At 72.5% G+C, this 105875-nt stretch carries 96 protein-coding genes, 3 pseudogenes and 1 riboswitch; of the genes and pseudogenes, 49 read left to right on the plus strand and 50 right to left on the minus strand.

The genetic code is table 11. From position 1 onward, the window contains the following. Window positions 1-2463: ricin-type beta-trefoil lectin domain protein (locus ABD369_RS19005; protein ID WP_344637630.1), on the minus strand; the 2463-nt coding region annotated here is incomplete at its 3' end. 707 nt (window positions 2464-3170) lie between these two features. Here ABD369_RS19005 and ABD369_RS19010 point away from each other — a divergent pair. Both ABD369_RS19010 and ABD369_RS19015 read left to right on the plus strand, forming a co-directional pair. Further along, window positions 3171-5264: an NEW3 domain-containing protein gene (locus ABD369_RS19010; RefSeq protein WP_344637631.1), complete on the plus strand. Its 2094-nt coding sequence runs from the start codon at window positions 3171-3173 to the stop codon at window positions 5262-5264. Window positions 5265-5326: 62 nt separating this feature from the next. Then, a complete protein-coding gene (locus ABD369_RS19015; RefSeq protein WP_344637632.1) occupies window positions 5327-7018 on the plus strand; it encodes a glycoside hydrolase family 27 protein in 1692 nt (563 codons plus the stop codon). A gap of 158 nt (window positions 7019-7176) precedes the next feature. Here ABD369_RS19015 and cobF read toward each other — a convergent pair whose 3' ends face one another. Next, the gene (cobF, locus tag ABD369_RS19020; protein ID WP_344637633.1) at window positions 7177-7938 is read right to left on the minus strand and encodes a precorrin-6A synthase (deacetylating); all 762 of its coding nucleotides are present in this window, start codon (window positions 7936-7938) and stop codon (window positions 7177-7179) included. A 167-nt stretch (window positions 7939-8105) separates the two neighbouring features. On the opposite strand from cobF, the gene ABD369_RS19025 reads away from it, so the two are divergent. The 3 genes from ABD369_RS19025 to ABD369_RS19035 all read left to right on the plus strand — a co-directional run bounded on the left by ABD369_RS19025 (window position 8106) and on the right by ABD369_RS19035 (window position 10829). Next, on the plus strand, window positions 8106-8588 hold the full coding sequence (locus ABD369_RS19025) for a GntR family transcriptional regulator (protein ID WP_344637634.1): 483 nt from the start codon (window positions 8106-8108) through the stop codon (window positions 8586-8588). Continuing rightward, complete coding sequence (locus ABD369_RS19030; RefSeq protein ID WP_344637635.1) at window positions 8585-9694, plus strand: DUF1648 domain-containing protein; 1110 nt, start codon at window positions 8585-8587, stop codon at window positions 9692-9694. The genes ABD369_RS19025 and ABD369_RS19030 overlap by 4 nt, the downstream gene beginning before the upstream one ends. A 61-nt stretch (window positions 9695-9755) precedes the next feature. Continuing rightward, entirely contained in the window at window positions 9756-10829 is a 1074-nt protein-coding gene (locus ABD369_RS19035) for an alpha/beta hydrolase family protein (RefSeq protein WP_344637636.1), read from the plus strand. Window positions 10830-10978: 149 nt separating this feature from the next. On the opposite strand, the gene ABD369_RS19040 is transcribed toward ABD369_RS19035, so the two are convergent. Beyond that, window positions 10979-11806: a class I SAM-dependent methyltransferase gene (locus ABD369_RS19040; protein WP_344637637.1), complete on the minus strand. Its 828-nt coding sequence runs from the start codon at window positions 11804-11806 to the stop codon at window positions 10979-10981. Between the two features lie 72 nt (window positions 11807-11878). On the opposite strand from ABD369_RS19040, the gene ABD369_RS19045 reads away from it, so the two are divergent. The 5 genes and pseudogenes from ABD369_RS19045 to ABD369_RS19065 form a co-directional block, all read left to right on the plus strand. Continuing rightward, entirely contained in the window at window positions 11879-12487 is a 609-nt protein-coding gene (locus tag ABD369_RS19045; protein ID WP_344637638.1) for a TetR/AcrR family transcriptional regulator, read from the plus strand. A gap of 199 nt (window positions 12488-12686) precedes the next feature. Next, window positions 12687-13586 (plus strand): aminoglycoside phosphotransferase family protein, encoded by a 900-nt coding sequence (locus ABD369_RS19050; RefSeq protein WP_344637723.1) that lies wholly within the window; start codon window positions 12687-12689, stop codon window positions 13584-13586. Then, window positions 13583-13912, plus strand: a complete 330-nt coding sequence (locus tag ABD369_RS19055) for a hypothetical protein (protein WP_344637639.1) — start codon at window positions 13583-13585, stop codon at window positions 13910-13912. The genes ABD369_RS19050 and ABD369_RS19055 overlap by 4 nt, the downstream gene beginning before the upstream one ends. Window positions 13913-13933: 21 nt before the next feature. Then, a complete protein-coding gene (gene trxA / locus ABD369_RS19060) occupies window positions 13934-14401 on the plus strand; it encodes a thioredoxin (RefSeq protein ID WP_344637640.1) in 468 nt (155 codons plus the stop codon). Window positions 14402-14420: 19 nt separating this feature from the next. Continuing rightward, window positions 14421-14681: pseudogene (locus ABD369_RS19065) on the plus strand (UBP-type zinc finger domain-containing protein); the annotation flags it as partial. A 37-nt stretch (window positions 14682-14718) separates the two neighbouring features. Here ABD369_RS19065 and ABD369_RS19070 read toward each other — a convergent pair. Both ABD369_RS19070 and ABD369_RS19075 read right to left on the minus strand, forming a co-directional pair. Beyond that, window positions 14719-15768 (minus strand): TIGR03617 family F420-dependent LLM class oxidoreductase, encoded by a 1050-nt coding sequence (locus ABD369_RS19070; RefSeq protein ID WP_344637641.1) that lies wholly within the window; start codon window positions 15766-15768, stop codon window positions 14719-14721. Between the two features lie 248 nt (window positions 15769-16016). Then, complete coding sequence (locus ABD369_RS19075; protein WP_344637642.1) at window positions 16017-18122, minus strand: SpoIIE family protein phosphatase; 2106 nt, start codon at window positions 18120-18122, stop codon at window positions 16017-16019. Window positions 18123-18417: 295 nt separating this feature from the next. On the opposite strand from ABD369_RS19075, the gene ABD369_RS19080 reads away from it, so the two are divergent. Continuing rightward, a complete protein-coding gene (locus ABD369_RS19080) occupies window positions 18418-18576 on the plus strand; it encodes a winged helix-turn-helix transcriptional regulator (protein WP_344637643.1) in 159 nt (52 codons plus the stop codon). 78 nt (window positions 18577-18654) lie between these two features. Here ABD369_RS19080 and ABD369_RS19085 read toward each other — a convergent pair whose 3' ends face one another. Next, on the minus strand, window positions 18655-19296 hold the full coding sequence (locus ABD369_RS19085; RefSeq protein WP_344637644.1) for a DedA family protein: 642 nt from the start codon (window positions 19294-19296) through the stop codon (window positions 18655-18657). Window positions 19297-19478: 182 nt separating this feature from the next. On the opposite strand from ABD369_RS19085, the gene ABD369_RS19090 reads away from it, so the two are divergent. The 3 genes from ABD369_RS19090 (at window position 19479) to ABD369_RS19100 (ending at window position 22189) form a co-directional block, all read left to right on the plus strand. Next, window positions 19479-20636, plus strand: coding sequence for an SUKH-4 family immunity protein (locus tag ABD369_RS19090; protein ID WP_344637645.1), 1158 nt, complete (start codon window positions 19479-19481; stop codon window positions 20634-20636). A gap of 310 nt (window positions 20637-20946) precedes the next feature. Further along, the gene (locus ABD369_RS19095) at window positions 20947-21540 is read left to right on the plus strand and encodes a hypothetical protein (RefSeq protein WP_344637646.1); all 594 of its coding nucleotides are present in this window, start codon (window positions 20947-20949) and stop codon (window positions 21538-21540) included. A 121-nt stretch (window positions 21541-21661) separates the two neighbouring features. Next, window positions 21662-22189 carry a hypothetical protein gene (locus ABD369_RS19100; protein WP_344637647.1) on the plus strand — a complete coding sequence of 176 codons (528 nt, stop codon included), beginning with the start codon at window positions 21662-21664 and terminating at the stop codon, window positions 22187-22189. 112 nt (window positions 22190-22301) lie between these two features. Here ABD369_RS19100 and ABD369_RS19105 read toward each other — a convergent pair whose 3' ends face one another. Together ABD369_RS19105 and ABD369_RS19110 are read right to left on the minus strand one after the other, a co-directional pair. After that, window positions 22302-22694 carry an RNA-binding S4 domain-containing protein gene (locus ABD369_RS19105; protein ID WP_344637648.1) on the minus strand — a complete coding sequence of 131 codons (393 nt, stop codon included), beginning with the start codon at window positions 22692-22694 and terminating at the stop codon, window positions 22302-22304. A 55-nt stretch (window positions 22695-22749) separates the two neighbouring features. Then, window positions 22750-22899, minus strand: a complete 150-nt coding sequence (locus tag ABD369_RS19110; RefSeq protein ID WP_344637727.1) for a hypothetical protein — start codon at window positions 22897-22899, stop codon at window positions 22750-22752. On the opposite strand from ABD369_RS19110, the pseudogene ABD369_RS19115 reads away from it, so the two are divergent. Both ABD369_RS19115 and ABD369_RS19120 read left to right on the plus strand, forming a co-directional pair. Then, window positions 22892-23053: pseudogene (locus tag ABD369_RS19115) on the plus strand (alpha/beta fold hydrolase); the annotation flags it as partial. The gene ABD369_RS19110 and the pseudogene ABD369_RS19115 sit on opposite strands and share 8 nt — an antisense overlap. A 358-nt stretch (window positions 23054-23411) precedes the next feature. Next, complete coding sequence (locus ABD369_RS19120; RefSeq protein WP_344637649.1) at window positions 23412-23783, plus strand: hypothetical protein; 372 nt, start codon at window positions 23412-23414, stop codon at window positions 23781-23783. Between the two features lie 22 nt (window positions 23784-23805). Here the strand turns inward: ABD369_RS19120 and ABD369_RS19125 are convergent, their stop codons facing one another. Continuing rightward, the gene (locus ABD369_RS19125; RefSeq protein ID WP_344637650.1) at window positions 23806-24609 is read right to left on the minus strand and encodes a TetR/AcrR family transcriptional regulator; all 804 of its coding nucleotides are present in this window, start codon (window positions 24607-24609) and stop codon (window positions 23806-23808) included. A 26-nt stretch (window positions 24610-24635) separates the two neighbouring features. Here ABD369_RS19125 and ABD369_RS19130 point away from each other — a divergent pair, with 26 nt between their 5' ends. The 11 genes from ABD369_RS19130 to ABD369_RS19180 all read left to right on the plus strand — a co-directional run bounded on the left by ABD369_RS19130 (window position 24636) and on the right by ABD369_RS19180 (window position 35007). Next, window positions 24636-25061, plus strand: a complete 426-nt coding sequence (locus ABD369_RS19130) for a PNPOx family protein (RefSeq protein WP_344637651.1) — start codon at window positions 24636-24638, stop codon at window positions 25059-25061. Between the two features lie 242 nt (window positions 25062-25303). Further along, a complete protein-coding gene (locus ABD369_RS19135; RefSeq protein ID WP_344637652.1) occupies window positions 25304-26260 on the plus strand; it encodes an alpha/beta fold hydrolase in 957 nt (318 codons plus the stop codon). An 87-nt stretch (window positions 26261-26347) separates the two neighbouring features. Further along, window positions 26348-27610 carry a glycosyltransferase gene (locus ABD369_RS19140; RefSeq protein ID WP_344637653.1) on the plus strand — a complete coding sequence of 421 codons (1263 nt, stop codon included), beginning with the start codon at window positions 26348-26350 and terminating at the stop codon, window positions 27608-27610. 115 nt (window positions 27611-27725) lie between these two features. Next, window positions 27726-28991: a wax ester/triacylglycerol synthase domain-containing protein gene (locus tag ABD369_RS19145; protein ID WP_344637654.1), complete on the plus strand. Its 1266-nt coding sequence runs from the start codon at window positions 27726-27728 to the stop codon at window positions 28989-28991. A gap of 493 nt (window positions 28992-29484) precedes the next feature. Continuing rightward, window positions 29485-29694, plus strand: a complete 210-nt coding sequence (locus tag ABD369_RS19150) for a hypothetical protein (RefSeq protein WP_344637655.1) — start codon at window positions 29485-29487, stop codon at window positions 29692-29694. Between the two features lie 44 nt (window positions 29695-29738). Beyond that, the gene (locus ABD369_RS19155; RefSeq protein WP_344637656.1) at window positions 29739-30386 is read left to right on the plus strand and encodes a restriction endonuclease; all 648 of its coding nucleotides are present in this window, start codon (window positions 29739-29741) and stop codon (window positions 30384-30386) included. Window positions 30387-30599: 213 nt separating this feature from the next. Beyond that, a complete protein-coding gene (locus ABD369_RS19160; protein WP_344637657.1) occupies window positions 30600-30725 on the plus strand; it encodes a hypothetical protein in 126 nt (41 codons plus the stop codon). A 154-nt stretch (window positions 30726-30879) separates the two neighbouring features. Beyond that, window positions 30880-31515: a TetR/AcrR family transcriptional regulator gene (locus ABD369_RS19165; RefSeq protein WP_344637658.1), complete on the plus strand. Its 636-nt coding sequence runs from the start codon at window positions 30880-30882 to the stop codon at window positions 31513-31515. Window positions 31516-31573: 58 nt separating this feature from the next. Continuing rightward, window positions 31574-32239: a VC0807 family protein gene (locus tag ABD369_RS19170; RefSeq protein WP_344637659.1), complete on the plus strand. Its 666-nt coding sequence runs from the start codon at window positions 31574-31576 to the stop codon at window positions 32237-32239. 40 nt (window positions 32240-32279) lie between these two features. After that, on the plus strand, window positions 32280-33719 hold the full coding sequence (locus ABD369_RS19175) for an FAD-dependent monooxygenase (RefSeq protein ID WP_344637660.1): 1440 nt from the start codon (window positions 32280-32282) through the stop codon (window positions 33717-33719). 283 nt (window positions 33720-34002) lie between these two features. Next, entirely contained in the window at window positions 34003-35007 is a 1005-nt protein-coding gene (locus ABD369_RS19180; RefSeq protein WP_344637661.1) for a glycoside hydrolase family 113 protein, read from the plus strand. 372 nt (window positions 35008-35379) lie between these two features. Here the strand turns inward: ABD369_RS19180 and ABD369_RS19185 are convergent, their stop codons facing one another. Together ABD369_RS19185 and ABD369_RS19190 are read right to left on the minus strand one after the other, a co-directional pair. Further along, on the minus strand, window positions 35380-36594 hold the full coding sequence (locus ABD369_RS19185) for a cytochrome P450 (RefSeq protein ID WP_344637662.1): 1215 nt from the start codon (window positions 36592-36594) through the stop codon (window positions 35380-35382). A gap of 205 nt (window positions 36595-36799) precedes the next feature. Continuing rightward, complete coding sequence (locus ABD369_RS19190) at window positions 36800-37003, minus strand: ferredoxin (protein WP_344637663.1); 204 nt, start codon at window positions 37001-37003, stop codon at window positions 36800-36802. Between the two features lie 427 nt (window positions 37004-37430). Between ABD369_RS19190 and ABD369_RS19195 the strand changes: the two genes are divergently transcribed. Together ABD369_RS19195 and ABD369_RS19200 are read left to right on the plus strand one after the other, a co-directional pair. After that, window positions 37431-37868, plus strand: a complete 438-nt coding sequence (locus ABD369_RS19195; protein ID WP_344637664.1) for an OsmC family protein — start codon at window positions 37431-37433, stop codon at window positions 37866-37868. 75 nt (window positions 37869-37943) lie between these two features. Continuing rightward, window positions 37944-38570, plus strand: coding sequence for a DUF3592 domain-containing protein (locus ABD369_RS19200; RefSeq protein ID WP_344637665.1), 627 nt, complete (start codon window positions 37944-37946; stop codon window positions 38568-38570). Window positions 38571-38794: 224 nt separating this feature from the next. On the opposite strand, the gene ABD369_RS19205 is transcribed toward ABD369_RS19200, so the two are convergent. Then, a complete protein-coding gene (locus ABD369_RS19205) occupies window positions 38795-39310 on the minus strand; it encodes a GNAT family N-acetyltransferase (protein ID WP_344637666.1) in 516 nt (171 codons plus the stop codon). Window positions 39311-39507: 197 nt separating this feature from the next. Between ABD369_RS19205 and ABD369_RS19210 the strand changes: the two genes are divergently transcribed. Further along, the gene (locus tag ABD369_RS19210) at window positions 39508-40521 is read left to right on the plus strand and encodes a diacylglycerol kinase catalytic domain-containing protein (RefSeq protein ID WP_344637667.1); all 1014 of its coding nucleotides are present in this window, start codon (window positions 39508-39510) and stop codon (window positions 40519-40521) included. Window positions 40522-40709: 188 nt separating this feature from the next. On the opposite strand, the gene ABD369_RS19215 is transcribed toward ABD369_RS19210, so the two are convergent. Further along, window positions 40710-41453: an SDR family NAD(P)-dependent oxidoreductase gene (locus ABD369_RS19215; protein ID WP_344637668.1), complete on the minus strand. Its 744-nt coding sequence runs from the start codon at window positions 41451-41453 to the stop codon at window positions 40710-40712. Window positions 41454-41718: 265 nt separating this feature from the next. Here ABD369_RS19215 and ABD369_RS19220 point away from each other — a divergent pair, with 265 nt between their 5' ends. Beyond that, a complete protein-coding gene (locus ABD369_RS19220) occupies window positions 41719-41916 on the plus strand; it encodes a DUF4253 domain-containing protein (protein WP_344637669.1) in 198 nt (65 codons plus the stop codon). Window positions 41917-42289: 373 nt separating this feature from the next. On the opposite strand, the gene ABD369_RS19225 is transcribed toward ABD369_RS19220, so the two are convergent. Together ABD369_RS19225 and ABD369_RS19230 are read right to left on the minus strand one after the other, a co-directional pair. After that, the gene (locus ABD369_RS19225; protein WP_344637670.1) at window positions 42290-43417 is read right to left on the minus strand and encodes a transglycosylase family protein; all 1128 of its coding nucleotides are present in this window, start codon (window positions 43415-43417) and stop codon (window positions 42290-42292) included. A 4-nt stretch (window positions 43418-43421) separates the two neighbouring features. Next, window positions 43422-43566, minus strand: a riboswitch (cyclic di-AMP (ydaO/yuaA leader). Window positions 43567-44071: 505 nt separating this feature from the next. Continuing rightward, window positions 44072-45199 carry a nucleotide disphospho-sugar-binding domain-containing protein gene (locus ABD369_RS19230; protein ID WP_344637671.1) on the minus strand — a complete coding sequence of 376 codons (1128 nt, stop codon included), beginning with the start codon at window positions 45197-45199 and terminating at the stop codon, window positions 44072-44074. Window positions 45200-45486: 287 nt separating this feature from the next. Here ABD369_RS19230 and ABD369_RS19235 point away from each other — a divergent pair, with 287 nt between their 5' ends. Further along, window positions 45487-46101, plus strand: a complete 615-nt coding sequence (locus tag ABD369_RS19235) for a TetR/AcrR family transcriptional regulator (protein ID WP_344637672.1) — start codon at window positions 45487-45489, stop codon at window positions 46099-46101. Window positions 46102-46150: 49 nt separating this feature from the next. Here the strand turns inward: ABD369_RS19235 and hypE are convergent, their stop codons facing one another. The 20 genes from hypE to ABD369_RS41180 form a co-directional block, all read right to left on the minus strand. Then, window positions 46151-47140, minus strand: a complete 990-nt coding sequence (hypE, locus tag ABD369_RS19240) for a hydrogenase expression/formation protein HypE (RefSeq protein ID WP_344637724.1) — start codon at window positions 47138-47140, stop codon at window positions 46151-46153. 82 nt (window positions 47141-47222) lie between these two features. Beyond that, window positions 47223-48416: a hydrogenase formation protein HypD gene (hypD, locus tag ABD369_RS19245; protein WP_344637673.1), complete on the minus strand. Its 1194-nt coding sequence runs from the start codon at window positions 48414-48416 to the stop codon at window positions 47223-47225. After that, entirely contained in the window at window positions 48413-48688 is a 276-nt protein-coding gene (locus tag ABD369_RS19250; RefSeq protein WP_344637674.1) for a HypC/HybG/HupF family hydrogenase formation chaperone, read from the minus strand. Before ABD369_RS19250 ends, hypD begins: the two co-directional genes overlap by 4 nt. 42 nt (window positions 48689-48730) lie before the next feature. Further along, window positions 48731-51070: a carbamoyltransferase HypF gene (gene hypF / locus ABD369_RS19255; protein ID WP_344637675.1), complete on the minus strand. Its 2340-nt coding sequence runs from the start codon at window positions 51068-51070 to the stop codon at window positions 48731-48733. Continuing rightward, entirely contained in the window at window positions 51067-51816 is a 750-nt protein-coding gene (gene hypB, locus ABD369_RS19260) for a hydrogenase nickel incorporation protein HypB (protein ID WP_344637676.1), read from the minus strand. The genes hypF and hypB overlap by 4 nt, the downstream gene beginning before the upstream one ends. 4 nt (window positions 51817-51820) lie before the next feature. Then, on the minus strand, window positions 51821-52201 hold the full coding sequence (gene hypA, locus ABD369_RS19265) for a hydrogenase maturation nickel metallochaperone HypA (protein WP_344637677.1): 381 nt from the start codon (window positions 52199-52201) through the stop codon (window positions 51821-51823). A 339-nt stretch (window positions 52202-52540) separates the two neighbouring features. After that, window positions 52541-52651, minus strand: coding sequence for a DUF6893 family small protein (locus tag ABD369_RS41175; RefSeq protein WP_425557667.1), 111 nt, complete (start codon window positions 52649-52651; stop codon window positions 52541-52543). Further along, the gene (locus ABD369_RS19270) at window positions 52651-53193 is read right to left on the minus strand and encodes a hydrogenase maturation protease (protein ID WP_344637725.1); all 543 of its coding nucleotides are present in this window, start codon (window positions 53191-53193) and stop codon (window positions 52651-52653) included. The genes ABD369_RS41175 and ABD369_RS19270 overlap by 1 nt, the downstream gene beginning before the upstream one ends. An 89-nt stretch (window positions 53194-53282) precedes the next feature. After that, window positions 53283-54686 carry a hypothetical protein gene (locus tag ABD369_RS19275; RefSeq protein WP_344637678.1) on the minus strand — a complete coding sequence of 468 codons (1404 nt, stop codon included), beginning with the start codon at window positions 54684-54686 and terminating at the stop codon, window positions 53283-53285. Beyond that, entirely contained in the window at window positions 54683-55336 is a 654-nt protein-coding gene (locus ABD369_RS19280) for a DUF6084 family protein (RefSeq protein WP_344637679.1), read from the minus strand. The genes ABD369_RS19275 and ABD369_RS19280 overlap by 4 nt, the downstream gene beginning before the upstream one ends. After that, the gene (locus ABD369_RS19285) at window positions 55333-55980 is read right to left on the minus strand and encodes a DUF5947 family protein (protein WP_344637680.1); all 648 of its coding nucleotides are present in this window, start codon (window positions 55978-55980) and stop codon (window positions 55333-55335) included. The genes ABD369_RS19280 and ABD369_RS19285 overlap by 4 nt, the downstream gene beginning before the upstream one ends. Continuing rightward, entirely contained in the window at window positions 55977-56447 is a 471-nt protein-coding gene (locus ABD369_RS19290; RefSeq protein ID WP_344637681.1) for a thioredoxin, read from the minus strand. The genes ABD369_RS19285 and ABD369_RS19290 overlap by 4 nt, the downstream gene beginning before the upstream one ends. Further along, the gene (locus ABD369_RS19295) at window positions 56444-58228 is read right to left on the minus strand and encodes a nickel-dependent hydrogenase large subunit (protein WP_344637682.1); all 1785 of its coding nucleotides are present in this window, start codon (window positions 58226-58228) and stop codon (window positions 56444-56446) included. Before ABD369_RS19295 ends, ABD369_RS19290 begins: the two co-directional genes overlap by 4 nt. Window positions 58229-58310: 82 nt before the next feature. Beyond that, the gene (locus ABD369_RS19300; protein ID WP_344637683.1) at window positions 58311-59369 is read right to left on the minus strand and encodes an NADH-quinone oxidoreductase subunit B family protein; all 1059 of its coding nucleotides are present in this window, start codon (window positions 59367-59369) and stop codon (window positions 58311-58313) included. A 140-nt stretch (window positions 59370-59509) separates the two neighbouring features. Then, window positions 59510-61198 (minus strand): hydrogenase maturation protein, encoded by a 1689-nt coding sequence (locus tag ABD369_RS19305; RefSeq protein ID WP_344637684.1) that lies wholly within the window; start codon window positions 61196-61198, stop codon window positions 59510-59512. A gap of 240 nt (window positions 61199-61438) precedes the next feature. Further along, window positions 61439-61804 (minus strand): hypothetical protein, encoded by a 366-nt coding sequence (locus tag ABD369_RS19310; RefSeq protein WP_344637685.1) that lies wholly within the window; start codon window positions 61802-61804, stop codon window positions 61439-61441. A gap of 283 nt (window positions 61805-62087) precedes the next feature. Further along, window positions 62088-63620, minus strand: coding sequence for an SDR family oxidoreductase (locus tag ABD369_RS19315; RefSeq protein WP_344637686.1), 1533 nt, complete (start codon window positions 63618-63620; stop codon window positions 62088-62090). A gap of 112 nt (window positions 63621-63732) precedes the next feature. Then, on the minus strand, window positions 63733-64698 hold the full coding sequence (locus tag ABD369_RS19320; protein ID WP_344637687.1) for a ribokinase: 966 nt from the start codon (window positions 64696-64698) through the stop codon (window positions 63733-63735). 80 nt (window positions 64699-64778) lie between these two features. Next, complete coding sequence (locus ABD369_RS19325) at window positions 64779-65564, minus strand: crotonase/enoyl-CoA hydratase family protein (RefSeq protein ID WP_344637726.1); 786 nt, start codon at window positions 65562-65564, stop codon at window positions 64779-64781. Between the two features lie 120 nt (window positions 65565-65684). Continuing rightward, complete coding sequence (locus ABD369_RS41180; protein WP_425557669.1) at window positions 65685-65816, minus strand: hypothetical protein; 132 nt, start codon at window positions 65814-65816, stop codon at window positions 65685-65687. A gap of 91 nt (window positions 65817-65907) precedes the next feature. Between ABD369_RS41180 and ABD369_RS19335 the strand changes: the two genes are divergently transcribed. The 3 genes from ABD369_RS19335 to ABD369_RS19345 all read left to right on the plus strand — a co-directional run bounded on the left by ABD369_RS19335 (window position 65908) and on the right by ABD369_RS19345 (window position 67986). Beyond that, the gene (locus ABD369_RS19335) at window positions 65908-66111 is read left to right on the plus strand and encodes a cupin domain-containing protein (protein WP_344637688.1); all 204 of its coding nucleotides are present in this window, start codon (window positions 65908-65910) and stop codon (window positions 66109-66111) included. 175 nt (window positions 66112-66286) lie between these two features. After that, window positions 66287-67099 (plus strand): class I SAM-dependent methyltransferase, encoded by an 813-nt coding sequence (locus tag ABD369_RS19340; RefSeq protein WP_344637689.1) that lies wholly within the window; start codon window positions 66287-66289, stop codon window positions 67097-67099. A gap of 122 nt (window positions 67100-67221) precedes the next feature. Next, entirely contained in the window at window positions 67222-67986 is a 765-nt protein-coding gene (locus tag ABD369_RS19345; RefSeq protein WP_344637690.1) for an SDR family NAD(P)-dependent oxidoreductase, read from the plus strand. A gap of 212 nt (window positions 67987-68198) precedes the next feature. Here the strand turns inward: ABD369_RS19345 and ABD369_RS19350 are convergent, their stop codons facing one another. Then, the gene (locus ABD369_RS19350; RefSeq protein ID WP_344637691.1) at window positions 68199-69749 is read right to left on the minus strand and encodes a S53 family peptidase; all 1551 of its coding nucleotides are present in this window, start codon (window positions 69747-69749) and stop codon (window positions 68199-68201) included. Window positions 69750-70215: 466 nt separating this feature from the next. On the opposite strand from ABD369_RS19350, the gene ABD369_RS19355 reads away from it, so the two are divergent. Together ABD369_RS19355 and ABD369_RS19360 are read left to right on the plus strand one after the other, a co-directional pair. Beyond that, window positions 70216-70665 carry a hypothetical protein gene (locus ABD369_RS19355; protein WP_344637692.1) on the plus strand — a complete coding sequence of 150 codons (450 nt, stop codon included), beginning with the start codon at window positions 70216-70218 and terminating at the stop codon, window positions 70663-70665. Between the two features lie 356 nt (window positions 70666-71021). Continuing rightward, window positions 71022-71858, plus strand: coding sequence for a polysaccharide lyase family 7 protein (locus ABD369_RS19360; RefSeq protein ID WP_344637693.1), 837 nt, complete (start codon window positions 71022-71024; stop codon window positions 71856-71858). A gap of 134 nt (window positions 71859-71992) precedes the next feature. Here ABD369_RS19360 and ABD369_RS19365 read toward each other — a convergent pair whose 3' ends face one another. From ABD369_RS19365 to ABD369_RS19410, 10 genes are all read right to left on the minus strand, one after another. Then, window positions 71993-74833 (minus strand): condensation domain-containing protein, encoded by a 2841-nt coding sequence (locus ABD369_RS19365; RefSeq protein ID WP_344637694.1) that lies wholly within the window; start codon window positions 74831-74833, stop codon window positions 71993-71995. Continuing rightward, window positions 74830-76629 (minus strand): amino acid adenylation domain-containing protein, encoded by a 1800-nt coding sequence (locus ABD369_RS19370; protein WP_344637695.1) that lies wholly within the window; start codon window positions 76627-76629, stop codon window positions 74830-74832. The genes ABD369_RS19365 and ABD369_RS19370 overlap by 4 nt, the downstream gene beginning before the upstream one ends. Window positions 76630-76688: 59 nt before the next feature. Continuing rightward, entirely contained in the window at window positions 76689-78527 is a 1839-nt protein-coding gene (locus ABD369_RS19375; protein ID WP_344637696.1) for a non-ribosomal peptide synthetase, read from the minus strand. Between the two features lie 58 nt (window positions 78528-78585). After that, window positions 78586-79758 carry an acyl-CoA dehydrogenase family protein gene (locus tag ABD369_RS19380; protein WP_344637697.1) on the minus strand — a complete coding sequence of 391 codons (1173 nt, stop codon included), beginning with the start codon at window positions 79756-79758 and terminating at the stop codon, window positions 78586-78588. Window positions 79759-79813: 55 nt separating this feature from the next. Next, window positions 79814-82933: a non-ribosomal peptide synthetase gene (locus ABD369_RS19385; protein ID WP_344637698.1), complete on the minus strand. Its 3120-nt coding sequence runs from the start codon at window positions 82931-82933 to the stop codon at window positions 79814-79816. A 310-nt stretch (window positions 82934-83243) separates the two neighbouring features. After that, window positions 83244-84515: a condensation domain-containing protein gene (locus ABD369_RS19390; RefSeq protein ID WP_344637699.1), complete on the minus strand. Its 1272-nt coding sequence runs from the start codon at window positions 84513-84515 to the stop codon at window positions 83244-83246. A 157-nt stretch (window positions 84516-84672) separates the two neighbouring features. Then, on the minus strand, window positions 84673-86160 hold the full coding sequence (locus ABD369_RS19395) for an MFS transporter (RefSeq protein WP_344637700.1): 1488 nt from the start codon (window positions 86158-86160) through the stop codon (window positions 84673-84675). A 343-nt stretch (window positions 86161-86503) separates the two neighbouring features. Further along, on the minus strand, window positions 86504-88735 hold the full coding sequence (locus ABD369_RS19400; RefSeq protein WP_344637701.1) for an ArnT family glycosyltransferase: 2232 nt from the start codon (window positions 88733-88735) through the stop codon (window positions 86504-86506). A gap of 312 nt (window positions 88736-89047) precedes the next feature. Further along, window positions 89048-89407: a peptidase inhibitor family I36 protein gene (locus ABD369_RS19405; RefSeq protein WP_344637702.1), complete on the minus strand. Its 360-nt coding sequence runs from the start codon at window positions 89405-89407 to the stop codon at window positions 89048-89050. 85 nt (window positions 89408-89492) lie between these two features. Beyond that, complete coding sequence (locus ABD369_RS19410; RefSeq protein ID WP_344637703.1) at window positions 89493-89888, minus strand: hypothetical protein; 396 nt, start codon at window positions 89886-89888, stop codon at window positions 89493-89495. Between the two features lie 367 nt (window positions 89889-90255). Between ABD369_RS19410 and ABD369_RS19415 the strand changes: the two genes are divergently transcribed. From ABD369_RS19415 to ABD369_RS19425, 3 genes are all read left to right on the plus strand, one after another. Continuing rightward, window positions 90256-90465 (plus strand): ferredoxin, encoded by a 210-nt coding sequence (locus ABD369_RS19415; RefSeq protein WP_344637704.1) that lies wholly within the window; start codon window positions 90256-90258, stop codon window positions 90463-90465. After that, a complete protein-coding gene (locus tag ABD369_RS19420; RefSeq protein ID WP_344637705.1) occupies window positions 90455-91819 on the plus strand; it encodes an NAD(P)/FAD-dependent oxidoreductase in 1365 nt (454 codons plus the stop codon). The genes ABD369_RS19415 and ABD369_RS19420 overlap by 11 nt, the downstream gene beginning before the upstream one ends. 67 nt (window positions 91820-91886) lie before the next feature. Beyond that, on the plus strand, window positions 91887-93113 hold the full coding sequence (locus ABD369_RS19425; protein WP_344637706.1) for a cytochrome P450: 1227 nt from the start codon (window positions 91887-91889) through the stop codon (window positions 93111-93113). Between the two features lie 105 nt (window positions 93114-93218). On the opposite strand, the gene ABD369_RS19430 is transcribed toward ABD369_RS19425, so the two are convergent. Further along, the gene (locus ABD369_RS19430; protein WP_344637707.1) at window positions 93219-93878 is read right to left on the minus strand and encodes an ATP-binding protein; all 660 of its coding nucleotides are present in this window, start codon (window positions 93876-93878) and stop codon (window positions 93219-93221) included. A gap of 257 nt (window positions 93879-94135) precedes the next feature. After that, window positions 94136-95329 carry an FAD-dependent monooxygenase gene (locus ABD369_RS19435; RefSeq protein ID WP_344637708.1) on the minus strand — a complete coding sequence of 398 codons (1194 nt, stop codon included), beginning with the start codon at window positions 95327-95329 and terminating at the stop codon, window positions 94136-94138. A gap of 169 nt (window positions 95330-95498) precedes the next feature. Between ABD369_RS19435 and ABD369_RS19440 the strand changes: the two genes are divergently transcribed. The 5 genes from ABD369_RS19440 (at window position 95499) to ABD369_RS19460 (ending at window position 102139) form a co-directional block, all read left to right on the plus strand. Next, window positions 95499-96491: a TetR/AcrR family transcriptional regulator C-terminal domain-containing protein gene (locus ABD369_RS19440; protein WP_344637709.1), complete on the plus strand. Its 993-nt coding sequence runs from the start codon at window positions 95499-95501 to the stop codon at window positions 96489-96491. A 96-nt stretch (window positions 96492-96587) separates the two neighbouring features. Further along, a complete protein-coding gene (locus ABD369_RS19445; protein ID WP_344637710.1) occupies window positions 96588-96797 on the plus strand; it encodes a hypothetical protein in 210 nt (69 codons plus the stop codon). A 318-nt stretch (window positions 96798-97115) separates the two neighbouring features. After that, window positions 97116-98213 carry an ADP-ribosylglycohydrolase family protein gene (locus tag ABD369_RS19450; RefSeq protein WP_344637711.1) on the plus strand — a complete coding sequence of 366 codons (1098 nt, stop codon included), beginning with the start codon at window positions 97116-97118 and terminating at the stop codon, window positions 98211-98213. Between the two features lie 189 nt (window positions 98214-98402). Next, window positions 98403-99692 carry a tyrosine-type recombinase/integrase gene (locus ABD369_RS19455; protein WP_344637712.1) on the plus strand — a complete coding sequence of 430 codons (1290 nt, stop codon included), beginning with the start codon at window positions 98403-98405 and terminating at the stop codon, window positions 99690-99692. After that, entirely contained in the window at window positions 99689-102139 is a 2451-nt protein-coding gene (locus ABD369_RS19460) for a tyrosine-type recombinase/integrase (protein WP_344637713.1), read from the plus strand. Before ABD369_RS19455 ends, ABD369_RS19460 begins: the two co-directional genes overlap by 4 nt. Window positions 102140-102251: 112 nt before the next feature. On the opposite strand, the gene ABD369_RS19465 is transcribed toward ABD369_RS19460, so the two are convergent. After that, window positions 102252-102857: a hypothetical protein gene (locus ABD369_RS19465; RefSeq protein WP_344637714.1), complete on the minus strand. Its 606-nt coding sequence runs from the start codon at window positions 102855-102857 to the stop codon at window positions 102252-102254. 283 nt (window positions 102858-103140) lie between these two features. On the opposite strand from ABD369_RS19465, the gene ABD369_RS19470 reads away from it, so the two are divergent. Both ABD369_RS19470 and ABD369_RS19475 read left to right on the plus strand, forming a co-directional pair. Then, the gene (locus ABD369_RS19470; RefSeq protein ID WP_344637715.1) at window positions 103141-104043 is read left to right on the plus strand and encodes an ATP-binding cassette domain-containing protein; all 903 of its coding nucleotides are present in this window, start codon (window positions 103141-103143) and stop codon (window positions 104041-104043) included. After that, window positions 104040-104696 (plus strand): immunoglobulin domain-containing protein, encoded by a 657-nt coding sequence (locus tag ABD369_RS19475; protein ID WP_344637716.1) that lies wholly within the window; start codon window positions 104040-104042, stop codon window positions 104694-104696. Before ABD369_RS19470 ends, ABD369_RS19475 begins: the two co-directional genes overlap by 4 nt. On the opposite strand, the gene ABD369_RS19480 is transcribed toward ABD369_RS19475, so the two are convergent. Further along, window positions 104672-104842, minus strand: a complete 171-nt coding sequence (locus ABD369_RS19480; RefSeq protein ID WP_344637717.1) for a hypothetical protein — start codon at window positions 104840-104842, stop codon at window positions 104672-104674. The genes ABD369_RS19475 and ABD369_RS19480 overlap by 25 nt on opposite strands. Before the next feature lies 1 nt (window position 104843). Between ABD369_RS19480 and ABD369_RS19485 the strand changes: the two are divergent. Together ABD369_RS19485 and ABD369_RS19490 are read left to right on the plus strand one after the other, a co-directional pair. Continuing rightward, window positions 104844-105392, plus strand: a pseudogene (locus ABD369_RS19485) (NAD-dependent DNA ligase LigA); the annotation flags it as partial. 112 nt (window positions 105393-105504) lie between these two features. Continuing rightward, window positions 105505-105708 carry a hypothetical protein gene (locus ABD369_RS19490; protein ID WP_344637718.1) on the plus strand — a complete coding sequence of 68 codons (204 nt, stop codon included), beginning with the start codon at window positions 105505-105507 and terminating at the stop codon, window positions 105706-105708. Window positions 105709-105875 lie beyond the last annotated feature (167 nt).

Genomic DNA, 105875 nt, shown 5'->3' on the forward strand with positions numbered 1-105875 from the left:
GTAGGCCGGGTCGTCGAGGCAGCGGCCGGACTGGGTGCTCTTCAGGGCGCCGTCCGGTTGGGGCGTCCACTGCTGGTTGGTGCCGCCGTTGCAGTCCCAGATCTCCAGCCGGGTGCCGTTGGTGGTGGCGTAGGCCGGGTCGTCGAGGCAGCGGCCGGACTGGGTGCTCTTCAGGGCGCCGTCCGGTTGGGGCGTCCACTGCTGGTTGGTGCCGCCGTTGCAGTCCCACAGCTCGACCAGGGTGCCGTTGGCGGTGCTGCCACCGGTGACGTCGAGGCACTTGCCACCCAGGGTGAGGGTGCCGTTGGTCCAGGTCCACGTCTGTGCGGCGCCGCCGTTGCAGTCCCAGAGCTGCACCGCGGTGCCGTTGGCGGTGGAGTTGCCGTCGTCGAGGCACTTGCCGGGCAGGGCGGAGGTGACCGGGCCGGTGTGGGTGGAGGGCGTGCCGGGGGTGAGGGTGAAGTCGTCGAACTGGTCGGTCCGGTAGTCGGTCACGCCGAGGCCGGCCTGGCCGTTGGTGAAGCTGCCGTCGGTGGCGCTGCCGACGACGGTGCCGTCGATGGTGGCCGTGAGGGTGGTGTCCTGGAGGGAGAGGGCGACGGTGTGCCAACTGCGGGTGCCGAGGGCGGTGGTGGAGCCGCTGGCGAGGGTGGTGAAGTTCCAGCCGGTGTCGCTCTTGTCGATGGACCAGGCGCCGGTGTCGCTGACGCGCAGGTGGTAGGCGTTGAGGCCGTTGTTGTTGCGGCCCTGCTGGTTGACCCGGCCGAGGAGCTCGATGGTGCTCGACTGCTCGAAGAGGGTGTCGGCGGTGACGGTGTAGTTGGACCAGCTGCCGTCGCCCATCATCGTGTAGGGCGCGTCGTAGGACTCGCCCGTCCAGCGGATCGGCGTCGTCGGGGCCATCTGGCGCAGGCAGGTACCGGTGCGGCCGCCGCCGCACGGGACGGTCTGGAAGGCGCCGTTCATGTCCGTGAAGTACTTCGGGGACGTCGTGGTGGCCGTCGTCTCGAAGTCGTCCGCGTAGGGCAGTTCGAGCGGCGCGGCGGTGGGCGGGGTGGCGGTGCCCTTGCCCTGACCGGTGGTGGTGGTGACGGTGTAGACGTGGCCGGGCTGGAGGGTGAGCGTGTAGCTGCCGTGGGCCGGAGCGATGTCCTGGGTACGGACGAACCAGTCGGCCGGGTCGGCGGAGTTGAGGTTGGTGGCCCAGACGTGGACCTTGCCGGTGGACAGGCCCCCGGTGACGGTGAACTTCGCGCTCTGGGCGGTGGTGGCGTCCATGGTCTCGATGACGGTGCTGTAGTCCCTGTCGTTCGGGGACTTCAGGGTCACGTAGCTGCCGTTGGTGCGATCTCCGCCGAGGTAGCCGCCGGCGGAGTCGATGTAGTGCCAGCCGGGCTCGGCGAACTGGGCGGTGTGCGCGGTGACCCAGGTGGTCTTGCCGATGGTGTAGCTGCCGGACCAGGGCTGGTCGGCGATCGACATGCCGTCGGTGGAGAAGTGGAGGTTGGGGTAGAGCGCGGCGATGACGGGCCAGTTGATGAACGAGGTCATCTTCCCGTCGAGGTAGTCCCGGTTGATCGCGCGCGCCACCGAGGTGGCGCCCTCGTTGGCGTCCTCGGAGCCGTTCTCGCTCGCCCACAGCGGCTTGCCCAGCGCCTTGGCGTTCGCGGTGCTGGGGCAGGAGTTGAAGGAGCCGAGGTAGCCGCAGGGGTAGTGGACGCCGACGATGTCGACCGCGTTCCTGAACGCCGGGTCCTTGGCCATGTCGTCGGCCACGGCCCAGGTGTCGTCCGCGGCGACCACCTTGGTGCCGTAACCGCGAGAGGTCAGCGCGGCCTTGAGGTTCTCGTACCAGGTCTTGTCGTAGCCGCGCTCGTTCCACCCGCCGAGGTAGTCGACGGTCAGGTGGTGCTTGGCGGCGCACCCCATCCAGGACATCAGGTAGTCGATGGTGTCCTGGGACCAGAAGTTGCCGCCGCCGATCCAGCCGGGGGCACCCCAGGACAGGCCGTAGAACTTGATGCCGGGGTTGCGGGCCTTGGCCTGCTCGGCCAGCCACCACTCGTAGCCCTGGTCGCAGTCGACGGTGCCGGCGGTGTGCTCGATGCTGGGCTCGGCACCGTCGGTGGAGTTGGTGTCGCCCCCGACCTCCAGCTTCAGCACCTGCAGCGAGGCGCCGTAACCGGGCTTGAACAGGTAGTCGAGCAGCTGGCTGCGCTGCGGCTCCGGATAGTCGACCAGCAGGCGTGAGTTGCCGCCGCCACCGGAGATCGCGCCGACGCCGTCGAAGGTGAGGCCCGGCTCGGTGCCGTCGACGGCGATGGCGGTGGAGGTGGCGGCCGTCGCGGAGGCGGGGGCGGCCTGGGCGACCGGTGACGTGGCCGCGCCGCTGAGCGTGCCCAGGAGCAGTAGGGCTGCGCCGAGGGCGGCGCGGCATGTCGAAGACAGGCGGCTGCGACCCATGGGTGGTCTCCAGGATGGTGGTGAGGGTGGGAAGTTGAGGTCGAGTGGTGCTCAATATGAAGGCCAGATGAGCAATAGTCAACAAGTTCTAACAGAAACGCACGATGGGCGGTACATTGACACGCACCCTCCCGAGCATGGGCGCGTCCGGGGGTGCGGCGCCGGCCCGCTCCTGCAGCCGGACGGAACCGGTTCGGAATGTCCGGCGATTCGTCGGCTGCGGCCTGTGGTGGAGCAGCGGGCGCGAGCGCGGACTTCGTGCTCCGCCGGGGTCTCGTGGACGGGCCCATCCGCCTGGTCGGCGTGATCGGCCGAACTCCCGCTCCGTGCTGATCACTTGTGTGCGCGCCACGCGACACGATCCGAGGCTCAGGTCCCATCGCGAGGTGACTCCTACCGGCTCACTCCGTAGTCGTGCCGGTCGGAGGGCGGCCCGTTCACGGCTGCACGCCCAGCGCAACCCGTGCGGTGCGACACCGGTCGGCTCATGGGGCGTCAGCCGGGGTGCCATTGCGGCGAGTCGGGAGGGAGCCGGCTCCAGAAGTAGCGCCGCCGTCCAAAAACGCCCTGCTCGGTCATGTCAACGTGCCGCGCTGTTGCGTTGAGTATTGACGGTTTCTGTTGACTTTGGTTCGCTTGGCCACGCCCTGCGCAAGGCAACAGCTCCGCCGCATACCGTCCGCCACCCTTCGGACTCAGGAGAACCGATGCGCAAGACGTGGGCTGCGCTGGTCGCGGCCACGCTGGCGGCCGCACCCCTCGCGGCCGTCCCCCTCACCGCCACACCCGCCGCCGCGATCGACAACGGCCTGGCGCTCACCCCGCCGATGGGCTGGAACGACTGGAACGCGTTCGGCTGCGACGTCAGCGCGAAGCTGGTCGAGCAGACCGCCGACCGGCTCGTCTCCAGCGGGCTCAAGGCCGCCGGATACCAGTACGTCAACATCGACGACTGCTGGCTCACCAAGTCCCGGGACGTGAGCGGCAATCTGGTGCCGGACCCGGTCAAGTTCCCCGACGGCATCAAGGGCGTCGCCGACTACGTGCACAGCAAGGGCCTCAAGCTCGGCATCTACCAGAGTGCCGGCACGATGACCTGCGCCGGCTACCCCGGGAGCCTCGGACACGAGCAGCAGGACGCAAACTCCTTCGCCTCCTGGGGAGTCGACTATCTGAAGTACGACAACTGCTACAACATGGGCCTGCCCGGCAAACAGCGCTACCAGGCGATGGGCGACGCGCTGGCCAGGACCGGCCGGCAGATCGTCTACAGCCTCTGCAACTGGGGCGAGGAGTCCGTCGCGTCCTGGGGCGGCTCCGTCGGCAACCTCTGGCGCACCACCGGCGACATCGACGCCTCCTACGGCCGGATGCTGTCCATCGTCCACCAGAACATGCCGCTCGCCGCCTCGGCGAAGCCGGGTGCCTGGAACGACCCGGACATGCTGGAGGTCGGCAACGGCATGACGCCGACCGAGGACCGCACCGAGTTCTCGCTCTGGGCCGAGATGGCCGCGCCGCTGATCGCGGGCACCGATCTGCGCACCGCCAGCCCGGCCACCCTGGCGATATACGGCAACCGCGAGGTCATCGCCGTCGACCAGGACCAGCTCGGCAGGCAGGGCGTGCCGGTGAGCACCACCGGTGGGCTCGACGTCCTGGCCAAGCCGCTCGCCGACGGCAGCGTCGCGGTGACCCTGTTCAACGAGAACACCGCGCCCGCCGTCATGTCCACCACCGCCGCCGCCATCGGGCTGCCGCGCGCCAAGGGCTACACGCTGCGCGACCTCTGGGCGCACCGCACCACCGAGACGGCCGGCACGATCAGCGCCAACGTACCGGGACACGGCACGGTGATGTACCGGGTCGCGCCCACCCGGACGCCCGAGCGGTACGCCCCCGACCTGGTGCTGCGGACCAGCACGCCGGAGTGGTCCGCGGGCAGCACGGCCACCGTGACCGCGACCCTCGTCAACAACGGCGTCGGCGCCGCGCGCCACGTGGCCGTCGGGCTCGACGCGCCGAACGGATGGACCGTCAAACCGACCACCGGTACCGGGTTCCCGCGGTTCACCGGCGGCGAGCAGGCCACCGTCCGGTTCCAGGTCACCGCGCCCGCCGTGCTGCCGGCGCCGATCACCCACGCCAGCGTGACCGGCACGGTGACCGCCGACACCCCCGCCGGGGTCGAGAGGACCGGCTCGCCGCAGCAGGTGGAGCTCTCCGCACCCGTCCAGGCGCCGCTGCGGACCTTCACCGACAACACGGCGGTCTTCGGCGCCCAGAACGGCAGCTTCGCGATCGACGGCGCCGGCGCCGACCTGTACTACGGCGTCGACCAGTACAGCGCCATCTACCGGCCCGGCGCCGAACACGACGGCTCCACCACGGTGGTCAAGCTCACTGCCCAGGCCTACACCAGCGACTGGGCGAAGGCCGGGATCATGGTCCGCGACGACATCACCAAGCCGAACAGCTCCCCGGGCTACGTGATCCTCGCCGAGGCGCCCGGCAAGGGCTACGTGCTGCAGTGGGACAGCACCGGCAGCGGCCAGCTCGACTCCAACAGCGCCCCCGCCAACCAGGGCAGCGGCAAGGCCGCGTACCCGAGCTGGCTCAAGCTGGTCCGCTCCGGGTCCACGTACACCGGCTACTACTCCACCGACGGAACCAGCTGGACCCAGGTCGGCAGCGCGACCCTGCCCGGGGTGGCCGCCACCCAGGACGTCGGCCTGTTCACCAGCTCGCACAGCGAAGGCACCCGCGGCGAGGCCGACTTCACCGGTTTCAGCCAGACCTGACACCCCCTGGGCGGAGCGGCCCCCAACCGCTCCGCCCTTCCTCCGACCCTCCTGGAGCCCCCATGCGCGTGCTCTCGCGCCTCCTGCTCTCCGCCTGCCTCTCGCTGTCCGCGCTCGCACTCCCGCTGCTCGCCGCCGAGCCGGCCCATGCGCTGGACAACGGCCTCGCCCGCACCCCGCCGATGGGTTGGAACAGCTGGGACACCTTCGGCTGCAACGCGACCGAACAGATCGTCAAGGACACCGCCGACTTCATGGCTGCGAGCGGGCTGCGCGACGCCGGCTACCAGTACCTCACCATCGACGACTGCTGGATGAGCCGTACCCGGGACAGCAGCGGCAACCTGCTGCCCGACCCGCAGAAGTACCCCGACGGCCTGGCAACGCTCGCCGCGTACGTGCACGGCAAGGGGCTGAAGTTCGGCGTCTACGAGAGCCCGACCTACCACACCTGCCAGGGCTTCCCCGGCAGCCTTGGCCACGAGCAGCAGGACGCCCGGACCATCGCCGGCTGGGGCGTCGACTTCCTCAAGTACGACAACTGCCTCGCCAGCGACCCGAACCAGCGGGTCGGTGACGAGAAGCTGCCGTTGCAGACCCGGGACGGCTGGATGCGCGACGCACTCGCCGCAACCGGGCGGCCGGTCGTGCTCAGCCTCTCGCTCCAGCCCGCCGCGCAGGGCGAGACGCCGTGGGTGTGGGGGAAGAGCGTCGCCAACATGTGGCGGATCGACGGCGACCGGGACGCCTCCTTCGCCGGCCTGACCAGGCTGATCCACACCGACCTGGACAAGTCGCAGTACGCCGGGCCCGGTGGCTGGAACGACATCGACATGCTGGAGACCGGAAACTACTCCTCCGCCGCCAACAACCCCGTCCAGCGCCTCAGTTACGACCAGGAGAAGACCGAACTCTCCGCCGCCGCCGTGCTGGCCGCCCCGCTGATCTCCGGAGCCGACCTGCGCACGGCCGCGGCCGCCGGCAGTTCGGGCTACCCGATCAGCCAGCAGGACCTGAGCGTCTACCTGAACCGGGACGTCATCGCCGTCGACCAGGACAGCCTCGGACAGCAGGGCACGGCCCTCTCCACCGCGGGCGGCCTGGACGTGCTGCGCCGCCCGCTGGCGGGCGGCGACGTGGCGGTGGCCCTGATCAACGAGACCTCCGCACCGGCCGTGGTCTCCACCACCGCGAGCGCGGTCGGCCTGCCCGCCAGCAGCTCGGGGTACGCGCTCAACGACCTCTGGGCGCACAGCACTTCGGTCAGTGCTGACGGCGCGATCAGCGCCACCGTGCCGGCCGGCGGCACGGTGCTGTACCGGGTCGCCGCCCGCCCGGTCACCTCCGGCACGGCGACCAAGCTGGTCTCCGCCTCCTCCGGCCGCTGCCTGGACGCCTGGAACAACCAGACCGCGCCCGGCACCAAGATCGAGATCTGGGACTGCGCCGGCGGTGCCAACCAGACCTGGTCCTTCACCTCCAACGGTGACCTTCGCACCTACAACGGCACCCAGTGCCTCGGCGGCGCGGGCGGCAGCCTGGCCTGGGGCACGTCGGTGGTGATCCAGCCCTGTGACGGCAGCGCCGCCCAGAAGTGGCGGCTCAACGCCGACGGCTCCATCACCACCCCCAGCCAGTACGGCCTCTGCCTGGACGTCACCGGCGGCAACCTCCCGTCCGGCAACGTCAACGGCACCACGGTCGAGGTCTACGGCTGCAACGGCGGCGCCAACCAGCGCTGGACGGCTCAGTAGCGGTCGCCCCGGTCACCTCGGGGGCAGGCAAGGTCGCATCGGCGGCGGTCCGGAATGCCGGGCCCCCCCCGACGGCTGTCAGGCGACGGGTGGCCGTCGAACGCGGTGCGGGTGGGGCCGCCCGATTGGCCATGGGCCGTGGCGACGGCCGGCGGACGTCAGTCGGTGGAACGGCGCAGCAGGTAGGTGTCCATGATCCAGCCCTTGCGCGCGCGGGCCTGCCTGCGGAGCTCGGCGATGCGCGGGGCGGTTTCTTCCAGGGGGCCGGCGACCAGGATCTCGTCGGGGGTGCCGAGGTAGGCGCCGTAGTGGATGTCCAGACCGCTCGGGTCGATGCCGGTGAAGGCGGCCCGGCCGTCCAGCATGACCACCACGTCGTCCACACCGTCGGGGATGCCTTCGGCGGCCAGGCGGCGGCCCGTGGTGATCTGGAGCGGCCGGCCCACGCTGGTGAGGGTGGTGCGGTGCCGGGCGGCCAGTGCGGACACGCTGCTGATGCCCGGCACCACCTCGTACTCGAACGTGACCCGGCCCCGGGCCAGGACCTCCGCGACGACGGCGATGACGCTGTCGTACAGGCTCGGGTCGCCCCAGACCAGCAGGGCTCCCGTCTCGTCCGGGCCGACGTGCTCGGTGATCAGCCGCTCCACCAGGTCGGCGCGCCGGTGCCGCCAGTCGTCCACGGCCTCCCGGTAACCGGGTGCGGTGCGATCGCGTTCGGCGTCAGGAGCGGCGACGAGCCGGTGGCCGGGCCGGGCGTGCTCGTCGAGCAGCTGCCTGCGGAGCCGGATCAGATCCTGGCGCTCCTCGCTCTTGTCGAGGATGAGGAAGACGTCGGTGCGGGCGATGGCCTTGACCGCCTGCAGGGTGAGGTGGTCGGGGTCGCCCGCCCCGATGCCGATGACGATGATCTGCCGCATGCGGTGATTCTGCCCGAAGGCGGCACGGGCGGGCACGGGTGGTCAGGGGTGCGGCCTGCGCGGCCCTGGTTCGGGCCCCCGGCGGGTCTGCCGTAGGTGTGGATCACTTGCTGACGCCTGCCTGTCTGTTCTATAAGTACTAGAGCAGATAGTCAGGCGGAGGCAGTGTGATCCTGAGCATCGATCTGAGCAGCGACGTCCCGATCTACCAGCAGATCAGGGACCGGGTCGTCGAGGCGATCGCGGCGGGGGACCTGGCCGAGGGGAGCGCGCTGCCGTCGACCCGGCAGTTGGCGGGCGATCTCGGCATCAACTTCCACACCGTCAACAAGGCCTACGACTTGCTGCGTCAGGAGGGCCTGCTGAGGCTGAACCGCAAGAGCGGTGCGGTCGTTCAGCGCGACCCGGGCTCCGGTCCGCCGCCGCCCGGGTTCACCGAGGAATGGTCGAGCCGGCTGCGGACGCTGCTCGCCGAAGCGGTCGCACAGGGGATGGACGGGACGGCCGTGCTGGAGGCCTGCGGGCGGGTGGTCGGCTCGTTCGGCACGGGGGCGGACATGGCACCGGGTACGGGGCCGGGTGCGGGACACGGCGTGGGACCGGATGTGAAGTCCGGTATGGGGCGAGGAAGTCAAGGAGAGCCGGCATGACGACCGGAACAGTTGTGGTTCAAGAGGTCATACCTTCCGTCTTGCTGCTGACGGCGTGGCTGATGCCCTCGCTCACCGGGCCGACCTTGCCCTTCGGTGTACGGACACCGCCCGCCCGAGCGCACGCCCCGGTGATCGCCGAACAGCGTCGCGCGTACCGCTGGCTGGTGGGCGGAGTGGGCGGGGTGCTGGTTGCGGCCGGGCTGGCGCTCGCGTTCGCCGATCCGCGCACGCCGCTGGCCGGCTTCACGTCCATCGGCGTTCTCGTGGTGTCCGGGATCGGGTACCTCCGCGCCCGGCGCGCGATCCTGGCCGTCAAGCAGCGCGAGGACTGGTATGCCGGACTGCGCCAGGCCGTGGTCGCGGACACCTCGCTGAGGACCCGTCCCGAGCGGTTCCCCTGGCTGTGGGCCGTCCCGTCACTGGTCGTTCTCGCGGTCACCGCGGTGGCGGCGGTCGTGCGCTACCCGTCGATGCCGGACCAGTTGCCGATGCACTACGGCGACAGTGGGACGGTCGACCGGTACGCCGCGAAGTCGGTCGGCAGCGCGTTCTCGCCGGTCTTCGTACAGCTCGCGGTCACCACTCTGCTGCTGGTGGTGATCTGGTACGCCTTCCGCTCCCGGGCGGAGCTGGATCCGGCCCGGCCGGCCGCGAGCGCGTCCCAGCACCGCCGGTACATCGTGCGGATGTCGGCGGCGCTGCTGGTGCTGACCGCCTGCGTCGACGTTACGGTCCTGTGCGCGGGCTGGCAGATCTGGGACGGCGATCGAAGCCTCGCGGTGCTGCCCGTACTGGCACCGGCCGGGGCCGGCATGGTCGCCGTCGTCGCCGTCGCGATCCGCACCGGCCGGAACGGCAGTCGGCTGCCGGTGCCGGAGGGCGAGGACGGCACGGAGCCCGCCCGGACCGATGCGGTCCACCGGGACGACGACCGGTACTGGCGGTTCGGCGGCGTGGTCTACGTCAACCGCCAGGACCCGGCGATCTTCGTCGGCAAGCGGTTCGGCATCGGCTGGAGCCTCAACTTCGGCAACCCGCGGGCCCTGCTGCCGATCGGCGTGTTCCTCGGATTCCTCCTCGTGATGCAGCTGATCGGCCACTGACCGCCGGCTCCTGATCCGGATCCGGACCCGAAAGTCAAACCCCAACTCGAAGGAGACAGAGATGCGTTGGCGTACCCGGATGACCGCTGTGCTGGTGGCCTCAGCCGCCGTGGCGGGGTTAGCCGCCCCGGCGGCGAGCGCGGTCGAGCACGACGCGGCTCTCGTCCCCGCGGCCGATCGTGAGGTGCGGTTCACCGCGGACGGCACCACTGCGTACGGCACCCTGCACGTGCCCGCCCACCACGCCGGCCAACGGCTGGCGGCGGCCCTGCTGCTGCCGGGCAGCGGCAGCACGGACCGTGACGGCAACCAGCCGCCGGAGCTCATGCCGGGAACGCTCGCGCTGGCCGCGGGAACTCTCGGCGGAGACGGCGTCATGACACTGCGCTTCGACAAGTACTTCACCGGCCGGACGGGGTCCGGTGCCTACCAGGGCGATCCCGGCCGGATCGATCTGGCGGCCTTCACCCGCCAGGCCGCGGCCGCCTACGCCACCCTTCGCGCGCAGCCGGAGGCGGACCCGCACGCCCTGCTGGTCGTCGGCCACAGCGAGGGCGGCATGCAGGCGCTACTGCTCGCCCGGACCGTACGGCCCGCGCCCGCCGGGCTGGCCCTGCTCGCGCCGCAGGACGAACACTTCCTCGACGTGCTCGACTTCCAACTCGACGCCCAACTCGACCAGGGGGCGGCGGCCGGGCAGTTCACCGCAGCGGTGGCCCAGGCCAACAAGGCGGGCGTCGCCGCCGCCATCGCGGACTTCCGGGCCGGCCGCCCCGCCGACACCAGCACCCTGTTGCCGCCGCTCGCCGCACTGCTGAACGCGCTGTTCGGCCCGGACAACGCCCGCTTCGTGCGCAGCGACGACGCCGTCTACCCGCCGGACGTCGCCCGTGGTCTGCACCGCGGCACCCGGGTCACCGTCACCTGCGGCGCCGCCGACGCCAACGTGCCCTGCACGACCACGCCGCCGCTGCTCGCCGCGCTGACCCAGGCACACACCACCGGTCCCGGGCTGCGCACCCTCGACGGTGTGGACCACTTCCTCCACCCGGCCGGTACCTCCGTCAACGACCGGATGCTCGCCCCGGCCGCCCTGGCGGCGCTGCACGAGTTCGCCCGGCCCTGGAAGCGGTAGCCAGGGTGGCCCGGTCGCCTGCCGGGTGGTACGCCCAAGCCGATCGGGCGAGTCACCCGGCAGCGCGTCCTCCGGTTGCCCGCGGGGCAACGGGCCGGGGCGCGGGACGAGTCGGCGAATCCGCCGGCGGACGGACCTGTAGATCCGGGTCAGCCGGAGCCGGTTCGCGCAGCGGTGACCACAACGGCGGTGTAGCGCATCGCGAAGCTGCCTCCCACCGAGTCGATAGCGGCCCCGATGCCCGCCAGCACCTCCTCGGACTTGGCCGGCGGGAGCAGGGTGTGGCCGCCGGTGGTGGGCAGTTGGTCCAGCCATTCGTCGCGGGTGTAGGACCGTTCCCAGTCGAACCGCCACTGCTCCGGCTCGCCGAATGCGACCGTCTCCCGGATACCGTCGGCCGCCCTGGTGGACAGCGGCGCGTATCCGTCGGAGCCGGTCGTGGTCCAGCGGCGGGAGGCGAGCGAGTCGGGCAGCACCCGGCGGTAGACGGCGGCGAAGGCTTCCCCGAGTTCGGGCGGCGGTTGGTCCACGTTCCAGAACACGGCCAGCCGACCGCCGGGGCGCAGTGCCTGGGCCGCTTTCGCCGCGCCCGCGACCGGGTCCACCCAGTGCCAGGTCTGCCCGGCGACGACGGCATCGAACGTCCGGCCGGCCGGGTCCCAGGCTTCAAAAGCCGCCACGTCGACCTCGAGTCCGCGCTGCCGCGCCCACGCGGCCATCCGCGGGTCGACCTCGACCCCGAGGACCGTGCAGCCGGCCGCCTGGAACTGCCGGGCCGCGATGCCGGTGCCGGTACCGACGTCCACCACGTCGGGCCCGGGGGCGGCGGCGACGATCGCCTCCACCATCGCGTCCGGGTAGCGGGGCCTGGCCCGGTCATAGCGTTCCGGGTCCGTGCCGAACGACTCGGCCAGTCCCCGGACTTGGTGAGGCTCGTAGCTGGAGAGCGGAGTCCGCTCCGGAGGTAAAGTGGGCATGCGCCCACTATGAGTGGGCATCTGCCCACTCGTCAACCAGGTGGGATCGATCGAGGCAAGAAGGGGTACACCGTGCCGACAGGGGTGGCCATCCACGACGTACGGCGGCAGCTGTTCGACGCCGCCGAGCGCATCCTGCTCCGGGATGGGCCGAACGCGCTGACCAGTCGGGCGGTCACCACGGAGGCGGGCTGCGCCAAGGGCGTGCTGCACCGGCACTTCGCCGACTTCGACGCCTTCCTGGCCGAGCTCGTGCAGGACCGCATCGGCCGGATCGACGGCCAGGCCGCAGTCCTGCGCGACCTGGCAGGGACCGGCACCGTCGCCGCCCACCTCGTCCGCGTGCTGACGGAGCTCTTCGAGTCGGTCGCCGTGGCCATCGTCGCCCTGATCACCTTCCGGGACGATCTGCGCGCCCGGCTGCGCAGGACCAGGCCGGCCGGAGTCCCGATCCTGACGGAGGCCGCGGCCGCGATCGCCTCCTACCTCGCGGCCGAGCGCGAACTGGGCCGCATCGCGGCCGAAGCCGATGTCGACACGCTCGCTCCCACGCTGATCGGGGCCGCGCACCTGCTGTTCGCCGACCGGAAGGGCACCCCGCCGGAGGCCGAAGCAGTCCACCGGGTCGTGACCGCCGTCATTGCCGGTGTCGTGCAGGACCCGCCCGGGCGCCCGGCGTGAACCCGCGGCCGCTCCGGGGGTTCCTGCCGCAAGGAGGCCGTGGCTCGGTGTCCGACTCGCCTTCGTGGTAAATGGGTTGACCAGCACCGCACTGGAACGGTCCCATTGCCGTCGGCCCGACAACGGTCGGCCCGATCCGGCCGCGCCGCCAACGTCCTTGGCGCGTAGTGGTAGTGGCCGACACTCCAGGAAGGTGCTCATGCCCGCCGGCAAGATGCATGCCAACGAGTCGGACATCGACGCACCGCTCGTGCACCGGCTGATCGCCACGCAGTTTCCGCAGTGGGCGGGGCTTCCCGTGGAGCCGGTCGACTCCGCCGGCACCTCCAACGCCATGTACCGGCTGGGCGAGGACATGGTCGTGCGGCTTCCCCGTATCCCGGGAGCCGCCGACGACGTCGAGAAGGAGCACCAGTGGCTGCCACGGCTTGCCCCGCCGCTTCCGGTCGCCATCCCCGCGCCGCTGGGCAAGGGGACTCCCGCCGAGGGCTATCCCTGGCGCTGGTCCGTCTACCGGTGGCTCGACGGCGCGAATCCGGTCGTCGGGCGGATCGCCGAACCCGGCCTACTGGCAGCGGATCTGGCGTCCTTCGTCACGGCGCTGCATCGGATCGATCAGGCGGGCGGGCCTGCCTCCTACCGCAGTGAGCACCTGGGGGCGCGGGATGCCGTCACCCGTGCCGCGATCGCGGAACTGGGCGGAATCGTCGGCACCGGGGCGGTGTCCGCCGCGTGGGAGGAGGCCCTGCGGGCCCCCGAGCGGCCCGGCCCGGCGGTCTGGATCCACGCGGATCTGCAGCCGGGCAACCTGCTGGTGGCCCGGGGGCGGCTCAGCGCAGTCATCGACTTCGGCTGCTTGGGCCTGGGTGATCCCGCGGTGGACCTGATCGTGGCGTGGTACGTGCTGCCGGCCGAGGCGCGGGGTGCGTTCCGGGCCGCGGTGGAGGCCGATGACGCGGCCTGGGCGCGAGGTCGCGGCTGGGCGCTGTCGATCGCGCTCCTCGAACTGCGGTACTACCGCGAGACGAACCCGGTCATGGCGACGATCGCACGGCACGTCATCGAGCAGGTCCTGGCCGATCACGATTACGCCGTATGAGGCCGTGCCGAGGCGTCGCTCCACGCACTCGTGAGATCGGCTCGGGGTGCGGGGGAGTCGACGACCTGCGCGGGCGGCCCGCCGAGCAGCGGACTACCCTGGAGCTCACCGAGGAGGGCCGCCGCCTCATCGCCGAGGATGGCTTCGGCCCGGTCTTCGGCGCCAGGCCGCTGCGCCGCTTCATCTCGCACGAGGTGGCGACCGAGATCGGCCGCGCACTCATCCGGGGCGACATCCGGGAGGGCACGACCATCCGGATCACCGCCAGGGACGGCGAGTTGGCGGTCGAGATGCCCGAGCACCCGCAACCGGTCGAGGCCACCTGAGGCCAGCCCGAGGGAGGAGCCGTGGACAAGCCGGAAACCGCCGCGACGAACGACCCGACCACCGTGCGCTGCCCCGAGTGCGGCAGGACCAACCGGCTTCCGGCCGCCTCCCGGGGCAGCCCCCGCTGCGGTGGCTGCAAGGCCGCCCTGCCGTGGATCACGGATGCCGGCGACCGGACCTTCGCCGAGATCGCCGAACTCGCCACCCTGCCCGTCCTGGTGGACCTGTGGGCCGCCTGGTGCGGACCGTGCCGCCTGGTCAGTCCCGAACTGGAGCAGGTGGCACGGGACTTGGCGGGCCGGATCAAGCTGGTGAAGGTGGACGTGGACGCGTCCCCCGAAGTCGCGCGGCGCTTCGATGTGCAGGCCGTCCCCACCCTGCTGGTCCTCGACCTGGGGCAGGTGGTGGCGCGCCAGACGGGCGCGGCCCCCGCCGGTGTGCTGCGCGACTGGGTGGAGCGGGCCATCGCCGGTCGCCGGCCCGGCTGATCACTCCAGGAGGCCCACGATGACCGCCGTACCGGATCCGCACCTCGCCCTCGTCCGTGACGTGGTGCCGCACACCCCGCAGGGCTGCGAGGAGTGCCTGCGCCTGGGAACGGACTGGGTGCAGCTGCGGCTGTGCCTGAGCTGCGGACACGTCGGCTGCTGCGACTCCTCCCCGGGCCGCCACGCCAGGCACCACGCGGGGACGGCGGGCCACCCGATCATCCGGTCGACGGAGCCGGGGGAGGACTGGCGCTGGTGCTACGTCGACGAGGCGTATGTGTGGACACCTCCGAGTGAACGGCTCCGGCGCGGCCGGCTCAGTCCAGTGCGCGGACGGCGTCCAGGACGTCCAGGCCGAGTGCCGGGTCGGCGCCGTCCGGCAGGCTGACGGAGAGCCGGGTGACCAGACCGGCGTAGCGGCGGTGGATCTCCCGGGCGACGTCCTCGACCGGGCCGGCGACCGCGAAGGTGTCGAACACCTCGTCGTCGATCAGCTCGGCCATCTCCTGCCAGCGTCCGCGTACCGAGAGCCGGTGCAGCTCCTCCTGGAGGTCCTCCCAGCCGTGCTGGGCGAGGACCGGGCGGTAGGCGGGTGTGGAGGCGTAGAAGGCCAGCCGCTCGCGTACGCCGGCCAGGTTGGCGCGCAGTTCCTCCTCGGTCCGGCCGGTGGCGGTGAGCACGCTGCCGGCGATCTCGAAGGGCCGGGCGGTCCAGGCGGCGCCGTCGGCCTCGCCCCGGGCACGGGCCTCGGTCAGGCCGGGCAGCACCTGCCCGGTCAGGTAGGCGACCGAGGTGAAGGGGTGGCTGAGGAAGCCGTCGGCGACCGCGCCGGCGGTGCGGGTCATCAGCGGCCCGACACCGGCCAGCAGGATCCGGGGCACGCCGGGGGGGACCGGGTCGGGGGAGAAGACCGGGGTCATCAGCGTGTGGGCGTAGAAGTCACCGCGGAACCGCAGCCGTTCGCCGGTCTGCCAGCTGTGCCAGATCGCCCGCACCGCGTGGACGTACTCGCGCATCCGCGCGGCCGGCCGGTCCCAGGGCATCCCGAAACGCTTCTCGATGTGCGGCTTGACCTGCGAGCCGAGGCCGATGACGGCCCGTCCGCCGGAGGCGGCGTGCAGCCCCCAGGCCTGGTAGGCGAGGGTCATCGGAGTGCGGGCGAAGGCGACGGCGACGCCGGTGGCCAGTTCGATCGTGCTGGTCCGGTCGGCCGCGCGGGCCAGCTGGAGGAACGGGTCGTACGCGGTCTCGGAGACCATCAGCCGGTCCATGCCCCGGCGTTCGGCCTGCTCGGCGGCGTCGAGGATGCCCGTCGGGTGCCCGGAGGCGAGCGCGTCGAGTCGGAAGGTGGCGCGCGGGCGGTGCATGGAGCGGCTCCTGGGTGCGTGAGCGGAAGCGGTGCCCCCGTAGCCTCCCACGCCGGTCGGTACGGGTAGCGGCCTGCCCCGCCACCGCGCAGCTCCCTGCGGCAGGCCGGCCGACGTGCTCCCGGCGATCTCCGCGGCCGTGAAGGTCCGGTCGCCGGGCCCGGGCACCCGCAGTGTCTCGTACGAGAGCCTGGAAACCGTGGTCAGCGTCCCGGGGAAGCCTCGTGATCCACGGGCGGTTCAAGGCTTCAGGTGCGTTCCGGTCCCGTGTCGGGGGCAAGGGGCCGGGCGCGGGCGATGAGCAGTGCCACGTCGTCGGGCTCGTCCGGGTTGTGCAGGCTGTCCAGGAGCAGGTCGCAGGTCTCCTCCGGCGAGCCGGGCCGGTCGCCGAGCAGGTTGAGGAGCACCTGGAGCCGGGCGTCGATGTCCTGGTCCCGGGTCTCGACCAACCCGTCGGTGTAGAGGGCGAGTTGGTGGCCGACGGAGAAGTCGACGATGACGGCCCGGAAGTCGCCCTTGCCGACGCCGAGCGGGGATCCGGTGGGCAGGTTGACCAGCTCCGGTGCCCGGTCGACGGGGATGAGCACGGGCGGCAGGTGCCCCGCACCGGCGATGCAGTACCGGGCGAGATGGGGGTCGTGGACGGCGTAGACGCAGGTGGCAATGGTGTCGTCCAGGCCGGCGGTGATGCGGTCGAGGTGGTACAGCACCTCGTCGGGAGCGAGGTCGAGATCGGCCAACGTGCGGGTGGCGGTACGCAGTTGGCCCATGGTGGCGGCGGCGTTGATGCCCCGGCCCATGACGTCGCCGATGACGAGGGCGGTCTTGTCACCGGCCAGCGGGATGACGTCGAACCAGTCGCCGCCGATGTCCACCGCCGCTCCGGCGGGCCGGTAGCGGGAGGCGATCTCCAGGCCCGGCCGCAGGGACGGATGGTGCGGCAACAGGTGGCGCTGGAGGGCGCGGGCTGCGTGGCGCTGGCTCTGGTACCAGCGGGCGTTGTCGATGGAGACCGCCGCGCGGGCGGCGAGTTCGCTGGCGAGGACGACGTCGTCGTGGTCGAAGGGGCGCGGGGTGTCGGTGCGCTTGAGGTCGAGGACGCCGATGACCTCGCTGCGGGCGATCAGCGGCACCGCGAGATAGGAGCGCAGTCCGGCCTCCGCCAGCAGCCGGGCGGCCTGGCCGTCCCGGGCGATGCGGGGCAGGTCCTCCGGCCGCACCCGGGCCACCAGGACGGGTCTGCCGGTGGCCACGCACCGGGTGACCAGCCGGTCCGCACCGTAGGCCGCCGGCTCGCCGACCGGGTCGGCCGCGAGGCCGGCCGGTGTGGGCCGGGCGGCCTTGACCGCGAGGGCCCGGAACGCCAGCCCGCCGGGCGGCGCGTCGGTGCCGCGCCCGACGCCCACGATGTCCAGGACGGATTCGAGGACGTCGACCGCCGCGATGTCGGCGAGTTCGGGCACGGCGATGTCGGCCAGCTCGAGAGCGGTGGTGTCCAGGTCGAGAGTGGTGCCGACACGTACGGAGGCGTCGGCGATCAGGGCGAGCCGGGAGCGGGCCTGAGCGGCCTCGATGGCGACCTGGTGCTGCTCGGTGACGTCCAGGACGGAGACCGCCAGGCCGATCACCCGGCCACTGAGATCCTCCAGCCGGAAGTACGACGCCCGCCAGGCGTGCTCGGTCTCCGGATCGCTCGGCGGGTAGCCGACCGAGCGCCGGTTCACCAGCGGGATCCCGTCGGCCAGGACCCGGCGCATCACGGACTCGACGGCATCGGTGTCCAGGAAGGGCAGCATCTCGCCCGCCCTCCGGCCGAGGTGCTCCTCGGCGGGCAGGCCGTCGATGCGTTCGAGCGCGGGATTGACCAGGACGTAGCGCAGGTCGGTGTCCAGCACCGCCAGGCCGACCGGGGAGTGCGAGACCAACCGCTCGGAGAGCGCCAGATCGCGTTCGACCCGCCGTACCGTTTCCCGGTCGGAGGCGAGCCCGAGGGCGTAGACACGGCCGTGTTCGTCCTGCAGCCGCACGTTGCGGAATTCGGTCAGCAGCCGGTGACCGTCCTTGTGTCGCACCGGGAAGGTGCCTACGTAGGGCCCCTCGCCCGCCATCACCCGGGCGAACAGGGTGAGAACGCGCTCGAATTCCTGGTCATCCACCAGCAGCTTCGCCGCGGGCCGGCCGAGTGCCTCCTCTGCGGTGTACCCGAACAGGTCCTCGGCCTGCGGGCTCCAGAACACGATCCGCCCTTGCGCGTCGAGCACCGCCGCCGCGATCGCGAGCACGTCCAGCAGACCGCCAGGCGCCAGTGGGCCGGCGCCGTCGAGGCCGGCCCCGGGCGGATCGCTCCTGCTCATCCCGGCCGCTCCTTCCCATCCGGCGTTCTGCCGCTGCTCCCTCCGCCGCACGCGTCAACCGGCCATTCCATGATCTCCCCCGAGCTGTCGAAGGGCAGAGCGACGCCGGACGGAGAGGCCGTCCGGGGTGACGGTGACGCCCGGGTGAAGGATCGTTCACCCGGGCGAAGGGCGCCTGCCGTGGACACTCCGTCCCGGTGCTGTGGCCGCCTGGCTCCGCCCTCGCGGACGGCGGATGTCGGACGACGGGCGCCGGGCGCCGGAATGAGCTGGCGGCTCCATCGGCGGTAGCCGCGTGTGCCGCCTGCTGACCCGTACCGTGACCCCGATGGTGCCGGCCCGGGTGGACTACGAACTGACCGTGCTGGGGTGGATCCTGCTGCCGCTGATCGTCGCCCTCAAGCACTGGGCCGAGGAACGGATCGGAGAGATCCACGCGACCCGCCGGGCGTAGGACGTCCGGTCGGACGCGGCGACCGCCTGACCGCCGCATCGTGCGGTTGCCCCGGGAGCCGCCCGTACCGGCCGCGCTTCAGTGCCTGCCGTCACGGTCGTCGTCCCGGTGTCGGTGCCCGATGACGCCGCGGCGGCGCAGCTGCCAGACGGTGAGGACGGCGATCGCCACGACGGCGAGCAGAACGGCGGTGGTGCGCCCGACGGCTCCCTCGACGCGGCTGTAGGCGGAGCCGGCGAAGTAGCCCAGCAGTGGGAAGCCGGTGCCCCAGGTCACGCCGCCGAGTGCGTTGAACAGCAGGAACCGGCGGTAGGGCATGTGCGAGCTGCCGGCCAGCGCGGGCATCGTCGCCCGGAAGAACGCGACGAAGCGGCCGGCGAAGACCGCCACCGGGCCGCGTCGGCGGATCAGGGCCTGGGCGTCGGCGAGCCGGTCGCGGTGCCGCCGCAGCGGCCGGGAGTCGAGGATCCTCGGACCGGCGCGGCGGCCGACCTCGTAACCGACCGAGTCGCCGACGATGGCCGCGCCGACCACGGCCAGGATCAGCCAGCCGATGGAGACCCTGCCCTGGTGGGCGAGGACACCGCCGAGGACGGCCGCGGTCTCGCCGGGCAGTACGAAGCCGAAGAAGAGCGCGTCCTCCGCGAAGACCAGTGCGGCGACGACGGCGTAGACCACCGGGCCGGAAAGGCCGCGCAGCCAGTCGGTGATCGAGTGCATCGGCCGCCTCCGTGCCGGGGCCCGCCGGTCCTGTCCTGCTCAATGTAACCCGGCTGGTCCGGGCCGGTCGGCGGCCCGGGGCGGGGCGAACCGGAGCCGTCCCGGCTGACCGGCGGGACGTCAGTGGTGCCCGATACGATCGGCGCTCCGGTGAAGGCGGCGGCAGGGGGAGGCGGCAGGCCGTGGACGGTGGACGGCGAACGGACGAGCACGGGCTGGTCCGGCTTGCGGAGCAGGCGCTGCCGGACGGGCTGACGCACGGCCCGACGCGGCGCTTCCTGGCCGAGCAGGGCCTGCCCGCGGCGGGAGCGGACTTGGTGTTCAACGGCCTGGGCGCAGAAAGGCTGCAGCAACTCGGCCCCGGGGAGGCGGCCGATGACGGGCGATGGCTGGTCCTCGGCGAGACCGACTACTGCGGCACCGCTGTGGTGCTGGACGGAGCGACGGGCGAGGTCCACCTCGCCGACCGGGCCGGCGGCGAGCTCCTGCGAGACCTGATCGCCTCCGACCTGCCGGCGCTCGCCGGGCTGATCCGCGAGGTCGAGTCGGTCGAACCGGCCGCCCGGCAGACCGACTCGCACGGCGGGCGCCGGGGGCCGGCCGTGGTCGGGGAGGTGATCGCGGCCGCCGAGCAGCGGTTCCGGGCCATCGACCCCAGGCTGTTCGAGGCCGACACACCACCCGCGCACTGGCCCACCGCACTGCTGGTCCGCGCCCTGCACTGGGGCGCCCGCCCCGGTGAACCGGGCACTCTCGCCTACGAGTTCGAGCCCGAGCTGGTCGCGGAGCTCGCCGCCGTCGACGGGAGCGGCGAGGTGCGCCGGTACCAGCCGCAGGAGCTCCCGGCCGGGCTCACCCACGAGCCCACCCGGCGCCTGCTCACCGAGGTCGGGCTCCCGCTCGACGGCGAGCTGTTCGGCGTCGGCGCGAAACCGCTCCGGACGATGGCCGAGGCCCACCCCGGCGCCGCCACCCAACGTGCCCACCAGCGCGACTACATAGCCATCGGCTGGTGGCCGCACGATCTCGTGGTCGCCCTCGACGGCGCCACCGGACGACTGGAGCTGCCGGACTGGTACGACGACGGCGGCCCCGCCGCCTACCTCCACCGGGACTTGTCCGCCCTGCTCTACGCCTGCTGGACGTACGGGCGGCTGCGGGACGAGTGGGCCCGCTGGGACCGCGGCGCCGGCGACTGGGAGCTGTTCGACCCCCGGGCACTGCTGGGCAGCCACGTCGACGCGATGGTCGAAGCCGTCGACCCTCAGGCGTTCGAGACCTCCGACCACTCCTGGCGGATGCTCGCCGAGGACCCGTACACCGGCGGGCTGCTCGCCTGACACCGACCGGGCCGCCCGCACTCCGGACGGACGCGCGGCCGCGGCCGTGCCGGTGCCCGACCGTGGAGCGGGTCCGACCTGCCGCGCGGGCCGCCGCGCCACGGATCGGGCCGGGCCACGAAGTTGCCGACCCCACGGGCGGAAGGCCGTGCATCCGCAGGGAGTTGACGACCGCTCGCCGTACTCCGGCCCGGACGCCCCAAGACCTCCTACCCGCTACCGGACCCGACTGTGGCGGTGGTGAGCCGAGCTGGCATGATGCGTGCCCGGCGCGGCCAGAGCTGGCCCGCGGCAAAGGGGGAGTGGGACTGTGCCGAGAACAGCGCGGGCATCCGGTGAGCGAAAGCCGGGCGTCGGCTGGGGGGTTGTGGCGGTACTGCTGCTGGTCGCGACGGGACTGCTCGTCGGCTGCGGCCACGTGGTCGAGAGCCGGGCAGGGGATCTTCGGTACGCGATGCGCGAAGCCGGTGTCGTCGGCCGGTTCACGGTGGCTTCGCATGCTCCCGTCCAGGTCACCCGGGGGCGCGTGATCTGCCACGGCCCGGTCACCGCCACTGACGGCCGGCTCCTGGAAGCCGACGCCACACTGAACTTCGACGAGCCGGTCGGCGCCCGGATCCAGGTCCAGTACGCGACCGACGGCAGCATCCACCGCGTCGGCCTCTCACCCGTCACCGAGGACCTCTCCACCATCTGCATCTGCCTGGCCGGCGCGGTCGCCGGTGCCGTGGCGGCAGGCGCCGCGCTCGGACACGCCGCTCCGGTACTCGCCGACCGGCTGGAGACCCGCGGGTGGGAGCGCCGGCTGACCGTGGGCGCCATGGCACTCGGCCTCAGCCTGGCGGCCTGCTCGGTCGTGCTGATCGCGATCTCACCGGTGGCCCGGATGGTGTCGCCGGACTGAGGAGCCCGCACCGAGAGTGATGTAACCGTTGGGAGCTGTGCGGTTGCGAGGCGTAATGGGCCGGGTGAGGCTGGCCGTCGCCGCCCATTGCGGCCTCAGTTCACACAGCAAAGGTTGTTTCATGCGCAACAAGCGGATCATCGCGGCACTCGCCGGTGTCGCGCTCACCGGAGCCCTTGCCACCACCGTCGAGGCGAGTGCGGCCACCGTGCCGATTTCGCAGACCGCCACCACCCAGGCGGGACAGACGGAGCAGATGCAGTCGCTCCAGCAGATCCACCAGCTCGGCCTGCTCGGCGACCTCTCCACCAAGGTGGACGCCGTCGCGGCCTCCGTCAAGGCCAGCCCCCAGGCGGACAAGGCCACCCTCCAGGCCCGGGTGGATGCTGCGAAGGCGGCGGCCATCGCCCTGCAGAAGCAGGCCGAGAAGGCCGCCACCAGGGAGGGTGTCGAAACCCGCAGTCTGACGTCCGACCTCGCCAAGCTGAATGCCGACCTCGCCAAGCTGCTCACCGACGTCATGGCCGGCAACGCCGCGGCCGTCCCCGGCGACCTGGCGGCGATCGCCGCAGACCTGATCGCGATCCTCAACGACGTCCTGGGTGTCATGGACGCCCCGGCGGATGCCCAGGCCACAGCCGGGCACTGAGCTAGCTCGTCCCGCGCCCGCCCCGCCACCGCGGCGAGGCGGGCGTCGGCGTACCGGAGCGCCGCCGGCCCGCCACCGTGCCCGGGTACCGGACCGCCCGGGCCCGATCGCGTCACCGACCGCGCAGTTGCTCCAGGTCGCGCAGTCGGTCCAGGTCGCGACGGTCGCGCTTGGTCGGCCGCCCGGTGCCCCGGTCGCGCATACCGACCGAGGCGACCTCCTCGCGGGCGGGCGGCGGCGGGCTGTTGTCGACGTAGCACTCGGCGGCGACGCTCGCACCGACCCGCTTGCTGATCACCCGCGAGACAACCACGATCCGCTCCCGGCCCTCGTGCTGCAGCCGCACCTCGTCCCCGGGACGCACCAGCTGCGCCGGCTTGACGCGCGTGCCGTTGACCCGGACGTGTCCCGCCCGACAGGCGGTCGCCGCCAGCGAACGGGTCTTGGTCAGCCGGACCGACCAGATCCAGCTGTCGACGCGCACGGTTCCCTCGTCCGAACTCATACCTCAGACCTTAGGCCCTGTGCGCTGCGGTCAGGACGGCGGTCCCGGCATCCTGTCAGCGGCCGAGGGCGCTGTCGCCCTGCCGACCGATGCCGCGCAGCAGGGTGTCGACCACCAGCCTCGCCGACTCGTCCGCCTCGTCGGCGCCGTCTGCGTGCTCCAGGCGGTTCTGGGCGGCCTCGTGGATCAGGGCGTAGTACGTCAAGTGCCTGCTGGACGGCGCCGAGCCGAGCCCGCAGGTGGCCGAGCTGCTGACCGGCGAGCACTGGCGGCTGGTGGAGATGGATACCGGCCACTGGCCGATGTTCTCCCAGCCGCTCGAGCTGGCGCGCGTCCTCCTCGGCGCGGCCGCGAGGTGACCGCAGCCGTACGCGGCTAGCTCCGGCCGGGCAAACGTCGACACGCGGTGCCGGCGTGTCCAGAGTCCGATGACCCATCAACATGCGTAACCAGACAAACCGTTGGTGCTTCCTCGGGACAGGTACGGGTCCGGTCCGGTCGGCTGCCGATCTGCAGCACCAGGCTGCGCCGACTGATCCTGGCCTGGTGCCTGGTGCCTGGTGCCTGGTGCCTGGTGCCTGGTGCCCGGTGGAGGCGGGCTGACGTGCCTCGGCTGCGGTGAGGAACCGCTCGAGGTGGCCGCAGGGCGGTTCCTTCCCGGATGTGCGGGCGAGCCCCCGGAGCAGTGGGCGCGATGGCCGTTACCGTTCCATCGTGATGAACCACCAACCGGACGAGGATCCGGACGCCACCGTGGCCCGCGAGGCCATCGACGAGTACCTCACCGCGCGCTCCGAGCACTGGCGGCAGCTCGCCATTGCGACCCGCGACAGCGACCGGCAGGCCACCTACCACGCTGCCGAGAACCGGCTGACCCGCTGGCGAGAGCAGGGCACCCTGGACAGCTGGGTCGCCAACGACGTGCTCGAGGCCGTGAAGCAGAACGCGGCGCGCGAGCGTCTCGAGGCGATGGCGACGCCGGTGGGGGGTGCCGTGATCGAGGCCGCCACCCAGCGGGTGCAGGCGATCCGGCGCTGGTGCCGCACCCAGGGGTTCGTCCTCGCCGACGACGTGGCCGAAGGGGAGTAGGACCGGCCGAAGCCCGGCCGGGTCAGCGCGTTGTCTCCCAGACGCCCGTGAAGATCCCGCCCAGTTCCTCCTGTGCGGTGGGCGGACCGGGGAGCGGCCGGGGTGGACCGGAGCGGAACGAGTCGAGGACGATGGCGAGGTAGCGCCGCCAGGCGTCCGGGTGGACGGTACTGAAGGCGGGTACCGCCCGGCAGATCGGGCCCATCACGACCAGCAGGTCGATGGGCGTGACGTCGGTGCGCAGGGTGCCCTGCTCCTGGGCGCGGGTGACCAGGGTGGCGACGGTCCGAGTGTTGCGCTCGATGGTGTCGGCGAGCGCTTGGATGTCCGGGTTGCTCATGGTGACCAGGTCGTTGATCCCCCGGTCGGCGGCGACCAGGGCGAAGACCCGCTCGAAGTAGCGGGTCAGCGCGGTCCAGCCGTCCTCGATCGCCAGTACTTTCTCGGCGGCCGCCGCGAGCCCGGCCAGTGCCTCGGCGAACACCTCCTCGATCAGCGCGTCCCGGGTGGGGAAGCGCCGGTAGAGGGTCGCGTTGCCGACACCGGCCCGGCGCGCGATCAGGTCGAGCGGCGCGGCGAGGCCCTGTTCGGCGAACACCTCGCGGGCGGCGGCCAGCAGCAGCTCCCGGTTGCGCTGGGCGTCCCGCCGTAGGCCGAGGGCCGCGGCGGCTCCGGTGCCCGTCGCCGTCCCTGTCGCGCCCGCCCCGGACCCCCCGTGCGCCGAGGCGCCTTTGGTGGTCGCGGCGGACGCGGTGGCCCGGGTGCGCCTCCTGGTCGCCCCCGGGGTCTTCGGGCGGTCCGCCTGCTGGTCGGCGTGCTGTGCCATGCCCCGACCCTAACAGCATTCGGGGAGTGCTCCCCGGTTGCGCTACAGTCGATCTGCTCACCGCCGCCGACGCCGACGGCACACCGCTCACCGCACCGACCTGGGTGGTGTCGGACGGCGCGGCGATCGGGATCTGGGTCCCCACCGCCAGCCGGGCCGTCCGGCAAGTGCTGCGGCGCTCGCCGGTGTTCGTCGTCCCGTGCGACGGCCACGGCAGGCCGACCGGTGCCCCGGTGCTCGCCCGCGCCGCCGTCTGCAACCCGGAAACCACGGCGCGCTACCGGACTTCGCTCATCAACAAGTACGGTTTCACCGCCCTGCTCCGGCTGGCCCGGGCCCGCCTGCGCGGCGGTCTGGAGGGCACCGTCGGCCTCCGGCTCACCCTGGTCGACTGGGAGCGCCTGCTGGCCGGCGAACCCTGGCGGCCGTCGGGCTGGTACTGCCTCAACTAGGTACCGTCCGTTCGAATTGCGGACAGGGGAACCGCGTGACCGGCACCGCGCCGCCGGCCACGCGGTTCCCACTCGCCGCCGCTCCCCGGAGGAATTCACCATTTGGTGGTAAGCACCCGCCGTTGTGCGCGCCACGAGCCCGGGCGACCCTAGGCTCTGATAGTCAGTCAGTCGCTGCGCCCCGGGTGGCCCGGTCATCTCCGGTGCAGCCCGCACCCCTTGGCGATAGAAACGAGGACTTCGTGTCGCTGGCAGCCCCGCCCCGCGCCGCCGCGCGTTCCACCGCCTTTCCGGCCGAGGTGTCGCGCCACCGCTGGCAGGGCTACCACTGCGAGTCGCGGCTGGTGCGGACGAGCGCGCCGCGCATCGCGCCGGTGCTGCTGATCGGCGGCGCGTTCCAGACCAAGGAGACCTGGGGCCGGTTCGAGCGCGAGTTCCTGGCCCACGGGGACGTGCTGACGGTCGATCCACCGGGCTGGGGCGCGGGCGGCATCCTCCCGGACCGGTACGGTGCCGACTTCCTCGCCGACGCGCTCAGCCACATGCTCGACGAGACCGGGCTGGCGTCCGTCAACATCGTCAGCGGCTCGTACGGCACCGCCATCGCCTACCGGCTGGCCCAGCGCCACCCCGAACGCGTGCGGCGGGTAGTACTCATCGGCACCATGACGTCCATCCCCGAGCACGCCCGGATCGCGATGCGCCGGACCATGGACCTGCTCGCCGAGCGGCGGATGCAGGAGTTCGCCGAGGCCTCGGTCGAGATGCTGATGAACGCCGACGGCGGTGCGTCCGTCACCGCCGGGGCCAAGGTGCGTCGGTTCCTGCTGCGCCGGCTGCTCAACCTGGGCGCCGACGAGGCCGAGCAGGCCTTCGCCAACACCCACCGCCTGCTCAGGCACGAGATGGTGGACCCGAGCCGGGCCCCGGCCGCGCCCGTCCTGGTCACCACCGGCGAACACGACACCTTCACCACACCGGACCTGTGCCGGGCGCTGGCCGCCACCTGCCGGGACAGCTGGTTCGCGGAGGTGGCCGACGCCGACCACATGCTGCACCTGGAGCGGACCAGCGAAGTCGCCGACCTGGCGACCAGGTTCCTCGCGGCGGAGCCGCTGGCCGGGCTCGCCTACTGCCGCAGCGTCGAGCGGATCTCCGGGCCCGCCGCGTTCCGCCGCGCCGGGGCCGTGACCGGCTAGGGCAGCCGCTCGTTGGCAGGTGACGGTGCGTCGGTCGGTGGCCGTCGCGTCCGGCACTGCGGATCGTCAGCGGGAGGCCTCACGGGCATGCGTATCCAGCTCATCACGGTGGGCACGATGGGCTCGGTCGCGCCCTACACCGGTCTCGGCCACCGGCTCGCGGCCGAGGGCCATGACGTGGAGATCGTCACCCACGCCAAGTACACCGGTACGGTGGCGTGTTGCGGCCTGCGGATGCGCCCGCTGGCGGCGGACCCGTTCGAGGCGCTGCTCGGTGCGCACGGCCGCTTGCAGGGCGCGGCAGGATCATCGCGCGCCGTCCGGAGACTCCACGCGCTGCGCTCGCTCCGGCGGGCCACCGAACTGGCCACCCTCGGACTGGTGGACGGCATCGTCGACACCCTGGACCACGGGGCCGACCTGATCCTGCTCTCCACCCTCGCCGCACCGATCGGCCTTCCGCTCGCCGAGTACCACCGCATTCCCAGCATGGGCGTCTTCCTCCAACCCGAGGTGCCCACCCGGGAGTTCTCCCCGTGCGCCACGGCCTGGCGGGCCCCGGGACCGGCCAACCTGCTGCGCGGCCGGGCGGCCAACGCGCTGGTCGACGGCCTCTACGGCGCGGCCCGGCGCCGCCTGTTCACCCGGCTCGGAGCGCCCCACCGCAGCGGCCGGCAGCTGCGCCGGGAGCGCGAGCGGACCAGGTGGCCGATCTGGCACGGGTACAGCCCCTCGATCGTCCCCCGGCCGGCGGACTGGCGGCCGGGGCTGCACGTAGCCGGGTACTGGTGGCCGCACGAGTGCCCTGACTGGCAACCACCACAGCTGGTGGCCGATTTCCTCGCAGCCGGGCCGCCCCCGGTGCTGATCGGGTTCGGCAGCATGATGCCCGGCGAGCCGGAACGGCTCGGCGAGACCGCCGCCCGGGCACTGCGCCAGGCCGGGCTGCGCGGGATCGTCCAGTCCGGCTGGGCCGGGCTGTCCGTGGTCGACGACGACGTGATCACCGTCGGGGCCCTCCCGCACGGCTGGCTGATGCCGCGCACCGCCGCCGTGGTCCACCACGCGGGGGCCGGGACGACGGCCGCGTCCCTGCGCGCGGGCGTGCCGACCGTCCCCGTTCCGGTGATGACCGACCAGCCCTGGTGGGCGGCGAGACTGGTCCGCCTGGGCGTCAGCCCGGAAGTCCTGCCCTGCGCCGGACTCACCGCGGGCCGTCTGGCCCAGGCCCTGACCCGGGCGACCGATGACACCGGATTCGCCCGGCGCGCGGGTGCTCTCGCCACCCGGCTGGCGGAGGAGGACGGGGCCGGGGCCCTGGCCCGCGCCATCGCCGACCTCGGCGGCTGAGCCCGCCGCCCGAGCACGGGCCGGACCGCGCCGGGACCGCACGCGCCGGTCATTGCAGGGCCCGCCACCGCCGTGCGGTCCCGACCACCGGCCCCACAACGACCGAGGACACCCCGTGACCCCACCCGCGCCCCCGCTCCCAGCCGCTTCCCGGACGGCGGCCGGCACCCCGATGCCGTCGCAGGACGCCTGGTTCCACCGGCAGCAGAGCAGCGGCACCGCCTGCATGACGGTCGCCGTCCTCGGCTGGTTCGACGGCCCGCCGCCCACCCTCGCCGCCTTGCGCGAACTGGCGGGCGTACGCCTGCGGCCGTACCGGCGCCTGTGCCTGCGCGCCGCCCGGACCTCCCTGGCCGACTGGCCACTGTGGCTTCCCGAGCCGGAGTTCGACCCTTCCTTCCACATCCGCGCGGAACCCCCGGCGACCAGCCCTGAGGAGCTGGCCGCCGACCCGCTCGACCCCGACCGGCCCCCGTGGCGGCTGCACCTGTTGCCCGGGCCCACCGGCGACGGCTTCGCCCTGCTGCTCCGCGCCCACCACGCGCTGCTGGACGGATGCTCCCTGACCACGGTCCTCCGCGCCGTGCTCGACGGTCCGACCGTGCGACTGCCCGAGCCTCCCGCCAGGCCGCGGACCCCGGCCGGACGAGGACGCGAACTCGCCTGGTCCGTGGCCGACCTGCTGCCGAGGGCCCGCCCACTGCCGTTCCACGGCCCGGTCGGCCCCCGGCGGGCACTGGCCTTCAGCCGGATCCCGAGAGCCGAACTCGACGCCGCCCGAGCCGCGTTGTCGCCGCTCCGGGCCTCCGGTAACGCGGTGTTCCTGGCCGCGACCGCAGGCGCCCTGCGGAGTCTGGGTCTCACTGGCCGCCTGCCGCTGCTCCCGGGTGTCTGCGCGCTGGTCCCGGTCGACGTGCGCACCGCCGACCAGGCCTCGCTGCTGGGCAACCACTACGCAACCGTCCGGGTACCGCTCCCGGCCCGGCGCCACCCGGAGCGGAGGCTGGCCGTCGCGCACAGCCGGAGCAGGCGCGAGGTGCTCAAGCAAAAGGCCGGCGCCCAAGCCGAGTTGGTAAACGGCCGGCCGCTCCGCCGCACCTCGCTCGATGACCTCCTGGGCCGCTACGTCGACTCGCCCCGCTACTTCTCCGTCCTGTGCTCCAGCATCGCGACCCACGGGGGGCACCTCACCCTCGGCCCCGCGACCTTCACCGCACTCTCGCTCATCCCCCCGCTGGGACCCGGCCATCCGCTGGCGGTGACCATGGTCCACCACGACACGACCACCGTGGTGACCGCCATCGCCGACCTCCGCCACCGCCAGCTGGCAGAACCACTGGCCGACTTGATCCACGAGGAGATCCGCGTGCTCGCCCGCTGACCCGGCACCGCCGGACACCCGGCAATACCACTCGTGAGTGCGGGCGGTCCACCAGCCGTCCCGCGACCCTGGACTCCACGTGGCACCTGCCCGCACGACGCCGACCACCGGTACTCGAGTCGTGCCCGATCCGGGAGTGCGGCCGCGCCCGCAGCTCTTCGCGCGGAAGCCCCGCGCGCCCGATGAGCAGGCGTACGCCGATGCGAACGCGCCATCTACGGCGATGAGCGATCCACCGGTCGCGGAAGGCCAGCTACGGGCTCCGCCCTTGAGGCATGCCTTTACCGCTCCTGGACGGAGGCCCGTCCGTGCTGGTCGGGCGGGCGGCCGGAGGCAGACAGTGCTCGAGGCACGGACGTCCGGCAGATGGCCGATAAACACCGCGGACACTGCCGGTTGTTGATGGCCGATCAGGAATTGTCGGAGCACGCTGCTACACCAATCTCCGGGACGGACCGCGCCGAGCGGTCCGCCAAGCAGGGAGGGGAGACCCATGGCACGTGAAGGGTTCCACTACGTCCGCGGTCACTACCGGCGCAACCCGAGGCCGCGCGTCAAGAAGACCAGTGGCTGGCTGGTGGCCGCGCTGCTCGTCGGAGGGCTGTGGCTGTGGGGCCACAGCGGTGACTCCGGTGCTGCGAACACCGGCAGTACCACCCCGGGCAGCACGGCGTCGGCCTCCGCTCCGGCGGCGGGCCGCTGATGCGCCGCCGGCCGTCACGGGCGCGACGGCGCATGCCGCTGCGGATGCCGCGCACACCCGCGGAGCGGGTCGCCGCCGGTGTCATCGTGCTCGTGGTCGCCTCCTGGGTCGCCGACGGCCTCCAGTGGCTGACCTCCGACGGGCTTCCCGTGCTCGTCGCCGCAGCGGTGCTCGTGGCGGCGGGTCTCGGTGCGCGGTGGTGGCTGCGGCGGGTCGAGCAGGCCGCCCGGCGGGAGCGGCTGGCCATGCTGCGACTGAGCCTCGACCAGCTCGACGCCATGGGCGACCGGCAGTTCGAGTTCGCGCTCAGGGATCTGATGATCCGCGACGGCATCCGGGCCAGGCAGGTCGGCCGGCAGGGCGACCAGGCCGCCGACGTGATCGGTGAGGATCCGCGGCGCGGCCGGATCGTCGTCCAGGCCAAGCACACCCGGGTCGGCGGCAAGGTGGGCTCCCAGGTGATGTACCAGGTCAAGGGAACCGCCGGCCCGGTGCACCGCGCGGACATCTCGGTGGTCGTCACCAACGGCTCGTTCACCCGGGATGCCAAGACCTGGGGTGACCGGCACCAGGTCCACTGGGTCGACCGGGACCGGTTGCGGATCTGGGCCGAGCACGGGATCGCGCTGCACGACCTGCTGCGCCTGCCGGCCCGCCCGGCACGGCGCACGCTCGGCGGTACGACCGGGTGAGCCGGTCCGCCGTGCGGGTGCGACGCGTCGGCCGGCGGATCCGTGAGGCTGGACGGTGCGATCGTCCAGTCCGGTACGCGTCATCCGGGGAGCACTGCCACCCGGCTCACAGCGGGTAGGGGGCAGTCCGGCGGCACAGGGTCGGGTGATCACGACATGCGCGGGGCGGCCCGGAACCGGCCTGCAGCGGAGGGAAGTTCAGGAGCCAGAGGAGTGCGCGAGGAGAGTGGCAACGCGGCGGCTTCCGAGCGCTTCCTCACCGCCTTCAAGGCCAGGGACGAGCAGGCGCTCCGCGTACTGGTGGCCGAGGACATCGCCTGGTCGAGCGCTCGCCGTTGAACTCGCGCAGCTCCGTCTTGAGGGCCGCTCACCTCCCGGGTGGGCGGCCCTCGGCGTGCCCGGGAGGGCCGGGAGGGTGGGTCTCGACGGGCCCCGGGGAGCGGGCGCGGTCAATCTCTTGCTCAGCCGAGCAAGAGGCTCTATGGTTTTGCTCATGCGAGCAAAGAACAGTTCGAGCGAGCAAAGGGCGAGCGGCAGGACGTTCACCGAGTCGGCGCGGCGGGCGCAGATCGTGCAGGCCGCCATCGAGGTGATCGCGGAGGCCGGATACGCCAAGACCTCGTTCGCGAAGATCGCCAAGCAGGCGGGCCTGAGCAGCACGGGGATGATCTCGTACCACTTCAAGGGCAAGGATGACCTGATGCACGAGGTCATCGCCGAGGTGATGCGGGTGGCCCAGGCGTACCTGGTGCCCCGGATCGAGGCGGCCGAGGGCTACCGGGGCCGCCTGCGGGCCTTCATCGAGTCGAACGTCGAGCTGCTGACGGTCTATCCGAAGTACCTGCCCGCGCTCATCGAGGTGCTCACCAACCTCAAGGGTGACGACCCGCACCGGATCGGCTACGCGGGTGCGCTGAAAGCGATGATGGACGTCCAGGAGCAGCGCATGCGAGAGGCCCAGGCGGCCGGCGAGTTCAGGGACTTCGACGCCCAGGTGATGGTCACGGCGATGCGCGGCGCCATCGACGGCGTGATCACGCGTTCGGTGCACGATCCGGACCTCGACATCACGGCCTGCGGACGCGAGTTGGCGGACATCTTCGACCGGGCCACCCGCCGCACGCCGTAGCAGTCGGCAGCAACAGCGGCAAGCAGTTCAACACAGAGACGGATCACAGGGGGAGACCATGAGCGAGACTTCGACACCGACCGCCGAACCCGCGCAGAAGCAGAAGACCGCCCGCGCACGCCGGCATCTGATCCGATCGCTCGTCTTCGAGCTCGGCATTCCGGTCGGCGGCTACTACCTGCTGCACGGCCTGGGCCTGGGCCAGTGGGCCGCGCTCACGATCAGCAGCCTGCTGGTACTGCCCTGGCTGCTCTACGGGATGATCAGGAACCGCCGGGTCGAGCTGATGCCGGTGTTCGCACTGGTGCTCATGACCGTCGGCGCGCTGATGTCGCTGGTCACCGGGAGCCCCAGGACCTTGCTGATCAGGGACAGCTGGCTGATCGGCGTGCTGGGAGTGTGGGTGCTCGGCACGCTGCCGACCCGGCGGCCGTTCATGCTCACCGCCTCCCGTTCGGTCGTCGCGGCGAAGATCGGCGAGGACGGTGCGCAGGAGTGGCTGCGCAACTGGGACCGCGATCCCGCGTTCCGGCGGCACATCCGGCTGCTCACCGCCTTCTGGGGCTGCGGCTTCACCGTGGACGCCGGCGTCCGGGTGGTGCTCGCCTGCACGCTCCCGGTCGACTCGGTGCCGCTGGTGAGCACGCTGCAGTGGCTGGTGGTGCTCGGCGGCATGCTGGGCTACCACAACTGGTACGTCACCCGGCACGGGCTCAAGGTCTGACGGACCACCACGGGAAGCCAGACGACACCAAGGAGCGAACATGGATGCCGACGTTCTCGTGGCCGGAGCCGGCCCCACCGGTCTGCTGCTCGCCAACGAGCTGCAACTGGCCGGAGCCCGGGTCCTGGTGCTGGAGCGGATGCCGCAACGTACCGGTCAGTCCAAGGCGTTGAACCTCCAGCCGCGCACCGCCGAGATGCTCCAGCTGCGCGGCTGGCTGGACGCGGTGCTCGGCCGGGCGATGGCGACCCTCCCGGCCGGACACTTCGCCGGACTGCCGCTGGACTACACGGTGTTCGACACCCCCTTCCCCTACCAGGTCGGCATCCCGCAGGCCCGGGTGGAGGAGTTCCTGGAGGACCGGCTGACCGGGCACGGCGTCCCGGTGCTGCGCGGACACGAGCTGCTGGACCTCGCCCAGGACGACCAGGGCGTGACGGCCACGGTGGCTGGTCCGGACGGACGGCGGACCCTGCGGGCCCGCTACCTGGTCGGCGCGGACGGCGGGCACAGTACGGTCCGCAAGCGGCTGGGGGCCGCCTTCCCCGGCCGGGACGGCCGCGTCTCGGCGGTCGTCGCCGATGCGGTGCTCGAGGGTGAAGCCGGCACCGAGTGGCGGCTGCCGGAGCTGGAGCCGGACGAGAACGGCGTCTGCTTCCTGCTCCCGCTGGGCGACGGCCTGTACCGGCTGGTCCTCGGCGGCCCGGCGCAGCAGGGAGCCGAACGGACCGCCCCCGTCACCGAGGAGGAGATCCGCGCCGGGCTCCGGCTGCACCACGGCGACACCGTCCGGCTGCGCGAGCTTCGCTGGGCCTCCCGGTTCACCGACGCCTCCCGGCAGGTCGAACGCTACCGCCACGGCCGGGTGCTGCTGGCGGGCGACGCCGCCCACATCCACAACCCGTCGGGTGGCCAGGGGCTCAACCTCGGAATGCAGGACGCGTTCAACCTCGGCTGGAAACTGGCCGCCGACCTGGCCGGCTGGGCGTCGCCGGGACTGCTGGACACCTACCACGACGAACGCCACCCGGTGGGCGCGATGGTGCTGGAGAACACCAGGGCCCAGGGCGTGCTCGGCGTGCCCGACCCGGATGTGCGGGTGCTGCGCGGTGTCTTCGCCGAGCTGCTCGCCACACCGGAGGCCAACCGGCGGATCGCCGGGATGATCTCCGGCCTGGACATCCGGTACCCAATCGCGGGGGAGCCCGAGCATCCGCTGCTGGGCGGGCGGCTGCCGAGGATCGAACTCCGAAGCGGACGCGGTCTGTTGCTGTGGTCCGCCGGGCGTGCCGACCTTGCGGGGGCGGTGGCGCCGTGGGCCGACCGGGTCGACTGCGCGGTCGGTGCCGCGACACGCGACGGGGCGGATCTGAGCGTCCTGGTCCGGCCGGACGGCTACGTCTGCTGGGTCGCCGAGGGTGCCGCTGGGCAGCCGAAGGACGCGCTGCACCGGTGGTTCGGCGAGCCCGCGCGGGCGTAGCCGGGGTCGGGGCCCACGACGGACCGGGCCGGTAGACGGCTTCTGGCCGGTGGAATCGTCGTTCGGTCAACCGTCCGCGATGACAGTTGTCATGCCGATCCGGGCATGCGGGTCACTGACGGAGGATCGGCTCTCCGAGGGAGGCTGGACGCAGAGCAGGTGGCGGCGAAGCGTCCAGCGGTGGAGGCCGGACCGTGATCAGCGCCAGTACCCCGTCGACCGACCCGTCGGTGGTCAGGAAACCCGATCACCGACGGGCCGCGGCAGAACAGGAGCAACCACCATGCGCGGCAAGGGAATCAACTACGACACCGGTTTCAGCCCGGTCGGCGGCAGCTCGCGGCCGGACTTCTCCGTCGAGACGGTCAGGGCGGAGATGCGGGTCATCGCCGAGGAGCTGAACTGCACGGCGGTCCGGATCACCGGTGGCGAACCCGAGCGGCTGAGTGTGGCCGCCGAGTGCGCGGCCGAGCAGGGTCTTGAGGTCTGGTTCGCCCCGTTTCCTTGCAACATGACGACCGAGCAGATGATCCCGTGGTTCGAGGACTGCGCCCGCCGAGCGGAGACGGTCCGGATGACCGGTGCCGAGGTGGTCCTGGTCCTCGGCTGCGAACTCTCGCTGTTCGCCCGGGGGTTCATCCCCGGTGACACCTTCCCCGACCGGCTGGCCAACATCGGCGCCCCCGATCCGGCGCTCTTCGCGCCGTACGGTGACATACCCGGGCGGCTCAACGCCTTCCTGGCCGAATCCGCCGCCGCCGTCCGGCCGCACTTCGGCGGCCGGCTGAGCTACGCCTCCGGCCCGTGGGAGAAGATCGACTGGACCCCGTTCGACCTGGTCGGGATCGACGCCTACCGCGACGCGCAGAACGCCGCCGGCTACCGCGACTACTTGCGGGCCCAGTTCGCGCACGGCAAGCCGGTGGTGGCCACCGAGTTCGGCTGCTGCCCGTACCAGGGCGCCGCGGACCGGGGCGGCATGGGCTGGGCGATCGTCGACAACGACGCCGAACCGCCCCGGGTGGTCGGCGAGTTCGTCCGCGACGAGCAGGAGCAGGTGCGCTACCTGCGGGAGCTGCTGGCGGTCCTGGAGGAGGAGGGCCTGGACAGCGCCTTCTGGTTCACCTTCGCCAACTACCACGCGCCGCACAGCTTTGATCCGGAGTACGACCTCGACCTGGGCTCGTACGGGGTGGTCGCCGTGCTGGGCGAGGGAGGCCGCCCGGGGCTTGGCTGGCGGCCCAAGGCGGTGTTCGACGCCCTGGCCGAGGCCTACCGGTCCCGGTAGCCGACGACTCCTCGAAGCGGCGGTCGGTGAAGGACCGGGCAGCGGCGAAGGCCGGGTGGTGCGGGGGAGGCCGCGTCCCCGGCGGCCAACCGGCGGCCAACCGGCGGGCACACGGCTGCCCGGCAGCCGCCCGGCGGCGGAAGGCCGCGAGCCCAGCCGGACCACCGCTGCATCACGCGCCCGACTCAGGACGGCGAGCGATAGCTGCAGCCGCACCGGCCCGGGGGAGCCACGCGATCGGCCACCACGGTTGTGTGGACGGTCGCGCGGCGGCCCCGCACCCCGGCCGGTGCGATGCGTTGGCGGCGGATCGAGGCCCGCCGTGGTGCGCCGGCCGCACCGCTGCCCGAGTCCCCGGGCAGCGGCACGGTTTCACCAGGTGACGGGCAGCTCGTGGACCCCGTACACCGCCATGTCGGTCCGGTACCGGATCTCCTCGAAGGGCACGGCGAGCCGCAGACCGGGCAGGCGGTCCAGCAGTGTCTGCAGGGCGATCTGGAGTTCGGCGCGGGCCAGCGGCTGGCCCAGGCACTGGTGGATGCCGAAGCCGAAGGCGAGGTGGTGGCGGGCGTCCCGGGCCACGTCCAGCCGTTCGGCCCCGGTGAACACCGCCTCGTCCCGGTTGGCGGTGGAGACCATGCACAGCACTCCGTCGCCGGCCCTGATCAGCGTGCCGTCGATCTCCACGTCCTCCAGCGCGACCCGGGGGACGCCGAGGTGGACGATCGTCAGATAGCGCAGCAGTTCCTCGACCGCGCCCTTGATCAGCGAGGGGTCGGAGCGCAACCGCTCGGCCTGCTGGGGGTTGCGCAGCAGGGCCAGCGTGCCGAGCGCGGTCATGTTGGCGGTGGTCTCGTGGCCCGCGATGAGCAGCAGTACGCCCAGCGCGGCGGCCTCCTCCAGGGTGACATCGTCCCTGACGACCAGGCGGCCGAGCAGGCTGTCGTCGGGTTCCCGCTGCTTGCGCCCGGCCAACTCGGCCAGATAGGAGTTCAGTTGCTGCTGTGCCACCTCGACCTCGGCCGCCGTCGCGCTGAGGCTGAGCAGCGCCTGGCTCTGCTCCTGGAAGAACTCGTGGTCCCGGTAGGGGACGCCGAGCAGCAGGCAGATCACCAGCGAGGGCACCGGCAGGGCGTACTCGCGGACCAGGTCGGCCGGCCCGCCGTGGGCGACCATGCGGTCGAGCGCCTGGTCCACGATCTGCTGGATCTGCGGTCGCATCGCCTCCACCCGCTTGATGATGAAGTCTCCGGTCAGCAGTCGGCGCTGGCGGGCGTGCGCCGGGTCGTCCATGCGGAGGAAGGTGGGAGTGGTGCGGAGCACCAGCTCGCGGCGGCCGGGCAGGAGGAAGGGGAAGCCGGGGAGACGGGCGTCGGCGCTGAAGCGGCGGTCGCCGAGCGCGAATCTGGCCTGCCGATGGCCGGTCAGCAGCCAGCACGGGCTGCCGTCCCAGAGGCTGACCCGGCTGATCGGACCGGCGGTGCGGTGGACCTGCTCGTAGGTGGGCGGGGGAGCGAAGGGGCAGGTGCCCCGGTCGGCGGGGACGGCCGGCGGGCTGTCGGTCGTACCGTTGACGGCGCTGGTCATGCGACTCCTTCCACGTGCGGGCTTCCCGTTGCTGGGGGAGCGGGTGCCCGGCTGTCGGTGTGTCAGGAAGACGGGGGGATGACGTCCGGCAGTGCTGTGACGTTACTGCTGCGGTGCCCGACGTCTCGGGTGCCTCGAGGGCGGTCCTCGCGTGGCGTGGTCGCGGTGCGGCAGGACGAGAGGCTTCCGTGGCCTCGGCGGCCGTTCAGTCGCCGCTCTCGTGCACGGTGATCACATTGGCGGGGCAGAGGGTGGCCGCCAGCCGGACGTCGGCCTGCTCCGAGGGAGCGGGGCGGTCCGTGAGGAGCTGGACGAGTCCGTCGTCCTCGCTCTGGTCGAACACCGCGGGGGCGGTCAGTACGCACTGCCCCGCGCCGCAGCAGCGGTCGCGATCTACGGTCACCTGCATCTCGGGCACCTCGAGTGGAAGGGATTAAACGGTTGCCTTAGGCAACTGATTGTAATCTAGCTCACACCCGTGTCGCATACGAATAGCCGTCGGCGATTCTCCGGCGATTGGCTGGAAATCGCCCGTTGAATGCCCTGAGTGTCGGTGCCGGTCGGTCTGGCGGTGGGAAGGGATGGGGGTGGCGGCCCAGGTGGCGGCTGGCGCGGGTGGCGGCCTGGGGGCGGTGTGTGGTGAGTTGACGGAGAATCTGGAAAGCTCGGTGGTGCCCGGACGAGTCTTGTGGTCTCATACAACTAGTTGAATGACGAACCTTGCGCCTTCCTGGGCCCGTGGCCGAGGCCAACTGCCCAATAGCCGGCGGAAGTTGTTCGGAGCGGCCGGCCGCAGGCGGCGAGGCCGGATTGACGACACCTTGGAGCGGCCCGAGATGGACCTGGTGAGCGCCAGCGACGCCGATACCTTCACCCGCAGCGCCGCAGTGGTCGCCACCGGCACCGCCACCGACTACCGGGTCGAGATCCGGGCCGGCAAACACCCGGTGGCCGCCGACGAGCCGGAGTCCTCGGGCGGCCAGGACACCGCCCCGACACCGATCGGCCTGCTGCTGTCCGCCGTCGGCTCGTGCACCGCGATCACCCTGCGGATGTACGCCCAGCGCAAGGGCTGGCCGCTGGACCAGGTCCGGGTCCACATCGCGTACGAGAAGGGCGAGCACGGCGACCGCCTCACCCGGCGGATCGACCTCACCGGCGACCTCGACGAGGCCCAGCGCGCACGGCTGCTGGACATCGCCGAGCGCACACCCGTCACCCGCGCCGTGCGCGACGGACTGCCCATCGTCCCCGCCGGGGGCGCCCGCCACTGACGACGGACCGGCACCGGACCCGCCGACCGGGGGGCGGCATGGGGGCGACAGACGACAGACCAGGGGGAAGCTGTGATGTCGAACGGCCAGAACACGACCCGTCGCGCGTACATCGGCTACGGCAGGGGGAGGGTCCGACCGGCCTTCGCCGGCCACCCGGCCGCCGCGGCCCCTGCGGTCTTCGCGGCCGCGGCTGCCGAACCGGCTTGTGAGTGGCCCGAGTTCATACTGGAGGGAGCCAGCCGCACCGGGGTGCGCAGGCGAGCCCTGCGGACCCTGGTGAACCTCGTCGGCGCCGTCGCCTTCATGGTCACCGGACTCGTCTTCGACTGCACCCAGGTCCACCTGTGGGTGAACTTCGCCGACGCCGAGGAGGTCCCCGCGGTCGTCACCGACGCCGAGTACGTCAGGACCGGTACCAGGGAGAGCCCCGCCGTGATCCGGGTGGCCATCGACACCGACGACGGCCCGGTCGAGGCGACGGCCGACGACCCGGCCGGGGGGCCGAACGGCCTGACCGCCGGTGACCGCGTACGGGTCCTCTTCGACCCGGCCAGGCCCGGCCACGCGGCCTTCCCGGGCCAACTCGACTGGAACGCGGTCACCTTCCCCGGCGGGGGGTTCACCATGATCGGCCTCGCACTGGCCGGACAGGAGGCCTTCCTCGCCGCCCGGCGGCTCAGGCACCGCCGCATCTGCTGATCGGACCGGACCGGACTGGCCAGGCTCGGCCGTTGGGCCCGGCCCGACTCGGTGCGCACAGCAGATGCGTGGCGCGACGGGTTCGCAGGACCGGTCATCTGCGATGCCGCCCGTACGCCGTCTGCGCGTTGGGGGTCCGTACCACCGGCTCGATCCGGCCTGGCACGGCCACCCGGCTCCCTCCGCGTCGCGGTGCCCCCGGGTGGCCGCACCGGGCCGGGGTGTCACGGGAGGCGCAGCGGGCGGATCATGCACACCCGGGGCCAGTGGTCGAGGCCGTGTTCGGCCTCCAGGCGGCGGATCTCCCGCAGGCCCGGGGGCAGCGTGGCCGGGTCCATCGTGCGGAATCCACAGCGCTCGTAGTACGGCGCGTTCCAGGGCACCCGGAGGAACGTGGTCAGGGTGAGCGCGGGCATCCGGTGGGCGGCCGCGTGGCCCGCGAGGTGCTCCAGCAACTCCCGGCCGATGCCCCTGCGGCCGTGCTCCGGGTGGACCGACACCTGTTCGACGTGGAGGTTCCCGTCCACGGGTTCGGCGATCAGATACGCCACCGGATGGTCGTCCGCGTCCGCCGAGACCCAGGCGAGCCCGGCACGCTGGTAGCGGGCGAGCTCCTCGATCGACGGCGGTTCGTCCTCGGCGATCTCGGGCATCCCGACCGAGTGGAAGGGCTCGCCGGCCGCCCGCTCGATGTCCTGGAGCAGCGGGAGGTCATCGATTCGAGCCAGTCTGATGATCATTGTCCCATTCTGGGCACAGCGTGCTGTACCGGCCAGCGGTTATTCGGAGGTGGTTCGCCGACCGCCCTGGCCGACCGGTGCTCCCGAGGTGAACTGCCCACCGGACCACGGCGAGCTGACCACCGGCTGGCCGACCGGCTCGCCATAGTGACGGGATGACACCAGACCAGTCCGGGAGACCGAGTTGTCCCGCGCCCTTGCGGCCCTCCCGTCGCAGCATCCTGGCCGGCGCGCTCGGCACGGTCGCACTGGCCGGCGGCTGCGGCGAGCACCCCACGAAGTCGACCGGTTCCTCCGCCACTACCTCGGCCCCGGCCGCCGGCCCGGCCACCGCTCCCACCGGCCCGGCCGGTGCGTCCCCTTCCGCACCGCCTGCGCTCCCGCAGACCTCGCCGTGGACACCGGGCGCCGGCGAGATCCAGCCGGACGTCAAACTGCGCGCCGTCCAACTCGTCGAGGCGCTCGGAACCTGGCCGGACGGCGGACAGGGAACCGTTCGGGCCGGCAGCCGGATCGCGCCGCTCGGCCTCGACCCCGCCCTCGCCGACCAGGCCGGCCCACTGCTCGGGAGCGTGGACCGCGCCGCCCTCCAGGTGATCGTCGCCCAGTACGGCGGCATCCTCGCCGACTCGGCCAGCGTGCTGGTGGTCTGCGAGCAGTGGACCCAGACGGCAGCCGGCCCGGTCGTGCCCGGCGGCACCACGGTGGACGTACGCCTGAGCGCCGCGACGCCCCGTTGGACCGTCACCGCCCTGCACCCGGCAGCCCCGGGACTACCGGCATCCGCCCTCTCGCCGGCCGCCGTACAGGTACTGGCGAACCGTCGGATCATCCTGCCCCCGGCGGCGGTGGCCGACATCCGCAGCGGATCCGTCCATGAGAGCGTGCTGACCGCCATGCTGACCCTGGCAGCCGCGCACACCTTGGCGGTGAGCGTGGTCAGATCCGGCCATCCGCTCAACGTCTTCGGTACCGACCGCCCGAGCGACCACCCCCGCGGCCGGGCCTTCGACGTCTGGCAGATCGACGGCCATGCCGTGGTGGACCCGGCCACCCCGCACGCCCTGGTGGACGGTTTCATGCGCGCGGCCGCGGCCGCCGGCTCGTACAACGTGGGTGGCCCCCGCCAACTCTCCGGTGGATCGACGCCGAACCAGTTCTTCAGTGACGCCACCCACCACGACCACGTGCACATCGGCTTCGAGACCTGAGCCCTCCAACCGTCCTGAGCCCTCCAGTTGTTCTGAACCCTCCACCCGTCGCGGCACGGACGCCGGGCGGCAAGGCCAACCAGGATGGCCTCCTGCGTCAGGCGGCCGCGCGGAGGCGGCGGTTCAGAGCCGAGCGATCAGGGCGTAGCGCTCGTCATGGACCGCACCTGCCCACAACTCGACGGCGATCAGACCTGGTTGAGGCCGCCGTCGACGAAGAGCTCTGCTCCGGTGGTGAAGGAACTCTGGTCCGAGGCAAGGAAGACGGCTGCAGCGGCGACTTCCTCGGGACGTCCGATCCGACCGAGCGGAAGCATGGCCGCGAGGGAGTCCGCCAGTTGCCGGTCACCCTGCGCCGAGAGGCCGCGGATGCCGGGGGTCTCGATCGGGCCGGGACTGAGGGCGTTGACCCGGATGCCGCGGCCGGCGAGCTCGGCGGCCCAGGTGCGCGCGAAGTTGCGGTTGGCGGCTTTGGTGGCGCCGTAGGTGGTCATCCCCTCGATGCCCATCGAGGCGTTGGTGGAGGAGAGCACGATCACCGAGGCGCCGTCCGGCATCAGGGGCAGTGCCTTCTGGACGGTGAAGATCGCCCCCTTGACGTTGATGTCGAACGTCTTGTCGTAGTGCTCTTCGGTGATCTCCCCCAGTCGGGCGATCTCAGCGAATCCCGCATTGGCGACGACGACGTCCAGCCGTCCCCTTCGCTCCTCGATCGTTGCGAAGAGCCGGTCGAGATCGTCCAGATTCGACACATCACTCTGGATGCCGATGCCCCGTTCGCCGACGACCTGCACGGCCGCGTCCAGGGTGGCCTTGCGCCGTCCGGTGAGGTAGACGGTGGCGCCTTCGGCAGCGAACCGCCGGGCGATGGCCAGACCGATCCCGGTCGAGCCACCGGTCACCAGCGCTACCTTCTCATCCAGCTGTCCCATGCTCGTATCCACTCCCTTGACATCCTCCTCCGGCTGAAGCCGGACGGCTCCAACCCCCGCGGGTCGGGCTTCCCACTTCACGACCGGTTGCCGATCTGGATTGCCGGCAGGGGCGGTGTGCCGCCCATCGGTCCTACATCGGCGCCACAGACCTGACTTACCGTCAGCCCAGCAGTAGGCCGGCCCGAAGCCCGGCCATCGCCCAGCCCAAGCGTGATCAAGCTATCACGTTAAGTGACCATTCGAGGCTGGAGCGTGGTCTGCCTTGGTAGCGGAATGCCGATTTCTGGAGGATCGCTTCGGCACACGGCTGATCGCCCTCCGCTTCGACCAGGGAATCGTCTCCGTCGCCGCACCGCCGCGCATGATCGAGGACGCGCTCGCCGTCGCCGCCGAGCACTTCGCCTTCTGCCCGGACAACATCCGGCAGGGGCACGGAGCGATACGCGAGTACGCGGAGTAGGGCGCATGGAGCCGCCGCCACTGGATGTTCTGGTGGGACTGAGCGGGGCCGAGCCTCCGCAGGCCGGGGGCCGCCGGGACGAGCAACTCCCGTGCGGGGAGTGGTGGCTGCAGGCGAGCGGTGCCCTGGTGGCGGCTCGGCCGGTGAGACGGCCGCGCCGGACGGCCACGGGCGTCATCAGCACAGGGTGCCACCAGCGCTCGGCGCTATCCCGAGGACGGCGAGTCCGTCCACCGGCGATGAGTTGGAGAGTGACCTCATCGGCCGGATCGGGTGCCTCCTTCGGGCAGCCCGCCGACCCGGACGACCGGAGCGCCCCGCAGTGGAGCCGACGTCCTGAGCCGTCAACTCCGGTGCGGGGCGCTCCGGGGGGTCAGTGCTGCTGCAGGTGCAGCGACTGGCCGGGGAGGATCAGATCGGGGTTGGCGCCGATGAGCGCCTTGTTCTCCTCGTAGAGGTGCTGCCATCCGGTGAGCTTGTGCGACTCGGCGATAGCGGAGAGGGTGTCGCCACGCTCGACGGTGTAGGTCTGCGGGGCGGCCGGGGTGTTCGCAGTCGAGGGGGCCGACGGCTGGGCGGGCGCGGCGGGGGAGGCCGGCGTCACGGGCGCGGCGGCGGCGCCGGAACCCGCGGTGGGTGTGCCCGGAAGCTGCGGGGTACCGGTCGCGGAGCCGGGGGCGGGGGTGCCGGTCGCCGGCATCGAGGGGGTGGCCCCCGTCGTCGGGACGCCCGGCTGCGCCGGCTGCGAGGTGCCCGGAGCCGCCGGGCTCGGCGAGGTGGTGTCGGTGCCGGCGCTCGGCTGGGCGGTGGCCGCCGCGCTGTCCATGTGCTTGATGTAGATGTCGTGCTGGACGGTCCAGTGCCAGACGCCGTTGTCCTGGTACCAGTACACGCCGGCGGCCGGGTCGTAGCCCGCGCGGCCGGGGAAGGTCGGAGCTGGGGTGCCGGGCGGAGTGGTGTCGGCGGAAGGCACGCTCGGAGTGGGGGCGGCCGCCGGGGCGTCAGGCGCGGGGGCCGGCGTGGGCGTGGCCGAAGCCTGCGAACCGGGCGCGGTACCGGCCTTGTCGCCGTCATCGTTCTGACGGCCCTTGTCACCGTCATCGTGCCGGCCGCCCTTGCCGCCCTGATCGGTCAGACCGGCCTGCGCGGCGCAGTTGGGCCAGAGGCCGGTGCCGGAGTCTTCGAGGACCCGCTCGGCCACGGCTATCTGCTGGCTCCTGGTGGCGTGGTCGGGCTCGGCGGCGTACTTGTCGCCACCGTGCGAGACCCAGGCGCGCTGCGTCAGACCGAGGCCGCCGTAGTGGCCCTGGCCGTCGTCAGCGCTCCAGTTGCCGCCGGTTTCGCACTGGGCCACGGCGTCCCAGGTCTTGACGGGCGCGGCGTGTGCCCCGGAAGCGGTGAGCAGCGGGAGCGCCAGACCCACGCTCGCCACGCCGGCGGCGGCGATGGCGCGGTCGGCCTGGGTGGGACGGCGGTGGCGGCCAGAGCCGGAAAAGACCACGGAACATTCCTCTCCGTACGCCTACGAGGTGAGCTGTCGGGTTCGGACCGGGAGGTGGCCCGGCCGCGTGGGTACGCGGCTTCACCCCAAGCCGTGGGGGACGGCGACTGACCTGGTTCCCCCGCTCCTGCCCAGGGTGTGCTCGATGTCCCGGAGCGCGAATGGGCAGGACTCGGCGTACTGCGTCCGGGAGTCCGCAACGGCGAACTGCAGGGAGATTAGAGGGATCATCACCTGGATAACAAGCCCGCATCCGGTGCATCACACAAAAATCACGACATTCGTTCAGCCTTCCACTGGACTCCGGCTCTGCTGCTGCCCACGAGCCCGGGGCCGGCTCCGCATGGACACTCAGAGCGGGGAGCGGAGTTGGGTGTGCCGCTGCTGTACCGGGGCCGCCGTTCGACCGCGCCCGCCCGCCCGCGCCCCGAGATCGTGCACCTCCCGATCACCGGTGTCGCCCCGCACCAGGTCCGCCTCGCCTGGTGCGGGACGCGTGCCTCGCCGCTGATCGAGGAGTTCGCCGAGCCCACTGTCGGGTGCAGGAACACCGCTGAGCGGCGCGCGGACCAGCGTGGGCGACCACGCACCTCGGAGATGTGCGGTCATGCTGGTTCCCGCGCCCCTCGGCGGACGTGACGGATCGGGCGGTGCTCAGCGGGTCTCGCGGTACAGCCGCTCGAAGTCGCCGACCAGGGCTGCCGGCGACGGCAGTTCGTCGATCTCGTCCTGCAGGGCGGCAGCCGCGTCGCGCAGGGTCTTGTCGTCGAGCAGCCGGGTGAGCAGCGTGGCGTCCACCGAGTCGCTGTCCGAACGCAGCCCGTACCCCTTGGCCACGGCGGCGTCCACGTTGATGAAGTGGTCGGCGCCCTGCGGCAGGATCAGCTGCGGCACGCCGGCGACGGCGGCGGTGAGCATGGTCCCGGAACCGCCGTGGTGGATCACGGCGTCGCTGACGTCGAGGAGCTCGGCCAGCGGCGTCCACGGGAGCGGACGGATGTTGTCGGGCAGGGTGCCCAGCGGGCTCAGGTCGGCGCTGCCGACGGCGAGCAGGAAGTCCGCGTCGACCTCGGCGGCCTGCTCGGTGAGCCAGGCGATCGGGTTGACACCGGCGTACTCGGTGAGCACCGTGCCCAGGGTGACCGCGATCCGGCGCCGCTCACTGCGGCCGACGAGATCGGAGGGAACGACACCGCCGCCGTTGAAGGGGACGTAGCGGACCCGCCAGCCGCCGCCGTCACCGCCGAGCGAGGCCGGTACCACGTCGATCACGGTGCGCTCGCCGGGACCGGCCACCGAGTGGGCCTGGTACTCGGCGGAGAGGATCTCGGCGAGCCGGTCGAGCATCGGAAGGCCGGGCATCACGCCGAAGTTGTGGACCAGGGTCGGTATGCCCAGCTTGGCCGCGACCAGTGGGGCGGCGGATGCGAAGGGCTCCATGACCATGATGTCCGGGCGCCACTCGGTGGCGACCCGCAGCAGTCCGTCGATGGCGACCCGGCCGTGCTCGGCGAAGCCGAGGGCGGCGAGTTCGAGTATCTCCTCCTGGGTGCGGTCCTTGGCGACGTACCTCGGCTCGTCCTTGGTGATCCGCTGGAAGGCCTCGCCGATGCCGGTGCCGTCGCCGATCTCGACCACCGGCAGTCCGGTGTTGCACAGCGTCTCCAGCGGGGCCGAGCCGGCGAACAGGACCTGGTGCCCGGCCGAGCGCAGGGCCTGCGCGGTCGGAACCATCGGGAAGATGTGCCCGGCCGCAGCCGGAGCGGTGAACAGGACGCGCATGGGATGACTCCTTGCGTTTGCATGGAAGTTCAGATCCGACGTTACGTCAAACGAGTGATCTGAGTGTCCGATTTTCGGACATAGGGAACCCGGAAAACCCCGAGGGCTCTCGACGGGCAGGGGAGGGCCCGGCGCCGGCCGTGAACCACGGCCGAGGGCAGCTCGGACTCCCGCTCAACCACCATGCGCCGCAGTGCGCTTGGCCGCATCGCGCCCCTCCCCCGATTTTCACTGGACAGCCTGTCTTTCATCGGACTGACTGTCAAGGGATTGTAGGATCAGCGCCCATGGCTACTCGTAAATACGACCAACGCCTGAGAGCCGAAGCCTCGGAGGAGACCCGGCGCCGCATCCTCGACGCGGTGTACACCTGCCTCCGCGAGGCCCCGGCCGAGCCGGTCGCTCTGGACAAGGTCGCCCGACTCGCCCGTGTCTCCCGCTCGACCGTCTACCTGGTGTTCGGCTCGCGCGGAGGCCTGTTCGCCGCTTTCGCCGAAGACCTCCTGGAGCGCGGCGGGTTCTCCCGGATGCTGGAGGCGACGGCCCACCCGAACGCCCGCGAGGGCCTGCGCGGTGGAATCCACGGCGTGATGACGATGTACGCCGCCCACCGGGACGTGCTGCGCGCGCTGTACTCGATGGCGATGCTCAGCGCGGACGCGGTCGGCGGCGCCGTCCAGCGCATCGAGCAGGGGCGGGCGGCGGGGGCCTACTACCGCGCGATGCGGCTGGCGGACCAGGGCCAGCTGCGCCCCGACGTCACCACTGAGGAGGCTGCGGACCTGCTCTGGATGCTGACCGGCTTCGACAGCTTCGACCTGCTGTACACCGGCCGCTCCCTCCCGGTCGACCGCGTCGCCGAGCGGATCGCCACGACGGCCGAGCGCACCCTGTGCCGGTGAACGGACACCCGCGCGGCTGCTCGGCGAGCGAGCAACCGCGCGGCAACCCTCAGCAGATCCGCGGCAGTTGCTCCCCCACGGGCAGGTCCACCACTCTGGTGCCGCCCAGGCCGGTGCGGGACACCACCATCCCGGGGTGATCGGCCACGCACTCGCCGATGACGGCGGCCCGCGCACCCAGCGGGTGCGCCAGCATCGCGTCCAGCACCGCATCCGCGTGCTCACGCGGCACGAACGCCACCAGCTTGCCCTCATTGGCGACATACAGCGGGTCGAGGCCGAGGAGGGCACAGGCGCTCGCCACCGGCGCCGGCACCGGAATCGCGCGCTCCTGGATCACCACTCCCACGCCGGCCGCCGCGGCGATCTCGTTGAGCGCCGCCCCGAGCCCGCCCCGGGTGGGATCGCGCAGCACGTGCAGCTCGGGCGTGACCGCGAGCATCGTCTCGACCAGCCCGCCGAGCGCGGCGCAGTCGCTCTCGATCTCCACGTCGAACTCCAAGCCCTCGCGCACGCTCATCACCGCGATCCCGTGCACCCCGAGGTCGCCGCTGACGATCACCACGTCGCCCGGTACCGCTCGTTGTGGCCGGATGTCGACCCCGGCCGGGATCTGCCCGATCCCGGCGGTGTTGAGGTAGACGCCGTCGCCGTGCCCGGCCTCCACCACCTTGGTGTCACCGGTCACAACCTCGACCCCGGCCGCGCGGGCCGCCGCCCCGAGTGCCTGCGCCACCCGGGCGACCACCGCCGTCTCCACGCCCTCCTCCAGGATGAACCCGCAAGACAGATAAGCCGCCTTGGCCCCGCTCATGGCAAGGTCGTTGACCGTCCCGTTGACCGCCAGGTCCCCGATGCTGCCGCCGGGGAAGAACAGCGGGCGGACCACGAAGGAGTCGGTGGAGAAGGCGATCCGGGCCCCGCCCAAGGTCACCGCGGCCGAGTCGCCGAGCCCGGCCAGCACCGGCCCGCCGAAGGCCGGGGCGAAGACGTGCTGCACCAGCTCGGCGGAGAGCGCACCGCCACCGCCGTGCCCCATCACCACCCGCGGATGGTCGCGCAGCGGCAGTGGACAGCTCCAGCCGGAGAAGTCCGGCGCACTCCCGACCGCACCGGTCGCCTCACGCAACGGTGCTCACCTCCTGCGAGCCGGAGACCGACCCCGAGACCGAGCCCGAGGCCGGACCGGAAACGGAGCCGGAGGCCGGACCGGAGACGGAGGCCGGACCGCTGAGCCTGCGGTACAGGTAGTACGCGGCGCACGCCCCCTCGCTGGAGACCATCGTCGCCCCGAGCGGGGTGCGCGGCGTGCACACCGTGCCGAACGCCTCGCACTCGCTGGGCTTCAGTTGCCCCTGCAGCACCTCGCCGCTCCGGCACTGCGCGGGCTCGCACGGGGTGATGTCCGACACCGGGAAGCGGTGCTCGGCATCCTGGTCGCGGTAGCGCGGCGACAGCCGCCACCCGCTGGCCGGAATGACCCCGATGCCGCGCCACGCCCGGTCGGTGACCTCGAAGACGTCCGCGAGCATCGCCTTCGCGGCCGGATTGCCCTCGGGCCGAACGGCACGCGGGTAGGCGTTGTCCACCACGTGCTCGCCGCGCTCCAACTGCCGCACCGTGCGCCGGATGCCCTCCAGGATGTCCAGTGGCTCGAACCCGGTGACCACGATCGGCACCCGGTGGCGGGCAGCCAGTTCCGGGTACTCGTCGATCCCCATCACGCTGCACACATGGCCCGCGGCGAGGAAGCCCTGCACCCGGCAGTCCGGTGATCGCATGATCGCCTCGATGGCCGGTGGCACCCGGACGTGCGAGACCAGCAGGCTGAAGTTGCGGATGCCGAGCTTCTTCGCCTGGTAGACCGTCATCGCGTTCGGCGGAGCGGTGGTCTCGAAGCCGATCCCGAAGAAGACCACCTCGCGCTGGGGGTTCTCCTGCGCGATCCGCAGCGCGTCCAACGGCGAGTAGACCACCCGGACGTCCCCGCCCTCGCCGCGCACCCGGAACAGGTCCCGCTCGGAGCCCGGCACCCGCAGCATGTCGCCGAAGGAGCAGAAGATCACCTCTGGCCGGGCGGCGATCGCCAGCGCCCGGTCGATCATCTCCAGCGGGGTGACGCACACCGGACAGCCCGGACCGTGGATCAACTCCACCTCTTCGGGCAGCAGTTGGTCGATCCCGTGCCGGATGATGCTGTGGGTCTGCCCGCCGCACACCTCCATCAGCGCCCACGGCCGGGTCACGGTGGCGCGGATGTCCGCGAGCAGGCGCCCCGCCAGCTCCGGATTCTGGAACTCCTCCAGGTACTTCATTGCCGCCTCTCCTCCGCCGCTTCCCAGGCATCCCCGAACTCCTCCTGCAGCAGGCCGAGTTCGGCGAACAGGTCGAGCGTCCTGCGTGCCGACTCCTCGTCCAGCCGCTGCAACGCGAAGCCCACGTGGACGATCGCGTACTCACCCTCCCGGAGGTCAGGCAGGTACTCCAGGCACACGTCCTTGACCACACCGCCGAAGTCGACCCGGGCCATCCGGGTTCCCTCCCGCTCCTCGATCTCCATCACCCTTCCGGGCACTGCCAGACACATCCGCCTCTCCTCGCCTCGAGCCGCCCTGTTCCGCCGACCCGGCTACCGGGGCCGTGCGGCCACCATCAGCTGGCCCAGCGCCAGCCCGCCGTCGTTCGGTGGCACCTGCCGGTGGACCAGCACGGTGAAGCCGTCCCGGCGCAGCGCCGTGGCGCAGTCGGTGAGCAGCAGGGTGTTGGCGAACACCCCGCCGCTCAGCGCCACCGTCTCCAGCGCGTGCGACCGGCGGGCGCGGACGCACAGCGCGTGCACCAGCCCGGCCACCGCCCGGTGGAACCGCAGTCCGATCACCTCCGGGCCGACTCCCGCCCGCAGATCGGCGACGGCGGCCGCCAGTACCGGGCGCGGATCGGCCACCCAGTCGGCCGCGCCCGACTCCGCGTCCCCGGCGGTCAGTTCGAAGCCGTAGCCCTCGCCCACCTCGTTCACCGAGGCCGCCGCCGCCTCCAACTCCATCGCCGCCTGCGCCTCGTAGCCCGAGCGGTGGCAGACTCCGGCCAGCGAGGAGACCGCGTCGAACAGCCGGCCCATGCTGGAGGTCGGCACGCAGTTCAGGTTCCGGTCCAACTGGCGCTTCAGCAGGAGGAGTTCACGCTCCGGGCAGACCGCCACGCACGGCAGCTCCGCCGACCACGGCAGCCCGGCGGCATGCAGATGCGCCAGCGCCATCCGGTACGGGCGCTCCACCGCGGCGTCCCCGCCGGGCAGCTCCACATAGGCCAGGTGCGCGAAGCGCCGGTAGGAGTCGTAGTCGGCCAGCAGCACCTCGCCGCCCCACACCGCGCCGTCGTCGCCGTAACCGGTCCCGTCGAAGGCCACTCCGATCACCGGACGGCTCCCGTCCAGGCCGTGCTCGGCCATCACCGAGGCGATGTGCGCATGGTGGTGCTGCACCCGTACCGTACCCGGCTCGCCGGCGCGGGCCCGGCGCAGGGCCCACTGCACCGAGCGGTACCCGGGGTGGCGGTCGGTCGCCACCAGCTCGGGCCGCACCCCGGTCAGTTCCCGTACATGGGTCACCGCCCGCTCGAAGGCCCGCAGCGTGGAGAGATCGTCCATGTCGCCGACATGGGCGGACAGCCAGGCACTGCGGCCCTCGGCCAGGGCGAAGGCGTTCTTGAGGTCGCCTCCCGTCGCCAGCACCGGCGTCACGGGCAGCGGTAGCGCAATGGGCAGCGGCGCGTAGCCGCGCGAACGCCGTACCGGCAGTTCCCCGCCTTGCCAGACCCGTACCACCGAGTCGTCGCACGGGACATGGATCGGACGGTCGTGCAGCAGCCAGGCATCGGCCAGCGGCGCCAGCCGCTGAAGCGCCTCGCCGTCGTCGGTGACGATGGGCTCACCGGAGAGATTGCCACTGGTCATCACCAGCAGCCGGGGTCCCGGCGGATCTCCGGGCAGCCCGAACAGCAGCTGGTGCAGCGGTGTGTAGGGCAGCATCACGCCCAGGTCCGCACTGCCCGGGGCGACCGCCTCCGCCACCGGTCCGCCGGCCCTGCGGCGCAGCAGTACGATCGGCCGCACCGCGCCGGTGAGCAGGCGCCGTTCCGTCTCGCCCAGCTCCACCAGCCCATCCAGGTCCGAGATCCGGCCGGCCATCACGGCGAACGGCTTGTCGCCCCTGGCCTTCCGGCGGCGCAGCAGCGCGACGGCTGCCGGATCGGTGGCGTCGCAGGCCAGGTGGTAGCCGCCGATGCCCTTCACCGCCAGGATCGCCCCGTCCGCCAGCAGCCGCCGGGCCGCCGTCATCGGGTCCTCACCGAAAGCGCGGTTGCGGCCCCTGGTCCCGATCAGGTTGAGCCGGGGGCCGCAGGCGTGGCAGGCGATCGGCTGGGCGTGGAACCGCCGGTCGGCGGGATCGGCGTACTCGCGCGCGCAGTCCGCGCACATCGGGAACCGGGCCATGCTGGTCCTGGACCGGTCGTACGGCAGCCCGGTGACGATGGTGTAGCGCGGGCCGCAGTTGGTGCAGGTGATGAACGGGTGCCGGTAGCGTCGGTCGGCGGGGTCGGCGAGCTCGACCAGGCAGTCCGCGCAGGTGGCGGTGTCGGGTGGGATGACGGCCCGTCGGGTTCCGGTGTCCTGCGAGGCGACGATCGCGAATCCGGGAGCGCCGGTGGCGGCCACCACCTCCTGGGCCAGCGTGTGCACCTCGGCCAGCGGCGGGGCGTCGGAACGGATCCGGCGGCAGAACGCCCGCACCGCCTCGGCGCTGCCCTCGACCTCCGCGAGTACCCCCGCACCGGTGTTGGTGACGTGCCCGGCCAGCCCCAGCTCGGTGGCCAGCCCGAAGACGAACGGCCGGAAGCCCACCCCCTGGACCACCCCCTCGACCGCGATCCGCCTGCGCTGCACGGCGCCGGTCTCCGCCGGCACGGTCACCGTCCCTCCAGTACCATGCCGTGGTCGCCGTGGTCGCCGTGGCCGTGCGAGTGGGCGGGCCGGGCCGCCAGCACCGGCCGGTGCACCGGGGCGCCGTCCAGTACCGCGAGCGCGCGGTCGAGCAGCGCGCCCGTCCCCGCGCCGGTCCGCGCTGCGGTGAGCAGGATCTCCACGCCCGGGTTCACCCGGGCCACATTGGCGCGGAATGCGGCCTCGTCGAAGCCCACCGCCTCGGCCAGATCGGTCTTGGTCACCACCACCAGGCTCGCCAGGCCGAACGCCGTGGGGTACTTCAGCGGCTTGTCCTCGCCCTCCGTCACCGAGGCCAGTGCGACCCGCAGCGACTCTCCGAGGTCGTAGGAGGCCGGGCAGACCAAGTTCCCCACGTTCTCCACGAACAGCAGCCGGGTGCCCTCCGGAAGCCAGCCCTCCAGATGCCCGCGCAGCATCGCGGCCTCCAGATGGCACAGCCCGTCGGTCAGCACCTGCTTCACCGGCACCCCCGAGCGGGCGAGCCGCACCGCGTCGTTCTCGGTGGCCAGGTCGGCGGTCAGCGCCGCGACCGGCACCCCGCGCTCGCGGGCGAGCGCGAGCTCGGCCTCCAGCAGGGCGGTCTTGCCGCTGCCGGGGCTGGACAGCAGGTTGACGGCGACCGTGCCGCGCGCGGCCAGGTCGGCGCGCAGCTCCCGCGCCTGCTCGTCATTGCGGGCGAGTACCGCCTGTTGGAGATCGACGACACGGCACACGGGTTCAACCCTCCTGGTGGGTCGGGGCGGGCGCGGGACCATCGGCCCAGCACACGCTCAGAATCTGCAGTTCCCGACCGGCCAGCAGCTCGGCCTGCGCGCCGCCGCAACCGGGGCAGCACAGGTCGGGCGGCATGCCGACGGGCCATTCGGTGGCGCACCCACCGCAGCGGGCGCGGGCCGCGACCGGTTCGGTCAGCAGCTTCGCGCCCCGCACCACGGTGTCCGCGCAGGCGAGTTCGAAGCAGAAGTCCAGAGCCTCGGGCACCACCCCGGCCAGCTCGCCGACCTGGATCCGGACGGACTCGACCGTCCGGGCGCCGTGCCGTTGCGCGGCCCGGGCCACCTGCTCCACCACGGCCAACGCGATCGACATCTCGTGCATCGGCCTCTCCCCGTCGCCCGGTCGCGGGCCTGCCGCCCCTCGCTCCGGTGACCCATTACAGGGCGGCCCGGCCATCCGCCCGGGCCGCCGCGCCGTGGCCGCGCACCCGACTACGCCATTCGCCCCACACCGCCCGACCCGGTGGCGCCCGCCCGGGCGGAGCGCATCCGTGCCCTACCCGAGCCCGGCAAGCGCGGTGTGCGGCAGTGAGGGGCGCGGATGGCCGCGCGGTCCGCCGCACCCCGAGGTGCGTCCGGCTTCGCGCGCGGTGCCCCGCGCCCCTCGACAGTGCGAGATCGGGAATGGCCCGGCACCACGGTGCGGGTGCCCGGCCGCCGGTCACATCCTCCTGATCTGCAGGTAGCGCTTGATGTCGGGTAGGTTCTGGGCGACGGCCAGCGCCAGCCCGGCTCCTGCCAGGACCATGCACGCGACAACGATCTTCCGCATCAGGGCACCTTCCTCTCTACACGGCCCGCCACCGGGCCGCCGACACCGGTCGGGCGTCCGAGGCCCCGGGCCTCGCCGTCCCGTACCACCTGCAGGACCAGCTCGACCGCCCGGTCGACGGCGGCCGCCACCACCGGGCTGAGGCCGAGGCGTTCGTCCACCGACTCCGGTTCGCAGCCGACCACCAGGACCCGTTCGGGCGGGCTGGTCCCGGTTCCGGCGCTGAGCGTCGTCATCAGCGCCAGCACCGCGTCCGGCCCCATCCGATGCCCGTCCAGCAGGGAGTACCCGGGCTCGACCGGATGCGCGCCGGTCGCCTCGATCAGATAGAGCGTCCCCGGCCGGTCCCCCCGCTCGGTCGCATCCACCAGAACCAACGTCCGGTAGCCGTCGAGGAGTTGGTAGGCCAGGTGGACCCCGCGCACACCGAAGTCGACGGCTTCCACCCCCTCGGGCAGGGGCTGGGCGGCGAGCCGGCGCACCGTCTCGACGCCGAAGCCGTCATCCCCGAGGAAGATGTTGCCGACACCCGCGACCAGCACCCGGCACCGCTCGCCCGCTGTTGACGGCGCGGTCGTGGCGGCAGGCGCGGCCGACGCATCTGCCGTCGTCCCAGGCGCGTGCGGGCCGCTCACAGGTCCTCCACCGGGGTGACTTCGTCGGGCTGGAAGTACCGGAAGCGGCCCTGCGCCCGCCAGAGGTCCGCGCCGGGGTCACCGTCGATGGTCACGGCCAGGTGGACCGCGCCGTCCACGTCCCGCAGGACCGCCTCCACCAGCGCCGTCCGCCCGTGCAGGAACAGGTCCTGCGCATCGGTGCGCCGCCGCCCGGGCTTGAGGACGACCCGGCTGCCGGCCCCGACCGACCGGCCGTCGACCACCACCCGGTCGAGGGCCGGATCGACACTCCGGTCGGCCCCGGGATCCCACCAGGGGGTGTCGGGCGAAGGCCCGGGGAAGCCGTCCCCGTCCGGCCCCGCGGAGGTCACCCCGGCCGAGGTGACCTCCCGCAGACCGCGCACCGCCCCGTGCAACCGCTCCAGTACCTCGGGAGGCAGCGAGTCCGCGAGGTCGATCACGGCACCGGCCAGCTCGTCGGTACCGCGGGCCTCCCGCTTCTCCTGCTCGGTCAGGGCTGCCGTGCGCAGGGTGAGGATCTCGTCGATCTCGGTGGCGTCGTAGAGCGCTCCCGGGCTCTCGGGCGCGATCTCCGGATGGTCGGAGAGGATGATCGGGGAGGAGAGCACCACGTCCGCCGCTCCCGCCGCCCCGGCCAGTACCGGCCAAGTGTGCTCGTTGCGGCACTGCGTGACGGCGGGCGCGGCCCACTGCGGCGGATCGGTCATCGACACGAAGGCACCCGCATCGAGCCCCAGCAGCAGGTGCGCCGCCACCAGCGAACGCCGCAGCGCCGACTCGCGGTCGGCGCCGTCGGGCGGGGTCCAGACGCTGCTGTTCTCCACCACGGCGGTCAGCCGCAACGCACCGTAAGGGCCGGGGAGTTCCGCCGCCGACAGGTTCAGCACGCCGTCGAGCCGCTCCCGCCGCCGGGTCAGACGGCCCACCGGCCGTTCGTTCTCGTACACGACCTCCTGCACCTCGCAGGCCGGCAGGTCGAACGGGACCGAGACCCGCTCGACGGTCAACTCATCCACCGGGAACGAGACTTCGAGCCGTTCCGGGACTCCCTCGTCCCACGGCACCAGCACCCGGTCGGACAGGGCGAGTTCGTCCACCTCCTCGAACCCCCGGTCGGCCCGCTGCCGTTGCACCGTCCGCCGCTGGACGTGCAGGAAGCGCAGCTCGACCGTCAGCCGCGCACCTCGGCGTGGTTCCATCAGGCACTCGGTGCGCTGGTGGGAGTGTTCGGAGCCGGCTGCCGCGAAGGACGGCGGGACGAGCACCCCGAACTGCCAGCGCATGCGGTTCTTGGCCGCCGACGCCCGGTAGGGGTAGAGCACATAGCCCTCGAACAGGACGGCGTCCGCGATCCGGTGGGCGGCCTCGAAGCCCGGTGGAGGGGTGGGCCCGTTCACCGCAGGCTCCCTTCGGCCCTGGCCGCGGCCGCGCCCGCCAGCAGCGCGTCCACCGTGGCCTCCCAGGACGGCAGCCCGTGGCGGGAGCGGTACTCCAGCAACGCGTCCATGCTGGTGCGCGGCAGCCGGATCCAGCCGCACCCCGGGAAGTGCTGCTCCATCATGTCCCGCCAGACCCGCACCGGCAGCCGGCAGGACGCCTCCCGGTCCCAGGGCACGGGCTGCACCTGGAAGCCGCCGGGGCCGGCGAACGCGGTACCGGAGAACAGCAGCAGCAGCGGTGCCTCGCCGTCCGCCAGGGCGTCGAAGTAGCGGGCGGCGGCGACGTCCATGTCGTAGGTGCACGGCACCACCAGGTCCGCCTCGGTCTCCCCGGTGAACCCGGGGACGGTGAGCGAAACCTGGGCCAGCTGGACCGGGTTGACCGAGCCGGGCCAGCGGCTGCGCTCACCGAACAGCACCTTCAGCCGCTCGGCCTCGCCCGGCCCGTACGAGCGGCGGGCGGGTTCGATCCGCAACTGGCAGTGCAGCACCAGGGCGTGCACCCGGACGCCCTCGCCGGCCGCGATCCGCAGCCGGAACACCAGGGTCGGGCCGGCTGCGTACGGATCGGCGCGGACGCCGGTGCAGCTGAAGGCCAGGCCGGTCACAACGCCACCTCCTGGGCCAGGACCCGGGCGCGCTGCTCGACCCGGGCGAAGAACGAGTCGAGTTCGGCCCGTGCCCGGGATCCGCCGTCGAAGCCCTGCCAGTGCAGTCGCATCCGGCCGACCAGCTCGTAGCAGACGTCGATCGGCACCAGGAAGTACTGCAGGCCCTCCGTCGTCCGGCGCAGCAGCAGCGCCTCCACATCCGGTTCGAGGAGGCCGGCCAGCCTGGTGCGGCCGAGGGTGAACTCCCAGGTCTGCGGGTCGAGTTCGCTCTCGGTGGGACCGGCCGGGCTGGGGTAGAGCGCGATCAGCCGGCGCAGCGCCGTGTTGCGGAAGAAGAAGGCGGTGGACACCGGGATCTGCAGCGACTCCCAGTCGGACCGGCCCAACTCGTGTGCGGGGTCCATGAGATAGCGGTCGGGGACCTTCCGGTAGCGGCCCTCGGCGGCACCGGGAGTCTCGAACAGCATGGCGCAGGCCGGGCAGGTGCAGGCGAGGGCACGGTCGTCGGTGTCCACCACATGCCGGTGGCCGGACGGGAGCCGGACCCCGCAGAATCCGCACCGCTCGGGTTGCGGCGGCGCTGGCTCGCGCAGCCGGCGCAGCAGCGCCGAGCCCGGCCGGGAGATCGGACGCGCGTTCACCGGACCTCCGCCGCGGCGGGCGGGCGGGCGCCGATCTGCAGCAGCGGCGCCGGGGGCCGCTCCAGCTCCACGGCGGTCACCTCGGGAGCGTGGCAGGAGAGCGCGCTCTCGACGTCCTCCATCGCCGATGAGCCGCAGCCGCAGCCGGAGACCTTGCGAAGTGCCAGAACACCGCTGTCGCGGTCGAATCCGACCACCTCCACCGCGAAGTCGGCCACCGCCCGGGCGATCCGGGCGGTGACGTCCTCGGGGTGCAGGTCGTGCAGCGCCAGCAGCCCGGCCACCAGGCGGTCGTCCAGCAGCGGGGTCAGCACGCCGGGTGGTAGCAGCTCCACCAGCCGGGCGAGTCCGGCGCTGTAGAAGGCCATCAGCTCGCGAACCAGCACCTCGCCGGCCTCCGCCTGCCCCGACGCGGTGAGCGAGTCCAGCACCTCCTTGACCCGCAGCCCGGTCAGCTCCGCGCTCATCCGCCAAGCCCGCTCAGGCCGGTGGGGACGTGCATCTTCTGCACCGTGCGCCCGCCGCCCAGGTACATGTGCACCCCGCAGGGCAGACAGGGGTCGAAACTGCGCACGGCACGCATGATGTCGATGCCCTTGAAGTTCTCGGGGCTGTTCTCCTCGAAGATGGGGGTGTTCTGCACCGCGTCCTCGTACGGTCCCGGGGTGCCGAAGCTGTCGCGCACGCTGGCGTTCCACGGGGTCGGCGGGTAGGGGTGGTAGTTGGCGATCTTGCCGTCGCGGATCACCAGGTGGTGCGAGAGCACGCCGCGGACCGCCTCGGTGAAGCCGCAGCCGATGCTCTCGTCCGGCACCTCGAACTTCTCCCAGGTCTGGGTGCGTCCGGCGCGGACCTCGTCCAGCGCCTTCTCGGTGAAGTACAGCGCGGCGGCGGCGCTGTAGGCCTGGAAGTAGGTGCGCGCCCGGTTGCGTTCGAGTGCGTTGCTCCACTTGGGGATCTTCCACTCGAAGGTGACCTCCGGCTTGGTCATGGTGCGCGGCAGGTTGATCTGCACGCTGTGGCCGGTGGCCTTGATGTAGCCGATGTCGACCAGACCGGACAGGGCGGTGGACCAGAGCCGGGCGATCGGGCCGCCGCCGGTGTCCAGGGCCAGGTACTCCTTGCCGTCGAACCAGCGCGGCGACATCACCCAGCTGTACTTGTCGTCGAAGTTCCGCTTCTGCGGCGCCGGGATGGTGTGCTGGTTCCACGGGTGCCTGGGGTCGATCGGGTTGCCCAGCGGGTCGTGGGTGACGAACTGCTCCTGGCCCTCCCAGTCCTGGTAGTAGGAGCTGCCGAGCAGGATCCGGATGCCGAGGTTGATCTCGGTGAGGTCGTTGGTGACCAGCTTGCCGTCGACGATGATGCCCGGGGTGACGAACATCTTCCGGCCCCAGTCGGTCATGTTGCGGTAGGTGAAGTCACAGTGGTCGGGGTCGTTGAGCGCGCCCCAGCAGCCGAGCATGACCCGGCGCCGGCCGACCTCCTCGTAGCCGGGCAGCGCCTGGTAGAAGAAGTCGAAGAGGTCGTCGTGGAGCGGGACCACCCGCTTCATGAACTCGACGTAGCGGGTCAGCCGGGTGAGGTAGTCGGTGAACAGCTGGACGGTGGCCACCGTGCCGACCCCGCCGGCGTAGAGCGTGGAGGGGTGCACATGGCGACCCTCCATCAGGCAGAACATCTCCCGGGTGTAGCGGCTGACCTGGAGCGCCTCGCGGTAGAACTCGCCCTCGATCGGGTTGAGCGAGCGCATGATGTCGGCGATGGTCCGGTAGCCGTGGTCGCCGGCGTGCGGCGCCTCGGTGCGCTCGGCGAGCTCCAGCACGCCCGGGTTGGTCTCACGGACCATCTTCTCGCAGTAGTCGACCCCGACCAGGTTCTCCTGGAAGATGTTGTGGTCGAACATGTACTCGGCTGACTCGCCCAGGTTGATGATCCACTCGCCCAGGTGCGGCGGCTTCACCCCGTACGCCATGTTCTGCGTGTACACCGAGCAGGTCGCGTGGTTGTCGCCGCAGATGCCGCAGATACGGCTGGTGATGAAGTGCGCGTCGCGCGGGTCCTTGCCGCGCATGAACAGGCTGTACCCGCGGAAGACCGACGAGGTGCTGTAGCACTCGGCGACCCGCTTCTGCTTGAAGTCGATCTTCGTGTGGATGCCCAGGCTGCCCACGATCCGGGTGATCGGGTCCCAGGACATCTCCACCAGGCCGCTGCCGTCGCCGGCCGTCCTCGTCGTCTCTGCCATCGTCCTCGTCGTGCCTTCCTTCGGATTCTGCCAACAGGAGAGGGCGCCGCACACGTCACCCCGTGTGCGGCGCCGCGGGTTGTCACCAGGGCGCGCGGTAGCCGGTCGTCAGCTTGCGGCCGGTGCGGCGCCACTTCGGCTCCTTGTCCACGGTCGCGGCCGTGATCGAGCGCAGCCAGCGGATCGTGCCGCCGTAGGTGCTGCTCACGCCGGCGGACACCTTGCTACCGGGCGGCTCGTCCATGAACGGCATGAACTTGTCGGGGAAGCCCGGCATGGTGCAGGCGATGCAGATGCCGCCGACGTTGGGGCAGCCGCCGATGCCGTTGGTCCACCCGCGTTTGGGAACATTGCACTTGACCACCGGACCCCAGCAGCCGAGCTTCACCAGGCACTCCGGTGAGCCGTACTCGGTGGCGAACTGACCCTGCTCGTAGTAGCCGCCGCGGTCGCAGCCCTCGTGTACGGTCGCGCCGAACAGCCAGGTGGGGCGCAGCTTGTCGTCCAGCGGGATCATCGGTGCGGCGCCGGCCAGCTGGTAGAGCAGGTAGGTCAGCGTCTCGGCGAAGTTGTCCGGCTGGATCGGGCAGCCCGGGACACAGACGATCGGCAGCCCGGCCTTGGACTTCCAGTTCCAGCCCAGGTAGTCGGGCACGCCCATCGCCCCGGTCGGGTTCCCCGCCATCGCGTGGATGCCGCCGTAGGTGGCGCAGGTGCCGATCGCGACCACGGCCGTGGCTTTGTTCGCGAGCCGGTCCAGCCACTCGCTCGTGGTGACGGGCTGCCCGGTGGCGGGGTCGTCACCGAAGCCGCACCAGTAGCCCTCCTTCTTGATCGACTCGTTCGGGATGGACCCCTCGACGACCAGCACGAACGGCTCCAGCTCGCCGCGGTCCGCCTTGAAGAACCACTCGATGAAGGTGTCGGCACCCTGCGCGGGGCCGCACTCGAAGTCGATCAGCGGCCAGTGCACCTCGATCTTCGGCAGGCCGGGCAGGGCGCCGGTGACGATCTCCTCGATGCTCGGCTGCATCGCGGCGGTCAGCGAGACGGAGTCACCGTCGCAGCTGAGGCCCGCGTTGATCCACAGAATGTGCACCGGGGGCGCTTCGGTGCGCTCCGGCGTTGCTGTAGCACCCATGAGGATGCCTCCTCGGAAACGGGATGAGCCCGGCATAACGGACCCATTGACTTACTAGCAGCTGATCCGCCGGTACGAGCGCTGGGCGGGCCGAACCGGTGACGGCCGCCCGCGCGCCCCGTCGCGTCCGGACGGGTGAGTCAGCGCAGCTGGGGCGGTGCACCCGAGACGGGCTGCTTGCGGACGAAGGCCGAGCGCAGCGCGTGGTACGGCTCGCCGGGCCCGAAGAAGTTCCGGCGCATCCGCTCCAGCTCCGCCGCCCGGTAGGCCGCCAGCGGCCGCCGCGCCTCGTCGCGCTCCCGGGCGGCCTTCTTGGCGGCGATCCGCTCCTGCAGACGCCCCGAAGTGGCCAGCGAGACGGCGAGGCCGCCGACGGCGGCACCGAAGTCCCCCGGCGTGCTCGGGACCACCCGGTCCACCAGGCCCAGCCGCAGAGCCGCCTCGGCGGTCACCGGCAGCGCCTGCTCGGTGAGCCGACGGGCGGCGGCCTCGCCGACCCGGCGCGGCAGGGTGTACGTCCAGTACTCCGAGCCGTACAGACCCATCAGGCGGTAGTGCGGGTTGAGCAGCACGCCGGCGCGGCACCAGACATCGTCCGCCGCCAGGGCCAGCATCACGCCGCCCGCCGCCGCGTTGCCGCCGAGCGCGGCCACCACCAGGCGGTCGGTGGTGGTCAGCACGGCCGCCACCAGGTCGTCGATGGCGTTGATGTTCCGCCAGGACTCCTCGGCGGGGTCGGCGGCGGCCTCGATCACGTTCAGATGGATGCCGTTGGAGAAGAAGTCCCGCCCGCCGCCCAGGACCAGTACCGAGGTCGGACGGTCGCAGGCAGAGCGGTACGCGTCCAGCAGGCGGCGGCAGTGCGAGGTGCTCATCGCCCCGCCGGGGAAGGAGAAGCGCAGGAAGCCGACCGGGCCCTGCTCTCGGTAGTCGAGGTCGGTCCAGGTCCGGCGGCCGGGCGGCAGGGTGGGCGGGGCCGGAACCTCCGGCAGCCGGGGGAGGAGGCCGCCCAGTGCCAGGACGGCCGGGAGCTTGAAGGTCGCCGGGCCGCCGGGGCGCCGGCGCGGCCGGAGTTCGGGGATCCACACCGCGCCGTCCACCGTGGCCCGGCAGACCGCCCCGGCCCGGGTGGCCAGCAGCTCACCCGGCACCCCGCGCAGCCCGTCCTCCGGGTGACCGCCGTGCAGATACCATTCGCCGCCGAGCAGTTCGTCCAGCACACCGGGCTGCGAGTGGGCCGCCCGCAGCTTGCGGACCACGGTGGCGGTCGGGTCCGCCGCCCAGTCGACGCGGCGCAGGGACTGGTCGAAGTACGGGCGGGTGTGGTCGGGTACCCGCCAGCCCCGGCCGTACTGCGGTTGCGGGACGTACGTGCGGGAGGCGAAGCGCTCCACGGCGAGCAGTACCGCCTCCAGCGCGGCGTCGGCCACCTCGTTGCGGTACAGATCGCTCTTGCCCACCGGCGGCACCGGGCAGCGGGCGCTCGCCCAGACCGGGCCGCCGTCCATCACCTCGTCCGCTTGGAGCACCGTCACGCCCCAGTGCTCCGCGCCCTCGTGGATCGCCCAGTCCAGCGCGGAAGGCCCCCGGTCGCCGGGCGGACCCGGGTGGACCACCAAGCAGGTGTGGGCGGACCAGACGTCGGGAGGGATGACGGACTTCAGCATCGGGGCCAGCAGCAGGTCCGGGGCATGCGCGCGGACGGCCGCGCGCAGCTCCTCCGGGTCGGGCCCCAGATGGACCGCCATGGTGTGCCCGCGCTCGCGCAGTTCGGCGAAGACACGCTGGCTGAGACTGTTGAACGCGCTCGCGACGAGCAGAATCCGCATCCCGACCTCCGGGGTGGCCCGACCTCTAGGGATCGTGAACCACGGCACCGCACGTGCGTCCGAGCCCCGGCGGCGAGGTCACCCGATCGGCGGGGACCGGGACGGCCCGCGAGCGGCGCGTCGGCGGAGGCGGTGCGACCGGTGTCGACCGGTTGGATCGCCGAACCCGACCGGATTCGAGCGATTCGGACTTGGCTGGGACGGCGGCTGCCCGGTCCGGTGGGACCGGGCAGCCCGGGGTCAGGAGACGCGCTTGAGCTGCCAGGCGTTGTTGTTGAAGCTGGGCACGGGCGAGTAGCCGCAGCCGCTGCTGAAGAAGGTGCTCACCTGGACCCAGCCGGCCGGCGGGTAGGTCGAGGCGCAGGCGTTCACCACGGTGCCGACCGGGAGGCCGGTGAGCTGCTTGATCTGCTTCATGTTCGGTGAGGTGGTCGAGCCGCAGCCGGCGCTGGTCCACCACTGGACGTCGACGAATCCGCTCGGGGTGAGCGTGCTCGCGCAGACGTTGGTGACATCGCCGGGGGCGGCCTGGGCGGGGGATGTGGTCAGGGCGAACGTGGCGGTGGCGAAACCGACGGCCAACAGGCCGGCTCGAAGACGCGTCATGGGTGATGACTCCCTGTGTGAGCGTGAACTGCCGTTTGCATATGCATTACTAACGCTTCATAAGCGGAATCGGCAGTAGCTTTTCGGCAGATATCGAGAGCGCGGGCCGAAAAGCGCCCTCCGCGCACGGATTGCCAGTCGGCGCGCGTCCTGCGGACGTCGGTTCTCCGGGCGGTGCGAGAGTGGCGCAGGCGTCGTTTCCGGCGGCCGGGGCGGTGGCGGCGCGCCGAGCCCGGAGGGCGTGGCTGCCGTGCTCTGCCGGGTGCGGCACCCCTCGCCGCCCTCATCGCCCAGGGTGCGACCGGTCGGACGGCGACTGGGCTCGGGCCGAGTCGCAGGCGCGGCGGGCGATGTTGCGGGCCATGCCTCCGAAGACGGCCGCGTGGAACGGGGCGACCGCCCACCAGTAGGCGTGGCCGGCCAGGCCGTGCGGGTGGAACAGGGCCCGTTGGCGGTAGCGGGCGCCGCCGTCGCCGTACGGGCCGACGGACAGCTCCAGCCAGGCCAGGCCGGGCAGTCGCATTTCCGCGCGCAGCCGCAGGAGCCGGCCCGGCTCGATCTCCTCCACCCGCCAGAAGTCCAGTGAGTCGCCCACCCGGAGCCGGTCCGGGTCGCGGCGGCCGCGCCGCAGGCCGACCCCGCCGACCAGCCGGTCCAGCAGGCCGCGCGCGGCCCAGCCGAGTGGGAAGGAGTACCAGCCGTTCTCGCCGCCGATGCCCTCGACCACCCGCCACAGCGCCGCCGGGGAGGCGGCGACCGGTCGCTCCCGGATGTCCTGGTACAGGCTGCCGCCGGCCCAGTCGGGGTCGGTGGGCAGCGGGTCGCTGGGAGCGCCGGGCAGGGACGCGGAGGACCAGCGGGTGGCCACCTCGGCGTCCCTGATCCGCTTGAGCGCGAGCCGGACGGACTCGTCGAAGCCGATCGGGGCGCCCGGTGGGTCGGGCAGGTACCGGGCGAGGTCGTGCTCGGTGCAGACCACCTCATGCCGCAGTGACTCCACCAGCGGCCGGGCCAGCGATCCCGGCACCGGCGTCACCAGGCCCACCCAGTGGCTGGACAGCCGGGGAGTGAGCACCGGAACCGGGACGATCACCCGGCGGCGCAGCCCGGCCACCCGGGCGTACCGGTCCATCATCTGTCGGTAGGTCAGGATCTCGGGCCCACCGATGTCGAACGTCCGGTTGACGTCCCCCGGCAGACGGGCGGCGCCGGTCAGCAGGCGCAGCACGTCCCGGACCGCGATCGGCTGGATCCGGGTGTCCACCCAGCTCGGGGTGACCATCACCGGGAGCCGCTCGGTCAGGTAGCGGAGCATCTCGAAGGAGGCCGAGCCCGAACCGATGATCACCGCCGCCCGCAGTTCGGCGGTCGGAACCCCGCTCTCCCGCAGGATCCGGCCGACTTCGGCGCGGGAGCGCAGGTGCGGTGAGAGCCGTTCGGCGGGCACGTCCGAGGGCTGGAGGCCGCCGAGATAGACGATCCTCCGTACCCCGGCCCGCTCGGCTGCCGCACCGAACGCCTGGGCCGCCGCGCGGTCGCGGGCCTCGAATCCCGGCCCGGTGCCGAGCGAGTGGACCAGGTAGTAGGCGAGGTCCACGCCTTCGAAGGCGCCCGCCAGGGTGTCGGGACGGGTGACATCCCCGGTGGCGGTCTCGACCTGGGCCCGCCAGGGGTGGTCGCGCAGCCGGCCGGGGTCGCGGACCAGACAGCGCACGGTGTACCCGGCGGCCAGCAGTTCGGGCACTAGCCGCCCGCCGAGGTAGCCGGTGGCACCGGTGACCAGGCAGCGCAGGGGAATGGTTGTCGGTACGGGCATCGGGGGCTCCCGGGTCTCGCAGGCGGATCACCGATACGTCTACCGGACCAGCGGCCGGCCCGCACGCGGCTCGATCTGCCCGGGGACCGGTGGGTGGCGTGTGATCGTGAGGTCAGTCCGGTGTGGATGCGGCGAGGAGGGCCACCTCGGTGCGGGTGGGGAGGGAGGTCTGGGCGCCAGGGCGGGTGGTGGCCAGGGAACCGGCGGCGCAGGCGTGCCGCAGGGCGGTGGTGAGCGGGGTATGGGCGGCGAGGGCGAGAGTGAGGGCGGCGGAGAAGGCGTCGCCGGCGCCGACGGTGTCGACGACGTCGACCGGGTAGCCCGGATGCGAGAGGTGGCCGTCGGCGGTCGCCGCGACGGCGCCGTCGGCACCGAGGGTGATGACGACCAGGTCGGGGCCGAGTTGACGCAGTGCGGCGGCGAGTCGGGGCCAGGCCCCGGTCGGTGGAGCGGTGGCGATCAGACCCGCGGCGGTGAGGAGGTCGGTGGCTTCGGTCCGGTTGAGGACCAGGACATCGGTGTGGGCGAGGAGTTGGCGGAGCTGGTCGTCGAACGGCGGCATCGGGGCGGCGTTGAGGACGGTGCGGACTTTGGCCGTGCGGGCCGCGCGGGCGGCGGCGAGTGCGGTGGCCACCGGTACCTCCAGCTGGAGCAGGAGGACGTCGGTCCCGGTCACGAGGCGGGCCGGGTCGCCGCCGGTCAGCCGGACGAGGGCTGCTTGGTCGAGGTGGCGGTTGGCGCCGGGGGCGAGCGTGATGGAGTTCTCCCCGTCCTCCTGGACGACGATCAGGGCCAGGCCGGTGGCGGTGCCGGGCAGGGTGCCCACCGCGGTGTCGTCGACGCCCTCCGTGCGCAGGCCGGCCCGGAGTGCCGCGCCGAACTCGTCGTCACCGAGGAGTCCGACCAGGCGGACCCGGCCACCGAGTCGGGCCGCCGCCACGGCCTGGTTGGCCCCCTTCCCGCCGGCGCCGCGGACGGCGTCCTGCCCGGAGACGGTTTCGCCGGGAGTCGGAAGTCGAGGGACCCGTACGGTGAGGTCCATGTTGAGGCTGCCGATGACGAGCACGTGGTCGTTCATGTTGCCACTGTTCCAGAGAGGTTGAAGCCGGCGGAGTGCGCGGTTGCCGGTTCACGGAGGTGTCGGCGGAGGCCCGGGGCTCAGTCGCGATGGTGTTCGAAGGAGCCGTGGCGTCCGGCACCGGCGGTGAAGCGGGCTGCTCCGGCGGCGGTGTCGGCGGCCAGCGAGACCAGGCCGTGCTGCCATTCGTTGGCGATGGCCCCGGTCTCGGTGAGGCCGCCCTGTTCGAGCAGGGACAGGCGGTCGTGGCGCAGGCAGGTCTGGGGGAAGCGGGCGAGCTCGGCGGCCAGTGCCTCGGCGGCGGCGCGCTCCTCACCGATGGGGACGATCCGGTCGGCCAGGCCGATCCGGTGGGCCTCGGCGGCGTCGACCGGGCGGCCGGTGAGGATCAGGTCCATGGCCCGGCCGGTGCCGATCAGCCGGGGCAGCCGTACCGTGCCGCCGTCGATCAGGGGTACGCCCCAGCGGCGGCAGAACACCCCGAAGACCGCGTCCTCGGCCGCGACCCGGAGGTCGCACCAGAGGGCGAGCTCCAGGCCCCCGGCGACGGCGTGTCCCGCGATGGCCGCGATCACCGGCTTGCTCAGGCGCATCCTGGTCGGGCCCATCGGCCCGGGGCCGTCGGGGGAGAGGCGGTTGGCGCGCTCCGTGCCGACGGCCTTGAGGTCCGCTCCGGCGCAGAAGGTTCCGCCCTCGCCCCACAGCACCGCGACCGAGGCGGTGTCATCGGCCTCGAAGTCCTCGAAGGCGGCGGTCAGCAGGTCCGCGGTGGCGCCGTCCACCGCGTTGCGTGCGGCGGGCCGGGACAGGATCACCGTCCAGACCTGACCCGTCTGCTCGACCCTGACCGCCGACTCGGACCCGATTGCCACCGTGCGCGCTCCTCTCCCGGGGGGCCTGACGGAACGGCAGCGGCCGTCCACGACCGCCATCTTGCCGTCCGGACCGGCGTGCGGGACAGGGGACTGTCGCGTCCCGGGAGGAGTTCAGCGGACCAGGTGGTCGCGCGGGCCCATGACGATCGCCGGGCGGGCGGCCGGATCGAGCGCCTTGAGCAGTGTCACCAGGTCGGGCTGGGCCAGGCTGACACAGCCGTGGGTGGGGCCGCCGTGGTCCACATGCAACCATATGCCGCCGCCGCGTGAACTCCCCATCGGCTGCCGGGAGTCCAGCGGGCTCCGGCCCGGCACTCGGTTGTAGTTGCTGCGGATGAGCGAGCTGCCGCTGGAACCGGAGCGGCACGAGGACGCCGAGGCGCTGCTGGTGCTGGACGGCCGGCTCGAACTGGAGGTGGAGCAGATCGTGGTGTCGGTCGGTGCCGGAGAGCTGTACCTGGTGCCGGCGGGTGCGGTGCACGCCGTCCGCCCCGGGAGCTCGGGGACGCTGGTGGTCCTTGAACGGGAGAGCAGTTGAGCGAGCCCCTCCCGGACAGGTTCGGGCTCATGTTGCCGGGGCGGCCCTGGCCCCGCCGGCCACGGTGGGCCCGGCCCGCCGGCATGCCCTCCCCGGGGCCGCGAAGAGCTGACCGGCGGGGCCGACCGCCGGGGCCGCCGAGGGGCGCCGGCGCGGCGTGCGGCAGGATGACGGTATGGCAATCGACGGCAGGACGACGGAATCCGGATACCTTCTCGACAACCGGCAGCGTGAGGCCGGCAGGCGGTTCGAGGCGCTGGCCGAGATCTTCGACGGCTGGACCTTCGACCACCTGGACCGGATCGGGCTGACCGAGGGGTGGTGCTGCTGGGAGGTCGGCGCCGGCGGCCCCGGTGTCCCGGCCGGGCTCGCCCGGCGGGTCGGGCCGGCCGGGCGGGTGCTGGCCACCGACCTCGACACCTCCTGGCTGTCGGAGCCGCTCCCTGCGCAGGTCGAGGTGGTCAGGCACGACGTGGTCCGGGACGCGCCGCCCGCCGGGCCGTTCGACCTGGTGCACGCCCGTCTGGTGTTGGTGCACCTCGCCGACCGGGCGGAGGTGCTGCGGCGGCTGGTCGGGGCGCTGCGTCCTGGCGGCTGGCTGGTGATCGAGGACGCCGACCCGGCCCTCCAGCCGCTCGCCTGCCCGGACCAGCGCGGTCCGGCCGAAGAACTGGCCAACCGGATCCGGGCGGCCTTCCGCACCCTGCTCGCCCAGCGTGGCGTGGACCTCGGCTACGGCCGCACCCTGCCCAGGGTGCTGCGGGAGGCGGGCCTGGTGGACGTGCAGGCGGAGGGCTACTTCCCGGTCACCTCGCCGGTCGGCCGGGAACTGGAGGCGGCGACGGTCCGCCAGATCCGCGGCCAGCTGATCGAGCAGTGCCTCGTCGAGGAGCACGAGATCGACACCCATCTGGCCAACCTGCAGGGGGACGGGCTGGACGTCACCACCGCCCCGCTGATCACCGCGTGGGGCCGCCGACCGGTCTGACGGCTCCGGACGGCTCCCCGCGTGGGCCGGCCGCGCGGCCCGGACCCGCTTCGGCCGGCCGGCGGGCCGGGACGTTAGGCTGCTGACGAAGATCGCGCAGTGGACGGGCCATAGGGGGGACCGTGCTGGAACGGCTTGCGGTGGTGTCGGGTGGCGGTACGGGCATCGGCAAGGCCATCGCCCGGGAACTCGCGGCGGACGGCTGCCGGGTGGTCATCGTCGGCCGGCGGGCGGAGGTGCTGGAGCGCGCCCGGGAGGAGATCGACCGGGCGGTCGGAGCAGCGAGGGTCGTGCCGCTGAAGGCCGATCTGACGGACTCTCACCAGGTCTCGGCGGCGGCCGAATCGATAGCGGAGCTGGGCCCGGTCGACGTCCTGGTGAACAACGCCGGTGCGGTGATCACCGAGCCCGCGGACGACTCGCTGGCCGCGCTGGCCGACGCCTGGCGGCGGGACCTGGACACCAACCTGCTGACGGCGGTGCTGCTGACCACCGCCCTGCTGGACCGGCTGCGCCGCCCCGACGGCCGGCTGATCGTGATCAGTTCGGCGGCGGCCCAGCGCGGCGGTGCCGGACCGCACTCGGCGGGCTCGTACGCGGCAGCGAAGGCGGCCCTGCACGGCTGGGCCTTCGGCCTCGCGCGCCAGCTCGGCCCCGACGGGATCACGGTGAACGTGCTCGCGCCCGGCTACGTCGCCGACACCGAGATCTTCGGTGAGCGGTGGACCCCCGAGTTCCACGCCGCGAAGGTGGCCGACACCCTGGTCGGCCGGGCCGGCACCCCTGATGACGTCGCTGCGGCCGTCCGCTACCTGGCCTCCCCTGCGGCGGGCTACCTCACCGGTCAGGTCATCGGCCTCAACGGCGGTGCGGTGCTGGGGCGTTAGTGCTGCGTACCGGTCGGCTGGGATGCGGGCACCTGGGGCCGGAGTCGCGAAGGGCGGGCGCGCACGGCGGCGGCAGGCCTCCCGCCGCTCGTACGGATGCGCACCCCGCGAGCTGTCAGGAGACCTGCCGCCAGGGCCCGGCCGCCGGAGGATCACCCGGCCGGGACCCGGGACCGGCCGTCAGGCGACGGGACCGGTACGGCGACGGCGTACTAGCGCAGTGCGTCCAGCAGCGCCGTGCCGACGGGTACGCCCCAGCCGGTGACGGCGTCGTACCCGGCCAGGACCGGGTAGCCCACCGCCGGCGGATGAGAGCCGTTGTCGTGGCCGACCTTGATGTCCTGGCAGGCGGTCTGTCCGAGCCGCTGACCGTTGGTGCCGTGCTGGTAGAGCAGCGGGGTCAGGAAGCGCTGGCGCTTGCCGTCCGGCAGGAGGGCGTTGATGCGGGCGATGAGGGCCGCCCACAGGGGGGTGGAGGCGCTGGTGCCGCCGTTGGGCGAGGGCCGGCCCACGAGCGTCAGATCGTAGAGCGGCGAACCGGCCAGCGCGGCGACATCCGGTACCACCCGCCCGTCCCTGCTGTGCTTGTTCAGGGACCTCACCTGCACGTCCTGCCAATCAGGCCGGTCGAAGAGGATGCTCACACCGCCACCGCTCGCCCCGCCGCCCTTCCTGGTCCGGTGACCGGGCGACTCCCACCAGGCCTGCTCCTCGCCGGATCCGTTGATCATGGTGCCGCCCACACTGAGCACGGACGGACTGGCCGCGGGGAAGTCGACGTGGAAGGCGCCGTCCGCGACCTGGTCACCGGCTCCGTCGTCACCGGAGGCGACACAGACGGTGATGCCCAGGGTCGCCGCGGCCTGGAGCCGCTTGTCGATCTCGGTGAGCGCGGCCTGCGACCAGTCGGGGGCGTCCTCGGCGAGGCCCCAGCTGACCGACAGCGTCACCGGCTTGTCCTGGATGGTCTGGTCGAGCAGGTCGATCCAGCCCTTCTGGTCGAACGGTGCGAAGTAGAGCGAGATCGTCGCCCTCGGACAGAGCCCGGCGACGATCTGCACGTCCATCATGACTTCGGGGGTGGCCTCGGAGGCGTCGAGCTGGTCCTGGGGCGGCAGCTGCCGGAGTTCCTCGATGGAGAGCGGCGGGGTGTAGCCCAGGGGCACCACGGCGACCTGCGCCGTCTCCACCCCGTGCTGCGTGCAGAAGGCGTGCAGGTCGTCGGCGAAGTAGCCGCCGCCGAACTCGGCGATGCCGATCTTCTGGCCCTGCCCGTCGCCCTGCGGGAAGGTGTAGCGCTTCTCGAGGTCGGCCGGTGTGAGGGATCCCATGGCCCCGGACCCGGGAGCCGCTGCACGCCGGGCCACCCGCCGCTGGTCGAGCCCGAAGACACCGGTCACGATGCCCTCCAGCTCGGCCGGAATCCTCACCGCACCCTCGCGGCCGCGGAACTCCCCCTGCTCGGTGCTGTGGTAGATCCCCAGGTTCGCCTGGAAGGCGGCGTTCATGGCCGCCACCGGGCCGCTCACCTCGATGCTGCCCGGCTCCAGCTTGGTCCTGTCGACCTTGAGGCCGTAGCGCTCCAGGACGGTCTTCGTCTTCTCGGCGTCCGCCCGCCGCTGATCCATGTCGGCACCGGTCGCCGGTCCACGTAGGGAGAGGGTCACCGAGACCGGCGCCTGGGCGTCGGCATCCCGTACGCGTGTCGCGTCGCCCTTGGCGGGCCGCTTGCTTCCTTCCAGCAGTGTGTGCTGCTCGGACATTCGAATCCCCTTCGGATGGATGTGGTTGTGCGGTGCGGGAGTGCTGGGAGATCTCCTCCGGGGCCGCCGGGGCGGTTGCGCCGAGGACGTTCCCGGCGGGTGGCCGGAACCTGCAGGTTGTATCCGAACGATGGCAAGATCACGCGCCGCCGGGAGTCCCAGTCGCCCGGATGGGCCAGGGGTGCGCCGGAGCGGTCGCGCTGCTTCCGGTGTGCGAACGGCCGGAGCGGTCCCGTCGGGCTCGGTGTGCGTACGGTCGGCCCGGATGAGGGCCGGGGCGGTTGCGGCTGCTTCCAGGGCGGTCCGTTCGGCGGCCTGCGGCCCCGCCCTCCCGGCGATCGGGCGGAGGATCCGGTGTCTCGTGAGGAAATTGCCAGTGGTGAGTGACCAAACGTTACCGAGCGGTCATCCGGAGTTAAGCCGGCGGGGGACCGCCGAAGGGGAGGCGGCTGCGAGGCTACCGGCCATGGAGAGCGAATCGCTGAACGCCGAAGATCACGTGTCGGTGCATCGGGCCGTACGGGAGCTGTCCGATCGCTACCCGCATGTTCTGACGCTGAGCGCTCGGTTGGGGGCGTGGGCGGACCTCGTCGTGGATGTCGAGGAGGGCCTGGATGCCGTGTGGGCCTGGGACTTCGAGCAGGACGTCGTGGACCGCGACTGGCTCCATGACGCCTGGCCGATCCTGACCGAGCGGGTCCGCCGGCTCTGTCAGCCCGAGCTCGACGCCCTGGACGATCGGTTCCGGGCCGCCACGGCGCCGATCGGCTCGCCGGGTGCGCCGGGTGTGCCGGGTGCGCCGGAGGGGGCGGAGGAGGAGCGGTGGTGGCAGTCCCGGTACCCGCTGCGGGTGACGGGCGACCCGCTGACCCGGCTGCCACCGACCTGGTCGCCGGCCCCCACGTACGTCGGGTGACCCGGGCCGGCTTCGGCGATCGTCTCCGGGGTCCGGGCGGACGGCCCGGGAGCGGGCGGGCGGATCGGAGTGGGGTGGGCGATGGCGGCGTTCGGAGTGACGTGTTCGCGACAGCAGAGCTGGGTAGGCATGCGGGACCGCCGGCCCGAGGCGACGTCCTCGGGTGACGCGGGCGGGTGCTGGACGGCTGGGGAGGTCAAGGCGGAACGGCGGGCTCTCATGGACAACCAGGGCAGCCGCCATGGCGGTTGGCCGGGTGCGGTACGTGGCGATGGCTCGGCCGGCGTTTCCGCAGCTCTCCGTGTCGGTGTCCGGCGCTCGGCTCCGATGCTCCTCCGTGCCGAAGGGAACGCCTGATGCCGTCCGACCACTTCCCAGACCCGAAGCCGTCCACGAGCGCCGGCCGGGCCGCTCGCCGCGCGTCCCGCAGGCTGCGGACGACCGGTGCGCTCGTCCTCGTCGGAGCGCTCACGGTGTGCACCACGTCCGCTGCCGCCGCCGTGAGCGCGGGCGAGCGATCGGCGGGAGCAGCCGCGGCGGTCCCGCTGGACGGCTGGGACCTGATCCTGCCGGTCGACGCCGCCGGCGGGACCTCGGGCGACCATGCCGCGATCCTGCGCCCCGCCGCTCCCGCGTCCCCCTACCTGACCAGGGAGCCGGACGGCAGCCTCAACTTCTGGGCGCCGTCGGTAGGTGCGACCACCGCCTCGTCCCGGCACCCGCGCACCGAGCTGGTCGGGCGCGACAGTTGGACCGTCGGGACGAGGAAGCGGACGCTCGCCGCGACCGTGCGGATCGGCCAGGTGCCCGGCTCCACCCGTGACGTGATCGTCGGCCAGATCCACGGGGCGGGCGAGGACGGCTCCGTCCCGCTGGTGATGCTGCACTACGACGACGGCGTCGTCCGGGTCACCGTCAAGGACGCCGCCGACCGGTCCACCGTCCACCAACTGCTCACCGGGGTCGGGCTCGGAACCGCCTTCAGCTACACGCTCGCCGACAACGGCAACGGCACACTCACCTTCACCGCCCGGGTGGGCGCGGGGAACGCGGTCAGGAAGACCGTCCCCGTGCCCGCGGCCTACCGGGGCACGCGGGTCAGGTTCGCGGCCGGCGACTACGAGCAGGCGAGCGACGCGCTGCCGTACGGTGACGGCGGCCGGGTGGTCGTGAGCAGGCTGGCGGCCGGATAGTGCGTCGGGGCCGCGGCTGCGGGGGGGAGTCATGGGACGTCCCCGCACCCGCAGCCCCTTCGAGTCGGCGCGTGGCCCCGGAACGGACCGGGACCACGCATCGGCCCGGAATCGGAATCCGGACGGCCGGAGCGCTAGCGGACCATCAGGGCCAGCACGCTCCGCCAGTCCTCGCCCGGCTCGGCGCGGAGCAGCCCCGCCAGTGCGTCGGCGCGGTACCGCCAGGGGCGCAGCAGTTCGGCGTCGGCCTCGGGGTCGGTGTGTGAGCGCAGCTCGACGGCGCTGGACGAGCCGAGCAACCGGGCCAGTTCCCCGGCCAGTTCGACCCAGGAGACATGTCCGGAGACGGCATTGACCACCTGCCCGTCCGCCCGGCCGGTGCCGTCGGCACAGCCGATCACCGCCCGGGCCAGGGCGGCGGAGTGGACCCAGCAGGCGCCGTACCAGGAGGCGCCGTACACCGCGGGGTCGGGAAGCAGCAACGGCTGCCCGGCCTGCGCGGCCTGGAAGAGCGCCCCGGTCGAACCCCAGCGCAGCTGGTCGCGCAGCCGTCGGTGCGGACCCCAGACGATCGGGGAGCGGACCACCGAAGCGGCGCCGCGCCCCTGTGTACCGGCGGCCTCCAGCAGGATCCGCTCGCAGTCCAACTTGCCCTGCCCGTAAGGAGACACGGGCAGTTCGGCCGGTGCCCCCTCGGTGACCTCGGCACCGGCCGGACGGCCGTAGGCGTCGATGCTGCTGACGAAGACGAAGCTGCCGCCCCGCCAGGAGTCCACCATGGCGCGCATGGCCGCGACGTCCACCTCGGGCGAGGTGAAGGTGCAGGCCGCGTGGATGACCGCGTCGACCCCCCTCACCGCGGCTCGCAGGCTGTCGAGGTCGGCGAGGTCGCCCTCCACCACCTCGACCCCGTCCAGCGCCACCAGGTGGGCCGACTCCGGCCTGGCCAGCGCGCGCACCGGGCGGCCCTGCGCCATCAGCTCCTGCAGCAGGGCGGCGCCGACACCGCCCGTCCCACCGGTGAGCAGCACCGTGCCCTCGCGGACCACGCCGCGTGCCGGGCGGCCCGGCTGCCGGGACGCGGCCGCGCGCCGGTCGGCCTCCCGAACGTCGAGCAGGGCCGCCACGGCACGCGGGGTGCGCTGCTCCAGGACGTCCAGACCGGTGAGCGGCAGTCCGGTGCGCCCGCGCAGCCGCTCGGCGAGCTGGACGGCGACCAGGGAGTGACCGCCCAGCACGAAGAAGTCGGCCTCGGGGTCGGGGCGGGAGCCGAGCAGCTCGCCGAAGGCGGTGCGGACGGTCTCCAGCCTGCCCGGTCCGGCCGGGGTGCCGCTGGCGCCCGGAAGGCGCCCGGGGTCGACCGTGCCGTCGGCCCGGCGGGGCAGCGCGTCCAGCAGGGTGACGGCGGCCGGGACGTCTCCGGCCGCCAGCCGGGAGCGCAGCCGCATCCGCAGCTCGGTTCCACCGGGCGCACCGGCTCCGGAGACCACCGCGTACGCCAGCGGGGGCAGGCCGTCGCGCTCCACCACCAGGGCCTCGGCGACGCGGGGTTCGGCGAGCAGCGCGGTCTCGGCCGGATGGGCCGGGGTGAGCAGTGGTTCCCCGGGCAGCAGCGCGAGCCGCCGGCCGCCGTCCTCGGCCACCGCCGCCAGCAGCGCGCCGAACGCGGTGAGCAGCTGCCGGGCGGCCGGCTCGCCGAGCACATCGGTGTCGTACTGCACCAGGCAGCGCGGCTGCGGGCCCTCCTCGACGAACAGCCCGAGGTCGAACTTGGCCAACCCGAGGTCGACCTCCAGCGCCTCGGCCGCCAGGCCGGGCAGCCGCAGCGGGTCCGGCGGCCGGACCACGTCGCAGGTGACCGAGAGCAGCGCGGTGCCGTCCGCGCCCCGGGCCGCCGCGCCCAGGCGCTCGACCACCAGATCGAACGGGACCTGGTGGTGCTGCTGCGCGGTGAGCAGTGCGGTGTGGACCCGGTCGAGCACCTCGGTGAAGGCTGGGTCGCCGCCGAGGTCGGTCCGCACCGGCAGGGTGTTGACACACAGGCCGATCAGCCGGCGCAGCTCGGGCCGGGAGCGGTGGCCGCTGACGCAGCCCAGGGTGAGGTCGCTCTGGCCGGTGGCGCGGTGCAGGGTGGCGAAGGCTGCCGCCAGCACTACGGCGAACAGGGTGGCGCCCTGCTCGCGGCCGAGCCGGCGCAGCCCGGCCAGGGTCTCGGCGGGCAGCGGCTCGGTGTGCAGTCCCGCGGTCCGCGTCCGCGGCCCGCCGTGGGCGCGGCGGGGTAGCGGCACCGGGCGCGCCTCGGCCAGGCGGTCGGCCCAGGCGTCCACCTCGGCGGCGAGCGGGTCCGCGCGGGAGTGCTCCCAGCGGGCGAAGTCGGCGTACTGGAGCGGGGGTTCGGGCAGCTCGGCGGGTTTCCGGTCGAGTGCCGCCGAGTACAGTGCGGCGAGTTCGGCGGTGAGGGCGGGCAGCGAGCCGCCGTCCACGGCGATGTGGTGCAGGGTGAGGAGCAGGGTGTGGTCGTCCGGGGCGTGCCGCAGGGCCAGGGCGCGCAGCACCGGACCGGTGGCCAGGTCGAAGGGGCGGCCCGCCTCGGCGCTCAGCAGGGCGGGGGCCTCCTCCGGCGCGGCCGGTACCACGGGGACGGGCACCGGCGCGGTGGGCAGCGGCTCCTGGTAGGGCTCGTCGCCGCTGCGTCCGTAGCGGGTGCGCAGGATCTGGTGACGGGCAGTCAGGGCGGTGAGCGCGTCGGCGAGCGCCCCGAGGTCGAGCGGGCCGTGCAACCGGGTGGCCAACGGGACGTTGTAGAGCGCGCCGCCCTGGCCGAGGCGGTCCATCAGCCACATCCGCCGCTGGGCGTGCGAGAGCGGCGCCGGGCCGCTTCCGCCGCTGCGGGGGATGGGCTCGGGACGGGTGCCGCCCGCCCGCTGCCTGGCCAGCCGCAGAAGGGCGGCCTGGGCCTGGTCGGTGTGGGTCATCGGGTGCCCTCCGGACGCGGGGCGGCGTGGGCGGCGAGCAGGGCACGCTCGACCAGGGCCGCCTGGTCGGCCACGGTGGGGTGGGCGAAGAACTCGGCCAGCGTCAGCTCCACGCCCAGGTCCTCGCGGAGGTCGTCGACCACCCACATGGCCATCAGCGAGTGCCCACCCTCGCCGAGGAAGTCGGCGTCCGGCCGGGCGACCGGGCGGCCGAGCGAGCGGGACCAGGCCTCGGCGACGGCCTGCTGCAGCGGGGTCAGCTCGGCGGCCGGGGCCTGTTCGGCGGCGGCCGGTCCGGTCTCGGCCAGGGCACGGCGGTCGATCTTGCCGGCGCCGGTGAGCGGCAGGGCGTCCAGGAAGGTCCAGGCGGTGGGGACCAGGTGCTCGGGAAGCCGGTCCGCCAGCCGGGCGCGCAGGCCGTCCGCGGTCGGCAGGCAGCCCTCGGCGGGGACCACGCAGGCGGTGAGCGCGGTGTCCGGCTGCCCGGCCCCGCGTACCACGACCGCCGCCTGCGCGACCTCGGGGAGCAGCCGCAGGGCGTGCTCGACCTCGCCCGGCTCGATCCGGAAGCCGCGTACCTTGACCTGGTCGTCGGCCCGTCCGTGGAAGTCCAGGACGCCGTCGGGGCGGGTCGAGGCCAGATCGCCGCTGCGGTACATCAGGCCATGGCCGGGGATCTCCCGGAACCGGTCGGCGGTCAGCTCGGGCTGCCCCCGGTAGCCCAGCGCGAGCCGGGCGCCACCGATCCACAACTCGCCCTGAACGCCCGGGAGTACGGGGCGCAGCTGGTCGTCAAGCACGGCGGTGGTTGCGCCGCCGAACGGCCGTCCGATCGGCAGCCGGTCGGCGCAGTCGGCCGGGCTGACCCGGTGCAGGGTGGTGAAGGTGGTGGCCTCGGTCGGCCCGTAGCCGTTCACCAGCCGCAGCCACGGGAAGGCCCGCAGCACGGCGGCGGCGTGCTGCGCGGACATCGCCTCGCCGCCGGCGACCAGGGTGCGCAGTACACCGAAGATCCGGGACTGCCGGACGGCCAGCTCGTGGCAGAGCGCGGTGGTCAGGAAGGCCGTGGTGACGCCGAACCGCTCGATGTCGCGGGCCAGTTCCTCGGCGGTCGGGCGCTCGGCGGGGGAGACCATCACGGCGGCGCCGCGCGCCAGCGGTGCCCAGATCTCGAAGGTCGAGGCGTCGAAGCTGGTGGAGGAGTGGAACAGCACCCGGTCGTCCGGGCCCAGCGCGATCCCGTCCGCTGCCGTCACCAGGTCGGTGATCGCGCGGTGCGGGATCTCCACGCCCTTGGGGCGGCCGGTGGACCCGGAGGTGTACATCACCAGGGCGATCGCCCCGGGGTCGTCCAGGGCGGGGTGCGGCGGGGTGACGGCGGTCTCGTCCTGGAGCCCGGTGTCCGGGAGCTCCAGGGCCAGGGTGTGCTCGTCCGGCAGTCCGGCCCCGGCCAGCAGGGCCTTGTCGCCGAGCGTGAAGCGGACCCCGGCGTCCTCCAGCATCGCGGCGGTGCGCGGGCGCGGATACGCCGGGTCGAGCGGCACGGCGTGCGCGCCCGCCCACCAGACGGCGAGCTGGGCCACGACCAGGCGGGTGGAGCGGGCGGCGAGCAGGCCGATCGCGCTGCCGGGGCCCACCCCGTGCGCGCCGAGATCGGCGGAGAGTTGTCCTGCGGCGAGAACTAGTTGACGGTACGTCAGGACGGTCGTGCCGTCGGAGACGGCCAGTGCGTCCGGGTGCAGCTCGGCGTGCCGGGCGATCAGGCCGGGGACGCCGCCGGGTACGGGGGAGGTCAAGGTGGTTCCCTTCCGGGTGCCCCGGGGGTGTGGCCGGGGCACCCTGGTGCGACGTGCGGTCAGGAGGCGGCGACGGCGCTCGGGCGCCGGGCCTCGACCAGCTCCGCGAGCCGGCGCAGATCGGGCTGGCGCAGCAGCTGCGGAGCGCGCAGCCGTACGCCGCACTCCTGCTCCAGCGCGACCAGCAGGCGGGCGGCGATCAGCGAATTGCCGCCCGCTTCGGTGAAGTTGTCGAGCGGACCGAGCTCGGGCCGGCCGAGCAGCTCGCGGGTCAGCCGCAACACGGTGTGCTCGGTGGGCGAGGCGGCCTCGGCCTCCGGGGAGTCGGCGGTGTCGGGTTCGGCGGCGAGCAGCACGGCCCGGTCCACCTTGCCGTTGACGTCCAGCGGGAAGGTGTCGACCAGTCGGACCAGTGTGGGTACGGCCTGCTCGGGCAGCCACTCCCGCACCTGCGGCAGCAGCTCGGCGCCCGCGCGCAGGGCGGGCTCGGCGGGCTGGACGAAGGCGACCAGCTGCACCCCGCCCGCCGCGCCCGCCCGGGCGGCCACGGCGGCGCGCCGCACCCGCGGATCGCGCTCGAAGGCCGCCTCGACCTCGGCGGGCTCGATCCGCACCCCGCTGACCTTCACCTGGTCGTCCAGTCGGCCCTGGAACTCCAGGACCCCGTCGGGCCGCATCAGCACGCGGTCGCCGGTGCGGTAGACCCGGTCGACCCCCGGGGCGTCCTGCGGCGCGGCGACGAAGCGCCGGGAGGTGAGCTCCTCGTCGAGGTAGCCGAGCGCCAGGCAGCGCCCGCCGATGCGCAGTTCACCGGAGGTGCCGCGGGGTACCGGGTGTCCGTCCTCGTCCGTGACGGCGACGAAGACCCCGGGCAGCGGGCGGCCGATCGGCGGGGTGTCCGCGCCGTCCGGGGCCGCACCGGGCGCCATGGTGTGCACGGTGGTCGCCACCGTGGCCTCGGCCGGGCCGTAGGCGTTGTGCAGGTGCGCGGTGACCCCGGGTCCAGGGTAGCGGCGCAACCGGTCTCCGCCGACGATGAGATGACGGAGCGTCAGGTCATCGCGCCACGGCAGGTCGAGCACCGGCTCGGCCAGCGGGGTCGGCAGCACGCACACCGTGATCCCGGCCCGGTGCCACCAGTCGGTGAGCGCGCCCGGGTCCCAGCGCACCTCCTCGGGAGCCACGCTCAGTGCGGCACCGGAGGTCAGCGCCGCCCACAGCTCCATCAGGTGCGGGTCGAAGGCGACCCCGATCATGAGGCTGTGCCGGTCACCGGGGCCGAGACCGGTCAGCTCGCGGTACCAGTGCAGCAGCGCGCCGAGCGACTCCTCGCCGACGGCCACCGCCTTCGGGGTGCCGGTCGAACCGGAGGTCAGCACCGAGTAGAAGGTCCCGGCCGGCGCGCCCACGGCGCCCTCGGCCGCCGGGGCGAAGGCCGCGACCACGGTGGCGGAGGCGTCCGCGCCCTCGGCGGGCAGCGGCAGCACCAACTGCTCCGCCGTACCGGTCCGGTGGGAGGGCGGCAGCAGCTCGGTTGCGCCGATCAGGCAGCCCAGCCGCAGGTTCCCCGCCACCGCCTGGAGGCGGCGCTCACCCGGGCGCGGGCCGAGCGGCAGGTAGCCGGCGCCCAGCCGGGCCGCCGCCACCGCGACGGCGACCAGCGCCACCGAGTGGTCCAGGCAGACGCCGACCAGCTCGCCCGGGCGCACCCGGTCGCGCAGCGCGTCGGCCACCGAGTCGGCCAGGGCGTCGAGTTCGGCGTAGCTCCAGCTGCGCTCGCCGTCGATCAGCGCGGGCGCTTCGGGGGTGCGGCGCACCCAGTCGAGGTAGCCCTCCAGTACGGCGGCGTCCTCGTGCGGACGGCCGTGGTCGATGCTGGGAGCGGATGTGTCGGTCATGGTTCTGGTCTCCGAGTCTGTGGGCGGGACGGGCGGCCTGGATCGGCGGTTCAAGGCCTCAGCCCAGACCCATGGCCCTGGCGACGATCACCTTCTGGACCTCGGAGGTCCCCTCGATGATGGTCATCATCCGGACGTAGCGGTACAGGAATTCCAGCGGATGCCCGCGCACCCAGCCGGTGGCCCCGTGCACCTGCAGCGAGCGGTCCACCACCCGCACCGCCGTCTCGGAGGCGGTCAGCTTGGCCAGCGCCGCGTTCTCCGGCGCCTCGGTGCCCTCGTCGACCAGCCGGGCACAGGCCAGGGTGAGCAGCTTGGACGCCTCCACCTCGGCCCGGCTGCGCACCAGGTGCTCCTGGACGTGCTGGTAGTTGCCGATCCGCTCGCCGAAGGCCTCGCGCTCCCGGGCGTACTCCACACCCAGGCGCAGCGCGTACTCGGCGACGCCGTTGGACATCGCGGCGACCACCAGCCGTCCACGCGAGAGGCTGTCCATGGCCAGCGCCATCGCGGCGCCGACGCCCTGCTCGCCGCCGATCACGGCGTCCATCGGCACCCTGACCTGCTCCAGCACCAGCTCGAACAGCGGCTCGCCCGACATGCCCTCGTAACGCTGCCCGATCCGCAGCCCCGGCTGGTCCATCGGCAGGACGAACGCCGTCGCGCCGCCGGTCGGCCCCTCACCGAGGTCGGTCGCGGTGACCACCAGGGCGAAGTCGGCCCGGTCGGCGTTGCTGACGAAGGTCTTGCGGCCGCTGATGACCCAGCCGTCGCCGTCCCGCCGCGCGGTGCAGGTCAGCCGGAAGGCGTCGGAGCCGGCCTGCGGCTCGGTCAGCGCCAGGCAGCGCGCCGCCTCACCGCGCACCAGCGGCGTCAGATACCGCTCGATCTGCTCCGGCGTGCCGTGCCGCAGCAGCGGGGACGGCCCGTCGGAACCGGCCAGCGCGTACGGGGCCAGCGAGCAGCCACTGCGCCCGGCCGCGTGGTGCAGCAGTACCACGGCGGTGAAAGGCATCCCGGAGCCGCCGAGCTCCTCGGGGTAGTCCCCGGCGTAGAAGCCGAGCGCGGCCGAGCGCTTGCGGACGTAGGCGCGCAGATCGGCGGGCGGCTGGTCGGCGGTCTCGGGCAGCTCGGCGGCCAGCGGCACCAGCTCGCGGCGGACGAAGCTCTCGAAGGCCTCGACCAGTTCGCGGTGGCCGTCCTCGAGAACGGAGGAGGGAGTGGAGTTCACAGTGCGGCTCCGGTCGGGACCTGGGAGGGGCTGGCGGTGGTTACGCGGACGGCGCTCACGAGCGGCCGCCCGTCAGGGCGCGGGCCTGGTCGGCCAGCACGGGGTGCTGGAACAAGGCGCGCAGCGGCGGGCGGTGGCCCAGACGCGGCTCCAGCCAGGCGGCCAGCTGGGCGGCGAGCAACGAGTGCCCGCCGATCTCGAAGAAGTGCGAGTCGGGCCCGAAACGGTCGTGGCCCAGGACCTCACGCCACGCTTCGGCGACCAGCGCCTGCGCGGGATCGGTGAAGACCACCTGCTCCTCGGGCGACTCGGCCCCGGGCGCCGGGAGTTCGGCGAGCCGGCGGACCAGCGCCGCCCGGTCGGGCTTGCCACCCGGTAGCGTCGGCATCTGCTCCAGCGCCACCCAGGTGCCGGGGACCAGCGCTCCGGGCAGCCGGCGGGCCAGCGCGGAGTGCAGCGCGGCCTGGTCGGGCTGCTCGGCGCCCTCCAGGAAGCCCACCAGCCGGGGGTCGGCGGCCGTGTCCCGGTCCAGCACCACCGCACAGGAGCGGCCGCCGAGTTCGGCGGAGGCCGCCGCCTCGATCTCCTCGAGCTCGATCCGGAAGCCGCGCAGCTTCACCTGGTTGTCCTGGCGGCCGAGGAACCACAGCCGGCCGTCCAGGTCGCGGTAGCCGCGGTCGCCGGTCAGGTACACCCGCTCACCGCCCAGCGTGGCGGGCGCGACGAACCGGGCCGCGGTGACCTCGTCCCGTCCGAGGTAGCGATCGGCCAATGCCGGTCCGGAGACAGCGAGTTCACCGATAGCGCCGGCGGGCAGCGGGTGGTGGCCCAGGTCCAGCACGTGCACCCGGGTCCCGGCCAGCTCGGCCCCGAGCGGGATCTCCTCGATGCCCTCCGCCAGATCGGCCGCGGCGACCTCGTGCACGGTCGAGGTGACGGTGGCCTCGGTGACGCCGTACGCATTCAGCACCGTCGCCGAGGTGTCCTGCGCCAGCGGGCGCAGCGCGGCGGCGGGCAGCCGCTCGCCGCCCAGCACGATCAGCCGCGGTGACCAGCGCCCGTCCCGCAGCGCCTCGCGCAGCTCCTCCCGCACGGCCAGGAGGTAGCTGGTCGGCAGGTTGGCCACGGTGACCCCGCGCGCGGCGAGAACCGCGACCAGTTCGGGACCGGTCGGTACCTCGCGCTGCGGCAGCACCAGCGCCGCCCCGGCGGCCAGCGAGGGCAGCACCTCCTCCAGCGCCACGTCGAAGGACGGCCGGGCGAACAGCAGCACCCGGTCCGCCGTGCTCAGCCCGTACCGCTGCGCCAGCGCGCCGGTGTAGCCAGCCAGCGCGGTGCGGCTCACCAGCACCGGCTTGGGCACACCGGTCGACCCGGAGGTGTGGATGACGTACGCGGCGCCGTCGAGCACCGCCGCCGGCTCGGCCTTCGGGAACGCGGGGCCGTCCAGCAGGGCGGGGACGCGCCCGTCGGAGGGCATGGCGAGCGCGCTCTGCCGGGTGGCCAGCACCAGCGCGGGCTCCAGCCGCTCCAGCAGCAGGCCGAGGCGGGCCGCCGGGTCCTCCGGCGAGAGCGGCGCGTACACCGCCCCGAGGCGCAGACAGGCCAGCAGGGAGACCACGCTGTCCACTCCCCGGGGCAGCAGCACGGCGATCGGCTGACCCGGCGTCACCCCGGCCGTCCGCAGCCGCTCGACCAGCTCACCGACCCTGCGGTCCAGATCTCCGTAGGTCAGCCGCTCGGCGCCCGCGATCACCGCCAGGCCGCTCGGGTCCTGCGTGGCCGCCGGGTCGAGCAGGGCGGGGTCCGGGTCGGTCGGTCGGCCGGCCGGTGCCGTCGCCGGCGCGCCCAGCGCGGACAGCGGGGCCTGCGGCTCGTCCAGGTAGGCGCGCAGCAGGTCCAGCAGGCGCTCGGCCAGCAGCTGCGCCACCGGCTCGCCGAACAGGTCGGCGTCGTAGTCCCAGATCAGGGTCATCCCGGCGGCGCCGTGCCGCTCGCCGACCACCCGGCGGTCGTCGGGCAGCAGCACCACGTCCAGGTCGAACCGGGTGGTGCCGGTGTTGAACCCCTCGTAGAGCGAGATCTCCAGGCCCGGTGCCTGCACCTCGGGCAGCACGGCGTCGTGCGCGCTGAACATCACGTCGAACAGCGGGTTGTCCGCACCACCGGTGTGCAGGCCCAGCGAACGGGTCAACTCCTGGACGGGAACGTCCTGGTGGGGCAGCGCCCGCAGCAGCGTGTCGGTGACCTCGTCCACCGCGTCGGTACCGGGCGCGACCGCGTCGAGGCGGATCCGCAGCGGCACGGTGTTGACGAACATGCCGACCGTGCCCTCGAAGCCCACCGGACGGTTGCCCACCGCCGTGCCCACCACCAGCTCGTGGTGGCCGCTGTGCCTGCGCAGCAACTCGGCGAAGAGCGTGAGCAGCGTGCTGAACGGGGTGTGGCCGTCGCTCTTGCTGCGCTCGCGCAGCCGCTCGGCGAGGTCGGCGCCGATCGACTGGCGCAGCTGGCCGCCCCGGTGGCGGCGCACCGCACCCGGACGCTTCAGGCCGGGCAGGACCAAGTCGAACGACGCGTCCTGCAACTCCCGCTGCCAGTACGCCAGGCTGAGCTCCCGGGCCTGCGCCTTGCTGCCGTCGGTGTCGGTGCGCACGTGCTCCTCGTAGGAGCGGGCGGGCGGGAGCTCGGCCTGCTCGCCGAGGGTGTGCGCGCGGTACGCCGTGAACAGGTCGCGCAGCAGGACGGCGAAGGAGTGGCCGTCGTGGATCAGGTGGTGCTCCACGTGGACCAGGCGGTGGTGCTGCTCGCCGAGCCTGACCAGGTGCCAGCGCAGCAGCGGCGCTTCCCCGGTGTCCAGCGGCTCCTCGGCCTCGGCGGACAGCAGGCGGCGGAACGCCTCCTCCTGGTCGTCCTCGGTGCTGAGGTCGCTGCTGCGCAGGCGCGGCTCCGCCCCTTCCCGCACCCGCTGGGCGGGGAGTCCGCCGGGCTGGGGCACCAACTCCAGGCGCAGACCCGGATGATGGGCGATCACGGCGGCCAGGCCGGCGCGCAGGGCGTCGGTGTCGAGCGAGCCCCAGAGGTCGAGGGCGGCGGTGAAGTTGTAGGCGCGGCTGCCGGGGAGCATCTGCTCGTGCAGCCAGACGATCTCCTGGGAGGAGGAGAGAGCGAACATGGACGGATCCCTTTGCTTGTGGCGGGAGTTCCCGGCGCCGCGGCAGGCGCCCGGTCGGGGCGTGTCGCGGCTCGGGAGGTGACGGGTCATCGGGTCTTCGGACAGCCGGGCGGCGCCTCGGGGGTGGGGGCGGCGTGCCTGGCCGACCACGGTGGTGCGGGGGCGGCGGCGGTGGCGCGGGGTCGTTCACGTGCTACCGCGCGCTTCGGGGAGCCGGATTCGTGGACGGCTTTCGCCGGGCGGGCTCGGCTGTGGGGTATGCCGCGCGGTTCGCCGTGCTTCCGAGGCGGTGCGGGTCTCGGTCGGCGCGCTAGCCGTGCAGGGAGTCGAGCAGGGCGTCGAAGGCGGTGCGGACCGCTTCGTCGGTGAAGTGGGCACGGTCCCAGGCGAGGCGGACCAGTAGGTCGTCGCCGTGGGAGACGGACACCGCGAACGGGGCCGTGAGTGGACGGCCGGCCAGATGCGTCTCCCGGCCTTCCGCGCCGCCGAGCACCAGTGGTGGGCGTCGCTGCAGGTCCTCGAAGGTGAGCAGGCCGTCCAGCGCCCCGCTCCACTGCGCCCCGGCCGACCGCGCGGCGTGGACCACCTCGTCGAACGGCATGTCGGCGTGGTCGAGGTCGTCCCACCACGAGGCGCTGAGCTCGTCGAGGTCGGCCGGGCCGGGGGCCGCCGGGTGCACCAGGGTGTTCAGGAAGCAGCCCAGCACCTGCTGCGCGGCGGCGGGCCGACCGCCCCACGGGTAGCCGAGCGCGAGCGCCCGCCCGGTCCCGAACAGCCGGTAGGCGGCCGTCGCGACGGCCGCCAGCAGAGCGGGGAACGCGATCCGGTGCGCGGGGCCGTCGCCCACCGGCAGCCGGAGGCTCAGCATTCCGGTCGGCTGGTCGCCGCCGGCGGACGCCGGAGCGGCGCCGAGGCCGGAGAGCCGGGCGGCCCAGTGGGCGTGCGCGGTGGGCGAGGTGGCCTTGGCCTCGGCGGCGAGCTGGAGTTCGACCGCCTCGCGGTAGGCGTCCACGGCCGCGGCGAGCTCGCGCGGATCCGGGCCGGCCGGGGCGCCGTCCTGGTAGGCCAGGGCGAGGTCGGCGGTGACGATGCCGAGTGACTGTTCGTCACAGGCCGCGTGGTCCAGGGCGACGGCCAGCACCTCCTCGTCCTGCTCGGGGCCGCGCGCCAGCAGCAGCCGCAGCGCGGGCCCGTCCACCGGCCACTCCAGCAACGCCCGGCGCAGTGCCTCGTCGGCGGTACCGCCGGGCGGCACCGGGACTTCCCGCACCTCGGCGGCCGGAGCGCCGAGCCGCAGCACAGGCGTGCCGCGCAGGGCGGTGAAGGTGCCGCGCAGCGCCGGGTGGCGGGCCGCGACCCGGAGCGCGGCGCGGTGCAGGCGGAGCGGGTCGACCGTTCCGCGCGGGTAGGCGAAGAACAGCGGTACGACGTCGGGACGGCCCTGCGGGTCGAGCCGGCGGGCGAGCAGGAACCGGCGCTGGGCGCCGGTCACCGGGAGCAGCGTGGCCGTGGCCGGGTCGGCGGCGGAGGACAGGGCGGACCGGTAGCGCGTGAGATAGGCGTCGGTGAGGCTGGCGGGCACGGGAGGATCTCCGCTTCGGCTCTGGTGGTTCGGGGCAGTCCCGGGAGTGGTTCCGGGGTGCCGGGTCCAGCGGACGTTGTGGCGTGGGGCGGGCCCGGTGGTGGTTCCCGGGCGCCCGGTTCAGGACGGGCGGGACGGCACCGGGGCGGCGGTGCCCTCAGCGGGCGGGTGGGACGGAAGCGGGTTCCACGTCCGGCTCCCCGGTGCGGCCGTCTACTCTTTGCCCGGAGTTGACCCCGGGGTTGTCGGCGACAGAGCCGCCTGTGCCCACGGACCTGGTCTCGGTCAGGTGCCCGGCTTCGGTCGCGTACGCGCTCTCGGCCACGCGCCCGGTTACGGACGTGGACGCGCTCTCGGACGCGTACGCGCCCTCGGCGGCAGACTCGCTCTCGGTCGCGTCCCCGGTCGGCAGGTCCCGCATCCGCCGCAGCGGCGACAGCAGTACCGGTACCGGCACGGCGAGGAACCCCGCGGCGCACACCCACAGCGCCGTCCTGGGCCCGGCCGCGGCGGCGATGGCGCCGCCGGCCAGTGCGCCCAGCGGCATGGTGCCCCAGACCAGGAAGCGCATGGTGGCATTCATCCGGCCCAGCAGCGCGGGCGGGCAGATGGTCTGACGGAAGCTCACCTGGGCGACGTTGTAGACCACGGCGCCGAACAGTGCCACGGCCGACCCGGCGCCGAACAGCACCGCGCCGGTGCTCCCGGCGGACAGTGGCCACAGCACCGCGAACGGTGAACTGACCGCGATCGACAGCCAGATCAGCCTGCCCTGCCCCACCTTCGCGGCCAGCGGCCCGGCGCAGAGCGCCCCGGCCAGACCGCCGACGGCCGACACCGACAGCAGCAGGCCGATGGTGCCGGGCGAGAGCGAGAGCACCCTGACCCAGAAGACGGTCTGCACCGCGGCCAGCAGGGCGGAGAAGAAGTTGGATCCGGCGGTGGTGACCGCGATGATCCGCAGCAGCGGGTGCCGCAGGACGAACGAGACGCCCTCGGCGATGTCCGCCCGCAACGACCGGTCGGGCGCCGGTTCGGGGCGCGACTCCTGGACGCGGATCCGCAGGAGCAGCAGGGCCGAGGTGAGGTAGCCGATCGCGTCGGCCACGATGGCCAGCGGGGCGCCGAGCAGCTGGACCAGTCCGCCGCCGAGCCCGGGACCGGCGACCTGGGCGGTGGATCGCACCGTCTCCAGCGCGCCGTTGCCCTCGACCAGTTGCCGCTGCGGCAGCAGCCGAGGCAGGAAGGACTGGTGTGCGACGTCGAAGAACACCGTGGCCACACCGGTGACCAGGGCCACCACGTACAGCTGGACCATCGTCAGCACACCCGCGGCCGCGGCCGCCGGGACCGAGCCCACCGCCAGGCAGCGCACCACGTCGGCGCGGATCAGTACCGGAAGCTTGCGCATCCGGTCCACCCAGGCACCTGCGGGCAGGCCGACCAACAGGAAGGCCGCGGTCTCGGCTGCGGTGAGCAGGCCGACTTGGAGCGGTGAGGCGTTCAGGACCAGCACGGCGGCCAACGGCAGGGCCACCAGGGTCACCTGGCTGCCGAGTTGGCTCGCGGCAGCTCCGGACAGCAGGAACCGGAAATCACGGTGTCGTAAGGCCTCACCTGCCAAGAGGCGCTGAAAGGCGTTCACCTGTGCGACTTTCGACGAAAAACCCTACGAAGGCCAACCAGTGGGAATGAATCCGGACTTCTGCCGACCCGGCCACGCACCGCCCGCCGTGCGGGGGACGGACGGTCGCGGCGCGGTGGTGCGGACGGTCGGGTCGCCGGTGAGTCGCCGAGAACCCGTGGCCTGACTGGTTCGGCGACGATCTAGCCGGTGTCCAGATTCCTGTCCGCTATCCGGGCGGTCCCTGTCCAGTCATCGGACGGACGCTTTCAGATATGGCCGGATCGGATGGACTGTTGTTGACTATTCATCTCCTTGTGAAGGTGATGTGATAGATGCAGGTCCAGTCGGGAACGGAAACGGATCAGCGGGTCGGGGCACAGGCGTAGAGCCGCTGCTGGGTCGCGAAGTCGTCGTCGAGCGTCCGGGAGTCGCCCAGTGCGGTGGACGGTGCGCCGACGCCGTACTCTCCGGCCGGAACCTCGGCGCAGCTGGACCGGACCCAGGACCGGATCTGCGACGCGGCGGAACCGTCCGGGCCGCCGGTGGGTGCGGAGCCGGGCGTGAGGCTGTTGCCGAGCAGGACGTAGCGCACCGCTCCGGTGTCCACCAGCCGCCGGAACTCCGGCATCGTCGGCGAGGGTGCCAGGCCCGTGAAGCCGCCCATCGGTAGGACCTTCTCCCCGGTGGCCAGGATGAACGGTGAGGCGCCGCCCCAGCTGGAGGCCGCGAACAGGTAGGCGGAGCCGTTCCGGTGTGCGCGCAGATACCCGAGCAGAGCCTGCTGCGAGGCGGTCAGCCGCCCGGTGGAGTTGCCGCTCGTGCTGCTGTCGACCCGGCGCCGCGGCTGCTCGGCGGCCGCCGGCGGGGTGTCCGACGGGCCGACGGCGCCCATGCTGGAGCCGCCGTGCTTCGCGGTCAGCACCGAGGAGGCCCAGGCGCCCGGTGCGACCAGACCCGCCGCGATGGCCGCCGCCAGCCCGCCCGCTAGGACCAGCCGGTGACCGGCCGGGCGATCCGGGTGCCCCGGCTGCCCGGGCTGGTCCGCCACCTCGCCGAGCCGGGCCAGCCCGAGCAGGCCCAGCGCCAGCCCGCCGAGCGAGAGCACGGTGGTCGCCAGCCACGGCAGGAAGTCCGGGAACCGGGTGGCCAGGAAGACGTGCCACAGGACGGTGCCGGTGATCGCGGCAGGCAGCGCCCACGCCCGCCTGCTCTCGGAGCGGAACTCCCGCCACATCAGCACCGCACCCGCGCCACTCAGCGCCGCCAGTGCGACGGCGACCACGCCCATGTAGTAGCTGTGCCTGCCCACACTGCCCGCGCTGAACACCAGGAAGAACAGCCCCAGCCACGTCCCCCACAGGACCATGCCCGACCGCAGCGCGTCCGTACGCGGTTCGCGCCGCCGCCAGAGCAGGCCGCAGAGCAGCGCCAGCGCGGCCCACGGGTAGAACCAGCCGGTCTGCGGCGCGAACTGACGGCCGAACATCTTGGTCCAGCCGCCGTCCTGCGAGCCGCCGTTCGTACCGGTGGCCGCGGCGGCGCCGGTCGGTGTCGCGGTGGGAGCCGTGGCCGGAGCCGAGGTCGTACCCGCAGGCCGAGCGGGAGCCGTAGCCGGAGCCGACCCCGTACCGGCAGCCGAGGAGGGGGACGCCGTGGGCGAGGTGCCCGTCGCGGACGGACGCGGCCCACCACGGACCGCCACCACGCTCCCGGTGTCCGCCGCGTTCAGTCCCACGGCGGAGAACCGGTTCAGGAAGTTGTAGCCGACCACCATGCTGATCGCCGAGTTGTCCGTGCTGCCGTCCACGAACGGACGGTGCCCGGCCGGGACGGCGGTCACCACGGCCATCCAGGAGACCGACACGGCCAGCGCCAGCAGCCCGGCCAGCACCAGGTGCCCCAGCCGCCGCCAGAGCGAGACCGGCGCCGCGAGCAGGTACACGGCGGCCAGCGCCGGCAGCACCGTCCACGCCTCCAGCATCTTCGCCTGGAACGCCAGCCCGAGCCACACCGCGCACAGCAGCAGTGAACGCAGCCGGGCCGAGAGCGCCGCCCGCAACGCCGCGTCCGCCGCCAGCACCAGCAGCAGCGTGAAGGCGGGATCCTCGACCGAGGTGCGGAACAGCCCGACGGTCACCGGCGTGAGGCTGAAGGCGGCGGCCGCGAGCAGACCCGCGTCGACCCCCGCCCAGCGGCGGACCGTGCGGAAGAGCACCAGTACGGTCAGCACTCCCTCGGCCACCTGGGGCAGCGTCAGCACCCAGGGATGGAAGCCCAGCAGGCGCGCGGCCAGCGCCTGCGGCCAGAGGAAGCCGGGCAGCTTGTCCAGGGTGATGGTGTTCGCGGGATCGAACGAGCCGAAGAAGAACGCCTTCCAGCTCTCGGTCATGCTGCGTACGGCGCCGGCGTAGAAGCCGTGGTACTGACTGTGGTTGATGCGCCAGGCGAACAGCACGGCCGCGACACCGGCGATGCCCAGCAGCACCGGGCGGGCGTATCCGGGCTGTCCATCGGGGGACTTCCACGGAGCTCTGCGGAGATGGGGGGAGAGGGGATCGGGAGTCCGGGGCTCGGTGAGCGTATCTGTGGCCATGAGCCGCACCATCGGCCGCGCCCGTGCGGAACAGCGGCCGCAGCGCGCAGGTTTGGGTGATTTTATACCTTCCGCACGCCGATCGGCCTACGGAGTCCGCTGCTCAGGATGAGGACCAGCTGCCTCAGGTAGTGGCGCGGGGTGGCCCTGACCGAGCGGTGGTACGCGGCGATCAGAGCACCGGCCACCACGTCGCCGACCGTGCCCGGGCGACCTGCGACAACGGCCCGCGTCCGGACCCCCGATCCGGTCCGCCGGGGCCCGCCGCCTCCGCGGCAGGACGAGGCGCGGGCCCCGGGGGCGGGGCGGAGATCAGCAGTTGCCCCCGTTGACGCCGTCGATCCGGCCGCCGATGTCGTCCTCGTAGGAGCGGCGCCAGTCGCCGCTGCGCACCTGCCGGGTCTCCTTCGGATTCCAGTTGATGAAGCAGGCGTCGGTGTCCGCCACGAACGAGCCCACGTTGTCGTGGAGTTCGGACGGCAGATCGCGGTAGCCGCTGCCGGCCGTCCACTCCCAGCCGTAGCCGCGGAAGTCCACACCGTTCCAGAAGCAGACCGAGCCGCCGGGGCACCCGGGCGGGCCGTCGGTCGGAGCCGCCACGGCATTCGCCGCGGGCAGCAGGACGGCGGTGACGGAAAGGACCGCGGTGGCGGCCCAGGAACGCAGCTTCACGGGGACTCCTTCGTGGTGGTGATCGTCGAGGGGCGGGGGAGCGGGGACCGCGAGGGCCGCGGTCCCCGCCGTCAGCGCTGAGTGGTCAGCACTCGCGCAGGCCGGGCGCCGGGTCGACGGAGGTGTAGATGTCCACCGCGGGGACGTTGCCCCACGGGCCGTCATCGGTCTGGGTCCAGTACCAGATGTCGTTCCCGCCCGGGTGGCGGTCCCCGTGGCCCCAGCAGGCGAACCAGCTGTACGTGGTGAGCAGGCGCCCGCGCACCGCGGAGCCGTACGAGCGGTCCGCGTACGCGTTCGCCCCGGCCTTGTTGCCGCACCACAGCTTGCCGTCGCTGTGGACGCTGCAGTCGGCGGTGGTCCGCACCCCGGCGGCGGCCGGAACGGGGGCGGCAGCGGTGGCCCCGGGCGCGGCGGCGCCGAGTCCCGCGGTGAGTGCGGCGGCGGCCAGGGCCACCGCGAACTTCCTTCCCACAGCCATGTCTTCCTCCTGTGCTCAGGTACTTCGCTTCGCGGCGATCCGGGCGGATCGTCCGCTGTCAGCAGCGTCGGCGCCGGCTTGGGGCCGGTCCATGGGTTTCCCGTTTCCCCTCGCCACGGACGACAGGGAAACCCCCGGTGAGCACCGGTGCCGAGGCCGCTGCCCCGACCCTTGGCCGGCACCGCGCAGGGTCCGGGCCGCGGGTAGCCGCACGGCCGGTAGGGCCCGGTCGAAACGGGTCGGCCGCGCGGTCCCCGCGTTCGGACCCCACTCTCCGTGAACCCTCGCGCGGAGCAGCACCGGCCGCGCTGGCGGCCGGGCGGCGGTAGGACGGACGCAGACGCCGTGCTGGGAGGAGAGACCCGGGATGAAGATCGTCGTCGACCTCAACCGCTGTCAGGGCTATGCGCAGTGTGCGTTCCTCGCGCCGCAGGTGTTCGAGCTGCATGGCGAGGAGGCCCTGCTGTACACCCCACTGGCACCCGAGAACGAGCGCGAGCGGGTCCGTCGGGCCGCCGCGGCCTGCCCGGTGCAGGCCATCCTGGTCGAGGAGGAGGCGGGCCCCGATGCCCGATGACCTGAAGAGCGGCCGGATCGTCATCGTCGGAGCTTCGCTGGCGGGCCTGCGCGCCGCCGAGACGCTGCGCGACGAGGGCTTCATCGGCGAGCTGACCATGGTCGGCGATGAGCGCCGACTCCCGTACGACCGGCCGCCGTTGTCCAAGCAGGTGCTGCTCGGGCGGGTGCGCGCCGAGGAGACCACGCTGCCCCGGCGCCGCGAGGTGGACGCCAAGTGGAAGCTCGGTGTGCGCGCCACCGGGGTGGACCCGATCGCCAGGCACCTCCTGCTCGCCGACGGCGAGCAACTGCCCTACGACCGGCTGCTGATCGCCACCGGGACCCGGGCCAGGCCCTGGCCGAACGCCGAAGAGGGAGCGCTCGACGGGGTGTTCACCCTCCGCACCACCGAGGACGCGGCCGGCCTGGCCGAACGCCTCGACGCCGGGCCCAGACGGGTGCTGGTGATCGGTGCCGGATTCACCGGCTCGGAGATCGCCTCGGCCTGCCGGGAGCGCGGCCTCGAGGTGACCGTAGCCGAGCGCGGCCCGGCGCCCCTGGTCGGCGCCCTCGGCAAGTCCTTCGCGACCCTCGCCGCCAAACTCCAGCTCGCCCACGGGGTCGACCTGCGCTGCGGGGTGACCGTCACCGCGCTGAACGGCAGCGACGGCAGGCTGACCGGCGCCGAACTCTCCGACGGCACCCGGATCGAGGCGGACGTCGCCGTGGTCGCCCTGGGCGCGGTCCGCAACACCGAATGGCTGGCCGAGACCGGGCTCGCCGCCGGCCCGCGCGGTGTGGCCTGCGACGCGGGCTGCCGCGCCTTCAACATGTACGGGATCGTCACCGACGACGTCTTCGTCGCCGGCGACGTCGCCCGCTTCCCGCACCCCCTGTTCGAGTACCAGTTGATCTCCCTCGAACACTGGGGCAACGCGGTCGCGCAGGCCGAGGTGGCGGCCCACAACATGGTCAACCCCGGACCGCTGCGGCGCCCCCACCTGGCCGTGCCGGCCTTCTGGTCCAGCCAGTTCGGCCTCAACATCAAGTCCGTCGGCGTGCCCACCTTCTCCGACCAGGTGGTCCTCGCCCAGGGCTCGCTGGAGGAACGCCGGTTCGTCGCGGTGTACGGCTACCGGGGCCGGGTGACGGCCGCCGTCAGCGTGAACCGCGCCAAGTGGCTGCCCTACTACGAGCGGCTGATCCAGACCGCCGCACCGTTCCCGCCCGAGCCGGCCACCGTCGAGCCCTCCACGCACACGCCCGTCCCCTCCGACGTGCCCGACCCGAAGGTGCTCTCGCACGGCCCGACCGTCGCGCTCACCGGCCACCTGCCCGATCTCCGCCTGACCCTGAGGCACTGGGGCGGCTGAGCCCCGCAACACCGCGGCCGAGCCCCGCGACACCCGAGACCGACGCCACCGCCGAGGAGCCCCGCGCATGGCCGCCGCCGACACCCTGTTCCGCCGGATCACCGACTACGCCAACCGTGCCGACCCGTACCCGCTCTACGCCGAGCTCCGCGAAGCAGGCGTGGTCCGCCAGGACGACGGCAGCTACCTGGTCGGCACCTACCACGAGATCGCCGGGCTGCTGCACGACCCGAGGATCAGCTCGGACCGCCGCAACCGCACCGTCCCGGACCTGCTCGCGTCCCGGGAGGCCGACGTGCAGGTCTCCTTCATCGGCCGCGACGACCCCGAGCACGAGCGGCTGCGCAACATCGCCATGCGGCCCTTCGGGCCGCCCCACTCGCCCGGCCGGGTCGACGCCATGCACGATGAGATCACCGACATCACCACCCGGCTGATCGACGCGCTGCGGGGGCGCGACCGGATCGACCTGGTCGAGGACTTCGCCTACCCGCTCCCGGTCACCGTCATCTGTCGCATGCTGGGCGTGCCGCGAGAAGACGAACCGAAGTTCCACGCCTGGACGGAGACGGTGATCGCGGGCTTCGACCCCAGCCCCGACAGCAACGCGGAGGAACGCCAGCGCGCGGGCCTGGCAGCCCGCAAGGCCATGGGCGAGTACCTCGGCGCACTCGCCGAGAGCCGCCGGGGCAAGCCCTCCGACGACCTGCTCTCCGCGTTCGTCAACGACCCCGGACCCGAGGGCGGTTTCACCCGCCCGGAGCTGATGGCCACCGCCGTCCTGCTGCTGCTCGCCGGACACGAGACCACCGTCAACCTGATCACCAACGGCGTACTCACCCTGCTGCGCCACCCCGAGGCACTGGAACTGCTACGCCGTGAACCCGAGTTGATGCCGAGGGCGGTGGAGGAGCTGCTGCGCTACGAACCTCCGGTCCATCTGCTGCCGCAGCGCACCGCGCTCACCGACGTCGAGGTGGCCGGGGTCACCATCCCCAAGGGCGTGCCGGTCATCCTGGTGCTCGCCTCCGGCAGCCGTGACCCGCGGCGCTTCCACGAACCCGACCGTTTCGACCCGACCCGCAAGGACAACCAGCACCTCGGCTTCGGCAGCGGCGTTCACAGCTGCTTCGGCGCGCCGCTCGCCCGGATCGAGACCCAGATCGCGCTCACCGAGCTCGTCCGCCGCCTGGACGGCCCGCGACTGCTCCAGGACCCGCCCCCGTTCCGGCGCAGCCCGGTCCTGCGCGGCCCCCGCCATCTGCCGCTCGAACTCGCCGGCCTGAAGGACTGAGCGGCGGACGCTTCAGGGCGCAGCGGACCGGCCGGGTTCGGTCCGGGCGCGGCCGACCAGGTGACCGGCGGGAGCCGTACCCGGGCGCACATTGCCCCCGGTCGGCTACGCCCGGGCAGGTTGAGCCCCAGCCGGGAACTCCACGGCCGCCATCCGTTCCCGGGACACCCGGTCGAGCAGCACCACCGAGGCCGCTTCCGGGACGGTACGCATACCGTCCCGGGAGAGCCCGTGCAGCAGCCGGCCGAGTCCGCGCCGGTGCCCGGCGAAGACGCGGCGGGACGCCCACCGGTCCCGCGCCCGCTGGCCGGCGATGGCCTCGGCGGTGCCGACGTCCAGCACCACGAGGTGCAGCTCACGCCCACTGCGCCCGACGGTCAGCGACAGCCAGCGCCGCATCCAGGACCGGCTGCCGCAGTCGTGGACCAGCAGCGGATCCCCGCCCCGGGCGCGCGCGTTCAGCCGCAGGAAGTAGTCGAGCCGCGCCCCGGGACGGTACACCGGGTACGGGAGCCATCCGGGCATGACGGCCTGCCAGGCGACGTGGGCGGCACGCGGGTCGACCACCGCCGCGCTGCGGGACCAGCGCCGCAGCAGAGTGCTCTTGCCGGCCCCGGGCAGGCCCGAGACCACCACCACGGAACCGGGCTGGTACGACAGCGTCACCGGATCGCCGGCCCGCCCCCGCAGATCCACCAACCCGCGCGGACGGACCACCACCCCCGGCCGCTCCCGTACCGCGGCCTGCTCGTTCAGTGCTTCCATCCCCAACCCGTCCATCGCGTCCACGCACTCGATCCGGGCCCAATCATCGGCGATGGCCGGCTCAACCGCGGACGGCGGGTCCCGGCCGGGGATCCGACGATCGCCGCCCCGCCTCGGCACCGCCTCCGCCTCGCAGGAGCAACCGGTCGGCGGTTGCCGGGCGTGGACGCCGACTCCTGCCAAAGGCGCTGGGCGGGCGAGCCGTTCAGTGATCGCCCGCCACCACCTGGTGACCGGTACGGACGGCGAAGCACGGGCTACGCGTACTCGGGCAGGGTGATGTTCCCGGCCTTGGCGAACTGCGCGGCCATCAGGTTCCGCATCGGCCAGCGGGTCATCGAGCGCATCGAAGCGGCCCGCAGGCGGATGGCCAGCGCGCTGGACGGTGCGAACCCCTTGGCGCCGCCGGGCGGCAGTTCCTGCGCCTGGTCGACATACGGGCGCATGATCCGGTCGTAGTTGCGGAAGGCGACGCGGTGGTCGCCGTCGGCCGCGGCCAGCTCGCCGGCCAGTACGTAGGCGCCGACCAGGGCCAGGCTGGTGCCCAGGCCGGTGAGCGGCGTCGCGCAGTATCCGGCGTCGCCGAGGAGTACCGCGCGGCCGCGTGACCAGGTGTCGAGGTGTACCTGGCCCATCGAGTCGAAGTGGAAGTCGGGTGCGGTGCGCATGGCCCGCAGCAACCTCGGGACCTCCCATCCGGCGCCGGCGAACCGCCGGGCCAGCAACTCCCGCTGGGCGTCGGTGTCGCGGCGGTCGTAGGCGATCGGGGCGGAGCGGAAACTGAGCCCGGCCTTGACCTCGCCGGGGAGGCGGCCCGGCCGAGCCGCCGCGACGAGTCCGCCGGGGGCGTTGTACATCTGGTACCAGCCGTCGAGCTCCATGGCCTCGGTGGCGGTGAACCAGGCGTGGTGGACGCCGAGCGGGCGGACGTACTCCGACTCCGGGCCGAAGGCGAGAGCGCGCACCACCGAGTGCAGTCCGTCCGCGCCGACCACCAGTCCGAAGCGGCGCGGGGCGGACTTCTCGAAGGTGACGGTGATTCCGTCCGCATCCTGGTCAAGCCCGGTGATGGTGTCGTCGAAGAGGTACTCGACGTCGTGGCGGGTCGTCTGGTGGAGCAGGTCGGCCAGGTCGCCGCGGAGGATCTCGATCTCGGAGACGATGCCCTCGCCGCCGAAGCTGTCCTCCGGCATCCGGGCGGTGAACCGGCCGGCGGCGTCGACCAGGGCCAGGCCGCGCTGGTCGACGCTCAGCGCCCGGGCCTGGTCCATCAGCCCCATCCGGGTGATCACGGTACGGCCGGCGCCCCGCAGGTCCACGGTCTGGCCGCCCGGCCTGGGAGCCGGTGCCCGTTCGACCACGGTCACGGTGAAGCCTGCCTTGCGTAGCCAGTACGCCAGCGCGGGTCCGGCGATGCCGCCGCCGGAGACAAGGATCTCGGTGTTCTGCATAGAGCAGAATGTATGGCGTACGCAGTGCACTATGCAAGCCCTAAAACCGTTTCTGACTAGGGAAGTTGGCAATCCAGTGCACTAGTGCGGATGGCTCTTCTTGGTGCCGTTCGGTGCTGCGGCTAAGCTGGCGTTGCCATCCGAGGTGCACTAGTGCGGAGAGGGAGACGTGGAGAAACAGGACATGCCGCGCTACAGCCGGATCGTCGCGGAGCTGCGCGGGCGCATCGAGTCGGGTGAGCTGGCGCCGGGTGACCGGGTGCCCTCGACCCGTGAGATCACCCGGCAGTGGGGAGTCGCGATGGCGACCGCCACCCGGGTCCTCACCGAACTCCGGCAGGCGGGTCTGGTCCGTGCCGTGCCGGGTGTCGGCACCGTCGTCGCGGTCTGCGCCGCGGCTCCCGGCCCGGTTCCTGGCGCGGTTTGTGCCGAGGCCCCTGTCCGGCCTGCTGCCGGGGCCGGGGAGCGGGCGGCGCGTAGCCGGCGAAGGGGCGGACCGGAAGGCGCGCTCGCATCCGAGCGGATCGTCGCCGCGGCCGTCGAGGTCGCCGACCGGGAAGGGCTCGCCGCGGTCTCGATGCGCCGGGTGGCGGCCGAGCTGGGGGTGGCGACCATGTCGCTGTACCGGCACGTGGCCGACAAGGACGACCTGCTGACGCAGATGATGGACCGGGTCTTCGCCGAGTCGCCGCTGCCCGAGGAGCCGCCGGAGGGCTGGCGGGAACGGCTCGAACTCACCGCCGGGATGCTGTGGGCGATGTTCCGCAGGCACCCCTGGCTGGCGCCGGCCCTCTCGGTGACCCGTCCGCAGCCGATCGCCGGCGCGATTCCGTACACCGAATGGGCACTCGCCGCCCTGGACGGCCACGGTCTCGACCTGTCGACGGTCTTCACCGCGCACCTCATGCTCTTCAACTACGTCCGGGGCACCGCGGTCAATCTGGAGCTGGAGATGGACGCGGAGGCGCTCACCGGCCTCGACGGCGAGGAGTGGCTGGACAGTCAGGAGCCCGCGCTCGACGTGATCCTGGCCGCCGGTGACTTCCCGAACATGCGACGGCTCATCGAGGTCGGGTACGACTTCGACCTCGACGGCCTGTTCGAGTTCGGCCTGCAGCGCATTCTGGACGGCATCGCGGTGCTCCTCGAGCGGCAGCGTTGACGCCGCTTTCCGCGAGCCGCACTTAATCCCAGCGATCAAGGAGGAATGGGGCGTATCGTCATGAACTCGCCCGTAGTGAGCGGAGGTTAACCAGAGATGGGACTGTTCAGGGACGCCCCGCCCCGTGAGCATCCGGAGTACGCCCAACTGCGTTTCATGGCAGCCGGATCACCGTCGTGGTGGAAGCAGAACCGGCACAAGGTACTGGCGGTCGCGGGCCTCCTGGTCGGCTTCTGGCTGGCCGGCCACCACGACGCCGCACCCAAGACCTGCGCCCCGGCCATCACTTCGACCGGCGCCAACTGATCCCACCGGCAGGCCCGTCCCCGTCGGCCGACGGGGACGGGCACCTCGCGCACAGTGCCCGCCCCGGCCCGGCGGAGGCGGGTACTCCTGCCTGCCCGGAGACGCTTGTGACCCCGCACCGGCGGATGGTGGAGCTGCCACAGTGCTGCTGGTGGACCGTGCACGCCGTGCTGCGGTCACGACACGGCCGGGGCCGGCCCCGACACGGTCAACCGTCCCCTGAGCAACGGGGTCGGCGAGGGCCGGTGGCGAGACCGCCGACCTCTAGCATGTGGCAGGCGCAAGCGTGATGACCAGTGGATTACGGGGGTTTCGAGGATGTACCAGTCATGGGACGAGTTGGTGGCGTACCGCTCCAGGATCCGGGGCTGTGTGCTCGGCGGGGCCATCGGGGACGCCCTCGGGTATCCGATCGAGTTCCTCTCCCTGGGGGCGATCCGGGAGAGATTCGGAGCCGCCGGGGTCACCGGTCTCGTTCCGGACCACGAAGGCGTGACCGGACGGATCAGCGATGACACCCAGATGACCCTCTTCACCGCCGAAGGGGTCCTGGGCGCCTACCGCCGAGCCGCAGCGAAGGGCATCGGCGGGGCGGAGACGGCGATGGTCATGGACGCCTACCTGCGCTGGCTGGACACCCAGAACCACCCCGCCCCGCCGCCCCGGGACGGCAGCCTGCGGCACCACTCGGGATGGCTGCGCGAGCAGACCTGGCTGTACGCGCGGCGGGCTCCCGGCAACGCGTGCCTCTCCGGTCTCAGGGAGGCCCACACCCCGAAGCCGTGGGGCGGGCTCGACGGAACGCCCGGGCCGGTGAACCCCGACTCCAAGGGCTGCGGCACCGTCATGCGCTCCGCACCCTTCGGTTTCACCGGAGCCGGCGCGCAGTCCTCCTTCGAGCTCGCCGCCCGCTGCGCCCAGATCACCCACGGCCACCCCACCGGTCACTACGCCGCCGGTGCCCTCGCCGCCATGATCAGCCGCCTGGTCAACGGAGACAGCCTGGAGGGCGCCGCGCTGCGGGCGATGCAGGTCCTCGCCCGCTATCCGGGCCACGAGGAGACAACCGCCGCGCTGCGCAAGGCGATCGACCTCGCAGCCGAGGGCGATCCGACCCCTTCGATGGTGGAGAGCCTGGGTGCGGGCTGGATCGCGGAGGAGGCGCTGGCCATCGCGCTCTACGCGGCGCTGGCCGGGCGCACCGTCGAGGCCGCGCTGCTGCTCTCCGTCAACCACTCCGGCGACAGCGATTCCACCGGGGCCATCTGCGGCAACCTGCTCGGCGCACGCCACGGGGACGTGCGCCTTCCGCACGACTGGCTGACCCGGATCGAGGGCCGCGCCGTGCTGACGCTGCTCGCGGACGACTTCGCCGCCGAGGTCAACCCGGGCAGCGGGCGGGTCTGGAACTACTGACCGGACACCAGCTTCTCCGGGGCCGGGCCGACACCATCCGACGGGTTCTCGTCGGGTGGTACCGGCACGCCACCCGTCGGCAGTGGCTTCGGTGGTACGGCCCGGCTGACACCTGGCGTGGATGGCCCGTTAACCGAACTAACTTTGGTATATTCGCAGGTCAGAGGCATGATCTGTTAGCTTCCCCGGGTGTTCGAAACTGATCGTCCCGAGCGGGATCTGGAGCGGTTCTTCCTGCCCGAGATAGGCAAGCTGCAGGAGACCGGGAACCCATGGGGCCCGTACCAGTTGCTGGACCCGAACGGCGTTGTCGTCGAGCCAGTCCGCGCCTACTTCGCAGAGCTCCAGGCGGTGGACAGTCCCGCCACCGCGATCCGCTCGTACGGAATGGACCTGCTGCGCTGGTGGCGGTTCCTCTGGGCTCTTGATGTCGAGTGGAACCACGCGACCCGCGTGGACGCCCGGGACTTCACCCGGTGGATGCGGATAGCCGACAAGCCCCAAAGACTGCACTGGCGCCACCGTAAGGCCGGCTACACCGCCGAGACCGCGCCCAAGCCGAAGACGAGCCGCAAGACCGCACCGGGCACACCCAACGCGATCACTGGGAAGGCCTCGCCCGGCCCGAAGTACTCGGTGAAGACCCGTGCGCACTGCGAGACCGTGCTCCGCACGTTCTACGCCTTCCATCTGGAGGAGGGCACCGGGCCGATCATCAACCCGTTCCCGCTGGACCGCTCCCGACGCGGTGACCGCGCGAACGCCCACCATGAGCCCGGCCAGCCCTTCCGCCAGGAACGGGCGGGCCGCTATCGGCCGAAGATCCCCAAGCGGACCCCGCGGCGAATCCCTGACGAGATGTTCAACGCGCTGTTCGCGGCACTGCGGCACAACCGCGATCGCGCCCTCCTGGCCTTCTGGGTGTCGAACGGCGCCCGCGCGGAAGAACAACTGACCAGCCGGCAGCGCGACGCACTGGCCGGCCAGCAGCTCCTCGGCATCGTCCGGAAAGGAACCCGCGCCTACCAGCAACTCCCCTGCTCGACAGACGCGTTCGTCTGGCTGCGGCTCTACCAAGAGGAAGCCCGTCGTGCTGGCGTCCCCGTCGGACCGAACCTGCCGCTGTGGTGGGCGCTGAGGCGGCCGTGGCGGCCGCTCGGCTACGACGCGGCCAGGGCGATGTTCAACCGGGCGAACGATCTCCTCGGGTCGAACTGGACCCTGCACGACCTTCGGCACACCGCCTCCTACCGGCTCGCGCGAGACCCGAAGATGCCGCTGACCGACGTCCAGTGGGTCCTCGGCCACGCGCACCTCACCACCACCCAGCTCTACCTGCCGGCCAGCCAGGACGAGGTGATCGAACGCGTCCGGGCCCACCACGTACGCCAGGCACAGCAACGCGAGCGACCCCCGGCGCCCCCGGCCCCCGGCTACAACCCCGACTCGATGAAGAACCTCTTTGGGAGCTCCTGGTGACCTTCGCCCAGACCCTGGAGGCGCCGGTCTCCAACTCCGCCCGGGCTCCGCAGCCACTCGCGGGAGCCGCCCTGGTGGCGTTGACGGAGCGCTTCCCGCCCCGGCCCTACGAGGACGACTGGCCTGAGACGAGCCAGTCCTACGAGGAGGTTATGGCGCGGCTGAACCGGCCGCCGCTGCGGGCTGCGAGCGACTCCACCCACGACTACCGGCGGCGCGGGGCTCAGAACATCCTCCGCTGGCTCCAGCACCACCCGGGAGACACCTGGCAGCAGCGCTGGAACGCGAGCCCCGCCGCGAGCTGCACCGGCTCGGAGTGGAACAAGCGCTCCGCAGGCTGGACCGGATACGGAGCGGCGAACGCTAGCGGCATCCTGAACTCCGGCCTGCTCGCCCTGGTGAGCGCCGAAGTGCTCCGTCCCTCGCTCCGCTGGCAGCTCACCCGGTCGTCGACCAACATGCGCGCGGTCATCTGCCAGCACCGCGATCCCGAAGGGTTCGCCCGCCTGGAGCAGATGGTCGGCCCGCAGGCCTGGTCCTCCCACCTCGGCAAGCTCGCGAAGAGCGTGCTGGTGAAGATCGTCATCTCCAAGGGAGGAGGCTTGGCGGACATCACGGTCGGCGACTCCTTGGAGTTCATGGAGGCCTTCCGCGAGTATCGGCCCAGCACCGCCGGCCAGAGCCTGTTCTACTCGTGGCTGCGGGACCTGGGGCACATGCCGACCGATGCGCCGACGACCCTGAGATTCCTGACCCGGACCTCCGGTCAAGTCTCGGTCGAGCAGCTCGTGGACCGCTACAACCCCCAGTCGAAGCCGATCCGGAACCTGCTGGTCGACTACCTGAAAGAGTGCCAACCCACCATGGACTACACGTCTTTGGAGGACGCGTCTCGGACCCTGGTGAGGAACTTCTGGACTCAGATCGAACGCATCCAGCCCGGCATCGACACCCTACGGCTGCCCCCCGAGGTCGCCGCGGCCTGGAAGCAGGCCAGCCGAACCAAGACCACACGCCAGCGACTGCCAGACGGCTCGATCCACGAGACGGTGTCCGAGCGCGCGAACTACGGCAACCTGATGATGGGCGTCCGGGCCTTCTACCTCGACCTGGCCCACTGGGCTGTCGAGGAACCCGAGCGCTGGGGCCCCTGGGTGGCACCCTGCCCGGTGAGCCAGGCCGACGCCAGCACCGCAAAGCACGAGAAGCGCCGCAAGGCCAAGATGGACCAGCGCACCCGCGAACGGTTGCCCGCTCTGGCGACCCTGGTCAGGGTCGCCAGAGAGAACTGGGCCGAGGCCAACGCGGGCATGGACGCTCTACGGGCCGCCCCGCTGGGCGGGCGGTTCACGTTCATGGGCAAGACCTACACCCGGCAGAAGCAGGACTCGGTGACGCCCTTCCGGGCCTATGACGAGACCGGCCGTCGAGCCCACCTGGGACTGGCCGAGGAACGAGCGTTCTGGGCATGGGCCACGATCGAGTTCCTCCACCACACCGGTGTCCGGATCGAGGAGATGCTGGAAGCCAGCCATCACAGCCTGATTCAGTACAAACTGCCCAGCACCGGCGAGGTCGTTCCGCTTCTGCAGGTCGCGCCGTCGAAGACCGACGAGGAGCGGCTCCTGCTGGTCAGCCCGGAGTTGGCGGACGTCCTCAGCACGATCATCGCCCGCGTCCGTGACTCGCGCACAGGCGCGATTCCGATGGTGGTCAGCTACGACGTCGCGGAGAAGGTCCACAACCCGCCGATGCCGCTGCTGTTCCAGTGGGTCTACGGCGGACAACTCACGCCAGTGTCACGGTCGTTGATCAGAAATGGCCTTAACGACGTCTTGGGACGGGCAGGTCTCACGGACTCCGCCGGCCAGCCGCTCGACTTCTCACCGCACGACTTCCGGCGGATCTTCATCAGCGACGCGATCCGCAGCGGCCTGCCGCCCCACATCGCCCAGGTTCTCGCCGGCCACTCCGACATCAACACCACAATGGGCTACAACGCGATCTATCCCGCCGACGCCATCGAGTCCCACCGGGCGTTCATCGCGCGCCGGCGAACGATCCGCCCCAGCGAGGAATACCGGACCCCGACCGACGAGGAGTGGGATGCCTTCCTAGCCCACTTCGAGAAGCGCAAGCTCTCGCTCGGCACCTGCGCGAGGGCGTTCGGAACAGCCTGCATCCATGAACACGCCTGCGTCCGATGCTCGCTCCTCCGCCCCGAGCCCTCCCAGCACAACCGCCTGATCGAGATCCGCGACAACCTGATCGACCGAATCGCCGAAGCCCAACGCGAAGGCTGGTTCGGCGAAGTCGAAGGACTGGAGATCAGCCTGGCCGGCGCCCACGGGAAGCTCACCCAACTGGACGCGGCTCTTCAGCCCTCCGTCGTCCACCTGGGTCTCCCGACCTTCGATCAGATCGCAGGACGATCCAACACCTCGTGACCGCCTCCGAGCCCGACGTCTGGACACCCAACTGAACCTTCCTGGACCGCTTTTCGTTCCGAAATACTCGGCTGGCCGCACTTCTTGGGCCGGTGGGCCGTTCGCCTATCAGTCAGAAGGGAGGTTCGAGATCGCCGCGGCCATCGCTGTGCGGCCCGCAGTCCCAGGGCTCCTCCTGAAAAGGTTCAATGTCACTGACGTCGTGGCCCCATGCTTCGAGGGCCTTCCAGGCAACGCGCCGGTTAGGGGCGTCGCTGCTGGTGTCTAGGATGCGGCGCGCGTGCACCGCAAGGTGATCGCGGCGCTGGGCAAGCGCGGGGTGTTCGGCGAGGATCAGCGCGGCGAGGCCGGCGGCTTCGCGCACGTCCGCGTGGCTGTCCTGCAGGAAGGGTGCGACGGCTCGATAAAGCATCGGGCGCAGGTCCCGGAAGGCCGCCAGCGTGGTGTCGTGGGTGAGGAAGCCAGGGAAGTATTGCTCGGTGCGGTCGACAATCTCGTCGGAGGCGTCGTAGGCCGTGGAAACCAACCAGTTCAACAATGTCGCGCGGATGGGGACGTTGCGATACGGCCGGAGGGTCATGGCCACCGGGTGGGCGAGGATGCCGGCGACATACATGGCGACGGGGGCGGTGGCTTCGTAGATGCTGTTCTGGTGGCCGACCAGCTCACTCAGTTCCGACAAAGCGGTGACCTGCACCTTGGGATCAGGCTCCAGCAACCGTGCCAGGACTTTGGGAAGGCACTCACCGTTCCCGAAAGCCGTCTGGAGCGAACCCCAATCAGTCTCCGCTAGGACTACCTGGTAGGGCGGCAAGTTAGGCTCGCGGGACGCCCCGGCCTTGGAGCTGCTGTGGTTCACAGGCCAAACCTAGACCAGACTTCTGACACGATTCCCGTCCGGGCCAGTTAGTTCGGAGAAGGGCCGTCGCGTACTCGCTGACCTCCTATCGTGGTCGGGTGACGTCAGTCAGTCAGTCAGTCGGATGGGACGAGGAGTTGACGTGCCACGGCTCGAGGCAGTGAGCAAGCGTTACGGACGAGGGGAGTGGGTCGTCAGAGACGTCCACGCGGAGATACCCGCCGGGGAGGTGGTGGCGTTCACAGGCGGCAACGGGTCGGGTAAGTCGACGTTGCTGCGGATGCTGGTCGGGATCTCCAGGCCGACGAGCGGGGTGGTCTCCGGCCGGCCCCGGCAGGTCGGTTACGTCCCCGACCGCTTCGCCCCCGACGAGCGCATGTCGGCCGTGGCGTACCTGACCCACATGGGCCGTATCCGGGGCCTGGGCACGCGGGTCGCCGCCACCAGGGCGCACCAGCTGCTGGACCGCCTCGCGCTGGTCGGCGGGAAGGAGGCCCGGCTGCACACCCTGTCCAAAGGCAACGCGCAGAAGGTGGCGCTGGCTCAGGCGCTGCTGGTGGAACCGGAGTTGTTGGTACTCGACGAGCCCTGGTCGGGACTCGACGCCTCGGCGCACGGCACCCTGACGGAGATCATGTCCGAGGTGGCACGTGCCGGCGGTTCGGTGGTCTTCACCGACCACCGGGAGTCGATCACCAGGGTGCTCTCCTCGCGCACCTACACCGTCAGAAAGGGGACGGTGGCGCTCCGACCGCCGCAGGCGCAGCCCGCTCACCGTCCGGCGGCCGAGGTCGTTCTGACGCTCCCGGAGCACGGCGGCACACCCGGCGAGCCGGACTGGGACGCGATCGGCGGTGTGCGGTCGGTCGCACGGAGCGACGCCCGTCTCGTCGTCACCGTGGACCGCGACTCCGTGGACGCGCTGCTGCTGGCCGTGCTGCGCGGCGGGTGGTCGGTACTGACCGTGACCCGGGACGAGCGGGACCGGGAGGCCGGGCAGCCGGTCGAGGACACGGCCGCCGTGCCGGGAGGGAGCTTCCGATGATCGCCCTGATCCGCTACTCGTTCGCCACCGTGTTGCACACCCAGCGGTACCTGGCGCCGCTCCTGCTGTTCACCGGTCTGATGGGCGTGCTGACCGCCAACGGCAGCGGCCCGCTCCCGCCGGCGTACGCCAGCTCGGCGGGGGCGCTGTTCGTCGCCTCGACCTGGCTGACCACCGCGCTGATCGGTATCGACAGCCCGGTGCAGCGGGCGATCGTGGTGGTCGGCAGCGGCAGGGCGGCCAAGGTGCTGGCCGGCTCGATCGCCACGGTGCTGATCAGCTGCCTGTTCCTGATGGTCTTCGGACTGCTCTTCCCGCTCTGGGTGGGCTCCTACCACGTCCGGCCGGCCGATCTCCTGCTCGGGGTGATCGCCCAACTCACCTGCACGCTCACCGGAATCGCGATCGGACTGCCGTGCTCGCGCCTGGTCCTCAGACGCCAGGGCGTTGCCCTGCTCCTGGCGCTGGCCCTGGTCATGGGCTTCCTCTTCACCCACGGGGTGCCACCCGTCAACCGGCTCTTCCGGCTGATGGCGACCTCCACCGACTCCACCGCCCTGCTGGCCCGGTCAACCGGCATGCTGGCCGTCGCGACCGCCCTGTGCCTGGCCTCCGCGTGCGCCACCCACTACCTCACCAGCCGCAGGGAGTAGCCGAAACGACCTCCGTCGCACCCGCCGAGGCCGTTCGGTCCCACCCAGGGCGGCCCGGGGAACTTGGGGCCGCGTGCCGCGCTGACGAGCCCGGCCTCCTCGTCCGAGAGCTCGCAGGCGGCGGCGTTGTCAGTGCCTACCGCCATGATGAGCGGCATGAAGGAAACAGCCGTTCTGGTCTCTCCCGCCGCCTACGCCAATGCCGTCACCACCGCCGTCGAGGCGGCCGCGGCCTACTACGCCGACGGCGGCACGCCGCTGGGTGACGACGAGTACGACAAGCTGCTGCGCGCGATCGAGGCGTACGAACTCGCGCACCCCGGCGAGGCGCTGCCGGCGTCACCGACCGGCAAGGTCGCCGGAGGAGCGGCGGTCGGGGACATCCCGCACTCCGTGCCGATGCTCAGTCTTGACAACGTCTTCTCCGCCGAGGAGTTGGCGGCCTGGGCCGCCGGGCTGGAACGCAGACTCGGGCAGCCGGTGCAGGGCTGGTGCGTGGAGCCCAAGTTGGACGGCCTGGCGGTCGCCGCCCGCTACCGCGCGGGCCGGCTGGTCCAGTTGATCACCCGGGGCGACGGACTGGCGGGTGAGGACATCACCCACGCCGCCGACGCCGTGCTCGGCCTGCCCGCCCTGCTCACCGAGGCGGTGGACGTCGAGCTGCGCGGCGAAGTCCTGCTCACCCAGGAGTTCTTTCCGCTGTTCAAAACTGTCTCATGAGATGTGTGGTTCAGTCTCGACTCGTTGTGGTGGTGCGAGACGGGTGAGCTGAGGGAAGTTCCTCTCCGGCTCCTGGGGAGGGAAGAGTATGGATCTCGCCTTTGTGCAATCCGGGCTGCTGGAGAAGTACCTGGACACTGATGTGATCTCTGCTGCGAGGGTGGCCACCTTGCTGAAGCGGCGGGGCATCCTCGACGGGACGCCGGTATACCTCGACGAGGAGACACAGACGCCGATCCCACCGTTGTGCGAGTTCGGCAGGTATCTGTCGACTGGGCTTGATTCGCTTTGACGGACACCCCTGATCAGGGGCTTCGGTCCCGGTAAGGATGATGTCCATCATGGAGAGCATGGGGAACAAACCGCGCCCTCGCCGCTCGTTCACGTCGGAGTTCAAGGCCGAGATCGTCGAGCTGTGCCGGCGCGGTGACCGCTCGGTCGGTCAGGTCGCCAAGGACT

The organism is Kitasatospora cystarginea, from assembly GCF_039533515.1.
Taxonomy (GTDB): Bacteria; Actinomycetota; Actinomycetes; order Streptomycetales; family Streptomycetaceae; genus Kitasatospora; species Kitasatospora cystarginea.

What these genes read in the sequence shown, in the direction of transcription:
- ABD369_RS19230 (WP_344637671.1), bottom strand. Translation starts at nt 45,199, where the DNA reads ATGCGCGTCCTGTTCACCGCTCCGGCTGCGGCCGGGCACATCTTCCCG.
- ABD369_RS19425 (WP_344637706.1), top strand. Translation starts at nt 91,887, where the DNA reads ATGGCCGCCGCCGACACCCTGTTCCGCCGGATCACCGACTACGCCAAC.
- ABD369_RS19385 (WP_344637698.1), bottom strand. Translation starts at nt 82,933, where the DNA reads ATGTTCGCTCTCTCCTCCTCCCAGGAGATCGTCTGGCTGCACGAGCAG.
- ABD369_RS19310 (WP_344637685.1), bottom strand. Translation starts at nt 61,804, where the DNA reads ATGACGCGTCTTCGAGCCGGCCTGTTGGCCGTCGGTTTCGCCACCGCC.
- ABD369_RS19035 (WP_344637636.1), top strand. Translation starts at nt 9,756, where the DNA reads ATGCGTTGGCGTACCCGGATGACCGCTGTGCTGGTGGCCTCAGCCGCC.
- ABD369_RS19360 (WP_344637693.1), top strand. Translation starts at nt 71,022, where the DNA reads ATGCCGTCCGACCACTTCCCAGACCCGAAGCCGTCCACGAGCGCCGGC.
- ABD369_RS19150 (WP_344637655.1), top strand. Translation starts at nt 29,485, where the DNA reads ATGGCACGTGAAGGGTTCCACTACGTCCGCGGTCACTACCGGCGCAAC.
- ABD369_RS19040 (WP_344637637.1), bottom strand. Translation starts at nt 11,806, where the DNA reads ATGCCCACTTTACCTCCGGAGCGGACTCCGCTCTCCAGCTACGAGCCT.
- ABD369_RS19105 (WP_344637648.1), bottom strand. Translation starts at nt 22,694, where the DNA reads ATGAGTTCGGACGAGGGAACCGTGCGCGTCGACAGCTGGATCTGGTCG.
- ABD369_RS19400 (WP_344637701.1), bottom strand. Translation starts at nt 88,735, where the DNA reads ATGGCCACAGATACGCTCACCGAGCCCCGGACTCCCGATCCCCTCTCC.
- ABD369_RS19120 (WP_344637649.1), top strand. Translation starts at nt 23,412, where the DNA reads ATGAACCACCAACCGGACGAGGATCCGGACGCCACCGTGGCCCGCGAG.
- ABD369_RS19200 (WP_344637665.1), top strand. Translation starts at nt 37,944, where the DNA reads ATGTCGAACGGCCAGAACACGACCCGTCGCGCGTACATCGGCTACGGC.
- ABD369_RS19050 (WP_344637723.1), top strand. Translation starts at nt 12,687, where the DNA reads ATGCCCGCCGGCAAGATGCATGCCAACGAGTCGGACATCGACGCACCG.
- ABD369_RS19420 (WP_344637705.1), top strand. Translation starts at nt 90,455, where the DNA reads ATGCCCGATGACCTGAAGAGCGGCCGGATCGTCATCGTCGGAGCTTCG.
- ABD369_RS19125 (WP_344637650.1), bottom strand. Translation starts at nt 24,609, where the DNA reads ATGGCACAGCACGCCGACCAGCAGGCGGACCGCCCGAAGACCCCGGGG.
- ABD369_RS19215 (WP_344637668.1), bottom strand. Translation starts at nt 41,453, where the DNA reads ATGGGACAGCTGGATGAGAAGGTAGCGCTGGTGACCGGTGGCTCGACC.
- ABD369_RS19085 (WP_344637644.1), bottom strand. Translation starts at nt 19,296, where the DNA reads ATGCACTCGATCACCGACTGGCTGCGCGGCCTTTCCGGCCCGGTGGTC.
- ABD369_RS19155 (WP_344637656.1), top strand. Translation starts at nt 29,739, where the DNA reads ATGCCGCGCACACCCGCGGAGCGGGTCGCCGCCGGTGTCATCGTGCTC.
- ABD369_RS19300 (WP_344637683.1), bottom strand. Translation starts at nt 59,369, where the DNA reads ATGGGTGCTACAGCAACGCCGGAGCGCACCGAAGCGCCCCCGGTGCAC.
- ABD369_RS19185 (WP_344637662.1), bottom strand. Translation starts at nt 36,594, where the DNA reads ATGACCAGCGCCGTCAACGGTACGACCGACAGCCCGCCGGCCGTCCCC.
- ABD369_RS19030 (WP_344637635.1), top strand. Translation starts at nt 8,585, where the DNA reads ATGACGACCGGAACAGTTGTGGTTCAAGAGGTCATACCTTCCGTCTTG.
- ABD369_RS19415 (WP_344637704.1), top strand. Translation starts at nt 90,256, where the DNA reads ATGAAGATCGTCGTCGACCTCAACCGCTGTCAGGGCTATGCGCAGTGT.
- ABD369_RS19075 (WP_344637642.1), bottom strand. Translation starts at nt 18,122, where the DNA reads ATGAGCAGGAGCGATCCGCCCGGGGCCGGCCTCGACGGCGCCGGCCCA.
- ABD369_RS19015 (WP_344637632.1), top strand. Translation starts at nt 5,327, where the DNA reads ATGCGCGTGCTCTCGCGCCTCCTGCTCTCCGCCTGCCTCTCGCTGTCC.
- ABD369_RS19100 (WP_344637647.1), top strand. Translation starts at nt 21,662, where the DNA reads ATGCGCAACAAGCGGATCATCGCGGCACTCGCCGGTGTCGCGCTCACC.
- ABD369_RS19435 (WP_344637708.1), bottom strand. Translation starts at nt 95,329, where the DNA reads ATGCAGAACACCGAGATCCTTGTCTCCGGCGGCGGCATCGCCGGACCC.
- ABD369_RS19235 (WP_344637672.1), top strand. Translation starts at nt 45,487, where the DNA reads ATGGCTACTCGTAAATACGACCAACGCCTGAGAGCCGAAGCCTCGGAG.
- ABD369_RS19190 (WP_344637663.1), bottom strand. Translation starts at nt 37,003, where the DNA reads ATGCAGGTGACCGTAGATCGCGACCGCTGCTGCGGCGCGGGGCAGTGC.
- ABD369_RS19480 (WP_344637717.1), bottom strand. Translation starts at nt 104,842, where the DNA reads ATGGCGGTAGGCACTGACAACGCCGCCGCCTGCGAGCTCTCGGACGAG.
- ABD369_RS19430 (WP_344637707.1), bottom strand. Translation starts at nt 93,878, where the DNA reads ATGGAAGCACTGAACGAGCAGGCCGCGGTACGGGAGCGGCCGGGGGTG.
- hypE (WP_344637724.1), bottom strand. Translation starts at nt 47,140, where the DNA reads ATGGGGCACGGCGGTGGCGGTGCGCTCTCCGCCGAGCTGGTGCAGCAC.
- ABD369_RS19340 (WP_344637689.1), top strand. Translation starts at nt 66,287, where the DNA reads ATGGCAATCGACGGCAGGACGACGGAATCCGGATACCTTCTCGACAAC.
- ABD369_RS19170 (WP_344637659.1), top strand. Translation starts at nt 31,574, where the DNA reads ATGAGCGAGACTTCGACACCGACCGCCGAACCCGCGCAGAAGCAGAAG.
- ABD369_RS19445 (WP_344637710.1), top strand. Translation starts at nt 96,588, where the DNA reads ATGGGACTGTTCAGGGACGCCCCGCCCCGTGAGCATCCGGAGTACGCC.
- cobF (WP_344637633.1), bottom strand. Translation starts at nt 7,938, where the DNA reads ATGCGGCAGATCATCGTCATCGGCATCGGGGCGGGCGACCCCGACCAC.
- ABD369_RS19375 (WP_344637696.1), bottom strand. Translation starts at nt 78,527, where the DNA reads ATGACCGACACATCCGCTCCCAGCATCGACCACGGCCGTCCGCACGAG.
- ABD369_RS19350 (WP_344637691.1), bottom strand. Translation starts at nt 69,749, where the DNA reads ATGTCCGAGCAGCACACACTGCTGGAAGGAAGCAAGCGGCCCGCCAAG.
- ABD369_RS19070 (WP_344637641.1), bottom strand. Translation starts at nt 15,768, where the DNA reads ATGCACCGCCCGCGCGCCACCTTCCGACTCGACGCGCTCGCCTCCGGG.
- ABD369_RS19450 (WP_344637711.1), top strand. Translation starts at nt 97,116, where the DNA reads ATGTACCAGTCATGGGACGAGTTGGTGGCGTACCGCTCCAGGATCCGG.
- ABD369_RS19315 (WP_344637686.1), bottom strand. Translation starts at nt 63,620, where the DNA reads ATGCCCGTACCGACAACCATTCCCCTGCGCTGCCTGGTCACCGGTGCC.
- ABD369_RS19295 (WP_344637682.1), bottom strand. Translation starts at nt 58,228, where the DNA reads ATGGCAGAGACGACGAGGACGGCCGGCGACGGCAGCGGCCTGGTGGAG.
- ABD369_RS19305 (WP_344637684.1), bottom strand. Translation starts at nt 61,198, where the DNA reads ATGCGGATTCTGCTCGTCGCGAGCGCGTTCAACAGTCTCAGCCAGCGT.
- ABD369_RS19365 (WP_344637694.1), bottom strand. Translation starts at nt 74,833, where the DNA reads ATGACCCACACCGACCAGGCCCAGGCCGCCCTTCTGCGGCTGGCCAGG.
- ABD369_RS19195 (WP_344637664.1), top strand. Translation starts at nt 37,431, where the DNA reads ATGGACCTGGTGAGCGCCAGCGACGCCGATACCTTCACCCGCAGCGCC.
- ABD369_RS19335 (WP_344637688.1), top strand. Translation starts at nt 65,908, where the DNA reads ATGAGCGAGCTGCCGCTGGAACCGGAGCGGCACGAGGACGCCGAGGCG.
- ABD369_RS19165 (WP_344637658.1), top strand. Translation starts at nt 30,880, where the DNA reads ATGCGAGCAAAGAACAGTTCGAGCGAGCAAAGGGCGAGCGGCAGGACG.
- ABD369_RS19320 (WP_344637687.1), bottom strand. Translation starts at nt 64,698, where the DNA reads ATGAACGACCACGTGCTCGTCATCGGCAGCCTCAACATGGACCTCACC.
- ABD369_RS19180 (WP_344637661.1), top strand. Translation starts at nt 34,003, where the DNA reads ATGCGCGGCAAGGGAATCAACTACGACACCGGTTTCAGCCCGGTCGGC.
- hypD (WP_344637673.1), bottom strand. Translation starts at nt 48,416, where the DNA reads ATGAAGTACCTGGAGGAGTTCCAGAATCCGGAGCTGGCGGGGCGCCTG.
- hypA (WP_344637677.1), bottom strand. Translation starts at nt 52,201, where the DNA reads ATGCACGAGATGTCGATCGCGTTGGCCGTGGTGGAGCAGGTGGCCCGG.
- ABD369_RS19490 (WP_344637718.1), top strand. Translation starts at nt 105,505, where the DNA reads ATGGATCTCGCCTTTGTGCAATCCGGGCTGCTGGAGAAGTACCTGGAC.
- ABD369_RS19055 (WP_344637639.1), top strand. Translation starts at nt 13,583, where the DNA reads ATGAGGCCGTGCCGAGGCGTCGCTCCACGCACTCGTGAGATCGGCTCG.
- ABD369_RS19475 (WP_344637716.1), top strand. Translation starts at nt 104,040, where the DNA reads ATGATCGCCCTGATCCGCTACTCGTTCGCCACCGTGTTGCACACCCAG.
- ABD369_RS19410 (WP_344637703.1), bottom strand. Translation starts at nt 89,888, where the DNA reads ATGGCTGTGGGAAGGAAGTTCGCGGTGGCCCTGGCCGCCGCCGCACTC.
- ABD369_RS19250 (WP_344637674.1), bottom strand. Translation starts at nt 48,688, where the DNA reads ATGTGTCTGGCAGTGCCCGGAAGGGTGATGGAGATCGAGGAGCGGGAG.
- ABD369_RS19290 (WP_344637681.1), bottom strand. Translation starts at nt 56,447, where the DNA reads ATGAGCGCGGAGCTGACCGGGCTGCGGGTCAAGGAGGTGCTGGACTCG.
- ABD369_RS19355 (WP_344637692.1), top strand. Translation starts at nt 70,216, where the DNA reads ATGGAGAGCGAATCGCTGAACGCCGAAGATCACGTGTCGGTGCATCGG.
- ABD369_RS19010 (WP_344637631.1), top strand. Translation starts at nt 3,171, where the DNA reads ATGCGCAAGACGTGGGCTGCGCTGGTCGCGGCCACGCTGGCGGCCGCA.
- ABD369_RS19205 (WP_344637666.1), bottom strand. Translation starts at nt 39,310, where the DNA reads ATGATCATCAGACTGGCTCGAATCGATGACCTCCCGCTGCTCCAGGAC.
- ABD369_RS41175 (WP_425557667.1), bottom strand. Translation starts at nt 52,651, where the DNA reads ATGCGGAAGATCGTTGTCGCGTGCATGGTCCTGGCAGGAGCCGGGCTG.
- ABD369_RS19140 (WP_344637653.1), top strand. Translation starts at nt 26,348, where the DNA reads ATGCGTATCCAGCTCATCACGGTGGGCACGATGGGCTCGGTCGCGCCC.
- ABD369_RS19175 (WP_344637660.1), top strand. Translation starts at nt 32,280, where the DNA reads ATGGATGCCGACGTTCTCGTGGCCGGAGCCGGCCCCACCGGTCTGCTG.